This is a genomic window from Kitasatospora sp. NPDC057904 (assembly GCF_042887925.1).
Lineage (GTDB): Bacteria > Actinomycetota > Actinomycetes > Streptomycetales > Streptomycetaceae > Kitasatospora.
Window position 1 is genome coordinate 60,291 of sequence record NZ_JBHVOL010000002.1, and the last position, 108,044, is coordinate 168,334.

At 72.5% G+C, this 108,044-nt stretch carries 94 protein-coding genes and 1 pseudogene (1 of these 95 only partly in view); 43 read left to right on the plus strand and 52 right to left on the minus strand.

From position 1 onward, the window contains the following. A protein-coding gene (locus ACFVSN_RS05810; RefSeq protein WP_387599248.1) for a cytochrome P450 crosses the window boundary here: on the plus strand, positions 1–676 show its 3' portion. Its footprint begins 578 nt before the window's first position; only the last 676 of its 1,254 coding nucleotides appear in the window; the start codon falls outside the window, past its left edge; the stop codon is at positions 674–676. 53 nt (positions 677–729) lie between these two features. On the opposite strand, the gene ACFVSN_RS05815 is transcribed toward ACFVSN_RS05810, so the two are convergent. Continuing rightward, positions 730–1,113, minus strand: coding sequence for a hypothetical protein (locus ACFVSN_RS05815; protein ID WP_387599250.1), 384 nt, complete (start codon positions 1,111–1,113; stop codon positions 730–732). A gap of 108 nt (positions 1,114–1,221) precedes the next feature. On the opposite strand from ACFVSN_RS05815, the gene ACFVSN_RS05820 reads away from it, so the two are divergent. Further along, a complete protein-coding gene (locus ACFVSN_RS05820) occupies positions 1,222–4,122 on the plus strand; it encodes a DUF4157 domain-containing protein (RefSeq protein ID WP_387953770.1) in 2,901 nt (966 codons plus the stop codon). A 45-nt stretch (positions 4,123–4,167) separates the two neighbouring features. Here the strand turns inward: ACFVSN_RS05820 and ACFVSN_RS05825 are convergent, their stop codons facing one another. The 4 genes from ACFVSN_RS05825 to ACFVSN_RS05840 form a co-directional block, all read right to left on the minus strand. After that, positions 4,168–4,980 carry a hypothetical protein gene (locus ACFVSN_RS05825; RefSeq protein ID WP_380498704.1) on the minus strand — a complete coding sequence of 271 codons (813 nt, stop codon included), beginning with the start codon at positions 4,978–4,980 and terminating at the stop codon, positions 4,168–4,170. Positions 4,981–5,131: 151 nt separating this feature from the next. Further along, the gene (locus ACFVSN_RS05830; RefSeq protein ID WP_387953772.1) at positions 5,132–7,168 is read right to left on the minus strand and encodes a glycosyl hydrolase; all 2,037 of its coding nucleotides are present in this window, start codon (positions 7,166–7,168) and stop codon (positions 5,132–5,134) included. 172 nt (positions 7,169–7,340) lie between these two features. After that, a complete protein-coding gene (locus tag ACFVSN_RS05835; protein ID WP_387953774.1) occupies positions 7,341–8,978 on the minus strand; it encodes an alkaline phosphatase family protein in 1,638 nt (545 codons plus the stop codon). Positions 8,979–9,106: 128 nt separating this feature from the next. Then, positions 9,107–10,084 (minus strand): ArsR/SmtB family transcription factor, encoded by a 978-nt coding sequence (locus ACFVSN_RS05840; RefSeq protein WP_387953776.1) that lies wholly within the window; start codon positions 10,082–10,084, stop codon positions 9,107–9,109. Between the two features lie 215 nt (positions 10,085–10,299). Here ACFVSN_RS05840 and ACFVSN_RS05845 point away from each other — a divergent pair, with 215 nt between their 5' ends. Further along, positions 10,300–10,773 (plus strand): hypothetical protein, encoded by a 474-nt coding sequence (locus ACFVSN_RS05845; RefSeq protein WP_387599267.1) that lies wholly within the window; start codon positions 10,300–10,302, stop codon positions 10,771–10,773. Positions 10,774–10,843: 70 nt separating this feature from the next. Here ACFVSN_RS05845 and ACFVSN_RS05850 read toward each other — a convergent pair whose 3' ends face one another. Then, positions 10,844–11,203: a hypothetical protein gene (locus ACFVSN_RS05850; protein ID WP_380448071.1), complete on the minus strand. Its 360-nt coding sequence runs from the start codon at positions 11,201–11,203 to the stop codon at positions 10,844–10,846. 294 nt (positions 11,204–11,497) lie between these two features. On the opposite strand from ACFVSN_RS05850, the gene ACFVSN_RS05855 reads away from it, so the two are divergent. Together ACFVSN_RS05855 and ACFVSN_RS05860 are read left to right on the plus strand one after the other, a co-directional pair. After that, positions 11,498–12,490, plus strand: a complete 993-nt coding sequence (locus ACFVSN_RS05855) for an ArsR/SmtB family transcription factor (protein WP_387953777.1) — start codon at positions 11,498–11,500, stop codon at positions 12,488–12,490. Between the two features lie 58 nt (positions 12,491–12,548). Beyond that, positions 12,549–12,725, plus strand: a complete 177-nt coding sequence (locus tag ACFVSN_RS05860) for a hypothetical protein (protein WP_387953778.1) — start codon at positions 12,549–12,551, stop codon at positions 12,723–12,725. A gap of 22 nt (positions 12,726–12,747) precedes the next feature. On the opposite strand, the gene ACFVSN_RS05865 is transcribed toward ACFVSN_RS05860, so the two are convergent. Continuing rightward, complete coding sequence (locus ACFVSN_RS05865) at positions 12,748–13,506, minus strand: hypothetical protein (protein WP_380498711.1); 759 nt, start codon at positions 13,504–13,506, stop codon at positions 12,748–12,750. A gap of 123 nt (positions 13,507–13,629) precedes the next feature. Between ACFVSN_RS05865 and ACFVSN_RS05870 the strand changes: the two genes are divergently transcribed. Further along, on the plus strand, positions 13,630–14,001 hold the full coding sequence (locus tag ACFVSN_RS05870; RefSeq protein WP_380498712.1) for a hypothetical protein: 372 nt from the start codon (positions 13,630–13,632) through the stop codon (positions 13,999–14,001). A 21-nt stretch (positions 14,002–14,022) separates the two neighbouring features. On the opposite strand, the gene thpR is transcribed toward ACFVSN_RS05870, so the two are convergent. Together thpR and ACFVSN_RS05880 are read right to left on the minus strand one after the other, a co-directional pair. Next, positions 14,023–14,640, minus strand: a complete 618-nt coding sequence (thpR, locus tag ACFVSN_RS05875; protein ID WP_387599277.1) for an RNA 2',3'-cyclic phosphodiesterase — start codon at positions 14,638–14,640, stop codon at positions 14,023–14,025. A 78-nt stretch (positions 14,641–14,718) separates the two neighbouring features. Beyond that, positions 14,719–15,681, minus strand: coding sequence for a PIG-L family deacetylase (locus tag ACFVSN_RS05880; protein WP_387953780.1), 963 nt, complete (start codon positions 15,679–15,681; stop codon positions 14,719–14,721). Between the two features lie 232 nt (positions 15,682–15,913). On the opposite strand from ACFVSN_RS05880, the gene ACFVSN_RS05885 reads away from it, so the two are divergent. Continuing rightward, the gene (locus ACFVSN_RS05885) at positions 15,914–16,411 is read left to right on the plus strand and encodes a phosphoribosyltransferase (RefSeq protein WP_380448059.1); all 498 of its coding nucleotides are present in this window, start codon (positions 15,914–15,916) and stop codon (positions 16,409–16,411) included. Positions 16,412–16,446: 35 nt separating this feature from the next. Here the strand turns inward: ACFVSN_RS05885 and ACFVSN_RS05890 are convergent, their stop codons facing one another. Next, positions 16,447–17,343, minus strand: coding sequence for a hypothetical protein (locus tag ACFVSN_RS05890; RefSeq protein ID WP_387953782.1), 897 nt, complete (start codon positions 17,341–17,343; stop codon positions 16,447–16,449). A 259-nt stretch (positions 17,344–17,602) separates the two neighbouring features. Continuing rightward, on the minus strand, positions 17,603–18,682 hold the full coding sequence (locus ACFVSN_RS05895; protein ID WP_387953783.1) for a terpene synthase family protein: 1,080 nt from the start codon (positions 18,680–18,682) through the stop codon (positions 17,603–17,605). Between the two features lie 609 nt (positions 18,683–19,291). On the opposite strand from ACFVSN_RS05895, the gene ACFVSN_RS05900 reads away from it, so the two are divergent. After that, positions 19,292–20,413: an FAD-dependent oxidoreductase gene (locus tag ACFVSN_RS05900; RefSeq protein WP_387953785.1), complete on the plus strand. Its 1,122-nt coding sequence runs from the start codon at positions 19,292–19,294 to the stop codon at positions 20,411–20,413. Between the two features lie 85 nt (positions 20,414–20,498). Here the strand turns inward: ACFVSN_RS05900 and ACFVSN_RS05905 are convergent, their stop codons facing one another. Then, the gene (locus tag ACFVSN_RS05905) at positions 20,499–21,071 is read right to left on the minus strand and encodes a transglutaminase family protein (protein ID WP_387596153.1); all 573 of its coding nucleotides are present in this window, start codon (positions 21,069–21,071) and stop codon (positions 20,499–20,501) included. 156 nt (positions 21,072–21,227) lie between these two features. On the opposite strand from ACFVSN_RS05905, the gene ACFVSN_RS05910 reads away from it, so the two are divergent. After that, positions 21,228–21,650 carry a DUF3052 family protein gene (locus ACFVSN_RS05910; RefSeq protein WP_387596150.1) on the plus strand — a complete coding sequence of 141 codons (423 nt, stop codon included), beginning with the start codon at positions 21,228–21,230 and terminating at the stop codon, positions 21,648–21,650. A gap of 145 nt (positions 21,651–21,795) precedes the next feature. Here the strand turns inward: ACFVSN_RS05910 and ACFVSN_RS05915 are convergent, their stop codons facing one another. From ACFVSN_RS05915 to ACFVSN_RS05960, 10 genes are all read right to left on the minus strand, one after another. Next, the gene (locus ACFVSN_RS05915) at positions 21,796–22,494 is read right to left on the minus strand and encodes a DUF4232 domain-containing protein (protein ID WP_380442730.1); all 699 of its coding nucleotides are present in this window, start codon (positions 22,492–22,494) and stop codon (positions 21,796–21,798) included. Between the two features lie 354 nt (positions 22,495–22,848). Beyond that, positions 22,849–24,123 carry an MFS transporter gene (locus ACFVSN_RS05920; RefSeq protein ID WP_387953786.1) on the minus strand — a complete coding sequence of 425 codons (1,275 nt, stop codon included), beginning with the start codon at positions 24,121–24,123 and terminating at the stop codon, positions 22,849–22,851. 34 nt (positions 24,124–24,157) lie between these two features. After that, positions 24,158–25,207 carry a polysaccharide deacetylase family protein gene (locus tag ACFVSN_RS05925; RefSeq protein WP_387596144.1) on the minus strand — a complete coding sequence of 350 codons (1,050 nt, stop codon included), beginning with the start codon at positions 25,205–25,207 and terminating at the stop codon, positions 24,158–24,160. Continuing rightward, complete coding sequence (locus ACFVSN_RS05930; RefSeq protein WP_387953788.1) at positions 25,204–26,580, minus strand: condensation domain-containing protein; 1,377 nt, start codon at positions 26,578–26,580, stop codon at positions 25,204–25,206. Before ACFVSN_RS05930 ends, ACFVSN_RS05925 begins: the two co-directional genes overlap by 4 nt. 128 nt (positions 26,581–26,708) lie before the next feature. After that, a complete protein-coding gene (locus ACFVSN_RS05935; protein ID WP_380505857.1) occupies positions 26,709–27,848 on the minus strand; it encodes an acyl-CoA dehydrogenase family protein in 1,140 nt (379 codons plus the stop codon). 56 nt (positions 27,849–27,904) lie between these two features. After that, entirely contained in the window at positions 27,905–28,654 is a 750-nt protein-coding gene (locus ACFVSN_RS05940; protein WP_380446819.1) for a class II aldolase/adducin family protein, read from the minus strand. After that, positions 28,651–29,502: a dihydrodipicolinate reductase C-terminal domain-containing protein gene (locus tag ACFVSN_RS05945; protein ID WP_387596137.1), complete on the minus strand. Its 852-nt coding sequence runs from the start codon at positions 29,500–29,502 to the stop codon at positions 28,651–28,653. The genes ACFVSN_RS05940 and ACFVSN_RS05945 overlap by 4 nt, the downstream gene beginning before the upstream one ends. After that, on the minus strand, positions 29,495–29,758 hold the full coding sequence (locus ACFVSN_RS05950) for a phosphopantetheine-binding protein (protein WP_380446824.1): 264 nt from the start codon (positions 29,756–29,758) through the stop codon (positions 29,495–29,497). Before ACFVSN_RS05950 ends, ACFVSN_RS05945 begins: the two co-directional genes overlap by 8 nt. 62 nt (positions 29,759–29,820) lie before the next feature. Beyond that, on the minus strand, positions 29,821–31,263 hold the full coding sequence (locus ACFVSN_RS05955; RefSeq protein WP_387953790.1) for a class I adenylate-forming enzyme family protein: 1,443 nt from the start codon (positions 31,261–31,263) through the stop codon (positions 29,821–29,823). A gap of 5 nt (positions 31,264–31,268) precedes the next feature. Beyond that, the gene (locus ACFVSN_RS05960; RefSeq protein ID WP_387953792.1) at positions 31,269–32,747 is read right to left on the minus strand and encodes a nitroreductase family protein; all 1,479 of its coding nucleotides are present in this window, start codon (positions 32,745–32,747) and stop codon (positions 31,269–31,271) included. A gap of 643 nt (positions 32,748–33,390) precedes the next feature. On the opposite strand from ACFVSN_RS05960, the gene ACFVSN_RS05965 reads away from it, so the two are divergent. Further along, on the plus strand, positions 33,391–34,092 hold the full coding sequence (locus tag ACFVSN_RS05965) for an alpha/beta fold hydrolase (RefSeq protein WP_380495970.1): 702 nt from the start codon (positions 33,391–33,393) through the stop codon (positions 34,090–34,092). A gap of 285 nt (positions 34,093–34,377) precedes the next feature. After that, positions 34,378–35,247 carry a tetratricopeptide repeat protein gene (locus ACFVSN_RS05970; protein ID WP_387953794.1) on the plus strand — a complete coding sequence of 290 codons (870 nt, stop codon included), beginning with the start codon at positions 34,378–34,380 and terminating at the stop codon, positions 35,245–35,247. Between the two features lie 219 nt (positions 35,248–35,466). Here the strand turns inward: ACFVSN_RS05970 and lanKC are convergent, their stop codons facing one another. The 6 genes from lanKC to ACFVSN_RS06000 all read right to left on the minus strand — a co-directional run bounded on the left by lanKC (position 35,467) and on the right by ACFVSN_RS06000 (position 45,268). Then, entirely contained in the window at positions 35,467–38,034 is a 2,568-nt protein-coding gene (gene lanKC / locus ACFVSN_RS05975; protein WP_387596626.1) for a class III lanthionine synthetase LanKC, read from the minus strand. Further along, a complete protein-coding gene (locus tag ACFVSN_RS05980; protein WP_387596629.1) occupies positions 38,031–39,113 on the minus strand; it encodes a radical SAM protein in 1,083 nt (360 codons plus the stop codon). Before ACFVSN_RS05980 ends, lanKC begins: the two co-directional genes overlap by 4 nt. 287 nt (positions 39,114–39,400) lie before the next feature. Beyond that, a complete protein-coding gene (locus tag ACFVSN_RS05985) occupies positions 39,401–39,841 on the minus strand; it encodes a hypothetical protein (protein WP_387596632.1) in 441 nt (146 codons plus the stop codon). Beyond that, entirely contained in the window at positions 39,841–41,979 is a 2,139-nt protein-coding gene (locus ACFVSN_RS05990; RefSeq protein ID WP_387596635.1) for an integrase, read from the minus strand. The genes ACFVSN_RS05985 and ACFVSN_RS05990 overlap by 1 nt, the downstream gene beginning before the upstream one ends. Then, complete coding sequence (locus tag ACFVSN_RS05995) at positions 41,976–43,676, minus strand: hypothetical protein (RefSeq protein ID WP_387596638.1); 1,701 nt, start codon at positions 43,674–43,676, stop codon at positions 41,976–41,978. Before ACFVSN_RS05995 ends, ACFVSN_RS05990 begins: the two co-directional genes overlap by 4 nt. A 158-nt stretch (positions 43,677–43,834) precedes the next feature. Continuing rightward, entirely contained in the window at positions 43,835–45,268 is a 1,434-nt protein-coding gene (locus ACFVSN_RS06000; RefSeq protein WP_387596641.1) for a site-specific integrase, read from the minus strand. 237 nt (positions 45,269–45,505) lie between these two features. On the opposite strand from ACFVSN_RS06000, the gene ACFVSN_RS06005 reads away from it, so the two are divergent. From ACFVSN_RS06005 to ACFVSN_RS06050, 10 genes are all read left to right on the plus strand, one after another. Further along, positions 45,506–45,826, plus strand: coding sequence for an NUDIX domain-containing protein (locus ACFVSN_RS06005; protein ID WP_387596644.1), 321 nt, complete (start codon positions 45,506–45,508; stop codon positions 45,824–45,826). Beyond that, positions 45,823–46,779, plus strand: a complete 957-nt coding sequence (locus ACFVSN_RS06010) for a phosphotransferase family protein (protein WP_387596647.1) — start codon at positions 45,823–45,825, stop codon at positions 46,777–46,779. The genes ACFVSN_RS06005 and ACFVSN_RS06010 overlap by 4 nt, the downstream gene beginning before the upstream one ends. Beyond that, positions 46,749–47,234, plus strand: a complete 486-nt coding sequence (locus ACFVSN_RS06015) for an NUDIX domain-containing protein (protein ID WP_387596650.1) — start codon at positions 46,749–46,751, stop codon at positions 47,232–47,234. Before ACFVSN_RS06010 ends, ACFVSN_RS06015 begins: the two co-directional genes overlap by 31 nt. Beyond that, positions 47,231–47,458, plus strand: coding sequence for a hypothetical protein (locus ACFVSN_RS06020; protein ID WP_387596653.1), 228 nt, complete (start codon positions 47,231–47,233; stop codon positions 47,456–47,458). The genes ACFVSN_RS06015 and ACFVSN_RS06020 overlap by 4 nt, the downstream gene beginning before the upstream one ends. 21 nt (positions 47,459–47,479) lie before the next feature. After that, complete coding sequence (locus tag ACFVSN_RS06025) at positions 47,480–47,956, plus strand: GNAT family N-acetyltransferase (RefSeq protein ID WP_387953795.1); 477 nt, start codon at positions 47,480–47,482, stop codon at positions 47,954–47,956. Beyond that, complete coding sequence (locus tag ACFVSN_RS06030) at positions 47,953–48,498, plus strand: HIT family protein (protein ID WP_387596659.1); 546 nt, start codon at positions 47,953–47,955, stop codon at positions 48,496–48,498. The genes ACFVSN_RS06025 and ACFVSN_RS06030 overlap by 4 nt, the downstream gene beginning before the upstream one ends. Next, the gene (locus ACFVSN_RS06035) at positions 48,495–48,728 is read left to right on the plus strand and encodes a hypothetical protein (RefSeq protein ID WP_387596662.1); all 234 of its coding nucleotides are present in this window, start codon (positions 48,495–48,497) and stop codon (positions 48,726–48,728) included. Before ACFVSN_RS06030 ends, ACFVSN_RS06035 begins: the two co-directional genes overlap by 4 nt. Next, positions 48,718–49,347 carry a hypothetical protein gene (locus tag ACFVSN_RS06040; protein WP_387596664.1) on the plus strand — a complete coding sequence of 210 codons (630 nt, stop codon included), beginning with the start codon at positions 48,718–48,720 and terminating at the stop codon, positions 49,345–49,347. The genes ACFVSN_RS06035 and ACFVSN_RS06040 overlap by 11 nt, the downstream gene beginning before the upstream one ends. A 620-nt stretch (positions 49,348–49,967) precedes the next feature. Then, positions 49,968–51,323 (plus strand): hypothetical protein, encoded by a 1,356-nt coding sequence (locus ACFVSN_RS06045; RefSeq protein ID WP_387596667.1) that lies wholly within the window; start codon positions 49,968–49,970, stop codon positions 51,321–51,323. A 408-nt stretch (positions 51,324–51,731) separates the two neighbouring features. After that, positions 51,732–52,343: a hypothetical protein gene (locus tag ACFVSN_RS06050; RefSeq protein WP_387596670.1), complete on the plus strand. Its 612-nt coding sequence runs from the start codon at positions 51,732–51,734 to the stop codon at positions 52,341–52,343. A 160-nt stretch (positions 52,344–52,503) separates the two neighbouring features. On the opposite strand, the gene ACFVSN_RS06055 is transcribed toward ACFVSN_RS06050, so the two are convergent. From ACFVSN_RS06055 to ACFVSN_RS06065, 3 genes are all read right to left on the minus strand, one after another. Then, positions 52,504–53,157 (minus strand): septum formation family protein, encoded by a 654-nt coding sequence (locus tag ACFVSN_RS06055; RefSeq protein WP_387596672.1) that lies wholly within the window; start codon positions 53,155–53,157, stop codon positions 52,504–52,506. A 557-nt stretch (positions 53,158–53,714) separates the two neighbouring features. Then, positions 53,715–54,698 carry a hypothetical protein gene (locus ACFVSN_RS06060; RefSeq protein ID WP_387596675.1) on the minus strand — a complete coding sequence of 328 codons (984 nt, stop codon included), beginning with the start codon at positions 54,696–54,698 and terminating at the stop codon, positions 53,715–53,717. A 417-nt stretch (positions 54,699–55,115) separates the two neighbouring features. Then, positions 55,116–56,186: a bile acid:sodium symporter family protein gene (locus ACFVSN_RS06065; protein ID WP_387596678.1), complete on the minus strand. Its 1,071-nt coding sequence runs from the start codon at positions 56,184–56,186 to the stop codon at positions 55,116–55,118. Between the two features lie 125 nt (positions 56,187–56,311). Here ACFVSN_RS06065 and ACFVSN_RS06070 point away from each other — a divergent pair, with 125 nt between their 5' ends. Next, positions 56,312–57,202, plus strand: coding sequence for a LysR substrate-binding domain-containing protein (locus ACFVSN_RS06070; RefSeq protein ID WP_387596681.1), 891 nt, complete (start codon positions 56,312–56,314; stop codon positions 57,200–57,202). A gap of 40 nt (positions 57,203–57,242) precedes the next feature. On the opposite strand, the gene ACFVSN_RS06075 is transcribed toward ACFVSN_RS06070, so the two are convergent. The 3 genes from ACFVSN_RS06075 to ACFVSN_RS06085 all read right to left on the minus strand — a co-directional run bounded on the left by ACFVSN_RS06075 (position 57,243) and on the right by ACFVSN_RS06085 (position 63,255). Beyond that, positions 57,243–59,186 carry a LamG-like jellyroll fold domain-containing protein gene (locus ACFVSN_RS06075; protein ID WP_387596683.1) on the minus strand — a complete coding sequence of 648 codons (1,944 nt, stop codon included), beginning with the start codon at positions 59,184–59,186 and terminating at the stop codon, positions 57,243–57,245. A gap of 132 nt (positions 59,187–59,318) precedes the next feature. Beyond that, positions 59,319–61,664 carry an alpha-L-fucosidase gene (locus tag ACFVSN_RS06080; RefSeq protein WP_387596686.1) on the minus strand — a complete coding sequence of 782 codons (2,346 nt, stop codon included), beginning with the start codon at positions 61,662–61,664 and terminating at the stop codon, positions 59,319–59,321. A 103-nt stretch (positions 61,665–61,767) separates the two neighbouring features. Continuing rightward, entirely contained in the window at positions 61,768–63,255 is a 1,488-nt protein-coding gene (locus ACFVSN_RS06085; RefSeq protein WP_387596689.1) for an RICIN domain-containing protein, read from the minus strand. Positions 63,256–63,731: 476 nt separating this feature from the next. Between ACFVSN_RS06085 and ACFVSN_RS06090 the strand changes: the two genes are divergently transcribed. The 4 genes from ACFVSN_RS06090 (at position 63,732) to ACFVSN_RS06105 (ending at position 67,310) form a co-directional block, all read left to right on the plus strand. Then, positions 63,732–64,700 (plus strand): alpha/beta hydrolase family esterase, encoded by a 969-nt coding sequence (locus tag ACFVSN_RS06090; RefSeq protein WP_387596692.1) that lies wholly within the window; start codon positions 63,732–63,734, stop codon positions 64,698–64,700. Positions 64,701–64,780: 80 nt separating this feature from the next. Further along, positions 64,781–65,434, plus strand: coding sequence for a Gfo/Idh/MocA family protein (locus ACFVSN_RS06095; RefSeq protein WP_387596695.1), 654 nt, complete (start codon positions 64,781–64,783; stop codon positions 65,432–65,434). A 129-nt stretch (positions 65,435–65,563) separates the two neighbouring features. Continuing rightward, positions 65,564–66,820 (plus strand): SLC13 family permease, encoded by a 1,257-nt coding sequence (locus tag ACFVSN_RS06100; RefSeq protein WP_380445316.1) that lies wholly within the window; start codon positions 65,564–65,566, stop codon positions 66,818–66,820. A gap of 4 nt (positions 66,821–66,824) precedes the next feature. Next, positions 66,825–67,310 (plus strand): universal stress protein, encoded by a 486-nt coding sequence (locus ACFVSN_RS06105; RefSeq protein ID WP_387596698.1) that lies wholly within the window; start codon positions 66,825–66,827, stop codon positions 67,308–67,310. Here ACFVSN_RS06105 and ACFVSN_RS06110 read toward each other — a convergent pair. From ACFVSN_RS06110 to ACFVSN_RS06145, 8 genes are read right to left on the minus strand one after another with little or no spacing between them, the layout of a single operon-like run. Then, positions 67,307–69,922, minus strand: a complete 2,616-nt coding sequence (locus ACFVSN_RS06110) for a glycoside hydrolase N-terminal domain-containing protein (RefSeq protein WP_387596701.1) — start codon at positions 69,920–69,922, stop codon at positions 67,307–67,309. The genes ACFVSN_RS06105 and ACFVSN_RS06110 overlap by 4 nt on opposite strands. Before the next feature lies 1 nt (position 69,923). Beyond that, entirely contained in the window at positions 69,924–70,787 is an 864-nt protein-coding gene (larE, locus tag ACFVSN_RS06115; protein ID WP_387596704.1) for an ATP-dependent sacrificial sulfur transferase LarE, read from the minus strand. After that, a complete protein-coding gene (gene larC / locus ACFVSN_RS06120) occupies positions 70,784–72,010 on the minus strand; it encodes a nickel pincer cofactor biosynthesis protein LarC (RefSeq protein WP_387596707.1) in 1,227 nt (408 codons plus the stop codon). The genes larE and larC overlap by 4 nt, the downstream gene beginning before the upstream one ends. Next, positions 72,007–72,687, minus strand: coding sequence for a nickel pincer cofactor biosynthesis protein LarB (larB, locus tag ACFVSN_RS06125; protein ID WP_387596710.1), 681 nt, complete (start codon positions 72,685–72,687; stop codon positions 72,007–72,009). The genes larC and larB overlap by 4 nt, the downstream gene beginning before the upstream one ends. 29 nt (positions 72,688–72,716) lie before the next feature. Further along, positions 72,717–73,841 (minus strand): glycerate kinase, encoded by a 1,125-nt coding sequence (locus tag ACFVSN_RS06130; RefSeq protein WP_387596713.1) that lies wholly within the window; start codon positions 73,839–73,841, stop codon positions 72,717–72,719. Then, the gene (gene larA, locus ACFVSN_RS06135; protein ID WP_387596716.1) at positions 73,838–75,127 is read right to left on the minus strand and encodes a nickel-dependent lactate racemase; all 1,290 of its coding nucleotides are present in this window, start codon (positions 75,125–75,127) and stop codon (positions 73,838–73,840) included. The genes ACFVSN_RS06130 and larA overlap by 4 nt, the downstream gene beginning before the upstream one ends. After that, positions 75,124–76,002, minus strand: coding sequence for an amidohydrolase family protein (locus ACFVSN_RS06140; RefSeq protein ID WP_387596719.1), 879 nt, complete (start codon positions 76,000–76,002; stop codon positions 75,124–75,126). Before ACFVSN_RS06140 ends, larA begins: the two co-directional genes overlap by 4 nt. 34 nt (positions 76,003–76,036) lie before the next feature. Beyond that, positions 76,037–76,768, minus strand: coding sequence for a FadR/GntR family transcriptional regulator (locus ACFVSN_RS06145; protein ID WP_387596722.1), 732 nt, complete (start codon positions 76,766–76,768; stop codon positions 76,037–76,039). A 352-nt stretch (positions 76,769–77,120) separates the two neighbouring features. On the opposite strand from ACFVSN_RS06145, the gene ACFVSN_RS06150 reads away from it, so the two are divergent. Continuing rightward, positions 77,121–78,779: a purine-cytosine permease family protein gene (locus ACFVSN_RS06150; RefSeq protein WP_387596726.1), complete on the plus strand. Its 1,659-nt coding sequence runs from the start codon at positions 77,121–77,123 to the stop codon at positions 78,777–78,779. 101 nt (positions 78,780–78,880) lie between these two features. Here the strand turns inward: ACFVSN_RS06150 and ACFVSN_RS06155 are convergent, their stop codons facing one another. Genes ACFVSN_RS06155 through ACFVSN_RS06170 form a run of 4 tightly spaced genes read right to left on the minus strand, consistent with a single transcriptional unit; the run spans position 78,881 to position 84,262 of the window. Next, positions 78,881–81,262, minus strand: a complete 2,382-nt coding sequence (locus ACFVSN_RS06155) for a beta-glucosidase (protein ID WP_387596728.1) — start codon at positions 81,260–81,262, stop codon at positions 78,881–78,883. After that, a complete protein-coding gene (locus tag ACFVSN_RS06160; RefSeq protein WP_387596731.1) occupies positions 81,259–82,077 on the minus strand; it encodes a carbohydrate ABC transporter permease in 819 nt (272 codons plus the stop codon). The genes ACFVSN_RS06155 and ACFVSN_RS06160 overlap by 4 nt, the downstream gene beginning before the upstream one ends. Continuing rightward, positions 82,077–82,973: a carbohydrate ABC transporter permease gene (locus tag ACFVSN_RS06165; RefSeq protein ID WP_387596734.1), complete on the minus strand. Its 897-nt coding sequence runs from the start codon at positions 82,971–82,973 to the stop codon at positions 82,077–82,079. The genes ACFVSN_RS06160 and ACFVSN_RS06165 overlap by 1 nt, the downstream gene beginning before the upstream one ends. Then, on the minus strand, positions 82,970–84,262 hold the full coding sequence (locus ACFVSN_RS06170; protein WP_387596737.1) for an ABC transporter substrate-binding protein: 1,293 nt from the start codon (positions 84,260–84,262) through the stop codon (positions 82,970–82,972). The genes ACFVSN_RS06165 and ACFVSN_RS06170 overlap by 4 nt, the downstream gene beginning before the upstream one ends. A 193-nt stretch (positions 84,263–84,455) precedes the next feature. Here ACFVSN_RS06170 and ACFVSN_RS06175 point away from each other — a divergent pair, with 193 nt between their 5' ends. The 3 genes from ACFVSN_RS06175 (at position 84,456) to ACFVSN_RS06185 (ending at position 89,253) form a co-directional block, all read left to right on the plus strand. Then, positions 84,456–85,526, plus strand: a complete 1,071-nt coding sequence (locus ACFVSN_RS06175; RefSeq protein ID WP_387596740.1) for a LacI family DNA-binding transcriptional regulator — start codon at positions 84,456–84,458, stop codon at positions 85,524–85,526. Between the two features lie 246 nt (positions 85,527–85,772). Further along, positions 85,773–86,693, plus strand: coding sequence for an NADP-dependent oxidoreductase (locus ACFVSN_RS06180; protein WP_387596743.1), 921 nt, complete (start codon positions 85,773–85,775; stop codon positions 86,691–86,693). Between the two features lie 112 nt (positions 86,694–86,805). Continuing rightward, the gene (locus ACFVSN_RS06185) at positions 86,806–89,253 is read left to right on the plus strand and encodes a SpoIIE family protein phosphatase (protein WP_387596746.1); all 2,448 of its coding nucleotides are present in this window, start codon (positions 86,806–86,808) and stop codon (positions 89,251–89,253) included. 75 nt (positions 89,254–89,328) lie between these two features. On the opposite strand, the gene ACFVSN_RS06190 is transcribed toward ACFVSN_RS06185, so the two are convergent. From ACFVSN_RS06190 to ACFVSN_RS06200, 3 genes are all read right to left on the minus strand, one after another. Beyond that, entirely contained in the window at positions 89,329–90,360 is a 1,032-nt protein-coding gene (locus ACFVSN_RS06190) for an ABC transporter permease (protein WP_380446218.1), read from the minus strand. Then, a complete protein-coding gene (locus ACFVSN_RS06195) occupies positions 90,344–91,903 on the minus strand; it encodes a sugar ABC transporter ATP-binding protein (protein WP_387596750.1) in 1,560 nt (519 codons plus the stop codon). Before ACFVSN_RS06195 ends, ACFVSN_RS06190 begins: the two co-directional genes overlap by 17 nt. A gap of 83 nt (positions 91,904–91,986) precedes the next feature. Continuing rightward, the gene (locus ACFVSN_RS06200) at positions 91,987–93,039 is read right to left on the minus strand and encodes a sugar ABC transporter substrate-binding protein (RefSeq protein ID WP_387596753.1); all 1,053 of its coding nucleotides are present in this window, start codon (positions 93,037–93,039) and stop codon (positions 91,987–91,989) included. Positions 93,040–93,384: 345 nt separating this feature from the next. Here ACFVSN_RS06200 and ACFVSN_RS06205 point away from each other — a divergent pair, with 345 nt between their 5' ends. From ACFVSN_RS06205 to ACFVSN_RS06245, 9 genes are all read left to right on the plus strand, one after another. Beyond that, entirely contained in the window at positions 93,385–94,236 is an 852-nt protein-coding gene (locus tag ACFVSN_RS06205; RefSeq protein ID WP_387596756.1) for a fumarylacetoacetate hydrolase family protein, read from the plus strand. A gap of 11 nt (positions 94,237–94,247) precedes the next feature. After that, entirely contained in the window at positions 94,248–95,585 is a 1,338-nt protein-coding gene (locus ACFVSN_RS06210) for an L-fuconate dehydratase (RefSeq protein WP_387596759.1), read from the plus strand. Next, positions 95,582–96,346, plus strand: coding sequence for an SDR family NAD(P)-dependent oxidoreductase (locus ACFVSN_RS06215; protein WP_387596762.1), 765 nt, complete (start codon positions 95,582–95,584; stop codon positions 96,344–96,346). The genes ACFVSN_RS06210 and ACFVSN_RS06215 overlap by 4 nt, the downstream gene beginning before the upstream one ends. Further along, entirely contained in the window at positions 96,343–97,341 is a 999-nt protein-coding gene (locus ACFVSN_RS06220; protein WP_387596765.1) for an aldo/keto reductase, read from the plus strand. Before ACFVSN_RS06215 ends, ACFVSN_RS06220 begins: the two co-directional genes overlap by 4 nt. Beyond that, a complete protein-coding gene (locus ACFVSN_RS06225; protein ID WP_387596768.1) occupies positions 97,341–98,081 on the plus strand; it encodes a (Fe-S)-binding protein in 741 nt (246 codons plus the stop codon). Before ACFVSN_RS06220 ends, ACFVSN_RS06225 begins: the two co-directional genes overlap by 1 nt. Then, positions 98,078–99,562 (plus strand): LutB/LldF family L-lactate oxidation iron-sulfur protein, encoded by a 1,485-nt coding sequence (locus tag ACFVSN_RS06230; protein WP_387596771.1) that lies wholly within the window; start codon positions 98,078–98,080, stop codon positions 99,560–99,562. Before ACFVSN_RS06225 ends, ACFVSN_RS06230 begins: the two co-directional genes overlap by 4 nt. Continuing rightward, positions 99,559–100,239 carry a lactate utilization protein C gene (locus ACFVSN_RS06235; RefSeq protein ID WP_387596774.1) on the plus strand — a complete coding sequence of 227 codons (681 nt, stop codon included), beginning with the start codon at positions 99,559–99,561 and terminating at the stop codon, positions 100,237–100,239. Before ACFVSN_RS06230 ends, ACFVSN_RS06235 begins: the two co-directional genes overlap by 4 nt. Further along, complete coding sequence (locus tag ACFVSN_RS06240) at positions 100,236–100,547, plus strand: L-rhamnose mutarotase (protein WP_387596777.1); 312 nt, start codon at positions 100,236–100,238, stop codon at positions 100,545–100,547. Before ACFVSN_RS06235 ends, ACFVSN_RS06240 begins: the two co-directional genes overlap by 4 nt. A 96-nt stretch (positions 100,548–100,643) precedes the next feature. After that, positions 100,644–101,354: a FadR/GntR family transcriptional regulator gene (locus ACFVSN_RS06245; RefSeq protein ID WP_380449036.1), complete on the plus strand. Its 711-nt coding sequence runs from the start codon at positions 100,644–100,646 to the stop codon at positions 101,352–101,354. Positions 101,355–101,404: 50 nt separating this feature from the next. Here ACFVSN_RS06245 and ACFVSN_RS06250 read toward each other — a convergent pair whose 3' ends face one another. Further along, a complete protein-coding gene (locus ACFVSN_RS06250) occupies positions 101,405–101,941 on the minus strand; it encodes an NAD(P)H-dependent oxidoreductase (protein WP_387596780.1) in 537 nt (178 codons plus the stop codon). Between the two features lie 148 nt (positions 101,942–102,089). Here ACFVSN_RS06250 and ACFVSN_RS06255 point away from each other — a divergent pair, with 148 nt between their 5' ends. Together ACFVSN_RS06255 and ACFVSN_RS06260 are read left to right on the plus strand one after the other, a co-directional pair. Then, a complete protein-coding gene (locus ACFVSN_RS06255) occupies positions 102,090–102,680 on the plus strand; it encodes a TetR/AcrR family transcriptional regulator (RefSeq protein ID WP_387596783.1) in 591 nt (196 codons plus the stop codon). A gap of 399 nt (positions 102,681–103,079) precedes the next feature. Then, positions 103,080–105,092, plus strand: coding sequence for an alpha-L-fucosidase (locus ACFVSN_RS06260; RefSeq protein WP_387596786.1), 2,013 nt, complete (start codon positions 103,080–103,082; stop codon positions 105,090–105,092). 74 nt (positions 105,093–105,166) lie between these two features. On the opposite strand, the pseudogene ACFVSN_RS06265 reads toward ACFVSN_RS06260, so the two are convergent. Then, positions 105,167–105,394, minus strand: a pseudogene (locus tag ACFVSN_RS06265) (sugar ABC transporter substrate-binding protein); the annotation flags it as partial. Between the two features lie 207 nt (positions 105,395–105,601). Here ACFVSN_RS06265 and ACFVSN_RS06270 point away from each other — a divergent pair. Both ACFVSN_RS06270 and ACFVSN_RS06275 read left to right on the plus strand, forming a co-directional pair. Continuing rightward, on the plus strand, positions 105,602–107,005 hold the full coding sequence (locus tag ACFVSN_RS06270) for an alpha-L-fucosidase (RefSeq protein WP_387953798.1): 1,404 nt from the start codon (positions 105,602–105,604) through the stop codon (positions 107,003–107,005). Then, positions 106,933–107,550, plus strand: coding sequence for a hypothetical protein (locus ACFVSN_RS06275; protein ID WP_387953799.1), 618 nt, complete (start codon positions 106,933–106,935; stop codon positions 107,548–107,550). Before ACFVSN_RS06270 ends, ACFVSN_RS06275 begins: the two co-directional genes overlap by 73 nt. Before the next feature lie 21 nt (positions 107,551–107,571). Here ACFVSN_RS06275 and ACFVSN_RS06280 read toward each other — a convergent pair whose 3' ends face one another. Continuing rightward, entirely contained in the window at positions 107,572–107,985 is a 414-nt protein-coding gene (locus tag ACFVSN_RS06280) for an ROK family protein (RefSeq protein WP_387953800.1), read from the minus strand. Positions 107,986–108,044 lie beyond the last annotated feature (59 nt).

Consider the following 108,044-nt stretch of genomic DNA (forward strand, 5'->3'; position numbering starts at 1 on the left):
GCTGGCCGCCCTCGCACTCGACACGGCCGCCTCGACCGAACTGCCGCCCGAGCGGATCGAAGCGGCCAAGGAGATCGTCGCGTCACTGACCAGCGGCGTCCCGGCGGCCTACGCCGGCGCCGACCCCGACACCCTGCTCGGCCGCTGCCGCGAGGCCGGGATCACGCTGGAGGAGGCCAGCGGCCTCGCCTCGCTGCTGCTCGTCGCGGGCACCGAGACCGCCGCCAGCGCGATGGCCCGCACGATCGCGCTGATCCACGACACCGGACAGCAGGAACCGCTGCTCGCCGACCCCGGGCTGGTCGGCGACGCGGTGCGCGAGGGACTGCGCGTCACCACGCCCGCGCCGGTGATCGGACGGCACGTCAGCGCGGACGTCACCGTGGCCGGCCGCCGCCTGCGCAAGGACGAGCGGATCCTCCTCGTCACCTACGCCGCCGACAACCTGGCCGGCGGCTTCGACCTGGCACGCCCGTACGACCCGCGCTCGCGCCAGCTCTGGTTCGGCGCCGGCCGGCACCTGTGCCTCGGCGCGCCCGTCGCCCGCGCCGAGATCGCCCGGATGGTCACGGCGGTCCGCGCGCCGGGACGCCCCTACCGGATCGTCTCGCGCAGCTACGCCCGGAAGGTGATGATCCCCTCCTACGCCTCGCTCGTCATCGAACTCGACCGCTGACGAACGGCCGGGCAGGCCGGGCGACCGGCATCCGCCGGCCGGCTCGTCGCAGGTCAGCTGTAGTGAGCGAACACCCGGTCCCTCTCCGTCTCCCAGCTCCAGCCCGGCTCGTCCCCTCGCCGGAACGGCGCCGTCCTGGCGAGCACCTCGAACTGTCCGGACGGTCGCCGGTTCTGCTTGTTCACGACGATCGCGGTCAGCATGACCGGGACGCCCCTGTCGGCCTCGACCCGGCACGCGGCCTCCAGGAGGTTGCTCATCAGCGTGCCCCGGGGCGGGACCGAGAAGCCCGCGTCCCGCAGCGACTCGCTCAGCGCGCCGTAGCAGTCGGTGCGGCCTTCGACCGCCCAGCCCTTGACGATCTCGACCATGCTGTCCCGGGCCGCGCACCAGGCGTCGGATCCGTGCTTCAGCCGGGGGAATTGAGTGTTGGTCATCCCCGTATGGCAGCACAGGATCGGCACGCGGCGGAAGGGCTCCGGCCGAGAGCGGGCGCAAGGACAGGGGGCCTGGTCCTCCAGGGCGTGGTGACCGATGATCGGGGCATGCGTTCACGGGAGCAGCAGGATGCCGAGACCCGTCCCGACCGGACCGCGCCCGCCGCGGCGCGTCCGGCCGACGCCGCCGCCGCTGGTGCGGCCGTGCCCCGCAGAGCGCGCGTGTCCCCCGGAACCGCGGGGACGGTCGGGCCGGCCGGGTCCGGCGGCCGGGGGCCCGCGGGGCGGCTGCTCGCGATGCAGCGCGCGGTCGGCAACGCCGCCGTCGGCCGGGCGCTGGAGCGGCAGGCGGGACGCCACGCGCACGGCCCGTCCGGCGGTCACGACGAGTGCGCGCCGGTGCAGCGCTCGTCCGTGCCGGACGTGCTGCGCACCGCCGGGCGGCCGCTGGACGGGACGGTCCGCGCGGAGATGGAGGCGCGGCTGGACGCCGACTTCTCCGACGTGCGGCTGCACACCGGGCCGGCCGCCCAGCGTTCGGCGGCCGAGGTGGGGGCCCGCGCCTACACCTCCGGCAGCCACGTCGTCATCGGCGCCGGCGGTGCGGACCGGCACACCCTGGCCCACGAGTTGACGCACGTCATCCAGCAGCGCCAGGGGCCGGTGGCGGGTACCGACAACGGCTCGGGGCTCAGCGTCTCGGACCCCTCCGACCGCTTCGAACGCGCGGCGGAGGCCAACACCCGCCGCGCCCTGGCCACCCCCGTGCCCGCCGTGCCCGCGCCCGCGTCCGCTGGGACGGCACCCGTGCAGCGGGCGGCCCCCGCCCGTGCCCGTGCCCGCGCCGGCTCCGGCGGGAAGAGCGTCGTCCAGCGCCTCGGCGACGGTCAGGCGCCCTTCGACCACGCCCAGTACTACGCGAAGACGGGCTGGCAGGCGGCGGCCGAGAAGTTCGAGCAGCGGCTGGGCGCGTACGCCTTCGGGCATCCGAGGGCGCTCGCCGCCGCGCGCAAGACCGTGAACCGGCTGAAGCAACTGCTCATCGCCTACGCCGGCCAGGAGCACAAGGACCCGGCGCTCGCCAACAAGTCGTTCTTCAAGGACGACCGGACGAGCGCCGGGCAGGTGGGCGAGGGGATGACCACCGCCCAGATCAAGGACTTCTTCTCCCGGGACGGCAACGTCCGCGAACTGGTCACGGCCGTCTACAACGCCGCCTACTACAACAAGGGGGCGGAGCTCTCGCTCAAGGACGTCCTCAACGGCATCATCGGGCCCAGGCCGCAGCTCGCGGCGACCCTCGGCATGAACAAGGAGGACCTGAAGAAGCACTCCGCGTTCCTCAACGGCTGGTCCCGGCCGCCGCTGTGGGCCGCGGCGAGCCTCGCGGGCAAGGGCTACAACTACGAGAAGGACCCGTACGCGCTGGGCAACCTGCTGTGGCAGTCCGACCCCGAGACCTTCGCCGGCGACACCCTGGAGATGATCGACAGCCAGGGGCCGCGCAAGGAGCGCAGCGAGGCCGACAAGGAGGCCAACCGCAAGACCCCGCGCGACTACGCCGACCGCGGCGCCCCGCTCAGCGCGCGGGAACTGGCGTTCGCCGGCAAGCCCGGCCCGGACGACAAGCTGCCCTGGAACGAGGGCGCCGCCTACTGGGAGATCCAGCAGAACGAGTCCTGGCCGAAGGCGAACGCCGCGCGCGGCATCCCGGTCGTCGCCGGCATGTCCGGGACCACGACCCGGATGCTCAAGACCTTCCAGTGGATCAACGTGCCTGGGGTGGACGTCTTCGACTACCGGATGGCCCTGATGGGCTGGATGCTGCCGTCCTGGGACCACTCGCTCTACGAGATCCTCCGCGGCTCCTGGGCGGCCGGGGTCAAGGGGCCCGGCGAGTCCGCGCTCCGGGCGGGCAAGGGCGCGGCGCTGATGTACCAGCACATCGCGCCCTTCACGGAGGAGGAACTGCGGCAGAACGTCTGCGTCGACGGGCAGTTCCCGCACGAGCTGATGTACCTCGCCGAAGCCAACAAGCCCCGCACGACCGACCCGGCGGCGAGCGGCTTCATGGAGCCCGGCCAGCCCGCGGCCGCCCAAGTAGCGGGCCAGTACGGCGCCTTCGTGGCGGGCGACACCGCGCCCACCCCGCGCATCGCCCAGTGGAAGGCGGACAACGCCGGCGCCTCCACCGAGGCCGTCGCGAAGAGTTTCAAGGAGGCCCACGCGACCGCGCTGATGGCGTACACCGGCGGCGCGCACCAGATGATCAACTCGGTGGTGCGCAGCCGGCTGCTGCCCGAGGGGTACGCGCCGTACGGGACCGTCGGCGCGGCCACCGCGGGCGCCGAGGCCCTCTCCCTGCGGCAGATCAAGGGCCAGCTCAGGTGGGCGGCCCAGAACAGCCACAACCAGGAGGCGGTGCCCACCCTGGACGAGGACCCGGTGATCAGGCCGCAGCTCACGGCCGCGCGGGGCATGGACCCGGTCGCCAAGAAGGCGGCGATGGCCGTCATCGACGCGCGGATCGAGGTCCTCGCACCGGTGCTCTTCGAGGAGCTCAAGGCGCACGCCGACATGACGATGGAGGCGCTGAACCGGCTGCCGCCCGTCACCGGCACGGTCTTCCGCGGTGACTGGAACGTCGGCGGGGACGAGTCGCCCTACCGGCTCGGCAAGCAGGCCGCGCTGAACTACCGGCCGGGCTCCGTCTTCACGAGTTCCTTCGACAGCACCAGCAGGGAGGAGTCTGTGGGGCTGGACTTCATGCGCGGGCAGAAGGTCTCCGGCACGGCGACGCACCGGATCCTCCTGGAGCTGACGCTCACCGGGAAGTACGGCCGCGACATCGACCCGTTCCACCAGTACCAGGGCACCGAGGCGGAGGTCCTGCTCATGCCGGGGGCGACGTTCCGGGTGGACCGGAGCGAGTGGCGCCGGGACCCCGGCCACGACCCGGCGAACGGCGGCAGCGACTGGTACGAGCACGTCCGGGCGACGGAGGTGTGAGCGCGGGCGCGGGGTCCCTGTGCCGCCCTCCCCGAGCGGGGCGGGTCAGGCGGCCTTGGGAAAGTCCTTGCGCTTGATCTTGGCGCGGCGCCCGTCGGGGTGGTGGAAGACGATGCCTTCCGCGAGCGCGCCCGGGGTGTAGCGGCTCTCCATCTCGGCCAGGTAGTCGCGCAGGCCCGCGTAGGTCCGGGGCACGTCCTGGTAGACCGGCACCTGGAGGTTGAAGGGGACGCAGTGGTGCTCGGTCACACCGAGCGGGTTGCCCTGGATGCGGGGGCCGAGGGCCTCGCAGGAGTGCTCGCCGTCGGGCCAGGCGGTGGTGTCGGTGGCGTGGGCGGCGGCGAGGATCCACTTGTCCTCGGCGGCCTGCTCGTCGGTGTCGACGTACCAGCCGTCCCGGATGCCCTGCTGCTTCTGGGCCTTCGTCGGGTTGCGGCGCTTCTCCACCCGGACCAGCCGTCCGGCGCGGACGGTGAGGCGGACGTTGGTGCCGTCCAGCTTCTCGGTCGGCACCCCCTCGCCCTCGAAGACCCACGCGCATTCGGCGCGGGGCCGGTCGACGACGCGGAAGGCGTCGTCCCGGTCGAACAGCGTCGGGATCTTCTCCATGACCTGGATGCCCTTTCTGACGTGGCCCAGCAGTTCCTCGTGTGTGATCGCCCCGGCGGCCAGACCGCCCGCGAGCGCGCGGACGAGGTCGGCGACCGAGACCTCCGCCTCGACCGCCACGTGCTTGAGGGCCTTCTTCTCCTCGGGCGACACCCAGGCGACCAGCCGTGACCACCCCTCGGGGGGAGTCCACCGCGCCAGCTGCGCGGGGTCCTTCCGGGGGCGGCCGCGCTTCTTGACCTCGTCCATGCCAGGAGACCCTAGGGACGGCACTGAGGTTGTGTCAATTGGCATAACAGAAAATCGGCGGCACCGGGCGGGCGGGGCGGCCGGCGCGAAGGCGCGGGAGGCCGCCGTCCCGTCGTGGGGCGGCGGCCTCCCGGGTGGGGGCGCAGGGGGCTCAGCGCATGGACACCGCGTCCACGTAGACGGAGGACTGGCCGGTCGCCCCGTCGGCCGGGACGAAGTCGACGCCGATTTCGCAGACCCTGGTGAGGTCGGGGACGGCGGCCAGGTTGAAGGACAGCCGGGTGCCGTCGGCGTCGACCGGGTAGGTGCCGCTGTCGTACCAGTCGCAGCCGGCACCGGCCTTCACGTACAGCTTGGCCTTGGTGCCCGCGGCCTGGTTGCCCCAGGGGGCGGTGCGGGCGGTCGCGGTGAGGGTGAGGTTGCCGGTCAGGTCGGCCGGGGTGGCGTAGTGGCGCAGCAGGAAGGCCTCGCCGCTCTCCAGTTGGACGTCGGCCTTGAGGGAGTGGGTGCCCTGGGCGGCCCACTCGGTGACCGGCCAGGGGCCGTTCTTGATCCGCCAGGCGCCCCAGCCGTCGGGTCCGGTCTCGAAGTCGCCGAGGGTGCTCGCCGGGGTGGTGGCGGTCAGGTTGTCGATGTACACCGAGCTCTGGCCGGAGGCGCCCGGCGCGGGGGCGAAGCGGACCCCGATCTCCTCGACGTCGGCGAGGTCGGTCACGCCCGCGAGCGACATGGTCAGCACGGCGCCGTCCGGGCCGACCACGGTGGAACCGCTGTCGTACCAGGTCCTGTTGGCGCCGGTGCACAGGTAGAGCTTGGCGGTCGTGCCGGCGGCCTGGTTGCCCCAGGGGGCGGTGCGGGCGTCGACGGAGAGCGTGCTGTAGGCGCTGAGGTCCTGGCGGGCGACCTTGTTGAGGTAGGTCTCCGGGCGGGTCAGGTCGACGTCGGCCTTGAGGGAGTGACTCTGCTGGGAGGCCCACTCGTCCACCGTCCAGGGCCCGTTCAGGGTCTGCCAGCCGCCCCAGCCGTCCGGGCCGTTCTCGAAGCCCTCCAGCACGGCACCCGGTGCCGGCGGGCGCGGCGGCCCGGCCGGGTCGGTCGTGGCGGACGGGTCGATCCCGCCCAGGTTGAGCGTCCACCGGTCGTTCATCAGTGCCGGGGCGCCGAGTTGCACCGTGGGGCTCCACTTGTCGTTCCAGGCCAGGAAGTAGGTGGTGGCCGGGAACCGGGTGCGGATCGCGTCGGCCCAGCGGCCGTAGTCGTAAGCGGCGGGCGCGGGCACGTGGGTGGCGGGGTCGTTCGGCGGGCCGATCTCGGCGAAGGCGAACGGCTTGTGCAGCGCGGTCAGTTCGCCGTAGCCCTGGGCGGCGGCCGGGTCGGTCGGGTAGCAGTCGAGGCCGACCACGTCGGTGTAGGCGTCGCCGGGGTAGTACGCGGCGCGGTCGCCGGCGCCGCAGAGCGGGGAGTAGACCCAGAGCAGGTTGTGCAGGCCCTTGGCCTGGGTGAGGTAGCGGTAGGTGTACTGCCAGGCGGAAACGTAGGCGGCCCGGTCCTGGCCGCTCCACCAGAAGGCGCCCGCGCCGGAGGTGTTCATCTCGTGGAACGGGCGGAACAGGACGGGGACGCCGGCGCCGTTCAGGTCGGCGAGGCCGGTGGCGATCCTGTCGAGGGTCTGCTGCCAGGCGGCACCGACGGTGGTGGCGGGGTCGGTGAGCTGCTGGAAGCCGTCCAGGTGGGTGTAGAGGCCCTGGAGTCCCGGCTGGACCGGGTTCGGCGCGTGGACGCCGACGGAGACCAGGCCTCCCCTGGCCGACCAGTTCTTCAGGTCGGCGTTGCAGGAGGAGTCGATGGTCGAGCTGCCGTTCGAGCCGTAGTCGCAGGCGATCAGCCCGGGGTACTGGCCGGTCTGGGTCTTCAGGTCCTCGGTCTGGTTGAGCGAGAAGGCGGAGCCGCTGTAGCCGGCGAACAGGCCGGAGACCACCCGGTTGCCGGCCCGGCCCGGCAGGTGCGACAGCCAGTCGAGCACCCGGCCGGTGGCCGCGGTGGCCTGGGGATCGGATGGGGTGGCGGCTGCGGCCGTGGCGGCTGCGGCTGCGGTAGTGGCGGCGGCGGTCGGAGCGGCCGGGGCCGCTCCGACCAGGGGAGCCAGCAGGAGTGCCGATATCAGGGCGGCACGAGCTTTCTGAAGCATGATCAGACCGTAGCGTGATCCGCTTCCGCGGCCGCCCGGGCCCGGACGCGGGGTTCGGCTCCTACCGCGACTCCCCCGCCCCCGCCCCGCAGTCCTCCTCGACACCGCCATCACGTGACGGGGCCGCGCCCGGGTGCGGGCACGGCCCCGGTGTGCCGGTCGGGTGTGCCGGTCAGGAGGCGTTCAGCGTGGTGTCGTCGATGACGAAGCCGGTCTGGTCGGCGGAGGAGTTCTCCACGCCGGTGAACGTCAGCGTGACGGTCTTCCCGGCGTAGGCGGACAGGTCGAGGGTCCGCTGCGTGTAGCCGTTGGCGGCGTCGAGGTTCGAGTAGGTGGCCAGGGTGGTGCCGTTGGCGGTGACGGTGAGCGTGTCGTCGGCGGTGCCCGTGGTCTTGGCCGTGTCGATGTGGAGCCAGAAGCCGAGCGCGGCCTTGCAGCCGGCCGGGACGGTGACGCTCTGGCTGAGCGTGTCGGTGTGCGCGGAGCCGTAACCGTCCAGCCAGGCGTCCCAGTTGCCGCTGTGCGAGGGCTCGCTGGCCAGGTCGTTGTTGATCACGCCGGAGGTCGCCTTCCACGGCGCCGGGCTGTTCCCGTTCTCGAAGCCCGGGTTGCCGAGCAGCTGGCCGGGCGACGGGCAGCCGGTGCCGGCCGGGCTGACGGTCCAGGTGAACGAGGTGCTGCCGGACGGGCCGGTCGAGTCGGTGGCGGTGACGGTGACGGCGGAGGTGCCGGCGGTGGTCGGGGTGCCGCTGATCAGGCCGGTGGAGGCGTTGACCGACAGTCCGGCCGGCAGACCGGTGGCGGCGTAGCCCAGCGTGCCGCCGGCGGTGTCGGTGGCCCGGATCTGGAGGGAGGCGGGGGTGCCGACGGTGCCGGCCTGGTTGCCGGGCGCGGTGACGCTGACGCCGCCGGTGGTGCCGGTGTTCCAGGCGTCGGTGATCGGTGTGGCCTGGGCGGCGGCACCGGCGTACGGCAGGCCGTACATGTCCTCGATGGTGCGCAGCACGCTGAAGTGGTCGATCTGCTCGGTGTAGGTGCCCGGCTTGACCTGCTGCCCGTTGAAGAAGGTGGCGATCTGGTTGGGGCCGGCGCTGTCGTCCTCGTCGAAGGTGGTGATCAGCAGGCTGTTGTGGGTCTTGGCCCACTGGACGTAGGCGTCCAGGTTGTTCTTCAGCCAGGTGTCGCCGGTGGGGATCGAGCAGTCGTGGATGTCGTCGCAGAGGTTGGGGATCACCCAGGAGACGGTGGGCAGTTGGGTGAAGTCGGTCGGGAAGCTGGTGAACGGCAGGCTGGCGGAGGCCGGGACGTTGGTGAAGTTGGTCCACGGGACGTGCTTGCGCGCGTACTTGCCCGAGGTGCAGACCGTCGAGCCGGCCGAGGGCAGGCTTTCCGAGTAGCCCTTGAACGTCAGGCCCTTGGCGATGAGTTGGGCGCCCTCGTTGTCGGTGCTGAAGCTGTGCGGGCAGGAGTCGTCGGTGATTCCCTGGTTGGAGCCGGAGAACAGGTCCAGGTAGTTCGGCTGGCTGGGGTGTTCGATCGCGAAGGAGTTGGTGAAGTTCGCGCCGGTGCCGGCCAGTTGGTTGAAGTACGGGGCCTGTGGGTTGCCCACGATGGAGCTCTCCGAGGTGTTTTCGAAGAGCACCACCACGACGTGGTCGGGCCGCGGAACGGCGGCCGTGGCCGCGGCGGGCTGCACCGCGGCGGCGGTGCCGGCGGTGCCGGTGGCGCTTGCGGGAGCGACGGCGCCGGTGGGCCCGCAGAGCAGGGCGACGGCGGCGGCGAGGCCGGTGGCGAGGCGTGACAGACGCACGGATTCTCCTCGGAGGGGCGGGTGATTGGCCGTCACTGTCCCGCAGTTGACGATGCCCACACAAGAGCCGCGTCGGCGAAGGCCGGGTGAACGGCAGGCCGCCTCCGGCGCAAGCGACAGGGCGAGGGTCAGCCGCGGTTCCCGCCCGTGCCGGGGGGCTCGGGGTTGTTCAGCAGCAAGTCGTGTCCGAGCGGGGTGAGGTCGTGGCGGACCTGCCGCCCTTCGCGCTCCGTGGTGATCACGCCGGCCACGCGCAGGGCCGTGGCGTGGGCGGACGCGCTCGCCGGGCTGAGGCCAAGACGCCTGCTCAGCTCGGCCGTGGTGCACGGGCCCAGGCCGATCGCGCGCAGGGCGCGGGCGCGGGTCGCGCCCATGAGTCCGGCCAGGCCGTCCGTCCGCCGGGCAACGGTGCCTCCGGCCGGGCGGGCACGGCTCGGGTACAGGACCGTCGCCGCGGGGTGTTCCGTCGGGAGGGCCGTGATGGACGTCAGGAAGATGTTGGGACGCAGTTCCACGCCCCGCCCGTCCAGGTCCCACCCTTCGTTCAAGCCGTGGACGGCGAGTTGCAGGACTTCGCCGGTCCGCCAGCGCGTCTGCGGGTGCAGCCGCTCCAGCATGACGCCGGTGCCGGCCTCGGCGGCGGCGCGGGACCGGTGTGCGATGTCGGCTCCGAGCAGCCGCCGGATGTCCGGCCAGTCCGCGGCGAAGCAGGACCGGAAGAGGGCCCAGGCGCCGTCGGCGATCAGCCGCAGCCCTCGGGTGCCGCCGTCGCGCAGCTCCCGGACGATGGGCGGCAGGCCTGGGTCGTCGCCGTAGAAGTCGAGGTCCCGGCGGATCCGGCTCTCGGGCAGGGCCACGATGGCGTCGAGCTCGTCGGCGAGCCCCTGGCGGCCGGATTCGACGTTGGCGACGAGGAAATCCGGAACCCCCTCGAAGCTGGCGTTCACCAGCTCCAGCAGGCGATCGGCCTGGTGCGGCACGTGCTGGCGCATCCGGCGCCACCAGCGGGCGCGTCCGAGCGAGGCGCCGACGCAGTGGTGCTCCGCCCCGGCGATGCCGCCGATGATCTGGTCCATCGACGAGACGGCGAACGTGGTGCGCGCCATGTCCGCGGCACCGAAGCGCAAGTCCAGCACGGATCCCCCCGGTTCCCGCCCGTCCTCCCCATTGGACGACGATCATGCCGGGTGTCGTCCGCCGTGGGGTGGTTTCGCAACTATTCGGTCCTGGCTGAACAGCTCGCGGGGCGCCGATTCCTGCTGCCAGCATCGCGGTGCGCGCTTCCGTCGCGTCCCACCTCTTCCGAAGGAGCATCACCGCCATGCGCATCCGCCCCCGAACCCCGGCCGGCCGTCTTCTCGGACTCGGCACCGCCACCATGGCGCTGGCCGCCGGCACGATGATGACCACCGCCGGAACGGCCGGCGCGAGCCCCGGGGACAACGTCTGCCGGAGCACTCCGGTCTACGTCGGCGCCGGCTTCACCCTGTTGCCGTGCGTCTACCAGGACAGCAGCAGCTACATGCACGGAAAGGCCATCGCCACCGGTGGCCCGACCGACGTCTACCTGCACGTGCAGCTCGGCTACCGCTGCGACACCAGCGGGCCGGTCAACTGGGTTCCCGGGACGGACACGGCGACGTACATCCCGAAGGGCGGGGGCGGGGCCACCCTGTACACGGTCCCCTCGGACGGCATCGGCGCGTTCCCCGGCTGCCAGTACTTCTCGAAGACCTGGATCGTCGACAACGACCAGCAGATCGGAGACGTCGAGGCCGGCCCGGTCATCGGCTGAACCGTGCGGGCACCGGTCCCGTCATGGCCCCTTCCCCCGGGAGGGGCCAGGACGGGACCGGCGGCGTCCGTCAGTACGACTGGCTGGTGGCGCAGCGGCCGGTGGATCCGTTGCACACGACGACGTACGAGGTGATGCCGGCGTCCAGGAAGGGGTCGGTCCAGACCCTGGGACCGTAGGTCCCCTTGTCCTGACCGTTGCCGTTCGACTGCCTGAGGGCCACGGTGCAGTAGTCGCCCATGGTGGAGGCCACGTAGCCCCGCACCCAGTCGTGCCCGTTGGAGAACGTGTCGACCATGCCCCCGGCACAACCGGGGACGTTGGCCGAGAAGGTGGCGTCGGCCGACGCCATCCCGGTGCTGAGGCTCAGGCCGACGGTCGCGACGGCGGCGACGGCGGCGAGGCGGGTGGCGGTGCGCTTCCTGATCATCGGTTTCTCCTGGTGTCCGACGGCTGATTGCCTCGGCCCACGGTGCCCGGGCTCCACGCGGAGGCCGGTTGCCCGGACAAGTCCGTACGACTGCCTGCGAGTTCCGGAGGTCGGGGTCGTTCTTCGAGGGCCGTGTGTGTCGTGGGTGAACCTTTGGGGATGGTGCGGCCGGGCCGCCCGTCCCCGGCTCAAGGGAACCGGCTGACGGAGTTGCCCTGCGAGTGATTCGATGAGGTTCGAACACTCATGACGCCGGCCGTCCGGGCGGCCTGCGGCCGACCCCGGGGGGGTGTCGTGCTCCACCTCGACATGGACCGCGCCGTGCTCGCGAACACCCGGTTCGCGATCTCTCCGCTGGCCACCCTGGCCGGCGCGCTCAGGCTCTTACGTGACGACGCGCGGCCGGGCGGCGGTTGGCGGGGCAGGGTCCAGGAGGCCGTCCGCGAGCGCAGGCTCGTTCTGCTGAGCGCGCTGTTCGGCGGTTCGTGGGACTACGTGCCGGACTTCCTGACCCCGCAGCCGCAGACCCCGGAGGCTCCGGTGCAGGAGGAACTGCACGCGGTGGCCACCACGGCTTCCGCCCGTCTGCGCTGGGAGCTGCAGGTCATGGCCCAGGGGGTCGGTGAGGAACGCCTGGCGGGCCGGGTGCTCCCCGTGGTCCTGCGCGAGGCCCTGGAGCGCGGCGAACGGGACTTCGCCGCGCTGGTGGCAGCCGAGCTGGAACGGCTGTGGGACTCGGCCCTCGCCCCGCACTGGCCGGCCCTGCACCACCGCATGGAGGAGGACATCACCCACCGGGCGCGGACCACCGCCCGCCACGGCCTGGCCGGCATGCTGGCCACCCTGCATCCCCGGGTGCACTGGAACGACGACCGGCTGAACCTGGTCGGCCGCTTCCAGGCCCGGATCCCCGGCAGCACCGGCCTGGTCCTGACCCCCTCGGTGTTCCCCACCGGCCTGCGCGTGGTCATCGACTCGGTGCCCTCGCCCGCCGCACGCCAGCCCATGCTCGCCTACCCCGCCCGGCCCGGCCCGGGCGGCGGCCCCGGGCGCACGGTCCACGCCCTGCTCGGGGCGACCCGCGCCCGCCTGCTGTCCGACCTGCACGCCGCCCGCACCACCGCGGAACTGAGCGAGCGGCACTTCCTCGCCACCAGCACGGTCTCCTACCACCTCGGCATCCTGCACCGCACCGGACTGATCACCCGCACCCGCGCCGGAGCGCACGTCCTGTACCAGCGGACCCACCGGGCCACCGACCTGCTGGCCGATCCCCGGCCCCGCTGAGGCAAGCTGATCGGGCGCGGCTCACCGCCCTGCTCCCGCTCCGTCCGTTGGAGGCCCGATGCCCGAGCTCCCCCCGCCCCGCCGCGTCACCCTCCGGCTGCCCGCCGACCTCGCGGACTGGCTCCACGGTTTCGCCGAGATCTCCCACCGGTCCGTCGACGACGTGGTCCGGCCGCTCATCGAGGCGGAACGGGCCCGTGTCACCGCGAACTGGGACCGGCCGGAACCGGGGTAGAACCGGGAGTGGGGCCGGGCTGTTACTGCAGGATGCCGACCGCGCGGGCCACCACCAGGACCACCGTGATCAGGGAGACCGCCGACTGGGTCATCATCAGCAGTTTCGCCCAGACCGACAGCGGCATGGTGTCCGTCGGGCTGAAGGCGCAGGCGTTGGTGAACGCCACGTACAGGTAGTCCGGGTAGGAGGGCTCCCAGCCCGGCTCCGCGATGCCCTCCTGCTGCATCTGCGGGAAGAGGAAGTCCGGGTAGGCCTTCACCCCCTGGGCGCGGGCCGCCGGGCCGCCGCGGTCCCACTCCCAGTACCAGAGCGAGAAGGCGATGATGTTGGTCGCCCACACCGCGCCGCCGGTGCCGAGCAGCGCCAGCGCGCCCGGCGAGGCGGAGGTGTGGATCAGGTCGCGCACCAGCTTCACCGCCGACCAGCCGTTGGCCAGGCTGATCACCGCCACCATGGCCAGGCTCATCAGCCGCAGCAGCCGCGACGTCTGGTCGATGCGCTTGTGCGGGTTGAGGACCGCCAGGGCCACCAGCAGTGCCAGTTCCAGGGCGGGCAGCATCCAGTGCGGGTGGATGGTCAGGCGGGTCGGCAGGGCCAGCTGCAGGCCCACGGCGACCAGGATGGCCACCGAGACCGCCCACCGCTGCTCACCGAGAGTGACCGAGCGCCACGCCGGGCGCTCCGGCTTCTCGGGCTCCAGGAGCCGTTCGATCCGCTCCAGCCTGCGGTGCAGTGCCTCGGAAAGCTGCGCCGGGGCATGGGGTTCATGGTCACTCATGGCGCACAGTGTGGCAGGCGTCCACTCGCGCGATCGCGGGGGTACCGGGTGCGGGGACGATAATGACCGGGCTGCGGGCGGGCTGCGCCGGCGGCGGCGGTCGATGGAGAGGCAGAGAAGCGGATGACCCTGGTGGAAGGCCTGCGCGTCAGGTTGGCCGAGGACCTCGCCCTCGGTGAGGCGGTCGCCGGGGAGGCCGGGGCCGTCGTCGGGTTCCTCTCGCTGGGGGCCGGGGTCGAGGGCACCGTCGAGCGGGTGGACGAACTCCCCGAGAGCCACGAGGTCCGCGAGTACCTGCGTCTCAAGGCGCTGTTCGAGGACTACGGGCACACCATGCCGGCGGCCAGCCGCGAGCGGCTGGAGGCCGAGATCGCCGTGCTGGAGCCGCAGTGGGCCGCCCACCGGGAACGGGGGAAGCAGGTGACGGTCCGGGTCCGGCTGGACAACGGCCTCGTCCTCGACGGGGCGCACCAGGACGTCCTGACCCCGCTGTAAGAGGGGGCGTTCGCCGGTCGGCTACGGCCCGGCGGGGGCGCCGTCGCCGCCGGTGCGGGCCGCGGTGCCGAACGGCCAGGCCTCGATGTCGCGGTAGCGGATCGGGCCGGGGCCGCGGCCGGTGTTGCTGCCGACCAGGTGGAGGCGCTCGGCCTGCCAGGGACGGCCCGCGAATCCGTCGAGGCCGGCCGCGGCCCGGGGCACGCTGGTGGGATCGTCGCGGCGCGCGCGTGCCAGGGTCAGGTGGGGGCGCAGCGGGCGGCTGCGGAAGGCGATGCCGCAGGAGGCGACCAGGTCGCGGACGTCGGCGGCGAGCTGGTGCAGTCCTTCCAGGTCGCCGTCGATGCCGCTCCACAGCAGCCGCTCGTCGAAGTGGCCGCCGCCGTGCAGGGCCAGTTGCAGGGCGGGGTGGGTGGCGGCCCGGCCGGCGAGTACGGACTGCAGCAACGGTACTGTGGTGGAGGGGAGTTCACCGAGGAAGGCCAGGGTGATGTGCCAGTCCTCGATCCGGTTCCAGCGTAGCCGCGGGTACATGGCGTAGGCGGGCTGCAGGGCCCGGGCCAGTTCGTCCTTGGCGTCGTCGGGCGGGGCCAGCGCGATGAAGACGCGCAGGGTCGAGGGCTCGGGGGGAACGTCCACGAGGGATTTCTAGCACCTCTCCCCCGGCTGCTGGCCGCCGGGACCGGTGGCGGGACGGGGCCGTTCCCCCGGCGGCCGTCAGTGGTACGGCCCGTCGTTGCCGCACTGGTTGGTGAAGTCGCCCGGAGGTGCCCAGGTGCCGTTCGCGGTGAAGCGGCGGCCGGCGGCGGCCGGGTCGGTCTCCTTGCCGGCGAGTTCGTCCCAGGTGGTGGGGCCGACGGCCGGGTCGTGCGGTTTGTAGGCGTTCCAGACGGCGAGTTTCTCGTCCCGCCAGTAGCCGCCGAACCGGTCGGGCTGGTTCGCGAGGCTGTAGCCCTGGTACTCGTCGCGCTGGCGGACGGTCGTGCCGGTGGCGGTGAGCGGGTCGGCGCCGGGCGGGATCGTGGAGTCGGCGGCGGCGGCGAACAGGGCGGCGGACGTGTGGTCGATGTGGTCGCCGTCGCGGTGGCCGATGGTGCTCTGGGAGCGCAGGTAGTCGGGGTTCACGCCGTCCGTGACGGCCCGGAGTGTGGCGAGCAGGTCCTGGCGGGTGTACGCGGGCCGGCCGTCGATCGGGCGGCCGGCGAAGGCCGGGTCGTGGAGCATCCGGTAGAGGTCGCCGCAGTTGTCGCCGGAGGCCCCGTCCGCGGCGTGGATGTACAGGAAGAGCAGGTGGACCCTGGTCCCGGTGAGGGTGTCCGTGGCCACCGGGTGACCGTTGAAGACGGACTCGTTGAACGTCCAGTCGTTCGCGGTCTTCGCGGCGCGCGCGTAGGCGGCCTTGACGCCTTCGGTCCGCATGTTCGCGTAGTCGAGGCGCTCCTGGGGCGAGCCGCTGCCGTAGGCGATCTCACCGGCGGTGAGGTAGACGACCCAGGTGTCGTATCCGGCTTGGACGTCGGACAGGATGTCGGGGTTCATGAAGAGCAGGTCGTCGTCCTCGTGGGCGACGAAACTCAGCGTCGTGAGAGGGGTGTTCGCCGAGGCCGCCGGTGCCGGCCCGACCAGGCCGGCGACCGTGATGCCTGCCACGGCCAGCACGGTTCGCAAACGCTTTGCCATCGGTGCTCCTTGTCAGGGGGGGCCGCCTGCGCCGGTTGCCGGTTCTTCGGAGCGGGCCTGTTCCGAGGCTAGGACGGGGTCGCTTACCGCTTGCTTACCGACCGCTGATCGGTCGTCGGTGGACGGGACCTCCCGGGTCGCGGGGGACGTCGTGTCCCGTGGAACGTCCCGTCGGCACTGCCCGGCGTGCCGGTGCTCGCCAGCCGGGCGGCGGGCGGGGAGACTGGGCGCTGTGACCGACGTGCGCGAGACCTTGACTTACGAGATGTTCGGGCGGGCGGTGCGCGAGCTGGCGCACACGATCGCCGCCGACGGGTACGAGCCCGACCTCGTCCTGAGCATCGCCCGTGGCGGCGTGTTCGTGGCGGGCGGTCTGGCGTACGCGCTGGACTGCAAGAACATCCACCTGGTGAACGTCGAGTTCTACACGGGCGTGGGCACCACCCTGGAGATGCCCGTCATGCTGGCGCCGGTCCCCGCGGCGATCGACTTCACCGACAAGAAGGTGCTGATCGCCGACGACGTCGCCGACACGGGCAAGACGCTGAAGCTGGTACACGACTTCTGCCTCGGCCACGTCGCCGAGGTGCGGTCCGCCGTGATCTACGAGAAGTCGCACTCGCTCGTGAAGTGCGAGTACGTGTGGAAGAAGACCGACGACTGGATCGAGTTCCCCTGGTCGACGGAAGGGCCGGTCGTCAAGCGCGCCGGCCAGGTGCTCGACGCCTGACCTGGACGAGGGCTCGGTGGCGCCCCGGGGGGAGATCAGCGCAGTTCGACGGTGATGCCCACGCGTGCGAGCAGTCGGAGGACGTCGTCGACGTACGGCGTCTCGCCCTCCGTGTCCACGGTCACCTCGGCGAGCGCGCGCCGGGCGACCTCGGCGTCGTGCCAGACCAGGGTGAACGGCGCGGGCGGCAGGTCCCCGCCGCACGGGCAGCCGCGCAGCACGTGCCAGCACTGGGCGTAGTGGCCGCCGGGGCCGGCGACCGCCTCGCCGATCGCGCACACCAGTCCCGGCACGTCGGTCACGTGCCGCCCGTCGAGGTGCCGTACGGGGCCGTCGGGGGCCGGCCGGGGCAGCAGCCTCTCGCCGGGCTCGCAGCCGATGAGCCGCATCGGCGGGGACGCGGGCACGCCGCGGTAGAGGCCTTCGACGCGGTGGCACGCGCCGAGCCCGCCTCCGCCCGGTCCGTTGAACAGCCGCCATTCGGCGTCCGCGGGCTCGTCGCGCCATCCGGGGCCGTCGACCCCGGCCTCGACGACCAGGTCGAACAGGGACGCGCCGAGGCCGGAGGGCGAGCACCCGGTCAGGACGGGGGCGAGCAGTTCCCAGTGGTCGTCGCGGTAGCCGCCGTACGGGTCCTTCTCGGGGTCCGTCCCGGGCGTGGTGAAGTCCACGATGAGGCCGAGGGCCCCGAGGTCGACGGGTTCGCCGGGCCGGTGCCGGGCGTGCTCGGCCGCCTTGAGCAGGCGGCCGGTCGGGGCGCAGCCCACGAGCGTCAGCCGCTTGCGGTGCGGGGCCGGTTCGACGAAGAAGCCGTCGGCCTCGGCGCAGCGCGCCCACACGGTCGGCTCGCCGTCCCACTCCTCTTCGGCCAGGACGTACTTGAGCGGCTGGTCGCGTTCCCAGGTCCAGGTGCTCTCCAGGGCCTGCATCACGACCTCTGCCTCCCGTGTGTGTTGTGCCTGCTCACCGCCCCGTAGCCTGCCACTCCCCGGGCCGGGCGCGGAGGGCGGGGCTCCTGGTTGCCCTGCCTGTGACGGGCGGGTGCCGTCAACGGCGGTGGCACCGGCCCGGGGACGGGCGCGGTGCCACCGGCTGCGGGCGGCTCCTGGGGGGCGGGTTGCCGGGATCTGCCCGGGGGCCGGGTCGACTTGAGCCATCAGCCCTGCAGAACGCCGGTCGGCGCCCGGGGATTCAGCGGGCCGGGGCGGTGCTCGTCCGGGTCCGCCGGGAGCGCGGGCCCACGGCCTTCCACGTGCGGACGGCGGGGGTGATCAGGACGTCGCGCAGGGCGCGGCGCGTCGGTTGCGGGGTGCCGGGCAGCACCGGGTACCGGGCGCTGGTGCCGGTCCATGTGGTGAGGGCGGCGAGGAACTGGTCCAGGAGCAGGGCGAAGCGGTGGGTGTCCAGGACCTGGTCCACCGGGGGGCCGGCGGCGGCGTCGGCCGCGGGAGGCGGTCCGGCGTGGAAGCCGCGCCGCACCGCCGAGTGGAGCCAGCCGAAGCGCCGTTCCTCCGCGTCCAGCCGCTCGCTCACGTCCTGGCGGGCCTGCGCCGCGGACAGGCCGCCGTCGGCCATCCGGGCGGCGATGGCGTTGAAGGTCTCGTCCTTGCCGCCGTCGGCCGCGAGGTCGTTCGTGAGGATCCCGCAGGTCGAGAAGGCGTCCAGGAGGTCCTGCACCATGGGGTCGCCCCAGTGCGGCGTGATGCACTGGTCGGCGAGTTCGCACCACATCGCGGCCAGCAGCATGCCGCCGTCGGCCGGACGGAGCATCAGGTACTCGCGCAGCGTGGGCGTTCGTCCCGGCTGCACGTAGTGCACCAGTTTGTCGCGTGCGGCGACGATCCAGGCGGCCAGCTGCTCGCGGTAGCGCTGCCACCAGAAGTCGGGCATCATCGCGCGGCTCTGGCGGACCAGCTCCGCCAGCGCGTGGACCGCGGGATGGTCGTCGGGTGCGGGCCGGTCGCTCTCGGCGCAGACGCACAGCAGCGACCGGGTCAGCCTCCCGACCGCGTCCAGCGGGGCGCCGCGGAGGTCTCCGTCCAGCAGGTCGTCGGTCGTCCACGTCCACAGGGCCCAGCGGGCGGCCAGGCGCAGCGGGGCGCCCCCGGCGGTCGGCCACGCCTTGAGGCACAGGTCCACGTATCCGTGCGAGAGGTAGGCCTCCGGCGCCGGGTGCAGGCCGTACCGTTTCAGGAATTCGAGAGCGTCAACGCTCAGGTCGGCGCGTTCGGCTTCCCTGGGCTGCGGAATGAGGCGGACAAGGTCGCTCACCGGTCGGCTCCTCGTGCGAAGGACCCGAGCCGGCCGACGTCTTCGGCGGCCGGCTCGGCGGCGCGAGCTGTCTCACGCGCTGCACGACCAACGACCGTCCGGGCGAGCCGATGCGTTTCCGTGCCACACCCGCGAGCCGTGCGGCCGAGGTTTGAGGGTTGTGTGTGGCACATGTGTGGTCGGCGGGGTGGCCGGGGCCTCTCGTGCTGACGGACCGTCAAGAGGGCGCAGCAGTCGGGTACTGAGACAAGGTCGGGTACGGACGGCAGGTGGCCGGGCGCACGTGCCGGATGCGGGCGCGTACGGCGGGGTGGCCGGATCGGCGGGCGCCGGCGGTGGCACGGGCCGGCCCGGGGACGTGTTCGGGCGCACGGTTGGCGTAGTCGGCGGCCGGGTCGTCCTCCGGAGGAAGAGGGCGCGTACCGGCGGCCGTGCGCCCCGCTTTTCGGGGGTGGTCCGGGTGGCGTCGGGTGGTGTGCGGACAGTCGTATGCCGGTCGTCCGGCAGGGTCCGACGGCCGGATGACGGCGGTATGACGGCGGCGCCTGACAGCGTCTGGGGACGGCCGGCCGGAACCGATCGGGCGGCCCGATCCCGAAGGAGTCACCCATGCGCACACCCGTCACGATCGTCGGCGCCGGGCTCGGCGGCCTCACCCTGGCCCGGGTCCTGCACCTGCACGGCATCCCGGTCACGGTCCACGAGGCCGATCCCTCCCCGGCGGCGCGCACGCAGGGCGGGCTGCTCGACATCCACGACTACAACGGGCAACTCGCCGTGGCGGCGGCCGGGCTGACGGAGGAGTTCCGCGCCATCGTGCTGGAGGGGCGCCAGGCGATGCGGGTGCTGGACCGCGACGGGACCGTCCTGTTCGAGCAGGCCGACGACGGCACGGGCGGACGTCCCGAGGTGCAGCGCGGCGACCTGCGGCGGATCCTGCTCGACTCGCTGCCGGCCGGCACCGTGCGGTGGGGGCGCAAGGCGACCGCCGTCCGCCCCCTGGGCGGCGGACGGCACGAGGTGGCGTTCTCCGACGGCTCCGGAGTCGTCGCGGACCTGCTGGTCGGCGCCGACGGCGCGTGGTCGCGCGTGCGGCCGCTGCTCTCGGCCGCCCGGCCCGGGTACACCGGCAAGTCGGTCGTCGAGACGTACCTGGCCGACGCGCGCACCCGGTTCCCGGCCACCGCGCGGGCGGTCGGCGGCGGCTCGATGATCGCGGCGTCGTCGCCGGACCGGGAGATCTTCGCGCACCGGGAGAGCGGCGACACCCTGCACGCCTACATCGGGATCACCGAGCCGCTGGACTGGTTCGCCGGCCTCGACGTCACCGACGCGGCCGCGGTCACCGCGCGCATCGCGCGGGAGTTCGCCGACTGGGCGCCGGAGCTGCTCGCGCTGATCACCGAGGCGGACTCCGCACCGGTCCTGCGCCACCTCCACGCCCTCCCGGCCGAGCACCGGTGGGAGCGGGTGCCCGGGGTGACCCTGCTCGGCGACGCCGCCCACCTCCAGGCCCCGAACGGCGAGGGCGCCAACCTGGCCATGCTCGACGGCGCCGAGCTCGGCCTGGCCCTCGCCGCGCACCCCGGCGACGTGGAGGCGGCGCTCGCCGCCTACGAGCGGGACATGTTCCCCCGCAGTGCGGAGGCCGCCGGGTTGTTCCCGGAGGGCGGCTCCGGGGACGACGCGGTCCATCCCGTGATCGGGCTCCTCACCGGGCAGGGCCGGTGAGGAGCCGAACCCGGGGCCTGCCGTGCCCGGGGCCGGTCGGGCCCCTCACCGGGCACGGCAGGCCCCGGGCACGGCGGTCGTCCGCTCAGTCCGGGAGTTCGCCCGGGAGGTAGCCGTAGCCGGACTCGCCCGGCACCGCCCGGGCGAGCGCCCGGAGCAGCGGGGCGGGCGGGGCGGCGAAGACACCGGGGTAGTCGCGCTCGCCCAGCTCCGGGCGGACCGGCCAGGCCAGCCGTTCCGTCTCCAGGTCGTACCGGGCGTCCACGCCCTCGCGGTTGCCCCGGGCGTCCAGGCGCGACCAGCGGCCGTCCAGGTGCACGGCGTTGAGGCCGTGCAGCACGAAGCCGCCCTCGCCGTCCTCCAGGCGCTGGTAGCACAGGCCGGCCGGCACACCCTGGGCCCGCAGGAGTGCGGCCAGCAGGTGGGACTTGCCGTGGCAGATCGCGTTGCGCGCGGCCAGCACCTCGGAGGCGCGGAACGCCCCGCTGTACGCGCCCGCGTCGGCGGAGTGCCACACCCGGTCGCGCACGTGGTGGAAGGCCGCCTCGGGTGTGGCCAGCTCGGCGGCCAGGCGCCGCAGTTCGGGGTGCTCGTGGTCGATCACCTCGTCCGCCGCGAGGTAGGCGGCGAGGTCGTCGGTCTCCGGTTGAAGGATCATGGTGTCCACGGTGTCGCGCGCACCGCCGCCCGCGGGCGCAATTCCACTCCCTGGACAGTGGGCTTCCCGGGGCCCGCACACCCGGGGTGTCCTACGCGTCTGGTTGGCTGCTCGCCTGCGGGGCGGTCGGCGCCCCGGGGCGGGAAGGAACAGCGAATGGCGACGTCGGAGGAGGAGCGCGGCGACCGCGCCCTGCGGCTCGGGTTCGAGCACGGCATGGTCGTCCGGGAGGAAGGCTACGGCGACGACATCGACCAGGGCCTGCACGACAGCGTCGACTCGGTCGCCGGGCAGGGCCTCCTCGACCTGGACCTGGAGGGCGTGATGGACGCCGTGCTCCTGTGGTTCCGCGCCGAGGACGGCGAGCTCACCGACCTGCTCGCCTACGCGCTCGACGAAGTGGGAGGGGTCGAGGAGCGCGGCCTGATCTGGCTGCTGATCCCCGAGTCCGGCCGGGAGGGCCACGTCGGGCCGGACGTCGTCCGGGACGCCGCCCGGGCCGCGGGCCTTCCCGCCGCGAGGCCCGCCGACGTCGCCGAGGGCTGGGACGGCTTCTGCTTCACCCTCGGCGGGCGCTGACCGCGCCCGGCGCGGGCCGAGCGGCTCCACGACCTCGACGGGCGGGTGTTCACCCGGGGCTGACGGGGTGCGCCGCAGCGCCGACGGGGTGCGCGGGTGCGGGACCAGGCCGACGGGTCGCGGCCTGGCTCGCGCTCGGTGTGCGTCAGGAGGGGCTGGTGGCCAGCAGGGCGGTGGTGGTCACCTTGTTGTCGCACTCGGCGAACAGGCCGTCGTCCAGAGCCACTTGGTGTGCTCCCGCGCCGCCCGGCAGGCCCAGCACGAGGGTGGGGTAGGCGACCGGTGTGGCGCCCGAGACGCAGTAGCCGTCGGCCTCGCCCTGGACCTGGACGAAGGTGAGCTTCACCCAGGCCTTGCCGCCCGGGGCCAGCTTGACGGGCGCCGCGGAGCCGGTGTGGGTCACGGCGAGCGGGGCGTTGTGGTCCGGCGAGCCGTTGGCCGCGCCGGCCACCGTCGGGAAGCCCTCCAGCGTGCACGGGTGCGCGGAGCCGTTGGTGAAGGCGACGATCGCCGCTCCGATGCCCGTGCCGTTGGGACGCTGCTTCGCCTGGTGGGCGTCCACCTTCAGGTCGCCGGGCGTGCAGGTCGGCGCCGCCGCGCCGGACGGCGTGGACGACGCGGCGGCCGTGACGGGGGCGGCCGAGGGCGTGGCGCCCTTGACCGGGGCCGCGGGCGTGGTGCTCGGCGCGGTCGGGGCGGTCGCCGCCGACGACGGGGCCGCGGTGGTGGCGGGCTGGTCGTCCCCCGGTCCGCAGGCCGTGATCACCAGGGCTGCCGCGGCGGCCGAGACCACGGCAACCGCGGGTCTGAGGGCCTTCTTCGCGTACTGCGTGTTCTGCTGCATGTCTCCCCCGAAGGATCGAGTGGTACCGGTCCAGTACCGGCACCTGCCCCGTACACACCGCCGTTGCGCCGTCGGTTCCTCAGGCGGGCGGCTGTGACAGGACGGTGACGAGATCTTTTTCCGCCCTTGGCCGACCGGCCGCAACGGTACTCGGGGAGGGACGCGAAAGAGGCCCGGCACCCTGGTGGGTGCCGGACCTCGTCCGGTGATGGAGCGCCAGGCCCGGGTCGCACGGACTCTTCCTACTGAAAGTAGGACGTGCTCTGGTAGCACCGCTGACGCCTGTTCGGGAGATCGTTTCCTCCCGACGGGAAGAACAGTAGCAGGTCAGCGGCCGTGCGGGTGACGGGGTGGTCAGGCTTGGGTGGGGACTCGGCGCAGGTTGCGGATGGGGCGGGTGAGGAGGAGGGCGGCGGCGGTCAGCAGGGCCACGCCGGCGCCGACCTGGAGGACCCGGTCGGTGCCGAAGGCGCCGACGGCGGGGCCGGCGAGGGCGCTGCCGATGGGGTACATGCCGACGGAGCCGGCGACCTCGTAGGCGTGGACGCGGTTGAGGACCTCGCCGGGGACCTGGGTCTGGACGCTGGTGGCCCACATGACGCCCCAGATGCCGACGCCGACGCCGACGCCGAGCTGGGCGGCGGCGAGCAGCCAGACGGGCCAGTCCAGGACGATGCCGAGGGGGTAGAGGGGGTAGGCGAGCATGGCGGCGGCGCCGGCGGCCAGGGGGCGTTCGGGCTTGTAGCGGATGGCGATCAGGCCGCCCGCCACGGTGCCCGCGCCGAGGGCGCAGTTGAGGAGGCCGAAGGCGGTGGCGCCGTGCTCGGGGACGATGACGCCGGCGGCGACGGACAGCTGCGGGCCCCAGGACAGGACGGCGAAGACCATCCAGATGACGATGACGCCCCACAACCAGCTGCGGGAGCGGAATTCGTGCCAGCCGACGGCGAGGTTGTGCCACAGGCTCTCGCCGGCCGGCGGGGCGGGGACGGCGCCCAGGCGAAGGACGAACAGGCAGGTGGCGCTGGTGGCGTAGGCGAGGGCGGAGATGGCCATGACCCAGCCGGTGGCGCCGAGGCCGACGAGGGCGCCGGCCAGGGCCGGGCCGCCGAGGCCGGTGAGGGCCTCGGAGGTGCGCAGGACGCCGTTGGCGCCCTGGACGTCGCGGGAGACGAGGGGGACGGTCGAGGAGGCGCCGGGCTGGAACATGGCGTTGGCGGTGCCGGCCACCACGAGCAGGGTGTACAGCTGCCACAGGTGGTCGATGCCGTGGATGAACAGGAACGCGAGGAGGGTGTGGGCGACGAGGTTGGCGAGGTCGGCGGCGATCATCATGCGGCGGGCGGTGAAGCGGTCGGCGAGGACGCCGCCGAACAGCACCAGGCCGGCGAACGGGCCCACCAGGAAGGCCATCGAGTAGCCGGCGGTGTCCAGGCCGTAGCCGCCGCTGAGCAGGCCGGCCGAGACGGCGACCGGGAGCATCGCCCAGCTGAGCAGGCCCGCGCTGCGGGCGGTGAAGTAGTAGCGGAAGTTGCGGGACCAGATCGCCGGCTCCCCGGACACCTGCTCCCCTGCCGACGGGGCCTTCGAGGGCGCCGCCGTGGTGTGGTCTGCCAACTGATCTGTCATGGTGTGTCGTTGCTCCAGCTGTCGGTCGTGGTGTTCAGGGTCGGGTGACGGGCGGCGGGTCGAGCTCCCCGACGGTGACCGGTTCCAGGCCGCGGTCGAGCAGGCCCTCGATGATGGCCGGGAGGGCCTGGACGGTCTGGCCGCGGTCGCCGGCGCCCTCGTGCATCAGCACCACCGAGCCCGGTCCGGCGGACTCCAGGACGGTGGCGGCGATGCGCTCCGGCCCGGGTCTGGACCAGTCGCGGGAGTCGACGTCCCACAGCGTGAGGGCGGTCGGGTGCTCGTCGAGGGCGGCGAGGCCTTCGGGGCTCAGCGCGCCGTAGGGCGGGCGGAACCGGGTGGGGGCCGTGCCGGTGACCCGGGCCACCGCCTCCGTGGTGCGGTCGAGCTGCTCGCGCAGCTGGTCCGGTGTCAGGTCCGGCAGGTACGGGTGGGACCAGGAGTGGTTGCCCACCTCGTGGCCGGCCGCGGCGATCCGGCGCACCTCGTCGGGCAGGGCCGTGACGTGGTGGCCGACGCAGAAGAACGTCGCCCGGACGCGGTAGCGGTCCAGGATCTCCAGCACCCGGCGGGTGTGCACCGGGTCGGGGCCGTCGTCGAAGGTGAGCGCGACCCGGGCAACGTCCCGGCGGCCGTGCTCGAAGCAGCGTCCGGCGGCCGTCATCGCCGTCCGGATCGGCTCGGTGCGCAGCACGACCTCGTGGTACTCCTCGGCCCGGCCGGTCAGGCTGCCGCCCTCGGCGGTCACCCGCGCCAGCGTGCCGGGGGCGCTCCAGGCCTGCTCCGCCAGGCGTGCGGCCGGGACGGAGCCGAATCCCGGCCGGGGCGGCAGCACCCAGGGGTCCGCGCGGAACACCTCCAGGCCGGCCGCCGTCATCGGGCCGTCGAGCAGGCCGTTGGTGCTGTCGAGCACCACGGCCGGCACGCGGCCGTCGCCGCCCAACTCCCTGATCCAGGCCATGAGTTCGGCGACCTCGGCGGCGCCCCAGCGGCTCGGCTCGGCCGCCCTGCGGCCGGCGCCGTCGACGACCTCGACCTCGTAGCCCGCGCCCGTCCAGGCGATTCCCGCGTAGCGCGCGCTCACTCCTCCCCCAGGGCGAGCGCCGCGGTGACGATCAACTGCTCGACACCGCGCAGGAATTGCTCCATACCCGCGCGGGTGATGATCGCCGGGTCGGCGGTCATGGCGAGCTCCAGGACGCCGGGGGCGGTCAGCACGTCCACCGCGATCGAGACGTTCGTACGGGGCAGGAAGTCCGTCGGCCAGCTCAGTTCGGTATGCGCGGCCAGTTCGCCGAGCGGTGCCTTCGGGCGCTCGACGGTGTCGAACGGGCCGCTGCCCGGGTCCCGGGTGTCGTTCCACCAGTACGAGTGGTCACCCGCCTCGCCGCGCTCGACCAGCCGTGCCACCTCCCGCTCCAGCGCCCACTTGTCGTAGCCCGCGTGCCGGAACGCGCTGAAGGAGACGGACCGGGTGCGGCGCACCGCGTCCGCGAAGTCCTGGTCGGCGTCGGTGAGGAGGAACACCGCCTCCTGCGCCATCGTGCTGACCGACTCGGCGGCGGCCGGCTGGAAGCGGTTGCTCACGACCACCTGGAACAGGACGTCGCCGCTGCCGGACATCCGGGCCAGCTGGTGGGAGGCCGCGCCCAGCAGCACCGCGGCGTCGCTCACCCCGAGGTCCGCCGCCACCTGCTCGACGGCCACGGCCAGCGCGGGCGAGCGCAGCAGCGCGTTGGGGAACAGGCGGCCGGGGTCGGTGACCCTGAGTTCCGGCGCGGCGGGCTCCCGGAAGATCCGCCGGGGGCCGGCGGCCAGCCGTTCGCACCAGTAGCGGCGGGCGCCCTCGTCGCGGCGGCGCCCGAGCGGCGAGGCCTGGACGGCGGCGGCCTCCAGCGGCTGGAGGGCGGGGCGCGAGCGCAGCAGGTCCTCGGCGCGCTCCCCCGCCTCGATCAGGGCGAGGTCGCGCAGCATCCGTCCCTCGCCCCACAGGTCCATCGCGGTGTGCGAGGCCGCCAGTACCAGGCGGTGGACCAGGCCCTCGCACTCCACGAGGCCGACCCGGAAGGGCCACTCGCGTACGTGGTCGAAGGGGCGGCCCGCCAGTTCCTCCATCAGGGCCGCGCCGACGGCCGGGGCCTGCTGCGCGGAGCACGTCCGCACCGCCACCGCAAGCTCGCCGCTGCCGTCCACGACCTGCTCCAGCCCGTCCTCGCCGGCCGGCAGCAGCCTGGTGTGCAGGCTGTCGTGCATCCGCAGCAGCTCCGCCAGGTCCGCGAGGACGCGGGCGGCGGGGCGCGGCGGGGTCAGGGGCAGGTCGAGCCGCAGGTTGTACCGGGGGGCGTCGTCGCCCAGCCGGGTGACGACCCCCCAGATCGCCCGCTGCCCCCAGGTGGCCGGGCCGGTTCCGGACCTCGCGGAGTCCAGTGTGATGGTCCGTTCCTCGACCGTGGTCATCGTGTTCCGAACTTCCCTTCGGTTGCCTCGTGCGAGGCGGTGCGTGGTGGCGGGGGGTGTGGGGGCGGGGGGTGTGGGGGCGGGGGGGTGTGGGGGCGGGGGGTGTGGGGACGGCTTCAGGACAAGCCCTAGTCCAGGCCCTGGGCGATGACCATGCGCTGGATCTGGTTGGTGCCCTCGACGATCTGCAGCAGCTTGGCCTCGCGCATCCAGCGCTCCACCGGGTGGTCGGCGACGTAGCCGGCGCCGCCGAGCACCTGCACCGCGTCGGTGGTCACCTTCATCGCCACGTCGGTGGCGAACAGCTTCGCCTTCGCCGCCTCCAGCGAGTACGGCCGGCCGGCGTCCTTCAGCCGGGCGGCGGCCAGGGTGAGCGCCCGGGCCGCGGCGATCTGGGTGGCCATGTCGGCGAGCATGAAGCCGACGCCCTGGAAGGAGATGATCCGCTGCCCGAACTGGCGGCGCTCCTTGGCGTAGCGCACCGCGTAGTCGGCGGCGGCCTGGGCGATGCCGACCGCGCAGGCCGCGATGCCCAGCCGGCCGCAGTCCAGGGCGCCCATCGCGATCAGGAAGCCCTTGCCCTCCCGGCCGATCAGCCGCTCGGCCGGCACCCGGACGTCCTCGAAGCCGACCTGGGCGGTGGGGTTGGCCCACACGCCGAGCTTGCGCTCCGGCTCGTGCACCACCATGCCCGGCGTGCCGCCGGGGACCACCAGGCAGGACAGGCCCCGGGCCCCCGGGCCGCCGGTGCGGGCGAACACGTTGTAGAAGTCGGCGTGCCCGGCGTGGGTGACCCACGCCTTCGTCCCCGTGACGCGGTAGCCGTCGTCCTGGCGCACCGCGCGGGTGGTCAGCGAGGCCGCGTCCGAACCGGCCTCCGCCTCGGACAGGCAGTAGGCGCCCAGGAGTTCACCGCTGAGCATGCCGGGCAGCAGGTCCTCGCGCTGCGCCTGCGTGCCGTAGGCGGCGGTGCCGAAGCAGGCGAGGTTGTGCACGTTGACCGCCTCGGCCACCGCGAACCAGTGGTAGGCGATCTCCTCCAGCGCCTGGAGGTAGACCTCGTAGGGTTGGCCTGCGCCGCCGTACTCCTCGGGGTACGGCAGGCTCAGCAGCCCGGCCTTGCCCAGGGTGCGCACGATCTCCCGGGGGAACTCGTGGGCCGCTTCGAACTCGGCGATGCGGGGCGCGAGTTCACCGGCCGCGAGCTCCCGGACCAGGCCGAGCAGATCGGCCGCCTCCTCGGTGGGCAGGATGCGCTGGACCTTCAACGGACGACCTCCGTGGGTGTTCGGGTGGGGTGGGCGGGGTTGGGGCACGCCCTGGGTCAGGCCAGGCCCCAGGCGGCGGTCTCCGGCCAGTGCCGGGCGACCTTGCGGACGGCGTAGTCCCAGTAGGAGCGCACGGAGAGGTCGGCGTAGATGAAGTCCTGCTTGGCGGCCACGTCCCGCTCGGTGGACCAGGTGTACGGGACGCCGGTGCCCTCGGCCGTCAGCTGGAGCCGGCAGGCCCGCTCCAGCACCTGGGCGAAGACGGACGCGTGCCGCACGCTCTTGCCGACGATCACGCCGCCGTGGTTGCGCAGCAGGACGGCCGGGTGCTCGCCGAGGTCCCTGGCGATGTGGTCGCCGGTCTCGATGTCGAGGACGGTGTTGCTGGTCTCGGTGAACAGGCCGATGCGGTCGCGGAAGTAGGCGCCGTCGTGCGAGATCGGGCGCATCGGCAGGTCGGTGGCGCCGAACAGCAGGGTGTGGGGCGCGTGGCTGTGGACGATGCCGTTGACGTCCGGGCGGGCCCGGTAGATGGCCTGGTGCAGCGGCAGTTCCGGCGGGGCCAGGGGCGGCGCGGGCAGGGTGTGGTCCACCGGGCAGCGCACGACGTTCTCCGGGGTGGCCTCGTCGAAGCCCACCAGCGCGTTCTTGATGAAGAACTCGTCGCGGCCGGGGATCCGGGCGGAGATCTGGCCCTGGTTGAAGTCGTCGTGGCCGTCGAGGGAGAGCATCCGGGCGCCGGTCGCCACCTGGAGGACGAGCCGGCGTTCGGCCGGGGTCGGCGGCACCGGTTCGGCGGTGGTCATGTCGCGCTCCTCGCGGTCGGGGTCGTCGGGTGTGTGGGGGCCGTCGGGTTTGCGGGGCCCGTCGGGTGTGCCGGGGCGGTCGGGTGTGCCGGGGCGGTCGGGTGTGTGGGGGTGGTCAGTTCGTCGAAGACCGTGCGCATGGTGACCAGGCCGGGGGACGCGGTGCGGGCCCAGGCGGCGGCGGCCAGTGCGCCCCGGGCGGGCACCGTCCAGCTGCCGACGTGGTGGCGCACGTGCAGCGCCTCGCCGTCCCAGGTGTGGGTCAGCTCGTGCTCGCTGACGGGCAGTCCGGCCCGCTCGTCGGAGATGTCGGCCACCGCCGGGCCGCCGGCCCGCGCCCAGGTGTCCGCCAGTGCCAGCGCGGTGGCGCTCGGCCGGTGCGCCTTGCCGAGCGGGTGGCGCTCCCGGACGGTGGTGGTCGCCTCGAAGCGGCCCGTGGTGAGGGCGGCGGTGAGCTCGGCGATGCGCACCTGGAGGTAGTGGCCGAAGGCGAGGTTGGTGGCCCGGACCACCGGCACCTCCTCGGCCAGTTCCGCCAGCGCCTTCCACTGGGTGTCCGTCAGGTTGGACACGCAGGCGACGAGCGGGACCCGGCGGGTGGCGCAGTAGTCGAGGACCTCGGGGTGCGCGTCGGGCGCGCTGGCGTCGACGAGGACGTCCGGGACGGCCTCGGCGGCCCAGCCGCCGCGGCGGGTGGCGGTGAGGGTGACCCTCGTCCCGTCCGCCTCGCAGAGCGACCTCAGCGCCGAGCCGAGCCGGCCGAGGCCGACGATCCCGATGGTGGGGCGGGGCTGCCTGGCCGTCGGCGCCTCGGGCGTCGGGGTCCCGGGCGTCGGCGCCTCAGGCATCGGCGCCGATGCCGCTGGCGACGACGAGGGCCGTGACGGAGTCGATGGACTCGTAGTGCTCGATGGGCGCTTCCGGGTCCAGGTAGACGCCGACCTCGTTCTCGATGCTGTCGATCAGGCGCATGTAGGAGAGCGAGGAGTACCCGACGTCGCGGAGCGAGTAGTCGGCTCCGGCGAGTTCGTCGGCGGAGACGCTGCCGTCCCCGGCCGCGATGGCGAGTTCGAGGATCTTGGCGCGCAGGGCGGTGTTGTCCATGGGGAATTCCTGTGTCTCGTAAGGGGTCTTGGGGGTCGTGGGGTTCTTTGGGGTCTTGGAGGTCAGTTGCCGGGGGACGGCTCGGTGAGCAGCCGCCGCAGGCGCTCGATGGACGGCTTGCCGATCGAGTTCGCCGGGATGCTGTCCACCGGGCGGAGGATTCCGGGCACCTTGAACGCGGGGAGCGTGGCCGCGCAGTGGGCGCGCAGGGACTGTGCGGTGACGCCGGGTTCGACGGCGACGACGGCGGCCAGGGTCGGTTCGCCGTGCTGGTTCTCGGCCTCGAAGGCGACCGCGTCCAGCACTCCGGGGGCTCCGCGCAGCACCTCGGCGATCTCGATCGGGTCGATCTTGCGCCCGCCCACGTTGACCAGCCGGCTCGTGCGTCCGGTCAGGTGGAGCGCGCCGTCGACCAGGTGGCCCTGGTCGCCGGTGCGGTAGTAGCCCTCGGCGTCGACGCGCTCCTCGAAGACGCCGGGGGCGTTGAGGTAGCGCGAGCCCATCGACTCGCTCCGGACCCGGATGCCCTCCTCCGGGGCGAGCAGCCGCACACCGGGCAGGGGTGCCCCGAGCCCGCTGCCGGCGCCGTCGGCGGCGAACGTCAGCGGACCGGTCTCGGCGACGCCGTAGTAGTTGTGGACGGGCACGCCGGTGAGCCGGGTGAACTCCTCGCGGACGCTCTCGCGCAGCGGGGCGCCGGAGGAGATCGCGGTGCGCACGCCGGCGAAGCCCTCCTTCGGCGCGCGCCGCACGATCGACTCGTACAGCGCGGGGAAGGCCACCAGCCGGGTGGCGGCGGTGCTCTCCAGGAGCCGTACGACGCGGGTGGCGGTGGGCAGGCCGTGCGACAGGTGCAGCGAGGCGCCCGGCAGGAAGGCCGCCAGCAGCGAGGTGTTGAAGGCCAGGCCGTTGGAGAGCGCGGCGAAGCAGGCGATCCGGTCCTCGGCCGAGAGGCCGGTTCCCTTGACCCAGTTGGCGGCCGCCGCGGACACCGCCGCGCCGGAGAACTCGATGCAGTTGGGCCGTCCGGTGGAGCCGGAGGTGAAGCGGCAGACCTCGGTGTCGTCCAGCAGCTGCGGTCGGGGGGTCTCGGAGCGGCGCACCCGGCTGACCGTGAGGGCGCCGGACTCGCCGTCTCCCGGAGGGGTTTCGTCCACGATGGCGTCGACGTCCGCGCCCGGGGCGTGGATCAGCAGGTCCAGCCCGCAGTCCTCAGCGATCCGGGAGAGTTCGAACGGCCCGAAGGCCGAGTCGGCCAGGAACGGGACGCCGCCGGCGAACAGCACCGCGAGGTAACCGACCACGTAGTCCGCGGAGTTGGTGGCGTAGAGGCCGACCCTGGCGCGCTCGTCCGGTACGTCGAAGCGGGCGATGCGCTCCGCGGCGGCGCGGGCCCGGTCGGCGAGTTCGGCGTAGCGCAGCGATCCGCCCGCGTCGGTGACGGCGACGCGGTCGCCGTGGCGGGCGAGGACTTCGGTGAGGACACCGGGAAGGACGGGGTTCATCGGGTTCACCGCTCGTTCTGGGCGTGCGCGGTGGCAAGCCGGTCGAACTTGACGCCCGAGTCGTCCGGGCGGCCGAGCAGCAGGGCGTAGAGGATCTCGTCGTCCTCCGGCAGCCCCGCCAGCGTGCGCCACAGCGGCGAGTCGAAGCCGCCGATGGCGGTCACCCCGACCTCCGCGCGGTTCGCGCCGAGGTAGAGCAACTGGCCCAACGCGCCGCAGCGGAAGGCGAGTTCGCGCAGGCTCTCGGCGCCGGCGGCCGAGCCGGCGCCGGCGAGCGAGGTGCGCGGCACGTGCAGCAGCAGGACGGCGCCGGCCCCGGCGAGGGCGCGCTGCTGCATGCAGGCCCGGGCCACCTCGTCGGTGGACGGCAGCCGGCCCGGCTGCCGCTCACCGGTGTCCAGCCGGTACACCGCGTCCCGCCCGGGCTCGGTCGTCGAGCGCAGGACGAGGGTGGCGGACAGCGGGGAGATGCCGGGCAGGTCGGTCTCCAGCGGTGTCGACAGGGCCGAGACCGCCCGCCAGACGGCGTCGGCGGAGACGGGTTCGCCGGTGAACGCCTTGCTGGAGACGCGCGTCCCGATCAGCTCCGGCCATCCGCTCCGCTCCCCCAGGCCGCCTTCGCCGGGCGATGTCTGACGGTCGGTCCGGATGTGTGCCAGTGGAGCGGGCGCGGTGCGGGGTGCCGGAGAGCCGGGGTGCTCGGGCCACACGGCGAGGGAGTCCCAGCACGCGCTCTCCAGCCACGACCGCCAGGTGGGCCCGCGCAGGTCCCGGTCGGTGCTGTCGTGCACCGTCCAGCGGGTCCACGGCCCGTCGGCCGCGCCCGCCGTGTCCGCGGCGGCCGGCACCAGGACCGCGGAGTGGATCTCCCGGTGGTTCTCGCCCGCCTCCAGCAGCTCCGAGAGGGGTTCCCTCGGGAAGCGCAGCCGCAGCGTCCCCCGCGCCCCGCGGCCGGCCGCGGCCAGGACGAGGTTGGCGGCCGCGTGGCCCGCGTCGAGCTGGGTGTACAGGTATCCGCGGTCGCCGTACTTGCGCATCGACAGCCAGGGCCGGGTGAGGGTGACCACCAGGGCTCCGCCGTCGTCCGGGACGGCCAGCGCGGACGCCGCCAGCGCGGCGGCGACCCGCTCCCCCGCGGCCAGCCGGGCGCAGATGCGGCGGTCGGCGTCGAGCCGGTAGGCCGTCGGCACCCCGTCCTCCACGGCGAGGACGGCGAACTCGTACGGGTACACGGCCCCGGCCGACGGCACCGCCCGCGCCACGTACGAGCCGCAGGCCCGGTTGGCGCGGCTGGTGAACACGCCCTCGTCCACCATCGACAGGGCACGGCGCAGGCCCGGGGCGGCGACGGGCTCGGCGGGCGGCTCGGGCGACGCCGGCGGCAGGGCCACCCGGGCCCACAGCTCGTCGGCGCGGCCCGCGCACGCGCCCCGGGGCGCGTCGGCGACCGCCACGGACTCCTGGGTGATCAGATTTCCTTGCACGTCTGACGCAGACCTCCAATTCTCTGGCAATCCACCAAATACGCATGCGGGAGACGGCCGGAAAAGCAGGCAGGCGAAATCGGCCCACCGCACTTTTCGGCAGCCCGGTGCACCACGGAGGAAAATGTGGGGGGATACCGCAAAAGCTTGCAACGGTGCCCTCGGCGGGGCATTTCCACTGCCCTCGACCAGCACCGACGGGTTCTCGGATCGCGAGACGGACTATTCGACGGTCATTCGACCGCGCGGCACCGGCCGTGCCGCGCCGCCCCCGGCGACCACTCGCCCATTCGTCCCCCGTCTCACGATGTGACACGTACCCGATCCACGGCCCGAACCACGTGAACCACGTGAACCCATGATCGGTTACGGCCGTTGCCAGCATGCCAAGCACGCCGGGCAATGGTCAAGACCAATCCCGATAACGCCGCAGGATGAATCCAGCCAACCGGGTGAATGCTGTGAATCGGACATCAATGCGGATCACACATCAATGCGGATTGCCCGCCCCTCACCGACACCCCGGACAACCTCGGCAATTCGTCCCGGCCGGCGCCGACCGGGCCGGTGTCGGTGGCGCCCGATAGCGTCGAAGGGCACGCAGGAGGCGTGCGGGTGGCGACCCGCAAGGAGGAGGACCGCGATGGCGACCTTCACACTCGTTCCCGGGGCCGACGGCCGGGCCTGGTTCTGGCACCGGCTGGTGCCCGAGCTGCGGGACCGGGGGCACGACGTGGTCACGATGGACCTGCCGGGCGACGACTCGGCGGGCCTGGAGGAGTTCGCGCAGGCGATCGTCTCGGCGGTGGAACGGCACGCCGGCCTCGCCACTCCCCTGGTCCTGGTGGCGCAGTCCCTCGCGGGTTTCTCGGCTCCGCTGGTGTGCGGGCGGCTGCCGGTGCCCGTCGCCGAGCTGGTGCTGCTCAACGCCATGGTCCCGGCCCCCGGGGAAACGGCCGGGCAGTGGTGGGAGGACACCGGCCAGGCCGAGGCCCGCTCCGACTACGCGGCGGCCACCGGGCGCGGCCCCGATCCCGGGTTCGACCTGCGGACCGACTTCTTCCACGACGTCCCGGCCGAGGTGACCGAGGAGGCGCTGTCCGCCGGCGGCTCGCCGCCGCCCTCCGCGCTGTTCGCCCAGCCGTGGCCGCTGACGCGCTGGCCGCAGGTGCCGACCCGCTTCCTCCAGGGGCGGGAGGACCGCTTCTTCCCCCTGGAGTTCCAGCGCGGGATCGTCCGGGAGCGGCTGGGCCTGGAGATCGAGGAGATCCCCGGCGGCCACCTGGCCGCACTCAGCCGCCCCCGGGAACTGGCGGACGCGCTGCTGCGCACGGTGCCCGCGTAGTCGCGGGTGCTGTGCGGGCGGGGCGCGCTCAGGCGCCCCAGCCGGTGTCCGGGGTAACGGCGGGCGGGAGAGAGACAGGACGGAGGGCGGCGGGGGCGGTGTGCATGTGTGGTCTCCGGGAAGTCGCACGTCACCGGACGGACGAGGAGCGGGCCACCGTGGTCCGTTCGCGTCCGACCGGACGGATGCGCCGATCGTCACTCCGCCCCCTCACAGGCATCTAACATGTCGATAACAGCGACTCACGACCGATGTGACCGTTCGTCACACCCGGGGGGAGCCGGCATGGGAATCCGGTTCGGGCTGCTCGGACCGCTGCGGATGGAACGCGACGGGCAGGCGCTGCCGGTCGCCGGCCCGAAGGTGCGGACGCTGCCGGCCGTGCTCCTCACCGCGCCCGGTGAGGCCGTCCGGGTCGACGCTCTGGTGGACCTGCTGTGGGACGGGGCCCCGCCCCGTACGACGCTGGCGTCCCTGCACAATCACGTCAACCGGCTGCGCACGGCGCTCGGTCCGGACGGCGCCCGGCTGCGATCGGTGCCCAACGGCTACCTGCTGGCCGTGGAGCCGGACGAGCTGGACCTCCACCTGGACGCCGCGCAGGCGATCTACGCCGAGGAGGGCGTCGAGGAGGGCCTGGCCATGGTCCTGCTCGTCAGGGCGCTCTCCTTCCTCAAGGACGGCCGGCTCGGCGAGGGCCTCGCGGCCGCGCGCGGGTCCGTCGAGCTGTTCCGCCGCGCGGAGGGCCGGGACAATCCCGTGGCCCTGTGCACGCTGGCCCGGCTGCACCTGGCGACGGGGGACGCCGCGCTGGCCGAGCCGGTCTTCCGGCGGTACGCGGAGGTGTTCCGCCGCGAACTGCCCTCCGTGGTGCCCACGACGCTGACCGGCCTGGGCGCGTCCCTGGCCGCGCTCGGCCGGGAGCAGGAGGCCCTGGAGGCCCTGGCCGAGGCGCTGTCCACCGCCGAGGCGCTCGGGGACCGCAGCGCCGCCGCCGTGGCCCTGCACACGACCGCCACCGTGCACGCCTGCTCCGGACGGACCGACGCCGCCCGGGACTGCTGGACCCGGGCCCTGGCCCTCGCCCGTCGCGCGGGCCTCGCGAAGGTGACCGACGACAGCCTCGACGGGCTGGAGTCCCTGGCCGCGTCCTGAGCCGGCCCGTGCCCGGCCGGGCCCCTTCGGCTTCGACGGCGGCTTCCCGCGGACACGGTGGTGGGGGGGGGGGGCGCCGCCCCGGCCCCCCCCCACGACCCGATTCGGGGAACGGCTACTCGTCCACCCCGAGCGTGCTCATGTAGCTGTTGGCACAGGGCCACAACGCGGGCGCGTCCTCCTCCAGCTCCTGCAGTTCGAGAATCTCCTCCATGACGGTCACCTCCCTCCCAAGGTCGTCGGTGCCGGGGGCCGCGAGTCGAGGAGGGGCAGGGCTGGCCCGTCCTTCTCGAACGCGGAACTCAGGGCGAGCAGGACGCCCGCCGCTCCCGTGGCCAGGTCGGCGGAGAGCCGCAAGCCGTGGGTACCCGGGAAGGCGAGGTGGCCCCGATAGGACCGGGCGTGCCAGGCCAGACGGTGGATTTGAGTACGAATGGCCGGGGAGTCGCCGGTTTCGCCGAGGGCGGCGAGGACCGCGATGCCACCCGCACGGCCGCGGAACAGGCCGCTGTTGCGCACGAACAGCGCCTCACAGGTACGGCGGATCGCAAGGAGAGCGGCGGCCACGGCGGGGTCATGCCGGTGGCGGAGGAAGGCCCGCAGGCCGAAGGCGAGCCCGATGCTGCCACCATGCAGGTACGGGAGGTGGTGCTTCCCGCTGAAAAGGGCGAAGGCCCCGTCGGGGAGGACCTCACAGCGGGCCAGATCCTGTTTCAGTGCGGTGCCGGCGAGGTCCAGCCAGCGGCTGCCGTGGCCCTGCTCGTACAGTCGAAGGAACGGCAGGGCGAGACCGGCTCCGCCGTGCAGCAGCCCGAAGGGCGGATGCTGACCCGGTGTCACTGCTGGTTCACCACTCAGCAGTCTGGCGGCGGCCGCTTCGCCCAGACACAGGGCCTGCTCGCGGAAGGTGTCGTCCCCGGTGGTGCCAGCGAAATACAACAGGTTCAGCATGATGCCGGCCGCGCCGCCCGCCAGGGACGGGTCGAGGTCGCCGGTCCCGCGCGCACTCCATCGCTCCAGAGCTTCCAGGGCCTCATCCCGCCAGCCCAGCAGGTCGAGAGTGAGCGCGGCACCGTGCAGGCCATCGTAGAGCCCGGGCCGCGGTGTGCGGTCGCGCTCGACGGCGGCCACCAGCCACTGAATGTAGGCATCGGGGACCTCGGCGCCGGCATGGTGGAGCGCGTAGAGCACACCCGCCGCACCATGGCCCAGTGAATAACCCCCGCCGCTGGTAGGACTGGTCGGAGTGGCGGGGAAGAGCCGGTCCGGGCGCTCGGGTGAGGCCATGACGTGGATTCCGTCCACCAGTGAGTCCCGGATCGCCGGCCAATCGAGCGGGTCGGCCATAAGGAGCGTACCTGCGTCGTCGTCCTCCGGGGGCGCCCCCGGGAAGGTGAACAGTGCGGTGCGGTGGTCAGGCAGCAGAGGGTACAGCTCGTCGATCGTCTGCGCCGACCTGCGGAACTCCGCCGGCTGCAGTCCCGGTAGCGGCAAGAGGAGCCACAGCTGCAGTTGGTGGAGCAGGTAGGCGGTGGCCTCGGCTCCCCGCAGGCCAGCGGGGGCTGTGCAGCCGGCTTGGCCCACGGCTGGGGCGCGGTCGTCGTCGAGGTCGGTGGCGGTCTCGAAATCGGCCAGCACGATTCGGCCGTCCGGCCCGAGCAGGATCTTGTCCGGGTTCAGCTCACCCAGCCGCACTCCCCGGGCATGCAAGCGTCCGAGCACGTCTGCCAGGGAGTCGAGCACGCCCATAGCCCAACTGACGTACTGGGCCGCCTCGTTCGCAGCTCGCTCCTCGGTTGTCAGCGGAAGCGCGGCTGCCGCGGCTTCGGCGAGCGTCCTGCCCTCGATCCGTTCCACCGCGAGGAAGTGGTGCCCCCCATACACGTGGTGTCCGATCACCCGGGGCACGCACTCGAGCCCTGCGAGCCGTTCCAGAGTCGCGTGCTCCCGGGTCAGCCGGGCGACCGCGTCCTCGCTACGCCGATCGAGTCCGGCATGGGGCCGGGCTTCGCGCAGCTCCACCTCCCGGCCCGAGCGGGCCTCGGCCGCCAGGTAGGTTCCACCTGCATTGGTGAACTGCATCGCCCGTCGCACCTGGTAGGGGAACGGTTCGGCGGGCCCGGCGTGCAGGGCCTCCTGGTCCTGGCGCAGCGGCTCGGGCAGAGCAACCCAGTCGGGGCAGGTGAAGACTGGACGGCTCTCGTTGGGAACGAGAGTGCCGTCCGGCTTTCGCAACGTCTCTGCGGCGCCCAGGATTTCAAGACCGTTCGGGGTCTTGAAGGAGCCGTAGCGAGCGTAGAGCGGGCCGGAGCGGTGGCGCAGCGCCCCCAGGGCAGATGGGCCGGGCACCCCCTCCAGCCTGCCGCCGAGCTCCCCAAGCGCCCGCCTCAACTCGCCCTCGTCCGCGGGGTAGAGAGTGATCGGGCGGCCGCTGCTCAACCGATAGGCGTGCTTGTCGCCCAGGGCACGAGCACACGCAACGCTTCGAATGATGTCGTAGCCCACACGGTGGCGGACGGCCCAGTCGGCGACAGCCTGCGCCGTCCGGGCCAAGTGAGGCAGAGCCGGTGAGACGTGGATCAGCCAGCCCTGCTCGGGCAGCGCGAGACCACGCGGCCGCAGCCGCACGAACCAGCCGCTCTCGACCCTGTCCCAGCCCTCGGGCGGCTCGCCTGCTGCCGGGGCCAGTGCCGTTCCACCGTCCGGCAGTTGTTCCGGGAGTTCGAAGAAGTCCGGGTCGGCCAGACAGAAACGGTCGAAGTCCTTCAGCCGCATCAGGTCGCTCACCGAACAGGGCCGCTCGCTTCCTGGATGGGCACCACGAATTCCGGCGGTTCTTGCCGTACCGAACGCCGCTCGATCCTTGCCAGGTCCTCGGGGGACGCGAATCGCCGGTCCATCCGCCGTACAGCTTCCGCCCAGCCCTGCATCGAGCGGACGGAGGAGAGCGTCTGCACCACGAACGGATCCCTCAGACGCTCCCGCCCGCGCCGCCACAGCACATGCCCCGGCTCCTCCAGCAAGCTTCCGACCGTGCCCTCATACACGGCGCCGGCGCGGACCGCCCCGTCGGGTTCCACCTGCATCACCGGCGCGGACGCGCCCTGGGCAACGCGTTCCGGTTCCATGACGAGATCGAAGTTGTCAGTGGTGTGAACGGAGACCGAGGGCGGAGCGAGCTTCCGCAAGCGTGCGAGGAACTCCGAGCTGGTCAGTTGCCGGACCTGCTGGTCGTCGAGCAGTTCGCACCGGCCGAACTCCGGCCGGCTCGCGAGCCCCGCCGGCACCGCGGCGTTGAACACCAGCGTCCCCAACCCGGGGAACCGTGGCGCGATCTCCGAGGCGAGCAACTCCAGCTGGTCGAAGTTGCCGCGCACCACGACGCAGTCGATGCCGAACCGAAGTTTGCGGGCACCGCCCCGCCGCCGCTCGTGCGCCTCCTCGTCCAGCAGGCCGAGCGCAGCCATGACGCGTTCGAAGGAGCCGACCCGACCGCGGATCCGGTCGTGGACCTCTGCGGTGGCTCCGTCCACGCTGACCACCACCTCGTCGAAGCACTCCGCCAGGCGCAAAACCATCGCTCGGTCCATCACCCATCCGCTCGTGTTGACGGATGTCCGGACTCCCGCCTGCCGAAGCCTCACCGCCACGTCGAACAGCCCTGGCACAATGAGCGGTTCGCCCCCGGACAGTGCCACTACCCTCGGGCCGAGATCGATCAGCGCGTCGGCGACCCGCAGCATGTCGGCCCGGCCCAGCTGCCGCGCGGGACGCCGACCGGACTCGCTGTAACAATGCGAGCACCGCAGCGGGCACGCGTACGTCGTGTCCCACACGACTACCTCAGGCCCGTCAACGGCAGCCATCTCTCCCCCATCTCGTGGAGCCTTACTGAATCTCAGGAAAGCAGCCAGGACGAGCGGATAAGGCCATGACACGGCTGGCTTCACCTGATGCAGTGAAGCCCAGTCAGGATTCGGTCTTTGACTGCCGGCGGCGCTATGCGTCCGAATCTGCCGCGTCGAGCGGCGACGGCCAGGACGCGGCCGATGCGGCAGGTAGGCCACCATCCCGGTCCCCGTCTACGGCGCTCAGTCGGGTGAAGGCTGCGAAAGCGTACCGGCCGGCCCTGCTCTGCCTTGATCGCAGAGAGCTAATCACGCTTCGCCGTCCCCACAGAACGAGTCCGAACGGGCAGCTGGGTCACGCCGGCGGCGGCGCCGAGTTCCGCTTTGGCCTGCTCCAGTTCGAGCGACAGTTCGGCGATGATCCGGCGCATCACCTTGGTTCTCGACCGCTCCTCGGCCAGTTCGGTCCTCAGTTCGGCTGTCTCTGCCTTGAGGGTGCGGTTGGCGTCGGCGAGTTCCTGCATCGCGGTCGGGGTGGAGTCCTGGGCCTTGGCTCGGGCCTGGAAGTCCTGGACGAGGTCGGTGTGGCCATAGACGATGTCGCGCCGAAGATCGCTCTCGGTGATCAGCTCGGAAGCCGTGAGCTTTCCGGACGACGAGCGCAGGGGTGTGCCGGCCAGGAGACGGTCGGCCGCCGCGCGGATGGCGGCCCGATCGGCGTCCTGGTCGCGTGGTCGGCGTCCCATCAGTGCTCCCGCGTCTGGTTGTTGGAAACCGTCGTGTGTTCGTGCGCGTCGATGATGGCGCGGCTGCCGGCGGCCAGGGCTGCGGCACGGTCACGCAGAGGTCGCGGTGCCAGCCGGTCCGCTGCCGTGACCTCCCACTGCTTGAGTCGCAGTCGCTGCTCGACGATGCTCCGGTCGGTGTAGGCCAGGTTGGTGCACGCCAAGCGGCATTCCGACTCGTCGGGGCCGTCCTCTGCGGGCAGGCCGGCCTCGAGCCGGGCCTGGCGGCAGGCCGCGGTCTCGCGTCGCCACACGCAGGTCATGCCGTCGCCGTGGTGGATGTTCGGGTTCGCCTGGTCCAGGAGCCGCTCCACGCTCTTTTCGGCGGTGACCACGCGTCCGGAGAAGCGGGCACGAGCCCGCACCCGGTGCCGATACTCGTCGGCCGAGGGCCCGGACACGTGCTCGCCCTCATCGAGTAGGCGCGCGTCCTGCTCGTTCTGCTCCAGCACCATCTCCAGGGTCTCGATGTGGATATCGTCCATCCATGTCGTGTCGGAGCGCCCCGCGTAGCTCAAGGTCACTTTCGTGTGGACATGGGCGTACTGCAGGGCGGCTGCCACCAGTCCGCGTGGCCGGCGGACGATGAAGTACGCCAGCGTGCGCCGGAACCGGCTGGCATGGAGGTGCTTGGTCGGATCCGGTGGGATCGGCAGGGCTTCACCGGGGCAGTGGAAGGTCGCGTTCACCCAGGCCAGGAAGTCCTCCAGGTCGTTGTTGATCGACCAGCCCTGGCGGGCATTGAACTCGTTCGGGCGTGCGGCGTGCGCGTTCGTGAAGCTGGCGGGAAAGAGGAACGGGTATTCGCCGAGGCTCTCCAGCAGGGCGATTGCGGCGTGGACCGGGGCGACGACTACCCACGGGCGCTGGTCTTCCGTCGCCTCCTCGGGCAGCAGTGAGGCGCGGTCGAAGCCCTTGCCCCGACGGCCGACCATCAGCAGCTCTCCGGTCTCTTCATCGACTTCCCGGCAGCCGGGCCGCAGGTTGAGCACCTCGCCCGGGCGAGCGCCGCTGAGGTAACAGATAACCACGAAGCAGGCGGCGGCGACCATGCGGACCAGCGTCCGCAGCTCTGCGAGGGTGATTGGCGTCTCGCGCCAGGGCCGGCCGTCGATCAGTCCGGCGATCTGCCCGACATAGGTGTCCTGCGCGACCGGCAGCCCTGAGTCGCTCAGCATCCGCTTCTGGTTCGGGGTGATGCCCACGCGAACCTTGAGTTCGGGCGTGCGGATCATGCGCTTGATGGCGTGGCAGTTGACCGTCACCGTGCCGTCCTTGTGCCGGAGGCCCGGAAGCGACTCGCCGGTGCGGCGGCACCGCTCGATGTACTGCAGCAAGCGGTCGGCGGTCGGCCCGCGGAACTCGGCCTGGGAGGGGTGGACGCCCGCGTTGATCTGCTGGTGGGTCACCCAGGCGTCGCGGACGTCCGGGCCCACTGCCTCCACGACGTGCAAGGCCCAGGCCAGCAGGGCGGTCATGGTCTCCGGGGCAATCCGGGGCGTCTTGTTCTCGCGGCCTTCGGCCGGGCGCTTCGGATCGTCGTCGGAGGCTCCCGGCCACGGGTAGCCAGTGGACAGGCGTCCTTCCTCGGGCAGGTGGGGGCCGTAGAGCCACAACGTGCGGACTGCGGCAAGCATGTCGATCTTCCGGCCCTCTTTGCGTGAGAGACCGAGGACATGTGCACGATAGGCGTCCAGGGCCTGCGCAGTGACATCGCACAGGCGTGTGATCCCGTGGTCGTCGAGCCACTTCGCGAAGATCTCCAGGTCCATGAACCAGTAGCGGAAGGTGGCGACGCCGGCGCGCTCACCGCCGCGCTGCACGGTTGGGTCCCCGGGGTAGGGGTGGTCGAGTGCGGCCAGGAAGAAGGTCTTGAACGGGAGTTGGAGGGTATTCGGGTAGCGGGCCCAGATCAGAGCGGCGACGTTGACGTGCGCGTCGGGGTGCGCGGGTTTGATGTGCCAGAGCGGATCGCCGAAGCGGGAAAGCATGGCCGGATCGGTTCCCGCGCGAAGGGCTCGGTTGCGCAGGATGACCGTGTCCGCGGCTGGCCACGGATTCTCTTGCTGTTCGAGCGGCCGGAGCGCGGCTGTGGTCATCGCAGGTCCAATCGGCCGTCGAGGAGATCGTCGACGAGGTGCTGGTGGTCGTCCGTGAGGTCCGCGCGGGCTTTGCCGCGCTCGGCGTCGGTGTAGTGGTCGATGATGTCCTCCAGCTGCTGCAGGGGATTGCGGAAGCGGGCTCGCCACAGAGCCGGGTCGAGGTTGGGCCGGCGCTGGAGGATGCCGTCGCGCACGGCCAACTGGATCGGGAGCTGGTGCGGGAGGGCTCGGGCGTTCGCGCAGCTCAGGCAGTCCAGAAACGAGGCCGGGCAGGGCTGACCGGCCTCTGCGACGGGGCTGGAGAGATGGTCGACGCAGCCCACGGTGGCGGTGTCACGCTGGGCACCGAGGAGTTCCTTGAGCGACTGCGGTTCCAGCCCGACCTGCGCGGCGGCCCCGGCCAGGTCCTGGCGGGCCTGTTCGATGAAGTCCGCGGTGAAGACCAGGACGGCCTGCACTGCGCGGGCCTTGGCGACCTCCTGGCGTAACGCGGCTGCGACGACCCGTCGGCTGTCGGCCTGCACGGTGCGGCTGCCTTTGAGGTAGAGGTCATTGAGGGTGCGCCGCGAGTGCGCGACCGGGTGGCGACGGCGTTCCAGTGCCGTCTGCCGGATCCTCTTCACGTCCACCGCCGGCGGTCCGCCGGGCACGGCATTCCTGGCAGCGGGAAACCCGTGCGACCGTGCCCACGCCAGGACGTCACTGGCGTCCGCACCCACGCCCCAGGACGATCCGGTCTTGCCGCTGCCGAGGTACAGCGAGGCGAACGCCGCCGATGCCCCGCCGTGTCGGCGTGCCAACTCGCTCAGCGACAAGAGAAGTTGGTACACCCGCAACGGGGAGCGCATCAGCCGGCGCTCCTCGGCGCTCGCGCCGAGCAAGTCGGCGAGATCGGCGGGCAGGTCCTCGAGGGCAGCGATCATGTGTTCCCGCTCGGGACCGCGGCGCGGTTTGGCCTCCTCGATCAGCACGAGTCCCTCGTTCTCCCGCGCTCCGCCGGGGTGGAAGTGAGCGGCGGGCCAGGTGGCCACCGTGCCGAAGTTCTCCTGCGTCAACCCGGTCAGCAGCAGGCAGAACGCGGTCGCTTCCGACCGCGTCAGGCAAAGACGCGGGGCCAGGACCCGAAAGCCGCCAGCCCGCACGACCGCCCTGTTGTGGTTCCCCGAGGGCAGTCGCGGCAGCTCCCCGGTGCGGTCGAAGATGTCCAGGAGCGAGCCCACCTCCGACTGATGCAGGCTCAGGCTCGAGTCGTTGGCGCGCCAACGGGCCAGCAAGCGGCGCCCCACCTCGATCCTCTCCCGGGCGAGCCGGACATCGCGGCGTGCCGCCGTCATGATCGCCTGCCAGTCCGCATCCGGGTACGATCCGGGCCGCTCGATCTCGGCCCCCTTGACACGCACGTCCAGCAGCGTCTGCCAGGCGTCCTCGGGCAGTTCGGGGTCTCCCCGCAGCAGCGTACGTAGGCGCTTGACGTAGTCGTGCTGCACAGGTCGGCCGTCGTAGAAGTCGACGTACGCCTGGATGTGATTGCCCGTCAGGTCATCGGGTGAAGCCGGCTTCGGATCGCAGCCAGCCAGGACGTCGGCGAAGCTGCTGGCGGTGTAGAAGTGCCCCTCGGCGGTCCCGAAGCGTTTGCTCGACGTCCGGGCTGTACCGACTCTCCGACTGAAGGATCGGGCCAGCCACTGCTGCATGGCGGGCGCGACCTTGAACTTCGAGAAGTCATAGGTTCTGGCCCGGCGGCCGGACTCCTCCAGGAAGCGGACCAGTGTCCCGCCGCCTTCGGGCAGGATTCCACGCTGCGGCGGCTGCCAAGACGGCTCCGGGAGGGACGCCCGGCGCCCTCCCCGGCTCACCGCGCCCCCTTCACACCGCGCATCACCAGGCCGCTGTCCGCGGCAGCCGCGCGGACCAGGGCGTCCACGCCCGTCTGCTCGTCCTCATCCAGCAACGCCATCAGGTAGTCGACCTGGAGTCCGGTGAACGGCTCCAGGTAGTAGTCGCGAGTGGTATCCGGATGCGCATGTCCCATCAAAATGGACAATGCATACCAAACATCGCCGAACTGGTCGCGCAGGTCCGTGAGTTGCTCATCGCTGAAGCCTTGGACCTGCGGTTGCCAGACCATCGACAGGACCAGGAACCAGCGGAGGGCGAAGGAGTGACGGAGCATATGGGCTCGTGCCCACAGCGGGCATTCCGCCCGGCGCCGCTCGCGCTGCTCGGGTGTCAGCGTCTCGGCGGCCAAGTCCACCCACAGGTCGGCGATCCGCTCGTTGGCATCGCGGAAGGTATCTTCCCACCCGCCGACCTTCTTCGGCAGCCCGTCGTGAGACAGCCAGACCGCAAGCGGTTCAAGGCCGTTGGGCGTTCGGCGGAACAGCAGTCTGCGTTGGTCCGGGCCTATGACGTCGAGCGCCGTTGGCACGGACGATTCGGACCGTCCCTCCAGGTGGAGCTCCCGTGTTCGCGGGCTGTAGCCCGTCACGATCCACACCCCGGTGAGGCGGTCGTACCGCCCAGCGCGCTGGGCACGGCGGATCACCTCTGCCCGGGAACCCTCCCACTCGTCCATGTAGGAGGCCACCGAAGCCATCACCCGGCGCGGAATCCGGTAGTACCGCCCCTCCTTCGCCCCCTTGATGCACGCCTCCGCCAGCCAGGCCCGCGGGAAGCGCCCCTCCTCGGACAGCGGCAGCTCGACATCCAAGATGCTCGCCCACTCCTGGACCCGCAGGCCGGTCCCGTAGAGCCCGTCGACGAAGGCTGTGTCCCGGTCCTCGTTGTACCCGCGCCAGCCGCTTCGCCGCAGGCCGTCGAAGCCGTAGCCGCGCAGACCGATGTTCCGCCACTGCTCGAACCCGATTCGTAGCAGCCATTTCACCTGGCGCCGCCGAGTCGCGGTCGGCCGGATCGGATCCCGCCCGTTCCCGGCCAGCGGAACTCCGTCCTCATTCAGCACACCGGACGGCCGCCTCGATCGCTCGGACTGGCTCGGCAGCGACAGCACGGGATTGTCGACGCCGTAGCGCGGCTTGGCCCACACGTAGAAGCAGCTCAGCGCCGCCCGGTCGGTGTCGAAGCTCGTCCCCCTCACCCGCTCCTCGTTTCGGACGTCGGTGATGCGCCAGTCCTTGAACGCCTCGATGTCGCCCGCCGTGGCCTCGTCCCAGGTGCGGCCGAAGACATGAAGGAAGGTCAGCCAGACCGCGAGCGAGTACGCGTACCGGCGCATGGTCCCAACCGGCGCGCCGGCCATCGAGCCGGTGCGGAAGAAGAGGTTCACTCGCGGGTCCGCATAGCCCGTCGGAGCGATCAAGATCGGAGTGCCGTGCCGAGCCCCGTTCCGAGCAGCTCGCTCGTGGACGCCGCCGAACCACGCGAACTCTTCCTCAGCGGCAAACGGAACTGCCCCCACCATGTCGTAGAAGTCAACGGACCATCGCCCCAGACCATCCATAATTCCCCCATGCTCAGAGAGTTATTTCTACAACATGCGGATGCCCGGAGAACGGCCGGGCACATGGAGCGGGGCGAGTCGATCACCCGCGCGATGGCGCGCGAGGCCGAGGAGGAACTCGGCGTCACCATCGCCGAGGCCGACCTCGCGCTCGCCCACACGTTGCACCACCTCGACGCCGACGACGGCCGCAGCCGACTCCAGCTCTTCTTCCGCACCGGCCGCTACGAAGGCACAGTGCGCAACGCCGAGCCACACAAGTGCAACGAGTTGCGCTGGTGGCCGATCGGTCGGCTACCGGTCGACATCGTGCCCTACACCGCGCACGCCCTCGGCGAGATCACACGTGGCAACGCGCTGTCCACCGTCGGCTGGCCGGCATGACCGTGCCCGCCCTCCCCGACGACGCCGACCGGCTGCTGCGCAGCACGGCCGGTCCGTACGAGCCGCTGGGCGTGCACTCGCGGAACCGTGCGGGTCAGCCGGCGGTGTGGGAGGTCCGCACCGGCGACGGGCGCCGGATGTTCGCCAAGCGGCCCAAGAACGAGCTCATGCACCGGCGCGAAACCGCCGCGTACCGAGGCCTGGTACCTGCCCTTGGCCCCGGCCGGGCCCCGACCCTGCTCGCCGAAGACGTCCGCTCGTTGCTCCTCGTCACCGCCACGCTACCCGGCACGCCCGTGATCTCGGCCGCTCTCAGCGCAGCCGAGGAATGCGAGGTGTACCGGCAGGCCGGCCTGCTCGCGGCCCGCATCCACGCCCACCCGATCGCCGACGGCGTGTTCGGCAAGCGACTGCCCTGGAGCCAGGAGCGCGAACGGGCGCTCGCCCGCGCCCGGGACGCCCAGCTCTCGAAGGGGGACGTCAAGGTCCTGGCCGAGGCCACTCGCGCCGAACTCCCGAAGACCGCCATCGCTACCTGCCACGGCGACTGCGGCCCGCGGAACTGGCTGGTCTGCCGTTCCGGCGACGGCCGGCTCTTCGTCGGCGTGATCGACTTCGAGCGCAGCCAGGTCAAGGAGCCGGTGCGGCGCGACCTGATGCGGGTCATGCTCCAACTCACGCCACACCGGCCCGACCTCCGCACGGCGTTCCTCACCGGCTACGGGAGAGACCTCACCACCGCCGAGCAGGCGGCGTGCCGGGCCTGGGCAGCGATCGACTGCCCCGCCGCCCTGCGCTGGCCCTCGACCACCACAACGACGAAGAGATTGTCGGATACACCCGCTTCGTCCTGGAACAGCTACGCCGCCCCGCAGCGACCGTCTGAAACCTCGCTCCGTTCAACCATCTTGGAGGTAGCACCGTGGAAAGCCTTCGCCAGGCAGTGGCCGTGATCGTCCACGACCAGGTCCAGGGCCTGGTCGCGACGATCCACTACGCCACGAACAGCTGGAGCGCGACGCCGGCGTGGACGATCCCCGGCGGCAAGGTCGAGGTAGGAGAGCGCCTCGACGAGGCCGCCGCCCGCGAACTGCGCGAGGAGACCGGGCTGCTCGTCGAGCCCGAGGATCTGCGGCTCGTCCACACGATCCAGGTCCGTCAGGGCTGGGACGGCAAGGGGGCCTTCCTGCTCAGCGCGTTCCTCGCCACCGCCTGGCGCGGCGAACTGGCCAACACCGAACCGACCAAGCACCTCTCCGTCGCCTGGTCCCCGGTCGACGCGCTGCCGCTGCCGATGTTCCCGACCTCCCACGCCGCCCTCACCCTCCACCTGTCCGGTGGACGTGGCTTCTCCACCCACGGCTATGACGGTAAGCCCTTCGACCTGCACACTCTGGTCGGCGCGTGACAGCAACAGGCCGACACCGGCGACCACCCGACCCGCAGCTGCCGGCCGACACCGACGCCCGGCTGCGAGCCATCGCCAACGGACAGCCCGTCGTCGAGGGAGGCGTCGTCGTCTTCTCCGGCAGCACGGTCCCGTACGTCTACCGAACCGTGCACCGGTCGGACGGCGTAACCGACCATCACCTCGTCCGCCTCGATCCCCCGCCACCGCTTCTGTCCCCCTGACCGTCTTCTGGAGGAGTCGTCGTGTCCGGTCTCTCCGTTCGCCTCGCCGGCCCACAGGACGCCGACGAGTTGTTGCGCCTGCGCGTCGCGGTCCTCGACAGCGCCCAGCTCACCGACGAGTGGCGCTCCACCTTTCGCGACGACATGCGCGCCCGCCTCGGCACCGACCCGAACCTGCTCGCCTACGTCGTCCCCATCGACGCGCACACGCTCGCCTCGTGCGCCATCGGCATCGTCTACCGCGGCTACCGCGGCCCCACCCACCCCGGCGGGCTGTGGGGCCGCATCCACACCGTGGCCACCGACCCCGCCCACCGCCGCCGCGGCCACGCCCGGGCCACCACCGCCGCACTCATCGAAGCCCTCAAGGAAGCCGGCTGCGGCTCGATCGAACTGCGCGCCACCGAGGCCGGTGCCCCGCTCTACCAGTCCCTCGGCTTCGGGCCGCTGGACGGCTACATGGCGCTGCGCCCCGGCCCGGAGGGCTGCACGCGGTGAGCGCCTTCGACCTCGACGCCTACAACGAGCGGGCCCGCAACGGGCCGTGCTTCATCTGCTCGATGCTCGCCGGCACCCCCGGCTACGAGCACCGGATCGTCCTGGACGACGGCGTCCACGTCGCGTTCCTCGACCGCTACCCCACCCTGCCCGGCAAGGTGCTGGTCGCCCCGCACGCCCACGTCGAGGACACCATCGGCGGCTTCACCGAGGACCGGTACCTGGCCCTTCAGCGCGTGGTCCACCGGGTCGCCGCCGCGCTCGCAGCGACCGTCCCGACCGAGCGCGTGTACGTGCTGAGCCTGGGAAGCCGGCACGGCAACGCCCACGTCCACTGGCACATCGCCGCCCTGCCACCCGGCATCCCCTACGAGCAGCAGCAGTTCCACGCGCTGATGACCGAGCGAGCCGGCGTCCTGCCGGACGACCCCGAGCAGTCCGAGCACCTCGCCGCCCGGCTCCGTGCCCGGCTGCACCGCAACGCCCAGGAAGACGCGGTGGCGCCGGCGACCCGTCCAAATCACGTGGAGGAGACCGCTTGAAGGCCCGCACACCCAACCCCGAACAGGAGGGCGAGGTCTCCGACAGCAAGCGGTTCCTGTTCGGCGGCCGACTGCGCTACGACTACAGCTTCGACGACCACGAGCAGACCATGCTGACGGTCGGATTCCTCACCGTCACCACCCGCAGTGCGCGGTCGCGCTGCCCAATGTCGGCGGGGCCCGGTACCGTGCGGTCACGATCAAGGCCCAGGAGGGAACATGACGACTGAGGAAGCACCCATCACAGCCCTGACAGCCGTCATGTCACCGCGCGACGGCGCCGATGAGCAGGTGGACTGGACCGCGGTCGGGCAGGCCTGGGGTGTCGGGTTCCCGTCCGACTACATGGCCTTCATGGCCGTCTACGGAGCCGGCGGCATCGACGAGTCGGTGGGCATCCACGTCCCCGAGGAGACCACGCAGCCACCCGAGGGGCCGGGCTTCGGCAGCATGGCCAGCGAGACCGCCATCATGCGACGCCTTTGGTCGGACGACGGCGGACCGGCCGGCGTCGACGCCACCCCGGCCTCGGTGATCGCATGGGGCACCAGCAGCGGAGCCGACATGCTCGGCTGGCTCACCACCGGCTCCGACCCCGACACGTGGTCGGTCCTCGTGTGGAAGCGGCACGGATCGCCGCACTGGCAGATCCACGACTGCGGCATGACCGAGTTCCTGCGGCGCCTGTTCACCCGGGACTTCGCCGATTGTCCGCTCAGCGACGCCTCCCTGTGGGGCGACCCGTCGCCCCACTTCGTTCACTGGCGCGAGGAACGCCGCCGCTACGAAGCAGGCATCGACCCCTACACCGGACAGCTGCTGCCGTGGCACGGTGCAGACTTCACCTGACCCCGGTCCTCCACACCGCTCCGGCCAGCGCCACCGGGGTGGCCCGCGGCTCCCGATCCGGCTGCCGGGCCGCAGCCCGTGCGGCGGGGCCAGGGAGTCCTCGGGACCGCGGCCAGGCAGGCATGAAATTCACGAAAGCAGCGTGCCTGACTCGCCTCAAACCGCAATCTCGGCCCGTTGCCGGCCCCGGCGCCAGCATGTGGCCGGCAGGTCACGCGTCGAGGACGTCCCCCACCTCCACGATGGGCTACACGAACGCACGTCCGCCGCCTGACTCGCTCACCGCCAGCGCCCACGTCACCGGCCCTCGCCCAATTCCCGACCCCTCGCGTCTGCCATACCGGGCCCAACGAGCCGCGGATGCCTGAGGGGACCAAGCCTCACACGACCTGCGGTCCTGGGACAGCGGGACTACCTCCAGCCCGCACGCGTGCAGGCTCGGACGCCCACGGGAAGCCGCCCGCTCGCGGGCTTGGCGCACCAACCACCGGACGCGGCCCGCGAGACCGCAGATCCGAGTGGCGGGCTTCCGGCCGTGCTGTTCGATGCGGGGCCTTGAACGTCAAGACCAGAGGAGGCCGCTGAGGGCGGTGTCGGTGGCGGCTGCGATGATCCACTTCATGAGTGAGACGACCCCCGCCGTGACGTGGACGCATGACCTGGCCACCACCGTCGAGCTGGTACGCACCCTGCACGACCTGCCGTGGGCCGCGGACCGGTCTGCGGTCGAACGGTTGGTGGCCGAGCGCCCCGGCTGGAGGATCCGCCGGGAGATGAACGACCTGCTCGCCGTCGGAATGTTCCCGACCGGCGGGACGGAACTGTACTTCGACGCCACCGCCCCCAAGCAGGCGCACTACCGGCGGGTCCGGTTGATGCGGCTGCTGGACTTCGCCCCGACGGCAACGCCGCACCAGCGGCAGGCCGCCCTGCGGCAGCTCGCCGAAGCGCTGGGCGCCGTCGGCACGCCGACGCCGGCACCGACGGGAGCCGAGGGCTTCGGGCTGCGCTGGCGCTCGGGAGAACGGGTCATGCTGCTGCAGAGCAACGACCGGTGGGCATGGGTCTCGCTGCACCAGGCAGTCGCCGGCGCGCAGCACGTCGACGAGGACGTCCTCGGACGGATCAGCGAGGACCTCCCGCCGCTGTGGGATAGCGGAGAGCGGGACCAGCGACTGACGCTGCACCGGTTCGCCGAGTCTCCCGCGCTCGAACACCGACGGGACGTCTTCGCCGACGTCTACCGGGCGGTGTGCGGCGTGCTCGGCGACCCGACGCTGTACGGGGGCGGCCCTGACGGGCCTGACGTCCGGTGGCGTGGCAGCGGCGAGGACACCACGCTGCTGCGGCTGCGGGCCGACCGGCAGGAGGTGTGGGTCGAGACCGCTTCGGCCGAAGCGGTCGAGGCGGAGGAACTCGGCATCTTCCGGTGGGGCGGCCCGGGCAGTGACGGGAGCAGCGACTTCTCGCGGCTGCCGTACAGCTGGCAGCTGCACCTGTACGGGCCCGGCGAGACCGCCGTCTACCTGCCCGGCGGCCGACTGGCCGGCAATCTGCCGCACCTGAGGGAGGCGCTGGAGCTGCAGTTCGCCGCCTGGATCGAGCAGCTGCCCGTCCAGCGGCCCGGGGAAAAGGTCACGTTCACCATCGCCTCGCGCCGGATCATCGGCGGAATCTCCTTCACGTACTACACCGATAAGGGGTTCCTGCTCCGCGTCGGTCCCCGGCCCGGGGACCCGCAGGTGGTGGCGGCGGCCATGACCGCCGACGGGTGGCATCCGTCCGGCAAGCGCTGGAAAGCCGAGTTCCCCGCCCCGACCGCGCGGACCGCCACCGACGTCGCCGCGCTCATCATCGCCGAACTGGCCGCCCGCGGCCTCACCGGCGACCACGGCGAGGTGACCGCCCGCCGGGTATGCCTCGGACCCGCGTGGGGCTTCTTCCTCGCCACGGGGCTGGGGCTGGAGACGAGCTGACGCACCGCCGTCTGGGGCCCGCCCCCGGTCAGCTGGAGCACGGCGGGTAGCGGCAGCGGACCGAACCGGGCCAGGGCCTGATCAACGGCGGTACCCGTACTGTCCTGGCCCGTCGCCACTCCGGTGCCCCCGCTGCCTCGAAGATCGCGGACGATGGTGCCGGGCGGGCGGGCCTGGGCCCCGGGCGCTCGTCCGAGGCGCCTGCCGGAGCAGCGGGGTTCGAAATGCCACGCCGCCCGCCGAGTTGGTAGGTCGGCGGCCGGCGCGCGGTGAGTCGCCGGCGGCGGCGAGTGCCTGAGGTTGTCGGAGATCTCGCGCCCCTCGAACCGTCCAGGGAGGTCCACCGGCTCCCGACTCCCGAGATGGTCCCGCCGGAACCGTGTCGGACCCTGTTGTTAGCCTGCGCGGATGGGACTGGACATCACCGTGGTCATGGCCGACTGGAACCGGCTGGCCCGGATACCGGCGGACGAGCGCCTGGACGTACTGGACGACACCGTGTTCCCCGTCCCCTGGAGCGATCCGGTCCCGGCCGCCCTCGCCGTCGCCCAGCCCGACGGCTGGGTCTGGCCGCCCGAGCCGACCTGGTGCGCCCGGTACAGCTTCTACGGGACCACCGGCTCCTACAGCTTTCACTGGCACCTGGCCGCCGCCTGGGCGGACATCAGAGGATCGGCGGCCCCCGACCTACGGGCGGCCCTCGACCGCTTCCTCGGCGCCCTGATCCCCGAGCCACCGGACGACGGCCCCGCACCGGCCGCCGGCTTCCCCGACGACCCCTCACCCTGGCACCCGCACGTACTCCTGCTCTGCACCCCTGACGAAATCCCCGTCCTCGCCCGCTCCTGGGAGACAGCCGCACCACGGCTGGAGGAACTCCGCGCCCCGTTCGACGCCGAGTGCGCCGGCTATTCCTGCCGGCCCGCCACCTTCGACGCCGCCGCCGCACTCCTGCACGAGTGGGGCGAGGTGGTCGCCGGAGCCGAGTCCCGCGGCTGGGGCCTCATCGGCCTCCGGTGAGCTCGCCGTTCAACTGCCCTGGCAGCACCGCGTGGTCGCCTACGGCTTCGGCGGGCTGCGCCTTGCCTCCGGCGCCGACCCGGACCTCACCCTCCACCGCACGCCGTGAGACCGGAATCCCGCATCGGCCCACTGACAGTGCGGAATTCGGCCGGGCCGGCTACTCGCTGGTGAGGCCGAGCGCGGTCCGGACGGCGGCGGCCTGCGTGTGGCCGCCGTGGCTGCGAACGGCTGCGACGTCCTCTTGTGCGCTCGTGCCGTCGGAGGCGGTCCGCAGTGCCGCCAGCGCCGGCAGCATCTGGAGCAGTTCGGCCTTCAGATCGGCTGCGGGCTGCCGGACCCGGTCGCTCCAGGTGGTTGAATCCAGCGTCGCCACCTCCGCGTTGACGGCGGCCGACAGGCGGTCCGCCCAGGGCCGTGCGCTCGTCGGGTCGGCGTCCAGGTCCATACTGCGGGGCGCGCCGGCGAGCTCGCCCTCCATGCGGTCGGCGACCTGGAGGTAGCCGATCTGTTCCGTGGTCAGGGTCGTCTCGTCGCGCCGCAGCGAACCCGTCCGGTCACCCTCGTCGTCGGCGAACCAGCAGACGATCCTGTGCCCCGAGCTCTCCCAGGACTGCTCGTCGGGCAGGTAGTCGTGGACGCGCACGGAACGCGGCAGGGCCCAGGTGTCCATCGCGTAGGCGTTCCGCTGCGCCTCGCAGGCCTTGGTCGTCTCGCGCTGGAGCGGGTACGGGCCCGGGTAGAACGGGTCGTCCGCGGTCGCCACGGCGAATACCTCGCCGGAGTGGCGCTCCGCGCAGGACACCGGTCGCACGCGGGTACGGTCCTACCGCAGGTGACCGCTCCGACGCTCTCGACCTCCTCGAAGCCACCCCGCTCGGCGCCCCGTGGGAGATCACCGTCACCGCTGTCCACACCGCCCTGTGCCACCCCGGCGACCAACGTGCAGCCGACTCCGCCGCCGATCACTGCCTGGCGCTGGAACTCTGCGACGGCCTGGCCGCATTCACCACGCGGCTCGCCCCCACCGCCATCCACGCCGCAGGCCCAACAACCGCCACCGCCCGACCCCTCATCGACCACCTGGCCCACCGGACGAGCGAGGTCCGCGACGGCTACGCACTGCGCGACTTCCTCGCCCATCCAGCTGTCCGCCATCACCCCGACCCCGTAAAGGCAACCGAATTCGAACACACTCTCGCCAGCTGCGCACTAGCCTCAGGCGACCTCCCGGAACCCCTCACCGTCAAGCTGAACAACGCGCTCGCGGTCGCCACCGCAGTGATCGACGACTCCTTTCACTGACGATCCCCGGCGCTGCATGACTGGGCGGCAGCAGCCGGTTCCCCCAGCGAGCAGAACCTGCTCGTCTCACCGCGACTGCCGACTTCGGCCTGACGCCGGTGCCGGCCCCGAGCGGCGCAGATGCTCGGGCTGTTCACCGGACGTGGCGGTCGGCTGCTTCGACGGCCTCCACGAGGATCGGGCCTTGGCCGCGCTCGCCGAAACCTTCCGGGCGCGCACCGAACCAGGCCCGGGCCGATCCAAGGCCTGTCCCATCTTCCGAAGCATCGGAACCTCCACGACAGCAGGCGGGGCGATCGCGCCGGCAAGCAGGGCCCCAGCGCCGGGAAGCGCTTGCCTCCGAAGCGAGGCACTGTAGGCGCCGGCCGCCCCACCGACAGCGAGCAAGGCCTCCGCGCTCGGCAACGGCCCCTGATGACGCCGAAGCCAATCCGCTCCCTGATGAGCGAGCCGCGCGATCCGCTCGCAGGCCACGATCGAGACATCGCGTAGGAACTCCAGCACCCGACGATCACCGACCAACCGGTCGAAGCACTCGCCGGACCGCTCCGCCAGCGTCGTCCACAGGTGCCGCGCAGCGCCACGGACGGTCTGGATCTCCAGCCACTGCGGGACGTCCCGCACGATCGCAGCATCCTTACCGGCTTCCCTCAGCGCCGCGCTGACTCCGTCCACAACGGGGGCCGACTCACGGGCCGTGACTCCCTGAGCAGTTGGTGGTCCCTGCTGCGGCTGCTCCTGCAGCACCGCAATACCTGCGCTCAGCACGGCGCGTAGATCGTCCACGACCTCCGGTCCACTCGGCACCACCTCGACCCAGGCCGCGAGTACCGCCTCCAGAGATGCCCGAAGATCGATGCGAGCGAGCTGTCCACAACTGAGGTAGACGGAGTCGTCGAGTTCGGCTCCGAATTCAAGCTGCTCCCCCGACAACACTCCGTCCTCGTACACCCCGGATGCAGGACCGTCGGACAACGGCGCGTCCTTCGCCTGGGCCTGGGCCGCATCCTGCTCGGCGAGGAAGTCCCAGATGTCCCTCGCGTCGTCCATTGTTGCGTCCTCACGCGTGGCTGTCCGCTCGGTATGAGAATCACGATCGGCCAAGTCCTGGCACCTCAAGTCTGGTCGAAGGCCATACGCTGTCCTGGCGGATCAGCCGGTTCAGCATGACGTCGGGCGCACCTCCCCGACCAGCGACACGCCCGCTACGCGACAAGGCAGTTGACACATCAGAGGCACATTGCCACTGCCGCTTGCCGGGCCATTCGCACTGCCGAACGACATCCGACAGGAGACGGCCGCCAGAGCGAGTTAGTTGTCATTGTGGCGTTCTATGGGACTCTCCGACGCCAAGGGTGAACCCATCGCAGCACCTACCGGACCCGCGCCAACACTTCTGCCTGTAAAGCAAATGCGTTGATACTCAGATGCCAATCACCCCACCCAGCACGGATACGAGCAGCAAGGTCACACCGAGTGGTCAAGCACTCGTACGGGCTTCGCCCGTGCCGCAGCCTCGGCGGCCTGGGCCTCCGCGCCCCAGCGGCGGGCGAGGACGGCGCAGACCATCAGCTGCAGCTGGTGGAAGAGCATCAGTGGCAGCACCATCAGGCCGGCGGCCGGGCCGGGGAAGAGGACGGCGGCCATGGGGACGCCGCTGGCCAGGCTCTTCTTCGAGCCGCAGAAGACGATGGCGATCAGATCGCCCCGGTCGAATCCGAGCCGGCGGCCGGCCAGCAGGGTGATGGTCAGGACCAGCGCCAGCAACACCGACTCGGCCACCAGTAGGGCGGCCAGCCGGGGCAGCGAGAGCGTGTCCCACATCCCGCCGACGACGGGGGCGCCGAAGGCGCTGTAGACGACCAGCAGAATCGAGCCGCGGTCGACCAGGGCGAGGACGGCGCGGTGGCGGGCCGTCCAGGCGGCGATCCAGCGGCGCAGCAACTGGCCGGCGGCGAAGGGCAGGAGGAGTTGTTCGGCGATCTCCAGCACGGTGCCCGGCGAGATGCCGCCCTTGGTGTGCAGTAGCACGGCGGCGAGCAGTGGGGTCAGGAGGATGCCGAAGAGGCTGGAGAAGGTCGCGCTGCAGACCGCGGCGGCGGTGTTGCCGCGGCCGATGGAGGTGAAGGCGATCGAGGACTGCACGGTGGAGGGCAGCAGGGTCAGGAAGAGCAGGCCCTGGTAGAGCTGCGGTGACAGGACGGTCGGCACCAGCAGATGGGCGGCCGTCCCGAGCAGGGGGAAGAGGAGGAAGGTCACCGCGAGCACGGTGCCGTGCAGTCGCCACTGCTTGAGTCCGTTCCAGGCCTCACGGGCGGAGAGCCGGGCACCGTAGAGGAAGAACAGCACGGCGACCCCGCCGGTGGCGGCGTCCGAGACGACCGGTGCGGCGCCGCCACGGGCCGGCAGTACGGTGGCGAGCAGCACGGTGCCGAGTAGGGAGGCGATGAACGGGTCGACGCGGAGGCGGGCGCAGCGGTGTAGCACTGGCCGGGTGGGAAAGCGGCGGGAGCGGGTTGGGGTGTTCGGGCGGGGCATGGTTCTCCGCGCGGGTGGTTTCGGGTGGGACGGTCTCAGCCTTTCGCCCGTTCGGGTGATTGTGAATCCCGCTGGCTGCACTCACTGTCATCATGATTCGTGATATCAGCCGATAGAGTGGCTGGATGTTCGATCCGGTGCAGTTGAGGTCCTTCCTCGCGGTGGCCCAGACCGGCGGTTTCACCCGGGCCGCCCAACGGCTGGGGCTGCGGCAGTCGACGGTCAGCCAGCACGTGCGGAGGCTGGAGGAGACCGCCGGCCGGCGCCTCTTCGTGCGCGACACCCATTCCGTACAGCTCACCGGCGAAGGTGAGACGATGCTCGGCTTCGCCCGGACGATCCTGGAGGCGCACGAGCAGGCGCTCGGCTACTTCGCGCGGACGCAGGTGCGCGGGCGGGTGCGGTTCGGTGCGTCGGAGGACTTCGTCGACACCGAACTGCCGCAGATCCTGCGCGGCTTCCGGCGGCGCAACCCCCAGGTCGACCTCGAACTCACCGTCGGGCTCAGCGCCGTGCTCTACGAGCAGCTGGCCGACGGCCGGCTCGACCTGGTGCTCGGCAAGCGCCCGCCGGGCGGCGACGCCCAGGGCCAACTGGTCTGGCAGGACCGGCTGGTGTGGGTCGCGGCGGAGGACTTCCGGCTGGAGCACCCGGCGGAGCCGCTGCCGCTCATCGTCTACCCGCCGCCGAGCTTCACCCGGGCGCGCGCCCTGGAGGCCTGCGAACGCGACGGCCGGCCCTGGCGGATCGCCTGCACGAGCACCAGCCTGTCCGGGGTCCGGGCCGCCGCGCTGGCCGGTCTCGGGGTGGTGCCGCACGCCCGGAGCCTGATCCCGTCGGGCCTGCGGCCGCTGCCCGACCAGCCGGGCCGGCCGGGCCTGCCGGACCTGGGCACGACGGACTTCGCCCTCACCACGGGACGCACCACGGCCCGCGGCCCGGCCCGGGTCCTGGCCCAGGCCGTACTCGCGGACGCGTTCCGGCTGCAACGCGCCCCGGAGCGGGCGCAACCCTGAGCGGACGGAGTCGCCCCAGTCGGCCGGCACGGCCTCGGCGTCACGAGATCATGAACTCCCCCGTCGACAGCGCACGCTTCACGATCCGCACGTCGCCGATCCAGCCGTGGAAGATCTTGTCGAGTACGCCCGCGTACTCGTACCCGCCGAACATCCACGGTCGCCCGAGGGTGGTCAGGCCGACGGCCGGGGTCGACGGGTTGCGGGCCACCTCGCAGCCGTCCACGTACATCCGGTTGAGCCGGCCGTCGTTGACGACCGCGACGTGCCACCAGTGGTCCAGCGGCAGCTGGTGGCCCCAACAGGTCGACGCGCCGGTCTGGTTGAGCGGGTAGACGCACCACTGCAGCGCGGGCGCCTCGGACAGGCTGAGCGTGACGACCGGCTCCTGCGGGTCGGTCGCGTCCCCGCTCTTGCCGGCCTCGCCGCTCATGCCCCAGCGGCTCAGGATCCCCGACCACGCGTTCTCCCCCGGGTCCCAGTCCGCGGGCAGCTTGAAGAAGGCCTCGATCGTGTAACCGTGCTCGAACGTCTCGCGGTTGACCGGCGCGGTGGGCACGGTCTGGAGGTACGCGCCGACCGGCGGCTTGTTGCGGCTGTCGAAGAGCAGGCTGCCGTGCCCGGGCTGGTCCGGGTGGTGGTCGGACGAGCACGCGAGTGCGGTGTCGGGCGCGCCCGGGGTGGCCTGGCGGACCAGGTCGTTGCCCTGGCCGGTCAGGTCCCGGACGGTCTGCAGGACGCCGGTGCCGGCCTTGCCCCCGCCGTCGAAGCGCCAGTAGGCGAGGGTGTCGCGGACGAGCAGCTCGCTCGCGGGGCGAGCCGGACGCGGCGGGACGGGGGCGAAGCCGGCGAAGCGGCGTTCGAAGGCGATCGGGATCGAGAACCGGTCGACATCGGAGGTCAGTTCGGCCTCCCGGGCGGCCAGGGCGTTGCGCTCCTCCGCTGCCGTCTCCAGGATCCAGGGCGAGAACGTCGACACGTCGATCGTGTTCCGGTCGAGGTCGAAGCGGTAGGTGCGGATCATCGCGGCGCCGCCGTAGTAGCGGTCCTGGTAGTTGGTGATGTGAACGTGCACATCGTTCCCGGCCTTGTTCCGCAGGACGGTGCGGCCGGGCGGCCAGTAGTGCCCGTTCACGGTGAGGAACACCTGGTCGTTGCCGCTGACGAGCTTCTCCCACAGGCGCTTCCCGTAGTCGGACAGGTTCGCCTTGCCGCTGTCGTCCGCGTAGGCCATCTCGTGGGTGGTGAGGATGACCGGCAGCTTCGGGTTCTCGGCGATCATCCTGTTCGCCCAGGCGAACCCCGCGTCCGACAGGCGCCAGTCCAGGGAGAGGACCATCCACTCGCGGCCGGCCGCCGTGAAGACGTGGCAGGTGTTGTACCCGTCGGGGCTGGATGCCCGGTAACCGGGCGTGCGGGCGGCCCTCGCCGCGGTGAACGTGTCCAGGTACGGGGTCCTGCCGCGCTGGTCGTCGGTCGAGGAGCGGACGTCGTGGTTGCCCGCGAGCACGCCGTAGGCGACGCCGGCGTCGTCGAGCAGCGCGAAGGACTTCGTCGCGGCGGCGTACTCGGCCGGCAGCCCGTGCTCGGTCACATCGCCGAGGTGGGCGAGGAAGACGATGTTGTCGTCCCCGCCACCCTCGCGGTTCGTCCCGCCGTCGAGGACGTAGCGGAACGACGCCTCCAGCGGGGCGGGGTGGATCCGGTCCTCGTCGAACAGGTACTGCGTGTCCGGCATGACGACGAAGGTGAACTGCCGGCTGTCCGGGTCGGGCTCCCAACCCTCGGGGCGGGTACGGGGCTTGACGTCGGCCTCGGCGGGGGCGGCGACGCCGAACAGCCCGAGCCCCGCCGAGCCGACCCCGGCCCCCAGCAGCCCGGCCCCGCGCAGGAACCGCCGCCGGCTCGCCGCCGCTGCCCCGCCCCCGTCGAGTTCCGCGGTCCGGGGGCAGGCGCACGCGTCGGACGGATGGGAATCGTGCATGATCGCTCCAAGGAGTGGTGTGGCCCCGGACGGTTCACCGGACGTTAGGGACCGAACCTTGTCGCAGGTCATCCACGTGGCCACGCCGCGCTGAACAGCGGCCGAATGCCGCGATCACGACAGCGGCCCCCGTCACAGGGCGACGATCTGCCAGTCCTGGTTGTCACCTCCGGTGATGGTCCACTGGATGACCTGGGCGCCGTCGGCGGTGGAGGCGTCCTTGACGTCGGCGCACCACCCGTTGCGGACGTTGACGAGCCGGTAGTAGCCGCCGGTCGCGGAGGGGACGAGCTGCCACGACTGGTTGTCGCCACCGTCGCCGGTCCACTGGTCGAGGCTCGCGCCCTGGACGGAGTTGCCGGGGCTGTCGAGCACCTTGCCGCTCTTGGCGTTGGCCAGCCGGTAGGACCCGTCCGCGTTGGGCAGGAGCTTCCACTGCTGGTCGGCGCCGCCGGTCCAGGGCCGTTGGACGAGGCCGGCGCCGTCGGCGGTGGAGGCGTCGCCGACGTCCAGCACCTTGCCGCTGCGGCGGTTGACCAGTGTGAACGTGCCCAGGTCCGCGCCGAAGGGCCGGTCGTAGAGCTCCAGGGTGCTGATGGACGCCCAGACGCCGTCCGGCAGCCCGGTGACGGTGACGCGCACGTACCGTGCCCGGGTGCGGAACTGGGCGACCTGGACCTGGCTGGTGCCGGTCGTCGCGGTGAGGTCGGCCAGCGTGGTCCATCCTGCGTCGTCGGTGGAGCCCTCGATCTTGTACCGGTAGTTGGTCCGGTCCAGCTCCCAGGCGATCCGGGTGCCGGTCAGGGAACGGGTCGAGCCCAGGTCGACCTTCAGCCAGTGGCCGGTGCCGCCGTCGTTCGCGCACCAGCGGGTGGAGGTGGCGCCGTCGACGGCCTTGGCCGCGGTGTTGCCCTTGGAGCTCTCCTCGCTGTCGGCGGTCGCCGTCGCGCCGACGGCGACCGCGACGTCGGCGGGCTGCACGCTGCGGTCGAGGACAACGCCGACGACGCTGTCCTGAGGGTGGGTGGTGCGGTCGATGCCGGCGACGGCGACCCGGCCGTCGGCGCTGACGGTGTAGCCGAGGTTTCCGCCGGAACGCACGTCGAACACGCGGGTGACCTGCGCGTCGCCGATCGGCGGGGTGGTGAAGGTGGTTCCGCTGTAGCCGGGCAGCAGGTGGACGTAGAAGGTGTCGTCCTTGTACGTGTAGCCGTACTGGCCGTCGAGCGGGTTCCACGGCCCGCCGCGGGTGCCGTAGACGGACCGGCCGCAGGCGCTCATGAAGGAGCCGATCTGCCGCAGCAGGGCGGCCTGGGCGTCGGAGACGGTGCCGTGCCGGTCCGGGCCGACGTTGACCATCACGGTCATGTTCCGCACCCAGCAGTTGACCAGGATGTCCATCGCGGTGCCGTAGCCCATGACGGAGGAGTTGGAGTAGCCCCACGTGCCGATGATGCTGAAGACCTTCTCGACGAGCCTGCCCGTGCGGACCGCCCCGGTCGGGACCCCCGGGCCCTCGTCGCTGTCGTAGTCGCCCTTCCAGCCGGAGCGCGAGGTCGCGACGATGTCGGGCTGGTGCTTGCGGACCATGCCCATCAGGCCCAGCGGCCTGCCGTCGGCGTCCGTCTCGCCGTAGGCGGCGTCCACCGGCCACTGGTTGGCGGTGTCGCGGAACCGGCCGGGTTCCCAGAAGAAGGCGCCGGCCGCGTCGGTGCCCTGCTCGGCGATCCAGCCGCCGTCCCACCACAGGTCGTCGATCACGCCGTACCGGGTGACGAGTTCCTTGACCGACTCGTACACCTCGGTCTTCATGATCCGCGCGTTCTCCTTGTGCGCGGGATCGGTGGTGTAACCCCAAGGGTTCGCTGCGCAGTTGGTACCGCTCACATCGTAGTAACCGGGGTAGCGCCAGTCGATCGGCGAGTAGTAGAGGCCCACCCTCAGGCCGGCCGCCCGCACCGCCGCCACATAGTCCTTCACGAAGTCATGGCTGAGGGGCGCCTGCCCGGAGTTCCAGCTGTCGGGGTGGTTCAGCGGCCACAGCGCGAAGCCGTCGTGGTGGCGGGTCGTGAGCGTCGTGTACCTCGCCCCGAAGTCCTTGGCCAGTCGGGCCCACGCCGCCGGGTCGTAGGCATCGGCGGTGAACTGCTCGCTCGTCGCGTCGGTGACGTACTTGCGGTAGTCCGCCGGGGTGACCGCGGCGCTGTGCATGTACCACTCGCCCTTGGCCGGGCCCGCGTACACGCCCCAGTGGATGAACATCCCCAGCTTGGCGTCCATCAGCCACTGGATCTTGGCGTCCGGCTGCTGTTCGAGGCCCAGGTCGGTCTGCGGGATCCGCAGGGGAGGCAGCGGCAGCGGGTCCGCCGCCGTCGCGGCGTACGCGGGCGCCGTCACGGCGACCGGGACCACCGTCGCGGCAACCGTCATGGCCGCCATGCCGACGAGAAGCGACCTGCGCGAGATGGGGTCCGGCACTGTTGTTCCTCCGGTTCGAGTCTGAACGGTGGTGTTGGAGTCCCCGGACGGGCCCGTTGCCGGCCGGGCCCGGCTGCCGACCGGGCCCGCTGCCGTCAGCCGGTCAGGAAAGGGTCCAGCTCTCACTGGCGGCGCTCGAACTGCCGCCCGGCTCCTGGTCCACGGCCCCGCCCTGCGTGGTCGAGCCGCCGGTGCCGATGGTCAAGCCGCTGGCGATGCCGACCAGCACGTACTTGCCGCCGACGAGGTCCAGCGCCCACTGCTGGTTGGTGCCGCCGTTGCAGGTCCACTGCTGCAACTGCACGCCGGTGGCGGTCGAGTAGCCGGGGACGTCCAGGCACAGTCCGCTGTTGGCGCTCGTCAGGGTGTAGACGTTGTCCGCGACCCTGGTGAGCGTCCACTTCTGGTTGGCACCGCCGGTCGACGGCCATTGGATGACCCCGCCTCCGGCGGAGGTGGAGGCACCGGACACGTCCAGCGGCATCGAACTGGCCGCGTTGGTCAGGGTGTAGGTGCCGGCGGAGGGGAGGCCGCTGCCGGCCGACCAGGTGCCCGCGGACGTGTCGAGGGACCAGGTGGGGTACTGGCCGAGGTTCAGCGTCGTCCCCCTGATGGTCAGCGGGAGCCAGATCAGCCTGGATCCGCCCAGGTCGCCGGTGTCCCAGCGGTCCCCCGCGTAGATGTACGTGGTGCCCGAAGTGCCCTGGACGGTGATGATGTTGGCCGTCTGGCTCCCGTAGGTATTGGTGCCGGGGGCGGCCAGGTCCCGCCAGGCCGACCACGGTCCGCTCGGGGACGTCGCGGTGGCGTAGACGTTGTCGTTGAGGTACCAGCCCGACAGGTGCGACCCCAGCAGGTAGTAGATGCCGCCCACCTTCACCATGGCCGGGGACTCGATGCTGCCGCCGCCCAGGAGCGCGACCGGGCTGTCGACCGAGAGGTAGTCGGCGGAGAGCTTGTCGATCCGCAGGCCGCCGTTGTTGCGGTCCTCGGTCAGCAGGTAGCCCGTGCCGTCGGACTCCTGGAACAGGCCCAGGTCACGGCTGACGTTGCCCAGCGGCCGGAAGCTGCCCCGGTAGACGTACGGGCCGCACGGGGTGCTGCTGGTGGCAACACCGGCCTTGGCCTCGGAGTAGTCGCCGCTGTCGATGTGAACGTACATCACGTACGTGCTGGTCGACGCGTTGTAGATGACCTTCGGCCGCTCGACGACCCGGTTCGGCCCCAGATCTCCACTGCTCTGCTTGGCCAGTGCCACGCCCTGGTAGGTCCAGGCGCCGAGGTCGCCGGAGGTGTAGCAGGGGATGTCCTGGAACGAGGTGTTCGCCGACGTCTCACCGGTCTTGTCCTCGCCGAAGCCGTACCAGGTGCTCCCCACCTTGAGGATGCCCAGTCCGTGCAGCTGCAGCGCGTTGCCGTTCTGGTCGGTGCGGGCGCCGCCCAGGGTGAACTGCACCGGGGCCGAGGCCGCCTGGGCCTGTGCGGCGGGCAGCAGCACCGCCGCGAAGGCGCCGAGCAGGGCGAGAAGTCCGGCGAGTGCGGTCCGCCACCGGCCGACCGGCCGGGTGTCGCCTGAAGGACTGCGGGACAAGGGGTCACCTCTCCAAAAGGACATGCGTCGGAAACGTCCATGACATGGGATGGATTAAGGCCCAAACATCGGGTGCTTGTCCAGAGTTTCGACAGCTTCTGCCGAGCAGCCGCCCAACAGTGGCGTGATTCATCTGACCTAACGGCAACAGACATGGGATGTCAGGCGATCCCTGACTCGATCCGGGCCGCTCCACCCGCGCCGGGCCCCGAAGACCGTCCGCACCGGCGTCACCGTGAAACTTTCACCAGTGGGATCGCGCCGATCGGCCTGTATCGCCTGGAAGCCTGGAAGCCGGGAAGAAGCCCAGCCACTCCTTGACGAGGTCGCAGTCGCTGATGCAGCGTCAACAGTCCGAAACACTCCGGAAACAAGAGCAAGGGCGACGCCGTGAGCGCGAGCACCGATGTGAGCGCTCACATGCGTGACCTGCTCACCGCCCGCCGCTGTCAACAGCCCGCGGAGAAAGAGGTTCCATGCTGCGTTCCCGGTACCTGACGACCCGCCTGCTCGCCATACTCCTGGCGGTCGGCGCCGCACTCGGTGTGAACGTGTCCAACGCGCCCCGGGCCGGCGCCGCCTCGTTGACCCGGATCACGGGCTTCGGCACCAACCCGACCGGCCTGCAGATGTACCTGTACGTCCCGAACAGCGCCAAGGCCAACCCGCCGATCCTGCTGGCACTGCACGGCTGCCAGGGCTCGGGCCCCTACCTGTACTCCAGCACCGACTTCGCCGCGCTGGCCGACCGGTACGGGTTCATCGTCATCTACCCCTCGACCAGCCCCGGCGGCAGTTGCTGGGACGTCTCGTCCGACCAGGCGCTGACGCGCAACGGCGGCAGTGACCCGGTCGGGCTGATGTCGATGATCACGTACGCCGAGCAGCGCTACGGCGGGAACCGCAACGCCGTGTACGTCACCGGCGAGTCGTCGGGAGGGATGATGACCAACGTCATGCTCGCGGACTACCCGGACGTGTTCAAGGCCGGCTCGGCGTTCATGGGCGTGCCCTACCACTGCTTCTACACGGGCACCGTGCGCGGCTGGAACGGCCCTTGCGCCGGGGGCCGGGTCTCCATGACCGCGCAGCGGTGGGGCGACCTGGTGCGCGGTGCCGATCCCGGCTACACCGGGCCGCGCCCCCGCGTGCAGCTGTGGCACGGCACCGCCGACCCCATCCTGAGCCACAACGATCTCGGTGAAGAGACCAAGCAGTGGACGAACGTCCTCGGGGTGAGGCAGAGCCCGTCGTCGACCGACACCCCGGCCGCCGACTGGAACCGGGCCCGGTACGCCAACGGCTCCGGCATCACCCAGGTCGAGACGTACAGCATCGCCGGCGCCGGGCACCAACTTCCCATCCAGGGCACGCAGATGGCCGCCTACGCCATCCACTTCATGGGGCTGGACGGCGGCGGCAAGCACCAGCGGGCCCTCGGGTAGTCGCTCTCCGGTTCCCCTCCAGATCAAGGAGATCCCGCCCGGTCGCCGATCGGGCGGGATGCGTCGCCGACGTCTCCGCCATGACCGCGACGGCCCGCGCCGCCGGACGGCTGCTCGTCGAGGCCGCCTGGAACCGCTGGCACCCGCGCACCCGGGACCTCGAAGACCTGGTCGCCCGCGGCGCGATCGGCACCGTCCACACCGTCACCGCCCGGTTCGACGGTCTCGCCCCCGCCCCCGGCAACTACCGCCTCGACGCCGCCCTCGGCGGAGGGGCCCTCTACGACGTCGGCTACTACGCCGTCTCCGCCGCACTCGCCGCGTTCGGCTGGCGCGCGCCGACGGTCCTGCGGGCCGAACAGGAGCGCTGGGGCCCCGGCTCCACCGACTCCGTCACCCGGTTCCTGCTGGAGTTCCCCGGCCGGGGAATGGCCGAGGTCGACTGCTCACTCGTCGGCCGCACGGCCGAGACGTTCACCACCACCGGCACGGGCGGCTCGATCACCCTCACCCCACCGGCGTTCTGCGCCGGCTCCGCCCCCAGCACGCTCACCACCACCGGCGGAGACCGCCGCGACTACCCGGCCCAGGATCCCTACCGCCTCATGGTCGAGTCCGTCGACTCCGCCGTGCAGGGCGACACCACGGCCCGCCTCGTCCCGGTCGCGCAGTCGCTCCTCGTCGCGACCACCCTGGACGCCGTCCGCGGTCACCTGGCGCGAGTCGACAGTTGACGGTCGACTCGACGACTCTGCCGGTGCGGTCCCGGTCGACACGGGGTCCGAGCTGGTGCGCAGCGGTCCCGAGGTGTCTGATTCGATGGGGCCGTCGATCGTCACCACCGCCCGAATGGGAGCAAGACCCTGAGTACGTCGTTCGCCGAGGCGTTGTCCGTCGGCCTGCTGATCCTGGTCCTGGTCTGCGCGGTGGTGCGGCCCTGGGGGTGGCCGGAGGCGGTGGTCGCCGTGCCGGCGGCGGGGCTGGTGGTCGCCGTCGGCGCGATCTCGCCGTCGGACGCCCTGGCCGAGGTGCAGCGGCTCGGGCCGGTGGTCGGCTTCCTGGCAGCCGTGCTCGTGCTGGCCCAGCTCTGCGACGACGAGGGCCTGTTCCACGCCTGCGGGGCCTGGATGGCCCGCACCGCCGCCGGGCGGCCGCGCCGGCTGCTGGCGCAGGTGTTCGTGGTCGCCTCGGTGATCACGGCCGTGCTCAGCCTGGATGCCACCGTGGTGCTGCTCACCCCGGTGGTGTTCGCCACTGCGGCGCGGCTCGGCGCCCGGCCCAAGCCGCACGTCTACGCCTGCACGCACCTGTCGAACACCGCCTCGCTCCTGCTGCCGGTCTCCAACCTGACCAACCTGCTGGCCTTCGCGGCCAGCGGGCTGAGCTTCACCCGCTTCGCCGCCCTGATGACGCTGCCGTGGCTGGCGGCCATCGCCGTCGAGTACGCGGTGCTGCGCCGGTTCTTCGCCGCCGACCTGGACGCGGGCGCCCCGGCCCCGGCCGACCTCGCGCCGCCGGAGATGCCGCTGTTCGCCCTCGCCACCGTCATCGGCACGCTGGGCGGGTTCATCCTCACCTCCGTGCTCGGGCTCGACCCGGCGTGGGCGGCCCTGGCCGGTGCCCTCGTGCTCGCCGTCCGCGCGCTGGTCCGGCGGCGCACCACCCCGGTCGCGGTCGTGCGCTCGGCCGCCGTGCCGTTCCTGGCCTTCGTGCTGGCGCTCGGCGTCGTGGTGCGGGCCGTGGTCGACAACGGGCTCGCCTCCGCGCTCGGGCACCTCGTCCCGCAGGGCACCGCGCTGCCCGCGCTGCTCGGCACGGCGGCGCTGGCGGCGGTCCTGGCGAACGTCATCAACAATCTGCCCGCCACCCTCGTCCTGTTGCCACTGGCCGCCCCGGCAGGGCCCGGCGCGGTGCTGGCCGTGCTGCTCGGGGTGAACATCGGACCCAACCTCACCTACGCCGGGTCCCTGGCCACGCTGCTGTGGCGGCGCATCGTCCGCGAGCACGACACCGACATCGGCCTGGGCGAGTTCACCCGGCTCGGGCTGCTCGTCGTGCCCGCTGCGCTGCTGCTGGCCGTGGTGGCACTGTGGGGGTCGTTGCAGACCATCGGAGGTTGACACCGTGACCGTCGTCGTCTGGATCACCGAGGGCACCTGGCCCGCCTGCGTCGACGCCGCCCGGACGCACGCGCCGCGGGACGCCGGGATCGTCCTGCTCCATGTCAGCGGCCGGGAGGTGCCCGGCGCCGCGCACGGCGCCTTCGCCGGGCTGCTCGGGCGCGGGCACCCCGAGCGTGATCCCGGCACCCGGATGGAGGGTCTGGCAGCCGCCTCGGGCCGGCACCTCCTCGATGCGGCGGCCGAGCGGCTGGGACGGCCCTGCACCCCGGTGGAGCGCAGCGGCCGCACCGAGCGCGAGGTCGTCGCCGCGGCGGAGGGGGCCGAGCTGCTCGTCCTCGCCCGGGACGGCGACCGCACGCGCCTCGGGCCTCACAGCCTCGGGCCGGCCACCCGCTTCGTCGTCGACCACGCCCCCTGTCCCGTCCTGCTGGTCTGGCCGGAGACGGCCCCGAGCGCCGACACCCTCCCTCCCCCGCCCCACCACTAAACCTGGCTGCCCGCCGGGCCGGAGAAGGCGAGCCGGCAGCGGCTGCCGGCCGGGAGGTGGAGCCGGAAGCGCCGGGGGTCACCGGGAACCGGGACGAGTGCGGCGTCGCGGCCCTCCCGATCGGCCGCCACCGGACGGCCCGTCCGCTCGGGCAGGTACAGGTCGACCGTCGTGTCCCGGACGGCGTGCAGCTCGGCGCCGGTCAGCGCGCCCCGGCGCCAGCTCAGGCCGGCCGTGATGCCGCCCCGCGCGCGCAGGCCGTGGACGTCGCCGTCCGGCCAGGACGGCGGCAGGGCGGGCAGCAGCCGCACGATGCCGTTGTGGCTCTGCAGGAGCGTCTCGGCGATGGCGGCGGTGATGCCGAAGTTGCCGTCGATCTGGAACAGCTGCGGCGGGTGCAGGTCGAAGAGGTTGGCCGCGACGGAGGTCGCGAGCAGGCGGTCGACGGCGTGGCCGGCCAGGGGGCCGTCGCCGAGGCGGGCGGCCAGCGCGGCCACCCAGGCGAGGCTCCAGCCGGTGCCGCCTCCGCCGTGTTCCAGCCGGCGGTCCAGGGCGCGGCGCGTCGCGTCCACCAGGGAGGCGTCGGCGAGCGGGTCGACGGCGCTGCCCGGGTAGAGGCCGTACAGGTGGGAGAGGTGCCGGTGCCCCGGGTCCTCGTCGGGGAGGTCGTCCCGCCATTCCAGGAGGCGGCCGTCGGCGGCGATGGACGGGGGCCGCAGGCGGGCGCGGGTCCGGGCCAGGTCCTCCGCCAGGTCGTGGTCGACGCCGAGTTCGCGGGCGGCGGCGACGGTGTTGTCGAGCAGTTCGGCGGCGAGCCAGTGGTCCATCGTGGAGCCGGCGGAGACGGCGGCCAGGGTGCCGTCACCGAGCCGGAAGCTGTGCTCGGGCGACGTGGACGGGCTGGTCACCAGCGTGCCGTCCGCGTCCTCGACGAGGAGGTGGGTGAGGAAGCGCGCGGCCTCCCGCATGACGGGGTAGGCGCGGTCGGCGAGGAAGGCGCGGTCCCCGTGGAAGAGGTGGTGGTCCCACAGGTGGGCGGCCAGCCACGGCCCGGCCATGGGCCAGTGGAACCACATCGGCTCCCCCAGCACCGGGTTGGTGGCGCGCCAGATGTCGACGTTGTGGTGGCAGCACCAGCCCGGCGCGTCGTAGTACGCCCGCGCGGTGGAACGCCCGGACTCGGCGAGGTCCGCGACGAGGTCGAACAGCGGCTCGTGGCACTCGGACAGACCCGTCGTCTCGGCGGGCCAGTAGTTCATCTGGAGGTTGATGTTCGACGTCCAGTCGCAGTTCCACGGCGGCGTGACGAAGGTGTTCCAGATGCCCTGGAGGTTGGCGGGCTGGGTCCCGGGCCGGGAGGAGGCGATGAGCAGGTAGCGGCCGTAGGCGAACAACTGGGCGGCGAGGCCCGGGTCGGCGGTGCCCGCGTTGGCGGCGGCGAGGCGCTCGTCGGTCGGCAGCTCCGCCGCCGGCCCCGCGCCGGGGAGCCGGAGGGAGGCCGCGCCGAAGAGCCGCCGGTGGTCGGCCACGTGGGCGGCGCGCAGCGTGTGGAAGTCCTGTCCCCCGGCGTCGTCGAGCCACTTGCGGGCCTCGGCGAGCGCCGCCTCGGGCCCGTCGGGCCGCTGCCGCCAGTCCTGGTACCCGGTGCCGACGGAGACCAGGAGCACGGCCTCGTCGGCACCGGTGACCTCGATCCCGCCGTCCACGGCGCGGGCGGTTCCGTTGACCGTCCGCACGCGTATCTCGGCGGCGAAGCCCGTGCCCTCGTCGTCCCGGTAGACGGTGTCCGTGCCGCCGAGCCAGCTCGCGACGCTCGCCGGGGCGCGCCCGTGGACCGACAGGGCCGCCGCATCGGCGGAGGTGGCCGTGGCCGGGTGGGGCGTCGTCAGGCTCGTACGGAAGGTCAGGGCGCCGGGGGCGTCCGCGCTGAGGCGGACGGCCAGGACGCCCGCCGGGGCGGAGACGAAGCTCTCCCGCCGGTAGCGGACTCCTCCTGCCGTGAACGACACGGTGTGCACGGCCTCGTCGAGGTCCAGGGCACGCCGGTAGTCGGCCGCGCCGTCCTCGCCGTCCTCGCCGTCCTCGCCGAGCGACGGGAAGGTCAGCAGGAGGGTGCCCAGCGGCTGGTAGGCCTCGGTGTCGGGGCCCTGGAAGTGGGCGGTGGCGATCGCGTGGGCGCCGGCGTGGTCGCGGTCGCGCACCGCCTCCCGCAGGGCGGGCAGGTGGTCGGCGGCGCCGGCCCGGTCGCGGGGGCCGGGGCCGCCGGACCACAGGGTGTCCGCGTTGAGCTCGATCCGCTCGGTGCGCACGCCTCCGTAGGTCATGGCGCCGAGACGGCCGTTGCCGAGCGGCAGTGCCTCCAGGAGGCCGTCGGCGGGGCGCCGGTACCAGAGCGGATCCGTGGCGGGGTGCTGCGTGTCCGTGGGCGCGGTGTTCATCGGCGCGGTGTCCATCGGCGCGGTGTTCATCGGCGCGGTGTCCATCGGCGCGGCGTCCTTCCGGTCGTGGGCGGGGCGGGGGCCGTCGTCCGGGTGGACGGGCCGGAAGAAGGTGTTCAGGGGACGGTAGCGACGACTCTGCGGCGGCCGGTGTCCGGACGGGCCGGTGGGCATCTCAGGACTCCTCGGTGACGGGCGGCCGCTCGTGGTTGAGCCGGCCGGAGGCGAAGCCGTCGATCACGACCGGCGCCGCACCGAAGCCGGCGGCGGCCAGCACGTCGGCCAGGGAGGTCAACTCCGCTGCGGCGGGGACCACTTCGGCGTCGAGTTCAACCCGGACGGTGTCGCCGAGGTCGCGCACGCGCAGTTGCCCGGAGCGCAGTCCGGCGCCGGCGAGCGCCTCGCGCACCGCCCGTTCGGCGCGGTCGACGCGCGCCAGGCGGTGGCCGGTGACGGGGATGCCGTAGCGGATGCGGCTGGCCAGGCAGGGGGTGGCCGGCTTGTCCCAGGTCGGGAGGGACCACAGGCGGCTGACGGCGCGTACGTCCGCCTTGCCGAGGCCCGCGTCCAGCAAGGGCGTGCGGATCCCGCGCTCCCGCCCGGCTCGGATGCCGGGCCGGAAGGGATCGGCCGCGTCGTCGGTGTTGGTGCCGGTGGCGACCTGGTCGAAGCCGTGTTCGCGGGCGACGGCGGCGATGACGTCGAGCACCTCGGACTTGCAGAAGTAGCAGCGGTCCTGCCCGTTGGCGCGGTAGCCGGGGCGGTTCAGCTCCTCGGTGCGGGGAGACAGGTGTGTCACGCCGAGGGTGTCGGCCAGCGCTCGGGCCGCGGCGAGCTCGCCGGAGGCGAGGCTCTCCGAGACGGCCGTCACGGCGAGCACGCCGCCCCGCCCCAGCGCGCGGGCGGCGGCCGCGAGGACGAGGGCGGAGTCGACGCCGCCGGAGTACGCGACGGCGACGGGCCCCGCTTCGCGCACCGCCGACAGCAGCGCGGCGGCCTTCTCCTCGACGGCGTCACCGCCCCCGGGTTCACTGGTCACGGCGTTCCGTCCTCCTGCGTCCATCGATCCGGGTGGTCCTGCTCGGCCAGCCGCCGCGCCCGGTCGGCGACGGTGCGCAGCGGGAGGCCGGTTCGCCGCGCGGCGGCCGCGGCGTCGTCGTACTCCGCTTTGGCCCCGTACGGGCCCTGTTTGACCCGGACGGGCATGCCGTCGACCTCGACGGTGCCGGTCCGCCGAGGGGCCGCGACGCGGGTCTGGACGGTCTGGCGGACGCCGAGCGTTCCCGTCTCGGCGAGCACCAGCTCCCGGAGGTGCGCGGCGGTCTCGGGCCGGGCGAGGACGTGGAGCACGTGCGCCGGGCGGCCCTTCTTCATCACGGCCGTCGTCGTCCAGGCATCGAGCGCGCCCTCGGCCAGGGCCCGCGCGATGGTGTGGGCGAGGGTCTCGCCCGTGACGTCGTCGAGGTTGGTCTCCAGGGTCACCACGGTCTCGACCGCCTCGGCGGCGCCGCCCGCCCCGACCGCGCCCGCCGGTTCCGCGCCGGACGGGGGCAGCGGGCGGCCCAGCGTGACGGCGACGACGTTCGGCCGGTCGGCGAGGACGCGGGTGCCGGCGCCGTAGCCCGTCGCCACCGGCGTCATCGTGGGCGGCGGGCCGTAGCGGGCGCCGGCGGCGCGGAGCAGGGCGGCCCCGGTCGGTGTGACGGTCTCCCCGCGCAGGTCGGTGCCGGTCACCACCGCGCCGGACAGCAGCTCCAGCGTGGCGGGGGCGGGGCAGGGCAGCAGTCCGTGCGCCGCGTGGACGCTGCCGACGCCGAGCGGGAGCGGCGCGCAGACCACCTCCGTGACGCCCAGGGCGTGGAGGGCGGCGGCGACGCCGACGATGTCCACGAGGGCGTCGTGGCCGCCGAGTTCGTGCAGGTGGACCTCGCCGGGATCGGTGCCGTGCAGGCGGCCCTCGGCGCGGGCGATCGCGGTGAGCGCCGCGGTGGCGAGCGCGGCCACCGGCTCGGGCCGCGCGGCGGCGGCCAGCTCCAGCAGTTCGGCGGCGCGCCGCTCGGTGGCGGTGTCCGTCACCCGCACCCGGGCGCTGGTGGCGGTGAGCCCGTGCACGGTGACCCGTTCGGCGTGGAGCTCCCAGCCCGGGAGGCCGGTGGCGGCGATCGAGGCCCGCACCTGCTCCAGCGGGGCCCCGGCGTCGAGCAGGGCGCCGAGGAGCATGTCGCCGGCGAGGCCGGTGAACGGGTTGATCCAGCAGATCACGCGCGCCTGCTCCCCGCCCAGGCGAGCCGGTGCGCGGCCATCGCCGCGCCGAAGCCCGAGTCGATGTTGACCACGGTGATGCCGGCGGCGCAGGAGGCGTGCATGGCCAGCAGGGCCGTGACACCGGCGAGGGACGCGCCGTAGCCCGTGGAGACGGGCACGGCGATCACCGGGCAGCCGACGAGGCCGCCCACGACGCTGGCGAGGGCGCCCTCCATGCCGGCCACCACGACGACCGCGTCGCTGGCCCGCAGCTGTTCCTGGACGCGGAGCACGCGCTGGAGGCCCGCGACGCCCACGTCCTGCACGGTGGTGACGGCCAGTCCGACGGCTTCGGCCACGGCGGCGGCCTCCGCGGCCACCGGCCAGTCGGAGGTCCCGGCGGAGACGACGGTCAGCGCGAAGCCGTTCGTCTCGGCCGGGCGCCAGACCAGCAGGCCGGCCGTGGCGTCGTACGAACCCACGGGCAGGTGGTCGAGGACCTCCCCGGCGGTCCCGGGGTCCACCCGGGTGACGAGGACCGGGCCGGAGTTGTCGCGCAGCAGTTCGGCGACGATCGCGCGGATCTGGCCGGGCGTCTTGCCGGGCCCGTAGACGACCTCGGGAAGTCCCTGGCGCTGTTCGCGGCCGATGTCCACCTGGGCGAAGCCGAGGTCGTGGACGCGGGTGGGGTGCATGCGGCTCTGCTCCTCGGGGGGTGCTGTGGTCAGGAAGAGTGCCGGCGGGCGAGCTCGGCGCCGGTCTCCCGGAGCAGGCGTCGCGTCTCGGCCATCGCGGTCGCGGGGCTGCCGGCCCGGTCGGTGAGGGAGTGGGCCGATGTGATGCCGTGGGCGGCGAGCTCGGCGGGCGACACCTCCACGCGTCCGGCGACGGCGGTGACCGGGACGCCGGCGCGGCGGGCCCGGTCGGCCACGCCGATCGGCGCCTTGCCGCGCAGGCTCTGCGCGTCGAGGCAGCCCTCGCCCACCACGACGAGGCTCGCCGAGGCCAGCGCGGCGTCCAGGCCGAGCTCGGACAGCAGCACGTCGACGCCCGGGCGCCGGCTCGCGCCGAGGACCAGCGCCGCGAACCCGGCGCCGCCGGCCGCCCCGGCTCCCGGCCGGTCGGACGGGTCCGTTCCCAGCCGCGCCGCGACGAGTCGTGCGAAGCGGGCGAGCCCGGCTTCGAGTACCGCGACCTGGCCCGGGTCGGCCCCCTTCTGCGGGGCGAAGACGGCGGCCGCGCCGTCGTCGCCGAGCAGCGGGTTGTCGACGTCGGAGGCCAGGACGAGCCGGACGCCGCGGAGGCGGGGGTCCAGGCCGGAGAGGTCGACCCGGTCCGCGTGGGCCAGGGCCGCGCCGCCGGGCGGGAGTTCGGCGCCGCGGGCGTCGACGACGCGCGCGCCGAGGGCCCGGAGCAGACCTGCGCCGCCGTCGGTGGTGGCGCTGCCGCCCACGGCGAGGACGATCTCCCGGCAGCCCAGGTCCAGTGCGGCGCGCAGCAGTTCGCCCGTGCCGTAGGTGGACGCGGTCAGCGGCGCGTGCCCGTCCTCGGGCAGCAGGTGCAGTCCGGAGGCCTGGGCCAGTTCGACGACCGCCCGGTCGCCGCGGACGGCCAGGTGGGCGTCGACCGGCTCGCCCGTCGGGCCGCTCACCCGGACCGGCACCGCGTCGAAGCCTGCCGCGAGGAACGCCTCCGCCGTCCCCTCGCCCCCGTCGGCGACCGGTGCCTCGCGGACGCTCAGCTCCGGTGCCGCCTGCCGGATCCCCTCGGCGAGCCAGCGGCACGCCTGCACGGCGGTGGCCGAGCCGCGGAACTTGTCCAGGCACAGCAGGACCTGTCCTCGCGTCATGGCGCCGACGCTCCGCCGCTGCGCAGGTACGGGATCGTCATGGGCCCTTCCGGCAGGACGCACGCGCGGGCGCCCGGGCCGGCGGCGGCGAGTGCCTCGGCGACCGTCGCGGAGATGTCGGCGGTCTGTTCCAGGTGGGCGGTCGCGAGGTCGGCGTCGCTGAGGTGGGAGGTGTGCATCACCACCCGGCAGGAGGACTGGATCCGGGCCTGGACCTGCACCTGCCACTGGTCGGGCACGGTCCGCGGCCTGGCCCCGATGTCCGCGAGCAGGGCCTGCGGGGAGGGGGCCGAGGCGAGCACCTCCCGGTAGGAGCCGTGGTCGGGGAAGCCGTCGCGGCACTCGGCCGCGCAGACGATGAGGCCGCCGGGCCTGACCACCGTGTGGGCGGCCGACATGCCCTTGACGGACTGGTAGAGGTTCTGGTCGAGCGGGTGTCCCGCGTTGGTGGTGACCACGACGTCGAAGCGGTGGTCGACCGGGCGCATCGCGATGCGGCGGGCGGCGGCGGTGGCCGCGGCATGCATGGGCAGCAGGTCGCCGCCGAAGGCCTCGACGATGCGGTGGTCGCGGTTGAGGACGACGTCGAGCGCGAAGTCGACGCCGGTGCCCGCCGCGATGGCGCGGACGTCGTCGTGGACGGGGTTGCCGTGGGTGACGCCCCAGGTCGCGCGGGGGTCGCCGATGCGCTTGGCGTCGTGCAGGACCAGCACGGTCTCCAGGCCCGCGAGGCCCGGGGCGACCAGTTTGGGGCCGCCGGAGAAACCGGCGAAGAAGTGCGGCTCGACGAAACCGGTGGTGATCCGGACGTCGGCCTCCACCCACTCGCGGTTGAGCCGGACCGGGACGTCGTCGCCCCAGCGGCCCACCCACGCGAGCGCCGCGTCGTCGCGGGCGTCGTGGTTGACGATCCGGATCCGGTCGACCACCTCGTCGCCGAACATCCGCCGCAGCTCGTCCGGGTCGTTGCCGCGGTGGGTGCCGGTGGCCACCAGGATCACCACGTCCTCGGGCCGGACGATCCCGTCGAGTTCGGCCAGGACGGCCGGGATCATCAGGTGGCGCGGCTGGGGCCTGGTGCCGTCGCAGGCGGAGATGGCGACCGTCTGGCCGGGCCTGACCCGCTCGCGCAGCGGCCGGCCTGTGACCGGTCGGCGCAGCGCGGCGCGGAGCGCGGCCGTCTCGTCGGCGGCGCCGGAGTGGTGCAGCGGCTCCACGACGGTGGTGACGGCCGGGTCGACGTCGATGTCGAGCCCGGTCTCACCGTAGGCGAGTCGGACCTTCATGCCGGCGGCTCCCCGTCGCCGGGCCGCGCCGGTCCGTCCAGCCCGTAGATCCGGGCCGCGGTGCCGCCGAAGACCTGCGCACGCTCGTGCGCTTCCAGGCCTTCCGTCAACTCGTCTGCGGTGTGGACGACTTGTTCGTAGGAGGCGGCCACCAGGCAGACCGGCCAGTCCGAGCCGAACATGACCCGCTCGGGTCCGAAGGCGTCGAGGGCGGTCTCCGCGTAGGGACGCAGGTCGGCGACGGTCCAGCCGGCCGGGTCGGCCTCCGTCACCAGGCCGGAGAGCTTGCAGGAGACGTTGGGTTCACGCGCCAGTTCGCGCAGGCGGCCGGCCCAGGGTTCCAGCTCTCCGCGCGCGATCGGCGGTTTGGCGAGGTGGTCGAGGACGAACGGCTGCTCCGGCAGGGCGCGCACCGCGTCGATGGCGGCGGGCAGTTGGTGGGCCCGGACGAGCAGGTCGTAGCAGAGCCCGGCGTCGCCGACCGCGCGCAGTCCGCGCCGGACGTCGGGGCGGGCGAGCCAGGCCGGGTCGGGTTCGCCCTGGACCAGGTGCCGGATGCCGACGAGCCGGTCGCCGCCCGGCCCTCGCCGCAGTGCGGCGAGGGTGTCGGCGATCCCGGGCGCGGTGAGGTCGGCCCAGCCGACGACGCCCGCGATCAGCGGTTCGGCGGCGGCCAGGGCGAGGAACTCCCGGGTCTCCGCGGCGTCCGGCAGCACCTGCACCAGCACGGTGCGGTCGATGCCGGTCGCCCGGGCCCGGGGGGCCAGGTCGGCCGGCCCGAAGTCGCGCCGGATGGAGGCCAGCTCCGGCGCGTCGAGCCAGGAGTGCGGGCGCCGGCCCGACTCCCATATGTGGTGGTGCGCGTCGACTCTCACGCGCATCGCTCCTCGGTCGGTGGTTGACGGTCGGTCAGGTGCGGAGGGGGTCCGGCTGCGGTCTCGTCGCCGCCGGGATCTCCTCCCCCTCGGCCAGGTGCTCGCGCAGCCAGCGTTCGGTGGTGTTGACGTGCATCAGGGCGGCGGCCTGGGCGAGGTTCGGGTCGCGGGCGACGAGGGCGTCGAGGATCGCCTCGTGCTCGGCGATGGTCCGCCCGGCCGCGTCGGCGTCGGCCAGCCCGCGCCAGACCCGGGCCCGCAGCGTGCGCCCGGAGATGTGCTCCAGCAGGGTGGCCAGGGTCTCGTTCCCGGTGGCCCGGATCACCGCCCGGTGGAAGGCGGCGTCGTGCCGGGTCAGCAGCTCGACGTCGTCCCGTGCGTCCCGCATGGCCGCCAGGTGACGCTCCACCTCGGCGAGGTCCTCGTCGGTGATGCGGGTGGCGGCCAGCGCGGTGGCGACCGGCTCGAAGAGCCTGCGCACCTCGGTGAGTTCGAGGACGGTGTCCCCCTGGAGCAGCTCCACCGCGCCGCCGAGCCCTTCCAGCAGCAGACCGGGCGCCAGGCTGGTCACGTAGGTGCCGTCGCCGCGCCTGATCTCCAGGACCCGGGCGACGACGAGCGACTTGACCGCCTCGCGCATCAGGTTCCGGGACAGGCCGAGCTCGGCCGCGAGCTGCTGCTCGGGGGGCAGCTTCGAACCCGGGGCCAGCTCGCCCTCCTGGATCATCCGGCGGATGCGGGCGATGGCTCTGTCAGTCAGGGACACGGCGCCAACGTATCAGGTGATCCCATGTCTCGGAAGAGATCCAATGCCTTCCCTTCGTTGAACTCGGCACACTGCCTGGAACTATGCCGCGCGTCGGCCCTTCCTCTGGCCACCTCGGGTGGCCTTTCACCCGGGATTCATCCCATGTATCGACTCGAAGGAGGAGCCGCTCGTGGCAGCTCACGATGCGGCGTGGATCGGGTGGCCTGGAGGGAGTTCGAAGCGGTCGGCGGGCCGCGGCGCGGCGTCGCGGGTGAGCATCCGGTTACGCGCCGTTCACACCGCGCGGGCTCGTGGGGAAACAAGCGGTTCCTAGCGTGTCCGCTCACACCGCACCCCGGAAAGGCGGACCATGACCACCACCGAGTCGCGTCCGACGACGACCACACCACCCGACGCCGAGAAGAGCCAGGCGACGAAGGAGACCCTGGAGGACTACACCCTCCGCTTCGCGCCCCGCAGCTACCGCCGCTGGACCCCAATTGTCGTGGCGACCACCGCGCTCGGCGGCATCGCGTACATGGCCGACTTCTCCATCGGCGCCGGCATCGGCCTGGCCCACGGCACCGGCAACGCGCTTGTCGCGATCGCGGTGGCCGCAGTGGTCATCTTCGTCACCGGCTTCCCGCTCGCCTACTACGGAGCCCGCTACAACATCGACCTCGACCTGATCACCCGTGGCTCCGGCTTCGGCTATTACGGCTCGGTGCTGACCAGCGTCATCTTCGCGAGCTTCACCTTCATCTTCTTCGCCCTCGAAGGCTCGATCATGGCCCAGGGCCTCGAGCTCGGCCTCGGGCTGCCGCTGTGGCTGGGCTACGCGGTCTCCACGCTGATGGTGATCCCCCTGGTGATCTTCGGCATGAAGGCGCTCAGCAAGCTCCAGGTGTGGACGACGCCGGTCTGGCTGGTGCTGATGGTCGCCCCGCTGGTCTACCTGATCGCCGACGACCCCGGCACCGTCGACCGCTTCCTCTCCTACGCCGGCACCGACGGCGAGGGGGGCGTCAACCCCGCCTCCGTCCTGCTCGGCGCCGGTGTCTGCCTGTCCCTGATCGCGCAGATCGGCGAGCAGATCGACTACCTGCGCTTCATGCCGCCCAAGACCGAGGCCAACAAGCGCGGTTGGTGGACCGCCGTGATCATGGCCGGTCCCGGCTGGGTGGTCCTCGGCGCCCTGAAGCAGGCCATCGGCGTCTTCCTCGCCGTCTACATCATCGCCGGGGTCGGTGCCACCGCCGCCCCGGAGCCGATCCGGCAGTTCAAGGGCGCCTTCGACGCGATGATGCCGTCCTGGCTGGTCATCCCGCTCGCGGTGGCCCTCGTCGTGATCAGCCAGATCAAGATCAACGTCACCAACGCCTACTCCGGCTCGCTGGCCTGGACGAACTCCTTCACCCGGGTCACCAGGCACTACCCCGGCCGGATGGTCTTCGTCCTGGTCAACCTCGGCTTCGCGCTCGCCCTGATGGAAGCCGACATGTTCAGCTTCCTCAACAGCATCCTGGGCTTCTACTCGAACTGCGCGATCGCCTGGGTCGTCACCGTCGCCACCGACATCGGCGTCAACAAGTACCTGCTGAAGCTCTCCCCGCTCCAGCCCGAGTTCCGGCGCGGGATGCTGTACGCCGTCAACCCGGTCGGCGTGGTGGCCTTCGTCGCCGCCTCGGGCCTGTCGATCGCCATGTACTTCCACGCCCTCGGCGACACCCTCCAGCCGTACTCGCCCGTGGCCGCCGCCGTCATCGCCTTCGTCCTCACCCCGCTGATGGCGACCGTCACCAAGGGCCGGTACTACCTGCGCCGCACCGGCGACGGAATCGACGAGCCCCTGCTCGACGCCGCGGGCAATCCCAGCGCCGTCACTCTCGACTGCCACGTCTGCCACCAGCCCTACGAGCGCCCCGACCTGGCCGCCTGTGCCACCCATGAGGCGGCCGTCTGCTCGCTGTGCCTGAGCACCGACAAGGGCGGTGACCACGTGCTGCCCGCACAGCCGATCACCGGCTGACCCCGGGACACCGGCGGCCGCCCACCCTGAGCGGAGAGCGCCCGCGCCCGTGGCCGCGGGCGAATGAGCCACGGCCCGTCGGGTTCGAGGGGCCTCCTCCGTTACGGGGTGGCGGCTTGTGGGAGGTCGTGGACGGCGACGGTCGGGTGCAGTCGGCGGGTGTGGTCGAGCGGGCGCGGCGGGCCGGTGAGGCGCAGCGGGACGGTCAGGCGGTGGTCGGTGCTGGAGGCGGAGATCCTCAGTTCCAGCGCGCCGGGTTCGACGATCCGCCTGCCGTCGCGGCCGGTGAAGGACGCCAGGTCGGCGGGAAGAGTCAGCTCCACCCGGCAGCCGGCTCCGGCTTCGAGCCGGATCCTCCGGTAGCCGACCAGCCGCTGCACCGGCTGCACGACGCTTGCCACCGGATCGTGCAGATACAGCTGCACCACCTCCGCCCCCGCCCGCGCGCCGGTGTTGTGGAGCTCGAAGCCGAGCCGGAACGCGCCGTCGGTCCCGGTCTCCGCCACCTGCACGTCCAGGCCGGACCACGCGAACTCGCTGTAGCCGAGCCCGTGTCCGAAGCCGTAGGCGGGGGTCGGATCGATGCTGGAGACGTCGTCGGCCTGGGCCAGCCGGGCGGCCAGGTAGGTGGCGGGCTGGACGGCGGGGTGAGCGGGGACGGAGACGGGCAGGCGCCCGGACGGGTTGACCCGCCCGCTGAGCACGCCGGCGAGCGCCCGGGTCCCGGCCTCGCCGGGGAAGAAGCACTGGACGATCCCTGCCGCTCCGGTGACCGCGCGGCCCAGCGCGTACGGCCGACCGGCCAGCAGGGTGACCACCACGGACGTCCCGGAGTCCAGCACCGCCTCCAGCAGGTCCCGTTGTCTGCCGGGCAGTTCGAGCGAGGCGGCGTCGCATCCCTCGCCGCTGGTGCCGCGCCCGAACAGCCCGGCCCGGTCGCCGAGGGCGAGCACCACCACGTCGGCCCACCGGGCGGCCCGTACGGCCTCGGCGATGCCGGCGGTGTCCTCGCCGTCGACCGTCACGCCGCGCACCGTCCGCACCTCGCTGTCAGCGAACTCCTCCGTCAACGACGCTCGCAAGGTGGGGAGTTCGATGCCGAGCGGGGTCTTCGGGTGCTGTCCGCCGACGTGCACGGGGAAGGAGTAGCAGCCGAGCACCGCGGTGGGTTCGTCGGCGTTGGGGCCGATCAGCGCGATCCGGGCGGGGCCGCGCAGCGGCAGCAGGCCGTCGTTGCGCAGCAGCACCACGGCCTGCTCGGCGACTTCGGCGGCGAGCGCGCGGTTGGCGGGCGGGTCCAGGTCCACCGTGCCGCGCAGCGCCTCCGGCTCGCTCGGGTCCGCGTCGGCGAGGGCGGCGGGTACGGGGCTCCAGTCCGCGTCCAGCAGGCCCAGTTCGGCCTTCTGGGCGAGGACGCGGCGCAGTGCCCGGTCGATCACGTCCTCCGGGACGCTGCCCGCCGCGACCGCGTCGAGCAGCGGCTGCCCGAAGGTCTTCACGGTCGGCAGCTCGACGTCGACCCCGCCGGCCAGGGCCAGGGCGGCGGCGTCGGACCAGTCCTCGGCGACGCCGTGCAGCGTTTTGAGGAAGGCGATGCCGAAGTAGTCGGCGACGACCGTGCCGGTGAATCCCCAGGTGTGCCGGAGCAGTCCGGTGAGCAGGGCTTCGTCGGCGGCGGAGGGGACGCCGTCGGTGTCGGTGTAGGCGTGCATGACCGAGCGCGGACGGCCTTCCCGGACGGCCATCTCGAAGGGCGGCAGGATGACGTCGGCGCGCTCGCGCGGGCCCATCGAGACGGGGGCGAGGTTGCGTCCGGCGCGGGAGGCCGAGTACCCGGCGAAGTGCTTGAGGGTGGCGACGACCCCGGCCGACTCCAGGCCCTGGACGTAGGCGGTGGCGACGGTGGCGACCAGGTACGGGTCCTCGCCGATCGTCTCCTCGACCCGCCCCCACCGGGCGTCGCGGACGACGTCGAGCACCGGGGCGAGGCCCTGGTGCACGCCGACGGCCCGCAGGTCGCGCCCGATGGCCGCAGCCATCGCCTTGACGAGCTCCGGGTTGAAGGTGGCGCCCCAGGACAGGGGGACGGGGTAGGCGGTCGCGCCCCAGGCGGCGAAGCCGGCCAGACACTCCTCGTGGGCCAACGCCGGGATGCCGAAGCGGTTGGCGGCGGCGATCCGCTGCTGGGTGCGCAGCAGCGAGAGCGCGCCGAGCGCCGGGTCGACCGGGGCGGTGCCGAACGGGCGGGTCAACTGGCCGAGCCCGTGCGGCAGGAGGGCGTCGAGGTCGGGCGGCTGCTCCATCTCGTGCTGGTGCGGGGCGACTTCTCCGCCCTCGCTGTCGGCGCCCACCCAGACGCCGACCAGTTGGGCGGTCTTCTCCCGCAGGGTCATCACCGCGATCAGGGCGTCCGCCCTGGCCTCCGGCGTCAGTGCGGGGTCCTGCCAGGGAGCCGTGCTCGGGGAGTTGCCGAGGCCGTTCATTTCCCTCCCAAGCCCGTGAGGCCCTGGACCAGGGCGCGCCGGGCGAACAGGTAGACGATGAAGACGGGGAGCATGGACAGCACCACGGCGCTCAGCAGTCCGGGCACGTCCACGCCGTGTTCGGTCTGGAACTCGTACAGGCCGAGGGTGATGACCTTCGTGGAGTCGGACTGGGTGAGGATCAGCGGGAAGAGGAAGCCGTTCCAGGCCTGGAGGGCGGCGAAGACCACGATCGAGGCCAGCCCGCCCTTGGACAGCGGGAGCACCAGCTGCCGGAACACCCGCGCCGGGGACGCGCCGTCCATCGCCATCGCCTCGTACAGCTCGGGGCCGATGTCGCGCATGGCGCCGGTCAGCACCAGGGTGCAGACGGGCAGGCAGAAGGCGGCCGTCGGGAGGATGACTCCGATCAGGTGGTCGTACAGGCCGGTCCTGCCGATCACGTAGAACATCGGCACGATCACCGCCTGGGCGGGGATCGCCAGGCCCAGCAGGAACATCCGGAACACCCAGCCGGTGGCCCGGCCGCGGGCGCGCACGATGGCGTAGGCGAGGGGCGGGACGACCAGCAGCACGATGGCGACCACACCCGCGGTGACGGTCAGGGTGTTGAGGAGGTCCTTGCCGAAGCCGCCCGAGAGGTCGGCCAGGTAGTTCCGCAGCGTCCACTGCGCGGGCGGGCTCAGCGGGCCCTCGGTGGAGTAGTCGGAGCGGGTGCGGAAGGTGGCGATCAGCAGCACGTACAGCGGCAGGCCGACCAGCACCAGCCACACCAGGGAGCCGAACCCGGCCAGGAGGTTGGGGCGTCGGCGCATCACAGGCCCTCCGTCGTGCCGCGCATCCGGTCGTAGCCGGAGAGCCTGACCACCGCGAGCGAGATCAGGGTGGCGACCACCACGAGGACCAGCGCGATGGCCGACCCCGTGCCGAAGTCGAAGCCCTTGAACGCCTTCTGGTACATGTAGTAGGCAGTGACGGTGGTGTCCGTGCCCGGACCGCCCTGGGTGAGGATCAGCACCGTGTCGAAGGTGGTCAGGCCGCCGACCACCATCAGGATCACCGAGGTGACGACGGTGTTGCGCAGCTGCGGCAGGGTGATGTGGAAGAACTGCCGTACGGTGCCCGCCCCGTCGACGGCCGCGGCCTGGTAGAGCACCTGCGGGACGGCCCGGGCGCCGCCCTGGTAGATCAGCGCGTGCAGCGGGGTGAACTGCCACACGCCGACGAAGGTCAGCACCCCGATCGCGCCGCTCCTGCTGCCGAGCAGGTTGCCGTCGCCGAACAGCCACGTGAGCTGGGCGGGCACGCCGAAGTTGGGGTCGAGGACGGCCCGCCACACCACCGAGACGGCGGTCGCCGAGAGCAGCAGCGGCACGAAGTAGACCGCGGAGAGCACGGCCCGGTTGCGCTGGTGCCCGGCGGCCCAGACGCCGAGCAGGAGGCTGACCGGTGTCTGGGTGACCACGCCGAGGGCGGTGAGCAGCAGGGTGGTCCAGACGGACTGGAGCATCACGGGGTCGTGGAGCAGGGTGCGCCAGTTGTCCAGGCCGTTGAAGTGCGGCTCGCCGATGCCGTCCCAGCTGGTGAAGGAGAGCACGGCGACGAGCGCCATCGGTGTGAGCGCGAACAACAGGAAGAACACCGCCGCGGGCACCGCCCAGACGACACCCGGGCGGGTCGTCCCCGGGCCGGCGCCGGCACCGCGCGTCATGAGGCCGGCAAGGCCTGCATGGCCTTGATGAAGCCGTCGGCGTCGGTCCTGCCGTCGAAGAACTGCTGCACGGCGGTGTGCATCGGGGTCATGGCGCTCGGCGGGTAGGCCTGGTCCCAGGAGAGCTGGAACGAGGGGGCGGCCTTGACCAGCTCGTACTGGTCCTTGGAGTAGGCGGGGCTGGCCGAGAGGTCGAGGAAGCCGGCGGTGCCGGTGGTGGTCGGCAGGTTGCCGATGGCCAGTTGCGCCTTCACGAACTCGTCGGAGTACATGAGCTTGAGGAAGGCTGCGGCGGCCTCCGGGTGCTTGGTCTTCTTCAGCACGGAGTAGAAGTTGTTGGTGTTGCCGACGACGTCGGCCGGGTCGCCCTTGCCGCCGCTCACGGCCGGGAAGCCGGTGTAGCCGAGGCCGGACTTCGCGAAGTCCGGGTTGGCGTCCTGCTGCGTGGAGTAGTACCAGGAGCCCATCAGCTCGAAGGCGGCCTTGCCCTTGGCGACCAGGGCCGGGGAGCCGCCGTCGGTGAACTTCACGGAGTCGGAGTTGCTCCCGAAGGCTCCCGCGTCGACCAACTGCTTGAGGGTGGCCAGCGCCTTGCGGCTGTCCTCGCTCGCCCAGGCCTCCCGGTCGCCGCCCAGCGCCCGCTGGAACAGGCCGGGGCCGGCGATCCGGTCGTAGAGGTACTCGAACCACATCAGGGTGGGCCACTGGTCGCCGCCGCCGAGCGCGATCGGGGTGATGCCCTTGGCCTTCAGGGTCCTGGCGGCGGCGACGAGGTCGTCCCACGTCTTCGGCGGCGTGAGCCCGGCGTCCGCGAGCACCTTCTTGTTGTGGAACAGCAGCACCGGCTGGGTGCCGCGCATCGGCACGCCGTACGGTTTGCCGTCCACCACCGCCGAGTTGAACACCGAGGACAGGAAGTTGTCCTTCAGGCCCGGGTCCTTGGCGATGAAGTCGTCCAGCGGGAGCAGCAGACCGGCCTTGACGAACGGCTGGATGGAGCCGCCACCCCAGTTGAAGAAGACGTCGGGGGCCCGCGGCGTGGTGATGACGGTCTGGAGCTTCTGCTGGTAGTCCGCGCCGGGGACGGTGTCGAGCACCGCCTTGACCCCGGAGGTCTTGTTGAACGTGTCGACGATCTGCTTCTCGACCTTGTTGGCGGCGTCGCCGTAGACCAGCACGTGGATCGTCCCGGCGCCGGCGTCCGAGGAGGTGCCGCCCGAACCGCAGGCGGCGGACGTGCCCAGCACGAGTGCGGTGGCCGCGGTGATCGCGGCGATTCTCGATCGCATATCCTGCCCTCTGGTTCGAATGTTTCGAGTGAGTTGCCGAAATGCTGTGGGAAACCTAGGACCGACCTGACCAACAGTCAAGAGCGCCGACGGGATCGGCATCGGCCGGTCGGCGGGCTAGCATCCGTGCGGTACGACACGGCCACGGCCGGGCCGTACCGCCACCGACAACGGAGTTCGCCCGGCAGGGGCAGTGCAGGAGGAACTCGTGACCAGAGCGGCCACGCTCGCCGAGATCGCGCAGGAGGCCGGGGTCTCCGCGCCGACAGTTTCGAAAGTCCTGAACGGGCGCGCCGATGTCGCCCCGGCCACCCGGGAGCGGGTGGAGGAGCTGCTGCAGCGGCACGGCTACCGGCGGCGACGCGGCAACCGCCAGGCGGCCCCGCTGCTGGAGCTGGTCTTCCACGAGCTGGAGAGCGCCTGGGCGGTGGAGGTGATCCGCGGCGTCGAGAACGCGGTGCGCGAGGAGGGCCTGAGCATCGTGCTCTCCGAGGCCGCCGAGCGGCACGGCCCCGGCCAGTCGTGGGTGGACGCGGTGCTCGCCCGCCGCCCGACCGGCGTGGTGCTGGTGCTGTCCGACCTGGACCGCTCCCTGCGGGAGCAACTGGCCCGCCGGGACATCCCGTTCGTGGTCATGGACCCGGCCGGCGACCCGGGCCAGCAGGTGCCCGCCGTCGGCACCACCAACTGGGACGGCGGCCTGGCCGCCACCCGCCACCTGGTCGACCTCGGCCACCGCCGGATCGGGCTGATCGGCGGCCCCGCCCGGATGATGTGCAGCCGGGCCCGGGCCGACGGCTACCGGGCGGCGCTCGACATGGCGGGCATCCCGTACGACGCGCAGCTCGTCCGCGAGGGCGACTTCCACCACGAGTCCGGCCGCCGGCTCGGCCTGGAGCTGCTCGGCCTGCCGGACCGGCCGACCGCCGTGTTCGCCGGCAACGACCTGCAGGCGCTCGGCCTGTACGAGGCCGCCCGCGAGCTGGGACTGCGCATCCCGGAGGACCTCAGCGTGGTCGGCTTCGACGACCTGCCGCTGGCCCGCTGGGTCGGCCCGCCGCTGACCACCGTGCGCCAGCCGCTGACCGAGATGGCCGAGGTGGCGACGCGCCTGGTCATCGACCTGGCCCGCGGGGTCCGGCCCGGCACGCTGCGGGTGGACCTCGCCACCAGCCTGGTCGAGCGCAGCAGCACCGCCCCGCCGCGAACGGTCGACGGTCCGTCGGACGGATCCGACGGACCACGCCGGGGATCGGAGGGCTGACGGAAAGTTTCGACGACGACCTCCTCCGGAAGGATATCGACCACGACGGCAACCTTTCCGGTCCGGGCGACCACACCCAGGGGTGCGACAACCACGGCAAGCCGCAGTCGGCAGCGGCACGCCATCCGTGTCGGCCTCGGCGGCGGTCGGCACCCGCCCCGGATGCCGACCGCCCGCCCCCGGCATAGCGTGGCCCACAGCGCCCTGCCCGCCCGGCTGCAACACCGGTTCCCTGGAGGTCCGTTCATGCGCGCGGTGACCTACGACTCGTACGCCCCGGACAACTCGCGGCTGCGGTACGGCGAGGTGCCCGACCCCAAGGTCGGTCCCGGCCAGGTCCTGATCGAGGTCCGGGCGGCCTCCGTCAACCCGGTCGACTGGAAGGTCATGGCGGGCGGCCTGGACGGCATGATGGACACCGTCTTCCCCGTCGTCCCCGGCTGGGACGTGGCCGGCGTGGTCACCCGGACCGGCCCCGACACACCCGAGTTCGCGCCCGGGGACGAGGTGATGGCCTACGCCCGCAAGGACGTGGTCCAGGCCGGCACCTTCGCGGAGTACGTCGCGGTCGCCGCGCCCGCGGTGGCGCGCAAGCCGGCCGGACTCGACTGGGCGCAGGCGGCCGGGCTCCCGTTGGCCGGCCTCACCGCGCTGCGCTGCCTGGAAGGGCTCGCGGTCGGGCCCGGAGACGTGCTCCTGGTGCACGGCGCGGCCGGCGGCGTGGGCAGCCTCGCGGTGCAGCTCGGCCGCGACCGCGGTGCCCGGGTGATCGGCACCGCCTCGGAGCGCAACCACGCGTATCTCCGCGGGCTCGGCGCCGAACCGGTGACGTACGGGGACGGCCTGACCGACCGGGTGCGCGCGCTGGCGCCCGGCGGTGTCTCGGCCGTCGCGGACTTCGTCGGCGGCCAGCTGGAGACGACCCTGGCCGTGCTCGCAGATGGCGGGCGGCACGTCTCCATCGCCGACCCGGGGGTGTCGCAGCACGGCGGCCACTGGATCTGGGTCCGCCCGGACGGCGCGAAGCTCGCCGAACTGGCCGCGGCCGTCGACCGCGGCGCCCTGACGGTGGAGGTCGCCCGGACCTTCCGGTTGGACCGGACGGGTGAGGCCTTCGACGCCAGCCGCACCGGCCGCACCCGCGGGAAGCTGGTCGTCGTGCCATGACCGCTCCCCGTCCTCGTCGGTGGGAGCGCGCGTGGCGGGGGCCGGACCTAGGCTGGAGCGTGGCGCCGGAATTCCCCCTCCGGCGTGCACGGCTGCCCGGACGGAGGCGCGCGTGGAGACGACTGGCGAGAAGGACGCACCCACCGCCGTTGTCGTGGTCGACCCGGACGGCGTGGTGAGCGGCTGGAGCGAGGGCGCACTCCTGCTACTCGGCTGGACGGCCGAGGAGACCGTCGGCCGCCCGGTGGCGGACTTCCTGGTCGATCCCCCGCCGGGCTTCCCTGGGAATGGCAGCCCCCGGAATGACAGAGCCGGGAATGACGGCCCGGACCCGACGGGATTGATCGCCGTGCGCCACCGGGACGGCTCCACGGTGGACGCCGTGGTGACGGCCCACCCCCTGCGCGGCGCCGACGGCCTGGCGGTGGGCCGCGTGGTGACCGTGCAACGCTGGGCGCGCCGCCCCGTGATCGCCGACCGGGCCTTCGAGCAGTGCCCCTTCGCCCTCGGCGTCTACGACCCCGACCTGCGGTTCCTGTGGGTGAACGCCGCCGCGTGCCGGGTGATCGCGCACACGGAGGAGCAGATCCGCGGTGAGAAGTACCGCGAGCTGTTCCCCGAGCTGCAGGGCGTCCCGTACACCGACAAGCTCTCCGAGGTGGCCAGGACGGGCGTGCCCGCGCGGCTCATCACGATCTTCAAGCCGCTGGGCAGCGCCTACGCGAACGCCTGGGCCACCAGCATCTGGCCCGTCCGGGACGCCGGGGGCACGGTGCGCGCGGTCGCCAACTGGGGCTTCGACATGAGCGCCGAGTACTGGGCCCGCCAGCGCCTGCTCATCCTCAACGAGGCCACCCGGGGCATCGGCCGGACCCTGGACGTGACCAGCACCGCCCGGGAACTGGCCGAGACCCCGGTGCCCGGCTTCGCCGACCTCGTCACCGTCGACCTCTTCGACGAGGTGCTGCGCGGGGAGGAACCGCCCGCCTCCGCCGCGGTCGCCGCGGGCGGCACCATCACGCTCGGCCGCGCCGCCCGGCACAGCGCGAAGGAGGACCCCGACCTGCCGCCCGGACCGTCCGCGCGGGTCAGCTACGCCCCCGGTTCCGTCGCCGCCCGCTGCATGTCCGCCGGCAGGTCCGTGGTGCAGCTCGCCGCCGAACCCAACCAGGGCGGCGAATGGGCCTTCGGCCCCGGTCTCGCCGCCGATCCCGCCCACTGGCCGCCGGGCACCCCGCTGATCGACCGGTCCATCGCCGCGAAGGGGCTGACAGGAAAGATCACCGTGCCGCTGCTGGCACGCGGCGCCGTGCTCGGCGTCGTCGCCTTCGCCCGCCGCGACCGGCCCGAGGCCTTCACCGCCGACGATCTGATCCTCGCCGAGGAACTGGCCGCCAAGGCCGCCGTCGCCATCGACAACGCCCGCCGCTACACGCGCGAGCACGCCCTCGCGCTGACCCTGCAACGCAGCCTGCTGCCCCAGCGGCTGCCGTATCACGGCGCGATCGACGTGGCCTCCGGCTACCTGCCCGCGGGAGCCGGCGCCGGCGTGGGCGGTGACTGGTTCGACGTCATCGCGCTGTCCGGCGCCCGGGTCGCCCTGGTCGTCGGCGACGTCGTCGGCCACGGCGTGCACGCCTCGGCCAGCATGGGAAGGCTGCGCACGGCGGTCCGCACCCTGGCCGACGTGGACCTGCCGCCCGACGAGCTGCTCACCCACCTGGACGACCTGGTCCTCCACCTCCCCGACGACCCCCGGCCCGACGGCGGCTACGAGCCGACCGGCGAGACCGGCGCCACCTGCCTGTACGCCGTGTACGACCCGGTCTCCCGCCGCTGCGCCATGGCGAGCGCGGGCCATCCGCTGCCCCTGGTCGTCTCGCCGGACGGCACCGGCACCGCCGTCGAAGCCCAGCCGGGGCCCCCGCTCGGCGTCGGCGGGCTGCCGTTCGAGGCGACCGAGATCGAGCTGCCCGAAGGCAGTCTGCTCGCCCTCTACACCGACGGCCTGGTGGAGAGCCGCGAGCGCGGCGCCGAGCAGGGGACCGCCGATCTGCTCCGGGTCCTCAGCGAGCCGGCCGCGTCGCTGGAGGCGCTCTGCGACACGGCGATGAAGGCCATGCTGGCGGAGCACCGCACCGACGACGCGGCCCTGCTGCTCGCCCGCACCCGCGCGCTGGACCCCGACCACGTCGCCGACTGGGACATCGAGTCCGACTTCGCGCAGGTGGCGCACGCCAGGCGGCTGGCCGCCGACCAACTGGCCGTCTGGGGCCTGGAGGAGACGGCGTTCGTCACCGAACTGGTCGTCAGCGAGCTCGTCACCAACGCGATCAAGTACGGCCAACCGCCCATCAGGCTGCGGCTGATCCGGAACACCTCGCTGATCTGCGAGGTCTCCGACGGCAGTGACACCTCCCCGCACCTGCGCCGGGCGCGCACCTTCGACGAGGGCGGCCGGGGCCTGATGCTCGTCGCCCAGCTCACCCAGGGCTGGGGCACCCGACACAGCACCAGCGGCAAGACCATCTGGTGCGCCCAGAGCCTCGGCCCGACGTGATCCCGGACGCCGCCGGCCCACGACGCGGCCGTGCCGGACGGGACGGTCCGGCACGGTCGGGTGACGGCCCTCGGACTACTCCTGCTTCTCGCCGGAGGCGTAGCGGGAGATGATCAGCGCGATGATGATGATCGCGCCGTTGAGGAACTGGTTCCACAGGGGCGGGACACCGGCCAGGGTCATGACGTTCACCACGAGCTGGAGCGTCAGGACACCGGTGAGGGCGCCGAAGAGCGTGCCGCGGCCGCCGTTGAGGCTGACGCCCCCGATGACGGTGGCGGCGAAGACCTGGAAGATCCAGCCGTTGCCCTGATCGGCGGAGATCGAGCCGTAGTGGCCGGTGTAGAGGACGCCGGCGAAGGCGGCGAGCAGGCCGCCGAGGATCAGCACGGCCCAGGTGATCCGGTCGACGCGGATGCCCGCGGCCCGGGCGGCCTCGGCGTTTCCGCCGATCGCGTACAGCGCACGGCCGTGCCGCAGCCAGGCGAGGGCGCTGCCGCCGATCAGGAAGAGCAGGGCACAGATCCAGATCGCGGCCGGGACGCCGAGCCAGCTCGCGCTGCCGAGGTAGCGGAAGGAGTCCGGCACGTTGACGATGGACTGGCCCTGGGAGATGGCGACTTGGAGGCCACGGAGCAGCGTGAGCGCGCCGAGGGTGACGATGAAGCCGTTGAGGCGCAGCTTGAGGATGAGGAAGCCGTTGATCGCGCCGATGAGGGCGCCGACCAGCAGGCACAGGGGGATGGCCGTCCAGGTGGGGAAGAGCCCGAGGCCGTTGAAGCGGGCGCCGTGGTCGGGCAGGACGAGCCAGACGGCGATCACCGGGGCGACGCCGATGGTGGATTCCAGGGAGAGGTCCATCCGCCCGGCGATCAGGATGAGCGCCTCGGCGAGGACCAGCAGGCTCAGTTCGGTGGCTTGCTGGCCGACGCCGAGGAGGTTGTCGGAGGTGAGGAAGGCCGGCGACACGATGAAGCCGATGACGCCCAGCACGAACAGGACCGGGACGAGCGACAGGTCGCGGTAGCGGGCGAGGTCGAGGCGGCGGCCCGCGGGGGCGTCGGCCGCCGCGCCGGGGAGCTCGGGAAGCTCAGTGGTGGGAGACATTGCTTTCCTTCGTGTCGGTCGGGCCGGACATGCCCTCCATGGCCGCGACCAGTTCGTCGTCGCTCCAGCCGGATTCGAACTCGGCGACCACGCGCCCCTGGAACATGGTCAGGACGCGGTCGCAGACGCGCAGGTCGTCGAGTTCGTCGGAGACGATCAGGGCGGTCCTCCCGTCGTCGGCGACCTGGCGGATGGTGCCGAGCAGGGATTCCTTGGACTTGATGTCGACGCCGTTGGTCGGGCGGATGGCGACCAGGACGTGCGGCTCGGTGGCCAGCGCGCGGGCGATGACGACCTTCTGCTGGTTGCCTCCGGACAGCGCGGACACCGGGGTGCCGGGGCCGGGGGTCTTGATGTCGAGGTCGCCGATCATGCGCTGGGCGAAGCCGCGCGTGCGCGAGGGCAGGACGGTGCCGTACGGGCCGAGCCGGCCGGTGACGGTGAGGGTCGCGTTCTCGGCGACGCTGCGCTGCGGGATCAGTCCCTGGATGTGCCGGTCCTCGGGGACGAACCCGATGCCGGCGGCGAGCGCGGCGGGGACCTTTCCGGTGCGCACCGGTCGTCCGGCGACGGTGACGGTCCCGGCGACGGGCCGGTGCAGTCCCGCGAGGGTCTCGCCGAGCTGGACGTTGCCGCTGGCGGCGGCGCCGGCCAGGCCGACCACCTCGCCGGGCCGGGCGGTCAGGTCGACGTCCCCGTAGTGGCCGGCCAGGCTCAGGCCCGTGACGTCGAGCAGCGGCGGCGCGTCGTCCGGGAGCGCTCGGCCGGTCGCCGACCAGCTGGGCTCCATGCCGCGGGAGGACTCGCCGGTCATCGCCTCCACCAGGGCGTGCTGGTCGAGGCCGGCGACCGGGGCGGTGACGATGTGCCGGGCGTCGCGGTAGACCGTGACGGTGCTGCAGAGCTCGTAGACCTCTTGCAGGTGGTGCGAGATGAACAGGAACGCGACGCCCTGTTCCTGGAGTCCGCGCAGTTTGGCGAAGAGCTTCTCGATGCCGCGGGCGTCGAGCTTGGCGGTGGGCTCGTCCAGGATGATGAACCGGGCGCCGAAGGACAGCGCGCGGGCGATCTCGACGAACTGGCGCTGCTCGACGGTGAGGTCCTCGGCGCGGGCCGTCGGGTCGACGTCCACACCGTACTCGGCGAGCAACTCGCTCGCCCGGTGCCGCAGTCGCTTCCAGCTGATCGGGCGCAGCGCGCCGGTGCTCTGCCGGTCCAAGAAGAGGTTCTCCGCGACGGTCAGCGCGGGGATGATCGTGGAGCGCTGGTAGACGCAGGCGACGCGCGAGCGCCAGGCGTCGGTGTCGCCCGGGGCGGGGGCGGGTTCGCCGTTGTACCGCAGGGTGCCGGTGTCGGGGTTCTGCAGCCCGGTGAGGATCGAGACGAGGGTGGATTTGCCCGCGCCGTTGCGCCCGACCAGGGCGTGCGATTCACCGGGGGCGACCGAGATGCGGGCGTCGCTGAGGGCGACGGTGGCGCCGAAGCGCCTGCTGATCCCGTCGGCCTCGACGACGGGGCCCCGGACGGGGCTGGGATCCGCCATGGCGGGGTGTCCTCTCCGTGGGTTCCGCGGACGGGCGGGCCATCGGCCTGGGTGCCGTGCTCCGCCCGCCCGCGGGGGCCTGGTCACTTGCTGACGTTGTTGCCCCACAGGGCCTTGTCGTCGACGTTGTCCTTGGTGACCAGGGGCGCGGGAAGCTGGTCCTCCAGGCCGTTGGGCAGCTGGATGATGGTGGAGTCGTGGTCGGTCGGGCCGGCCTGGAAGGTCTTGCCCTCGGCAGCCGCCTGCGCGTAGGACAGCGCGTACTTGGCGTACAGGTCGGCGGGCTGGGAGACGGTGGCGTCGATGTCGCCCTTGCGGATGGCGTCGAACTCCTGCGGGATGCCGTCGTTGGAGACGATCGCGATGTGCCCCGGCTGGCCGGCGGGCTTGAGCAGGTCCTTCTGCTGGAGCAGGGCGAGGGTCGGCTGCAGGAAGGCGCCGCCGGCCTGCATGTAGATCCCGCCGAGGTCGGCGTTGGCGGCCAGCGTCGACTGGAGCTTCGCGGAGGCGACGTCCCCCTTCCAGTCGGTGGCCAGCTCGATCACCTGGATGTCGGGGAACTTCTCCTTCATGCAGGCCGCGAAGGCCTCCGAGCGGTCGCGGCCGTTGATGGAGCTGAGCGAGCCCTGGAGTTCGGCGACCTTGCCCTTGCCGCCGAGCTGCTTGCCGAGGAATTCGCAGGCCTTGGTGCCGTAGGCCTTGTTGTCGGCCCGGACCACCATGTAGACGTTGCCCCTGTCGGGACGCGTGTCGACGCTGACGACCGGGATCTTCTTGGCGGAGAGCTGGTCCAGGGTGGAGGCGATCGCCCCGGTGTCCTGCGGGGCCATGACGACGGCCTTGGCGCCGGTGTTCTGGAAGACCTGGACGTTGGCGACCAGCTTGGTCACGTCGTTCTGCGAGTTGCTCACCGGCAGGGTGTTCAGGCCCTGGGAGGAGGCGCCCTGCTTGATGTACTGCGCGTAGGAGTTCCAGAAGTCGGAGTCTGCGCGGGGCAGGTCGATGCCGATCGCCGGCTTGCCGCCGCCGGAGGCGGAGGAGGTCGAGTCACTGCCGCGGTTGCAGGCCGTGGCGAAGCCCGCCAGGAGGGCCACGGCGGCGGCCGTAGCCGCGATTCTGGAGGAGCGAGGCTTCATGGTGCTGGGTCTCCTTGGCTGGGAAGGCCGGCGCCGCCGCGGCGCGGGTGGGGGCGGATCGCGAGGCGTCCGGGCATCCGGCGGCAGTCATCGGATGGCTGCTGGTGACGAGGACTTTACGAGCCGGAAATCCGACTGACAAGAGGAAACCTCGGATGCTTCCCAACCGTGATCCCCACCCCTTCCCCATCCCGGCCGGGGCCCCAATGCGCGGTTTCACCTGCGTAGTTGAGGGCGAGTCCGGGCAGCCCGCGAGCAAACATCGGAGGAATCCTTGCGATGCCCGAGGCAGCCTCGTATGGTCGTGGCACCACGGATACATCCGATGTGTTGATGGGAGCCACCATGAAGCTGCTGCGAGTCGGCGAGCCGGGAGCGGAGACGCCGGCCGTCCGCGACGAGGACGGAACGGTCTACGCCCTCGCGGGCCTGACCGAGGACATCGACGGGGCCTTCCTCGCCTCGGGCGGGATCGGCCGGGTCCGCGCCGCACTGGCCGAGGGTTCGCTGCCCGTCGTGGACGCGTCCGACCTGCGGATCGCGGCCCCCGTCGCCCGCCCCGGCAAGGTGGTCTGCATCGGCCTCAACTACCGCGACCACGCCGCGGAAACCGGCGCCGCCGTCCCCGAGCGGCCCGTGGTCTTCATGAAGGACCCGTCCACGGTCGTCGGCCCCTTCGACGAGGTCCTGATCCCGCGCGGCTCGGTGAAGACCGACTGGGAGGTCGAGCTCGCCGTCGTCATCGGCCGCCGGGCCCGCTACCTCGCCGACCCGAGCGAGGCGGCGCAGTGCATCGCGGGCTACGCGATCAGCAACGACGTCTCCGAGCGGGAGTTCCAGCTTGAGTTCTCCGCCCAGTGGGACATCGGCAAGTCCTGCGAGACCTTCAACCCGCTCGGCCCCTGGCTGGTCACCCCGGACGAGGCCGGCGACCCGCAGGACCTCGCGCTGCGGCTGAGCGTCAACGGCGAGCAGCGCCAGGACGGCAGCACCAAGAACATGATCTTCGACGTCGCCTACCTGGTCTGGTACCTCAGCCAGTACATGGTGCTCAACCCCGGCGACGTCATCAACACCGGCACCCCCGCCGGCGTGGCCCTCGGCCTGCCCGGCACCCCCTACCTGCGCGCGGGCGACACCGTCGAGCTGTCCATCGACGGCCTCGGCACCCAGCGCCAGACGTTCACCAACGCGTGAAAGGCAACCCCTTGTCCGCAACCACTGCGCGGATCACCGCCGTCGACACCTACGACATCCGCTTCCCCACCTCGCGGGAGCTGGACGGGTCCGACGCGATGAACCCCGACCCCGACTACTCCGCCGCCTACGTCGTCCTGCGGACCTCCGACGGCGGCCCCGAGGGCCACGGCTTCACCTTCACCATCGGACGCGGCAACGACGTCCAGGTGGCCGCCATCGACGCGCTCCGCCCGCACGTCCTCGGGCGCCCGGTCGCCGAGCTCTGCGCCGACCCCGGATCGCTCTACCACGACCTGATCGGCGACAGCCAGCTGCGCTGGCTCGGCCCCGAGAAGGGCGTGATGCACATGGCCATCGGCGCCGTCGTCAACGCCGTCTGGGACCTCGCCGCCAAGGCGGAGGGCAAGCCGCTGTGGCAGCTGCTCGCCGACGCCGACCCCGCCTGGCTCGTCTCCCAGGTCGACTTCCGCTACATCGCCGACGCCATCACCCCCGACGAGGCCCTGGAGCTGCTGACCAAGGGCAAGGAGGGCGCCGCCGAACGCGCCGCCCGGCTCCTCGAGCGCGGCTACCCCGCCTACACCACCTCCCCCGGCTGGCTCGGCTACTCCGACGAGAAGCTCACCCGCCTCGCCAAGGCGGCCATCGCCGACGGCTTCACCCAGATCAAGCTCAAGGTCGGCGCCGACCTCGCCGACGACATCCGCCGCTGCCGCGCCGCCCGCGCCGCCGTCGGACCCGACATCCGGATGGCCATCGACGCCAACCAGCGCTGGAACGTCGGCGAGGCCATCGAGTGGACCAACGCCCTCGCCGAGTTCGACCCGTACTGGATCGAGGAGCCCACCAGCCCCGACGACGTCCTCGGCCACGCCAGCGTCCGCCGCGGCGTCCACCCGGTCAAGGTCGCCACCGGCGAGCACGTGCAGAACCGCATCGTGTTCAAGCAGCTGCTCCAAGCCGACGCGATCGACGTCCTCCAGCTGGACTCCGCGCGGGTCGGCGGCGTCAACGAGAACCTCGCCATCCTCCTGCTCGCCGCGAAGTTCGGCGTCCCGGTGTGCCCGCACGCCGGCGGCGTGGGCCTGTGCGAGCTCGTCCAGCACCTGTCCATGTTCGACTACGTGGCGCTCACCGGCACCACCGAGGACCGCGTCATCGAGTTCGTCGACCACCTCCACGAGCACTTCCTCGACCCCGTGGTGATCACCGACGGCCACTACCGCGCGCCCACCGCGCCCGGGTTCTCCGCCGCCATGCACCAGTCCGCACTGGACACCTACCACTACCCGCGCGGTACGTTCTGGGCCGCCGAACTGACGCAGACGGAGGAGGCGAGCGCATGACGACCGCAGAACTCGGCGGACTGACGGCGCTCGTCACCGGCGGCGCCTCCGGGATCGGCCTCGCCACCGCGTCCCTGCTCGCGGAGCGCGGCGCCCGCGTGGCCGTCCTCGACCTCGACCCGTCGGGGGTGAAGGAGCCGCTGCTGGGCTTCACCGCCGACGTCAGCGACGACGCCTCCGTGCGCGACGGCGTCCGGGCGGCGGCCGAGGCCCTCGGCGGGATCGACATCCTGGTCAACAACGCGGGCATCGGCGCGATCGGAACCGTGGAGGACAACCTCGACGAGCAGTGGCACCGCGTCCTCGACGTCAACCTGCTCGGCGTCGTGCGCACCACCCGGGCCGCCCTTCCGCACCTGCGCCGCTCGACCCGGGCCGCGGTGGTGAACACCTGCTCCATCGCCGCCACCGCCGGCCTGCCCCAGCGCGCGCTCTACTCGGCCAGCAAGGGCGCCGTGCTCTCGCTCACCCTGGCCATGGCCGCCGACCACGTCCGCGAGGGCATCCGGGTCAACTGCGTCAACCCCGGCACCGTGGACACCCCGTGGGTCGGACGGCTGCTGGACTCCGCGGACGACCCGGCCGCCGAGCGCGCGGCACTCGACAGCCGCCAGCCGCACGGCCGCCTGGTCACCGCCGAGGAGGTCGCCGCCGCCGTCGCCTACCTGGCCTCCCCGGCCGCCGGCAGCGTCACCGGCACGGCCCTGCAGGTCGACGGCGGCATGGCGGGCCTGCGCCTGCGGCCGGAGCCGCGGCCGTGACCCCGCGCACCCGGCCGCTGGGCCGCAGCGCCGTGGAGGTGGGCGAACTCGCCTTCGGCGCCGCGGGTATCGGCAACCTGTTCACACCGGTGTCCGACGCCGACGCCGAAGCGGCCGTCGCCGCCGCCTGGGAGTCCGGTGTCCGCTACTTCGACACCGCCCCGCACTACGGCCTGGGCCTGTCCGAGCGTCGGCTCGGTCGGGCCCTGGCCGGGTTCCCCCGGCACGAGTACACGCTGTCCACCAAGGTCGGCCGCCTGCTGCGGCCGGCCCCGGAGCCGGCCGGCGACGACCTCGCCAACGGCTTCGCCGTCCCCGCCACCCACCGCCGGATCTGGGACTTCAGCGCCGTGGGCGTCCGCCGGTCGATCGAGGACAGCCTGGAGCGGCTCGGCCTGGACCGGATCGACGTCGTCTACCTCCACGACCCCGACGACCACGCGGAGCAGGCGCTCGGCGAGGCCTACCCCGAACTGGCCCGGCTGCGCGACGAGGGCATGGTCGGCGCCATCGGCGTCGGGATGAACCAGGCCGAGCTCCTCGCCCGCTTCATCCGCGAAACCGACCTCGACGCCGTCCTCCTGGCCGGCCGCTACAGCCTGCTCGACCAGCGCGGGCTCACCGAGCTGCTGCCGCTCGCCGCCGAACGCGGCGTCGGCGTCGTGATCGGCGGCGTCTTCAACTCCGGCCTGCTCGCCGACCCGCGCCCCGGTGCCACCTTCGACTACGCCGCCGCGCCCGAGGAACTCCTCACGCGGGCGCTCGACCTCAAGGCCGTCTGCGAGCAGCACGGCGTGCCGCTGCGCGCAGCGGCACTGCGCTTCCCGTTCGGACACCCCGCCGTGGCGAGCGTCCTGGTCGGCACCCGCAGCGCTGCCGAAGTCCGGGACTCCGCCGCGATGCTGCGCCACCCGGTGCCCGCCGCGCTCTGGACCGAACTCAAGGACCGCGGGCTGCTTCCCGCGGACGTACCGACCCCGGAGGGCACCGGCTGATGCGCGTCGCGCTCTTCATCACGTGTTTCAACGACACGATGTTCCCCGGCACCGGCCGGGCCGTCGTGAGCGTCCTCGAACGGCTGGGCCACACCGTCGAGTTCCCCATGGAACAGACCTGCTGCGGGCAGATGCACGTCAACACCGGCTATCCGGCGGAGGCCGCGCCGCTGGTGACCCGCTTCGCGCGCGCCTTCGGCGAGTACGACGCCGTCGTCACCCCGTCCGCCTCCTGCGCCGGCCTCGTCCGGGACCACCACCCCGTCCTCGCCGAGGAGTACGGCTCCCCGGAGCTGCGCCGACAGGTCGCCGAACTGGCGCCCCGGGTACACGAGTTCACCGAGTTCCTGACCGACGTCCTCGGCGTCACCGACGTCGGCGCCCGCTTCCCGCACCGCGTCACCTACCACCCCACCTGCCACTCGCTGCGCGCACTGCGCCTCGGCGACCGCCCGCAACGGCTGCTCCGGGCGGTCGAGGACCTCGACCTGGTCGAGCTCCCGGCCGCCGAGTCGTGCTGCGGCTTCGGCGGCACCTTCGCCGTCAAGAACTCCGCCACCTCCGGCGCGATGCTCGCCGACAAGGTGAAGGCCGTCCTCGGGACGGGCGCCGAATTCCTGTGTACGGCCGACAACTCCTGTCTGATGCACATCGGCGGCGGCCTGTCCCGGCAGGGCGCGGCGGTGCGGACCATGCACCTGGCCGAGATCCTCGCCGGCACCGAAGGAGTGAGAACGTGACCGCCCCCGGCGACCGCGGAGTGGTCTGGCTGGGCTCACCGTCCTTCCCCGACGCCGCCCGCGAGGCCCTCGGCGACACCCGGCTGCGGGCCAACCTGAAGCGGGCGACGACCGTCATCCGCGACAAGCGGCTCGCCGTCGCCTCGGAGCTGGACGACTGGGAGGCGCTGCGCGACGCCGCCGACGCCGTCAAGACGCGGACCCTGCGCCACCTCGACCACCACCTCCTCCGGCTGGAGGAGTCGGTCACCGCGGCGGGCGGGACGGTGCACTGGGCCGCCGACGCCGCCGAGGCCAACCGCATCGTCACCGAGCTGGTGCGCGCCACCGGCGAGCGCGAGGTCGTGAAGGTCAAGTCGATGGCCACCCAGGAGATCGGGCTCAACGAGGCGCTCGCCGAGGCCGGCATCACCGCCTACGAGACGGACCTCGCCGAACTGATCGTCCAGCTCGGCGACGACCGCCCCTCCCACATCCTGGTCCCGGCGATCCACCGCAACCGCACCGAGGTCCGCGACCTGTTCACCGAGCGGATGGGCGAGTGGGGGCAGCCGGCCCCCGAGGGGCTCACCGACGAGCCCGCCGAGCTCGCCGAGGCCGCCCGCCGGCACCTGCGGGAGAAGTTCCTCCGCGCGAAGGTCGCCGTCTCCGGCGCCAACTTCGCCGTCGCCGACACCGGCACCGTCGTCGTGGTCGAGTCCGAGGGCAACGGCCGGATGTGCCTGACCCTGCCCGAGACCCTGATCACCGTCATGGGCATCGAGAAGGTCGTGCCCACCTGGACCGACCTGGAGGTGTTCCTCCAGCTGCTGCCCCGCTCCTCCACCGGCGAGCGGATGAACCCGTACACCTCCACCTGGACCGGCATCACGGAGTCCGACGGCCCGTCGGCGTTCCACCTCGTGCTGCTCGACAACGGCCGCACCGACACCCTCGCCGACACCGTCGGCCGCCAGGCCCTTGCCTGCATCCGCTGCTCCGCCTGCCTCAACGTCTGCCCGGTCTTCGAGCGCACCGGCGGACACGCCTACGGCTCGGTCTACCCGGGGCCGATCGGCGCCGTGCTGACCCCGCAGCTGGTCGGCGTCGGCAGTGACACTCAAAGCAGCGCTGCCAGCCTGCCGTTCGCCTCCACCCTGTGCGGGGCGTGCTACGACGCCTGCCCGGTGAAGATCGACATTCCGAAGCTGCTGGTCCACCTGCGGGCCTCGGCGGTCCGGGCCAAGCGGAGCACCGGGCGCCTAGCCGGCGCGGAGGCACTCGCGATGAAGGCGGCCGCCACCGTCCTCGACTCCCCCGCGCTGCTGACCGCCGCCCAGAAGGCGGCCTCGCTAGGCGGCCGGGCCCTCGCCCGGAACGGACGGATCGGCCGGCTGCCCGGCCCCGGCCCCCTGGGTGCCTGGTCCGCCGAACGGGACACCCCCGCGCCGCCCGCCGAGTCGTTCCGCGCCTGGTGGCGCAAGAACCGGGAGGGAAAGTGACGAGCACCCGCGAGGCCGTCCTCGCCCGGATCCGCGCCGCCCTCGCGGACGTCCCCGCCGACGAGGGCCCGGACGACGTCCCCGTCCCCCGTGACTACCGGCGCGGCCACACCGCCCCCGGCGAGGACCTCACGGCGCTGTTCGCCGAGCGGGTCGCCGACTACCGGGCCACCGTCACCCGGACCGACCCGGCCGGCCTGCCGGGGGCCATCGCCGCCGCCCTCACCGCGCGCGGAGCCACGCGCCTGGCGGTGCCCGACGGCTTCCCCCACGAGCTCCTGCCACCCGGGAACCGGGAATGGCACCGGGAGCCCCTCGACGTCCCCGCCCTGGACGCCCTGGACGGCGCCGTCACCCTCGCCGCCGTCGGCATCGCCGTCACCGGCACGATCGTCCTGGACACCGGGCCGGGCCAGGGCAGGCGCGCGCTCACCCTCGTCCCCGACTACCACCTGTGCGTCGTCCGCGCCGAGCAGATCGTCGACGACGTCCCCGCGGCGCTGGCGCGCCTGGACCCGCGCCTGCCGTTGACCTTCGTCTCCGGCCCCTCCGCGACCAGCGACATCGAACTCACCCGGGTCGAGGGCGTGCACGGGCCCCGGACCCTGGACGTGATCATCGTCGAGCCCGTCGGCACCACCGGCCCGCCCCACCCCGAACACCCGGAGCAGTCATGAGGATCGCCCTGCACACCCGCGTCCGCGAGGACCGGATCGAGGAGTACGAGGCCGCGCACCGCGAGGTACCGGCCGAACTCACCGACGCCATCAGGGCCGCCGGCGTGACCTCCTGGACCATCTGGCGCAGCGGGTCCGAGCTGTTCCACCTGCTGGAGTGCGCGGACTACGCCCGGCTGCTCGCCGAGCTGGAGTACCTCCCGGTCAACATCGCCTGGCAGGCGCGGATGGCCGAGCTCCTCGACGTCGTCCACGACTACTCCGAGGCGGGCGGCGCGGCCGGGCTCCCCGTCGTGTGGGAGCTGTGACGACCGTCCGGGGCGGCCGCGGTGCTTCCGGGCACCGCGGCCGCCCCGGGCGGAACCCGTATGCTGCGAAGATCAGATGACCAGGAGGGCGTAGTCGTGCCAGTCACCGACGAGGCGATCGAGAAGATCAAGGCCATGATCGTGAGCGGTGAGCTCCGCCCCGGTGAGCGCCTGCCGAAGGAGGCCGACCTCGCGGACCGGCTCGGCCTCTCCCGCAACTCCCTGCGGGAGGCGGTCAAGGCCCTCTCGCTCATCCGGGTGCTCGACGTGCGTCAGGGCGACGGGACGTACGTCACCAGCCTGGAGCCCGAAGTCCTGCTGGACGCGCTGGGATTCGTCGTCGACTTCCACCAGGACAACACGGTCCTGGAGTTCCTGGAGGTCCGCCGCATCCTGGAGCCGGCCGCCACCGCGATGGCCGCCCGGGTCATGTCCGACGAGGACATCGCCGCCCTGCGCGACATGCTGGAGGGCCTGCCCGAGGACGCGTCGCTCGACGAACTCATCGCCAACGACCTGGAGTTCCACCACCTGATCGCGGCCGGGTCGGGCAACACCGTGCTCTGCTCGCTGATCGACGGCCTGTCCGGCCCCACCACGCGCGCACGGATCTGGCGCGGGCTGACGGAGGAGGACGCGGTGGCCCGCACCCGCCAGCAGCACCGCGCCATCCTCGACGCCATCGCCCGCCGCATGCCCGAGGTCGCCCACGCCTGGGCGACCGCACACGTCGCCGGGGTCGAACAGTGGCTGCGCGACACCCTCGGCAAGGCGGAGTCGCACCTCTGGGCCGACCAGGAGGTGTGACCGGCCCGGCGGCGTCGGAAGGAACGAGCGGTCGCCCGCCCGGCACGTTCTCAGGCGGCGAGCAAGGTGCGGTACTGCTCGGCGTGGGCCTTGAGTTCCACGTCGGAGACCAGGCGGGCGCCGAACAGCACGAGGGGCTCGGCGAGCCGCATGCCCGTCAGGTGGGCCGTGGCGTCCAGCGGGGCCATCAGCTGCGCCATGGTGAAGCGGTTTCGGCCCTCGGGCGCGTAGGCCTCCTCGGGTGCGCCGGTGGAGGTGACCAGCTGGAGGGTCTTGCCGTGCAACGCGGTGCCGCCGGTGCCGTAGGCGAACCCGTACGCCAGCACCTCGTCGATCCAGGTCTTGAGCACGGCCGGCACCGAGTACCAGTGCCAGGGGAACTGCCAGACGATCCGGTCGTGCGCGCGCAGCAGCGCCTGCTCGCGCTCGACGTCGATCCGCCCGTCGGGGTAGGCGGCGGACAGGTCGTGCACGGTGACGTGGTCCAGGTCCCGGACCGCGTCGGCCAGGCCGACCGTGATCCGGGAGGAGCCCGGGTCGGGGTGCGCGACGACGACCAGGGTGCGCGGCGTGGCGGGGCGGTTCATGTCCTGGTGCTCCCTCGGTGGGTGCGGCGGTCAATGTGACGGATCGTTCCGTCACCCATGTTGTGACGGAACGATCCGTCTGTCAAAGTTGCGGCTGAGGACGGCCGGATCGGATCGCAGCACCAGCACCAGCCCCCAGGAGGAAGCCATGGCCCGCAGGACGGCACAGGAGAACCGGCGGCACGTCCTGGACGTGGCGGGCGACCTCTACTACCAGCGCGGCATCCGCGCGGTCGGCATGGACCTGGTGGTCAAGGAGAGCGGCGTCGGCAACGCGACCGTCTACCGCCAGTTCCCCACCAAGGACGCCCTCGCCACCGCCTACGTGGAGGACCGGGCGGAGCGCTGGCTGGCCGGCCTGCGCGAGGCCGCCGACCAGGTGGCCGAGCCGCGCGAGAAGCTGGTCGCGGTCTTCGCGGCGGTCACCGGCCACACCGGGCGGGACGGCTTCCGGGGCTGCCCGATGCTCAACACCAACACCGAGTTCCCCGATCCCGAGCACCCTGCCAACCAGGTCGCCAAGGCCCACAAGCTGCAGCTCCGCGACTGGCTGCGCGACCTGGCCGCCGACGCCCGCGCCGCCGACCCCGAGCAGCTCGCCGACGAGCTCCTGCTGGTCCTCAACGGCGCCTACGCCACCGCCACCGTCCTCGGCCCCGACGGTCCCGCCCGCCGCACCACCGACCTGGCCCGGCGCCTGGTGCACAGTGCCTGCCCCACCCCGGACGGCGCCGCCTGAGATCGTGTCGGGCCGGCGGGTGACCTCTCGCCCTTGAGGCCGCCGGCGGGGAGGGTGGGCCCTTACGACCCGCCCGCACCGGATTGATCCGATGACTAAGCATCCTCCGGGCCACCCCATCTGCAAGGCCGAGCCGACGGAGAAGCGGAACAGTGCCGCAAGCCCAGTCGGCCAGGGGCACATATCATCACGTTGACCTGCTGATTCTCCCCAATTCAGAGCAGACTGCCCGCCTTCTTGAGAACGTTCACCCGCTCCCGGCATGAACGCGGAGCGGCCTTGATTCATCCGACATATCGCCGTCAGATGTCTTGACACGCCACTCCGTGCGCCGCCATACATGTACCTGACTCGCCAGGCCACTCCCTTTGCGAGCATTCCAGGACATATGGAGCATCCATGCCACGATCCATCAGCCGGAGAAGCATGCTCACCGGCCTGGCAGTTGCCACCGCCGCCACGGTCATCGGACCCGTCGGCAGCCGGGCCGAGGCCGCCGCGACCGGGGACGCCGTGACCGCTGACGCCGCGACCGGAGGCGCCGCGCTGCCCCTCGTCCCGCTGCGCGTCCCGAAGCTCGACCAGGGGGCCTGGCAGCAGCCGGACAGCAAGATCCAGTGGATGCGCGACAACAAGGTGTCCATGTTCATCCACTGGGGTGTCTACTCGGCAGCGGCCCAGGGTGAGTGGAACATGTTCTACTCGAAGACCGCGCCGACCTCCTACCGGGCGCAGTGGGCCGGCTCGTTCGCGAGCCAGTCCCAGTCCTACGACCCCGCCGCCTGGGCGCAGCTGGCCAAGGACCTCGGCGCCGCCGAAGTCGTCCTGACCACCCGTCACCACGAGGGGTTCGCCCTGTGGCCCAGCGGCCACCCCAATGCCTGGACCACCGGCTCCGCCCCCTTCCCGGCCGGCACGGACTTCGTCAAGGGCTACGTGAACGCCGTGCGCGCGGCGGGCCTGCGGGTCGGGCTCTACTACTCGCCGATCGACTGGCGCTACCCCGGCTACTACGACGTGAGCGGCTCGAAGCCGCCGAGCCCCGCGCTCACCTCCGACTGCGTGCTGCCGAACAGCGTGTACCCGTGGAACTACGAGGGCTCGGATCCGGCCGGCTTCGACTACCACGAGAACGCCCGGATCATGAAGAACGAGGTGTACCAGTCCGTGAAGGAGCTGGTCACCGACTACGGCGCGATCGACGACATCTGGTGGGACGGCGGCTGGCTGGCGCAGCAGGGCACCGACGCGTCGGGGTCGTTCTTCTGGGAGCCCGGTCAGTACCGGGACGGCGGCAACGGCTGGCAGGTGGACGCCGCGTACGGCGACACCGAGACGGGCACCGGCAGGCCGCTGGGCCTCACCGGCGTGCTGCGCCGGCACCAGCCGAACGCCGTGTCCAACTCCCGCTCGGGATGGGTGGGCGACTACGACCTCGACGAGGGCTCCGGCGTGCCGAGCGGTCCGATCCGGTACGGCCGCCTGGTCCAGAAGACGTTCAGCGTCGGCGGGAGCTGGGGGTACAGCGGCAACTCCGCCATGCCCTTCTCCCAAGCGCTGGGCCTGTTCGTCAACTCCTTCGTCCGCGACATGTCCGTGCTCGTCAACGTCGGCCCGGACGCGACCGGTACGGTCCCGAGCACGCAGGCCGCGGTGATCCGTCAGCTCGGCGGGTTCATGAACGCCAACCGGGAGGCCGTGTACAACACCCGCGGCGGCCCGTGGAACCCGGTGGACGGCCAGTACGGCTTCACCTTCGCCGACCGGACCGTCTACGCACACCTGCTGGCCGGGTACAACGGCGGCAGCAGCTTCACGACGCCGTCCCTGGGCGACGCGAACGTCACCTCGGTCTACGACGTGGTCTCCAAGAGCGCGCTGTCCTTCGGCTCGGCGAGCGGGAACGCCGTCACCATCACGGGCATCGACCGCACCCGCTACCCCGACGACACGGTCGTGGCGATCGTGCTCGACCGCCCGGTGGTGCCGACGGACATCGCCCGCGGCTGCCCGGCCACGGCCGACGGTTCGGAGACCTCGCACGGGAACGTTCCGGCCAACGCGTTCGACGGGGACACCTCCAGCCGCTGGTGCGCGGCCGACGGGAACACCGGCCACTGGCTGCAGGCCGACCTCGGCTCGGTGCGGCCGGTCACGGGCGCGCGGATCGCCTGGGAACTGCCGGGGCACGCCTACCAGTTCCGGATCGACGGTTCCGCCGACGGGTCCACCTGGTCGACGCTCGCCGACCTGACCGGGAACTCCTCCGCCGTCCAGGTGCAGACCGCGACGTTCACGGCCCGGACCCGCTACGTCCGGGTGACCGTCACCGGTGGTGTGAACGCTAACACGTGGGCGTCGATCCGCTCGCTGGAAGTCTACGACCGCGCCTTCCTGGACCCGTCCCTCTAGGATCCTTCCCCGCCGCTTGACCAACGCGTGTGGCGCCCGCCCGAGGACGGGCGCCACACACTTCGATCGGCGTGTCACGTGCCCAGGTTGTTACCCCAGAGGGTCTTGTCGTCGACGTTGTCCTTCGTCACCAAGGACACGGGCAGCTGGTCCTCCAGCCCGTTGGGCAGGGCGACGATGGTCGACTGGTGGTCGGTCGGACCCGGCTTGAACGTCTTGCCGTCGACAGCGGCCTGCGCGTAGAACAGCGCGTACTTCGCGTACCGGTCGGCGGGTCGGGAGACGGTGGCGTCGATGTCGCCGACGACAAGTAGAGGCATCCGATGACTCACAAACGTGACATCGGGATTTCGGCCATATCTTCGCGGTATGGCCGGTGAAATACGGCCATTCATCGGATGTATCATGCCCGAATCCCTGGACTCCTCGGCGCCCACGGCCTATAAATCCATCCCATGACCCCACGCGATGTGAACGCTCACACCCTCCGCCGTTTCCCTCGCCGGACCGTGCACCTGGACTTTCACACCGGCCCCGACATCCCCGACGTGGGACGCGACTTCGACCCGGTGACCTTCGCCCGGGCCTTCCGCGACGCCCACGTCGACAGCGTGACCGTCTTCGCCAAGTGCCACCACGGCCACCTCTACTACGGGACCGACCGGCCGGAACGCCACCCCGGGCTCGCCCCCGGCCTCGACCTGCTCGCCGAGCAGGTCGAGGCCCTGCACGCCGTGGGCATCCGCGCACCGATCTACCTGTCCCTCCAGGTCGACGAGTTCGCCGCCCGGGAGCACCCGGAGTGGATCGCGCACGGCGAGGACCTGAAGCTCGCCCGCTGGAGCACCTCGGCCTTCGAGGCGGCCTGGAACATCCTCGACATGTCCAGCCCCTACGCCGACTACTTCGCCGATCAACTGGACGAGGTGCTCCGGCGCTTCGCCCCGGTCGACGGCATCTTCATCGACATGTGCTGGAACCAGCCCAGCGCGAGCCGCTGGGCAGTGGACGGGATGCGCCGCGAGGGGCTGGACCCGGCCGACGCGGACCACCGGAACCGCTACGCGAACCTCGTGGCCCGGCGCTACATGGCACGCTACTCCGCGATGGTGGAGAAGGCCCTTCCCGCGGACGCCGCCCAGAGCGTCTGGTTCAACAGCCGGCCCAAGACCGGACTGCCCGAGGAGCGCCAGTTCATCCGGCACGTCGAGATCGAGGGCCTGCCCACCGGCGGCTGGGGCTACGCGTTCCTCCCGTACGTGGCGCGCTTCGTCCGCCCCATGGGACTGCCCGTCCTCAGCCACACCGGGCGGTTCCACGAGAGCTGGGGGGACAACGCCGCCCTCAAGCCCCGGGCGGCGCTGCTGTACGAGACCAGCCAGATGCTGAGCCACGGTCTGACCAGCGGCGTGGGCGACGTGCTGCACCCGCGGGGCGTCGCCGCTCCGGCGGTGTACGAGCTCATCGGCTCGGTCTACGGGCACATCGAGGAGTGCGAGCCCTTCCTCGACGGCGGCCGGGTCGTCAGCGAGGTCGCCGTGGTCACCGACCCCGGCCTCGGCGACAACCCGGGCGCGAGCAACATCGGCGCCGTCCGGGCGCTGCAACAGCTCCGGGCGCAGTTCGACGTGGTCCCGCCGACGGCCGACCTGAGCGGTACCGGGCGGTCGTCGTGCCCGAGACCACGACGGTCGACGACGCCCTGGCGGAGCGCCTGCACACGTACCGGCGGGCCGGCGGCGCCGTGCTGCTGGTCGGGCCGGCGCTGCTCAGGAACGGCACCGAGCCCGCCCTCCCCGACCTCCCGGTCGAGGGGCTCGCACCCGCGCCGGCCGGTGAGGTGTTCCTCGCCTGCCAGGGCGTTCCCGGGGTCCCGGAGGACTTCCCGGTCATCAGCCACGGCTCCCGGCTGACCGCCCGGGCACTGCCCGGCGCCGAGGTCCTGGCCCGGGTGGTGGCGCCCTACTTCCCGCGGTCCTGGGACCGGTTCTGCGGTCACTCCTACACTCCCCCGGCCGACCCGACCGACGAGGCGGCCGTCGTCGTCGGCGACGGGGTGGCCGCGGTGACCGTGTCGCTGCTGGAGGCCTTCCACGAGCACGGCCTGGAGACGTACCGTCGGCTGCTCGGCGCCGCCCTGGACCGGCTCCTGCCGGACCCGCTCGTCCGTGCCGGCGGGCCGGTCCACCTGGAGACCACCGTGAAGCGCACCGCCGCAGGCACCGTGGTGCACCTGATCAGCTTCGTCCCGTCCCGGGAGACCCCGGAGCTCGACCTGGTGCACGACCCGTTCCCGCTGGTCGACGTGCCGGTCGCCGTCCGGCTCGCCGCCGCCCCGCGCTCGGTGCGGCTCCAGCCGGCCGGGCTGGAGCTGCCCTGGGAGTACGACGGCGAGTACGTCCACGTGCGGGTCACCACCGGGGACGGCCACGCGATGATCGTGGCCGAGCACGACTGACCGCGGGGTACGGGCCCCGGATCACCCGGCGGGCAGCAGCAACGGGTCCGCCATGATCCGGCGCACCGTCGTCAGCGCCGCGCCAAGCAGCGGGCCGCGCCGACCGAGCGCGGACGGGCGCAGCGCCTCCGGGGCCCAGGGCCGCACCGTGACCCGGGCGGCCAACTCGGCGCGCACGGACGGCAGCAGCCAGTCGGCGAGTTCGGCGTAGGCACCGCCGAGGACCAGGCCGTCCGGGTCGATGAGCTCCACGGCGGACGCGAGGGCGAGCCCCAGGGCCTGCCCCGCCCGGTCCAGCGCCCGCAGGGTGGGCTCGTGCCCGGCGGCCGCCCGCTCGGCGAGCAGCGCGACCGGGTCGGCCGGGCGGTGGGGGGGGGGGGCGGGCGCCCGCCCCCCCCCCCCCCCCCCCCCCCCCCGGGCCCCCCCCCCCCCCACGCCCCCCCCCCCCCCCCCCGCCCCCCGCCCCGCCCGCGAGAAAAAAAAAAAAAACCCCA

Excerpts from the sequence above, each read along its gene's own strand:
- ACFVSN_RS05815 (WP_387599250.1), bottom strand. The coding sequence starts at position 1,113 with ATGACCAACACTCAATTCCCCCGGCTGAAGCACGGATCCGACGCCTGG.
- ACFVSN_RS05820 (WP_387953770.1), top strand. The coding sequence starts at position 1,222 with ATGCGTTCACGGGAGCAGCAGGATGCCGAGACCCGTCCCGACCGGACC.
- ACFVSN_RS05825 (WP_380498704.1), bottom strand. The coding sequence starts at position 4,980 with ATGGACGAGGTCAAGAAGCGCGGCCGCCCCCGGAAGGACCCCGCGCAG.
- ACFVSN_RS05830 (WP_387953772.1), bottom strand. The coding sequence starts at position 7,168 with ATGCTTCAGAAAGCTCGTGCCGCCCTGATATCGGCACTCCTGCTGGCT.
- ACFVSN_RS05840 (WP_387953776.1), bottom strand. The coding sequence starts at position 10,084 with ATGGCGCGCACCACGTTCGCCGTCTCGTCGATGGACCAGATCATCGGC.
- ACFVSN_RS05845 (WP_387599267.1), top strand. The coding sequence starts at position 10,300 with ATGCGCATCCGCCCCCGAACCCCGGCCGGCCGTCTTCTCGGACTCGGC.
- ACFVSN_RS05850 (WP_380448071.1), bottom strand. The coding sequence starts at position 11,203 with ATGATCAGGAAGCGCACCGCCACCCGCCTCGCCGCCGTCGCCGCCGTC.
- ACFVSN_RS05860 (WP_387953778.1), top strand. The coding sequence starts at position 12,549 with ATGCCCGAGCTCCCCCCGCCCCGCCGCGTCACCCTCCGGCTGCCCGCC.
- ACFVSN_RS05865 (WP_380498711.1), bottom strand. The coding sequence starts at position 13,506 with ATGAGTGACCATGAACCCCATGCCCCGGCGCAGCTTTCCGAGGCACTG.
- ACFVSN_RS05870 (WP_380498712.1), top strand. The coding sequence starts at position 13,630 with ATGACCCTGGTGGAAGGCCTGCGCGTCAGGTTGGCCGAGGACCTCGCC.
- ACFVSN_RS05880 (WP_387953780.1), bottom strand. The coding sequence starts at position 15,681 with ATGGCAAAGCGTTTGCGAACCGTGCTGGCCGTGGCAGGCATCACGGTC.
- ACFVSN_RS05900 (WP_387953785.1), top strand. The coding sequence starts at position 19,292 with ATGCGCACACCCGTCACGATCGTCGGCGCCGGGCTCGGCGGCCTCACC.
- ACFVSN_RS05905 (WP_387596153.1), bottom strand. The coding sequence starts at position 21,071 with ATGATCCTTCAACCGGAGACCGACGACCTCGCCGCCTACCTCGCGGCG.
- ACFVSN_RS05910 (WP_387596150.1), top strand. The coding sequence starts at position 21,228 with ATGGCGACGTCGGAGGAGGAGCGCGGCGACCGCGCCCTGCGGCTCGGG.
- ACFVSN_RS05915 (WP_380442730.1), bottom strand. The coding sequence starts at position 22,494 with ATGCAGCAGAACACGCAGTACGCGAAGAAGGCCCTCAGACCCGCGGTT.
- ACFVSN_RS05920 (WP_387953786.1), bottom strand. The coding sequence starts at position 24,123 with ATGACAGATCAGTTGGCAGACCACACCACGGCGGCGCCCTCGAAGGCC.
- ACFVSN_RS05930 (WP_387953788.1), bottom strand. The coding sequence starts at position 26,580 with ATGACCACGGTCGAGGAACGGACCATCACACTGGACTCCGCGAGGTCC.
- ACFVSN_RS05940 (WP_380446819.1), bottom strand. The coding sequence starts at position 28,654 with ATGACCACCGCCGAACCGGTGCCGCCGACCCCGGCCGAACGCCGGCTC.
- ACFVSN_RS05945 (WP_387596137.1), bottom strand. The coding sequence starts at position 29,502 with ATGCCTGAGGCGCCGACGCCCGGGACCCCGACGCCCGAGGCGCCGACG.
- ACFVSN_RS05950 (WP_380446824.1), bottom strand. The coding sequence starts at position 29,758 with ATGGACAACACCGCCCTGCGCGCCAAGATCCTCGAACTCGCCATCGCG.
- ACFVSN_RS05955 (WP_387953790.1), bottom strand. The coding sequence starts at position 31,263 with ATGAACCCCGTCCTTCCCGGTGTCCTCACCGAAGTCCTCGCCCGCCAC.
- ACFVSN_RS05965 (WP_380495970.1), top strand. The coding sequence starts at position 33,391 with ATGGCGACCTTCACACTCGTTCCCGGGGCCGACGGCCGGGCCTGGTTC.
- ACFVSN_RS05970 (WP_387953794.1), top strand. The coding sequence starts at position 34,378 with ATGGGAATCCGGTTCGGGCTGCTCGGACCGCTGCGGATGGAACGCGAC.
- ACFVSN_RS05980 (WP_387596629.1), bottom strand. The coding sequence starts at position 39,113 with ATGGCTGCCGTTGACGGGCCTGAGGTAGTCGTGTGGGACACGACGTAC.
- ACFVSN_RS05985 (WP_387596632.1), bottom strand. The coding sequence starts at position 39,841 with ATGGGACGCCGACCACGCGACCAGGACGCCGATCGGGCCGCCATCCGC.
- ACFVSN_RS05990 (WP_387596635.1), bottom strand. The coding sequence starts at position 41,979 with ATGACCACAGCCGCGCTCCGGCCGCTCGAACAGCAAGAGAATCCGTGG.
- ACFVSN_RS05995 (WP_387596638.1), bottom strand. The coding sequence starts at position 43,676 with ATGCAGCAGTGGCTGGCCCGATCCTTCAGTCGGAGAGTCGGTACAGCC.
- ACFVSN_RS06005 (WP_387596644.1), top strand. The coding sequence starts at position 45,506 with ATGGAGCGGGGCGAGTCGATCACCCGCGCGATGGCGCGCGAGGCCGAG.
- ACFVSN_RS06010 (WP_387596647.1), top strand. The coding sequence starts at position 45,823 with ATGACCGTGCCCGCCCTCCCCGACGACGCCGACCGGCTGCTGCGCAGC.
- ACFVSN_RS06040 (WP_387596664.1), top strand. The coding sequence starts at position 48,718 with ATGACGACTGAGGAAGCACCCATCACAGCCCTGACAGCCGTCATGTCA.
- ACFVSN_RS06045 (WP_387596667.1), top strand. The coding sequence starts at position 49,968 with ATGAGTGAGACGACCCCCGCCGTGACGTGGACGCATGACCTGGCCACC.
- ACFVSN_RS06050 (WP_387596670.1), top strand. The coding sequence starts at position 51,732 with ATGGGACTGGACATCACCGTGGTCATGGCCGACTGGAACCGGCTGGCC.
- ACFVSN_RS06060 (WP_387596675.1), bottom strand. The coding sequence starts at position 54,698 with ATGGACGACGCGAGGGACATCTGGGACTTCCTCGCCGAGCAGGATGCG.
- ACFVSN_RS06065 (WP_387596678.1), bottom strand. The coding sequence starts at position 56,186 with ATGCCCCGCCCGAACACCCCAACCCGCTCCCGCCGCTTTCCCACCCGG.
- ACFVSN_RS06070 (WP_387596681.1), top strand. The coding sequence starts at position 56,312 with ATGTTCGATCCGGTGCAGTTGAGGTCCTTCCTCGCGGTGGCCCAGACC.
- ACFVSN_RS06075 (WP_387596683.1), bottom strand. The coding sequence starts at position 59,186 with ATGCACGATTCCCATCCGTCCGACGCGTGCGCCTGCCCCCGGACCGCG.
- ACFVSN_RS06090 (WP_387596692.1), top strand. The coding sequence starts at position 63,732 with ATGCTGCGTTCCCGGTACCTGACGACCCGCCTGCTCGCCATACTCCTG.
- ACFVSN_RS06095 (WP_387596695.1), top strand. The coding sequence starts at position 64,781 with ATGACCGCGACGGCCCGCGCCGCCGGACGGCTGCTCGTCGAGGCCGCC.
- ACFVSN_RS06110 (WP_387596701.1), bottom strand. The coding sequence starts at position 69,922 with ATGCCCACCGGCCCGTCCGGACACCGGCCGCCGCAGAGTCGTCGCTAC.
- larB (WP_387596710.1), bottom strand. The coding sequence starts at position 72,687 with ATGCACCCCACCCGCGTCCACGACCTCGGCTTCGCCCAGGTGGACATC.
- ACFVSN_RS06130 (WP_387596713.1), bottom strand. The coding sequence starts at position 73,841 with ATGACGCGAGGACAGGTCCTGCTGTGCCTGGACAAGTTCCGCGGCTCG.
- larA (WP_387596716.1), bottom strand. The coding sequence starts at position 75,127 with ATGAAGGTCCGACTCGCCTACGGTGAGACCGGGCTCGACATCGACGTC.
- ACFVSN_RS06150 (WP_387596726.1), top strand. The coding sequence starts at position 77,121 with ATGACCACCACCGAGTCGCGTCCGACGACGACCACACCACCCGACGCC.
- ACFVSN_RS06155 (WP_387596728.1), bottom strand. The coding sequence starts at position 81,262 with ATGAACGGCCTCGGCAACTCCCCGAGCACGGCTCCCTGGCAGGACCCC.
- ACFVSN_RS06160 (WP_387596731.1), bottom strand. The coding sequence starts at position 82,077 with ATGCGCCGACGCCCCAACCTCCTGGCCGGGTTCGGCTCCCTGGTGTGG.
- ACFVSN_RS06165 (WP_387596734.1), bottom strand. The coding sequence starts at position 82,973 with ATGACGCGCGGTGCCGGCGCCGGCCCGGGGACGACCCGCCCGGGTGTC.
- ACFVSN_RS06170 (WP_387596737.1), bottom strand. The coding sequence starts at position 84,262 with ATGCGATCGAGAATCGCCGCGATCACCGCGGCCACCGCACTCGTGCTG.
- ACFVSN_RS06180 (WP_387596743.1), top strand. The coding sequence starts at position 85,773 with ATGCGCGCGGTGACCTACGACTCGTACGCCCCGGACAACTCGCGGCTG.
- ACFVSN_RS06190 (WP_380446218.1), bottom strand. The coding sequence starts at position 90,360 with ATGTCTCCCACCACTGAGCTTCCCGAGCTCCCCGGCGCGGCGGCCGAC.
- ACFVSN_RS06195 (WP_387596750.1), bottom strand. The coding sequence starts at position 91,903 with ATGGCGGATCCCAGCCCCGTCCGGGGCCCCGTCGTCGAGGCCGACGGG.
- ACFVSN_RS06200 (WP_387596753.1), bottom strand. The coding sequence starts at position 93,039 with ATGAAGCCTCGCTCCTCCAGAATCGCGGCTACGGCCGCCGCCGTGGCC.
- ACFVSN_RS06205 (WP_387596756.1), top strand. The coding sequence starts at position 93,385 with ATGAAGCTGCTGCGAGTCGGCGAGCCGGGAGCGGAGACGCCGGCCGTC.
- ACFVSN_RS06215 (WP_387596762.1), top strand. The coding sequence starts at position 95,582 with ATGACGACCGCAGAACTCGGCGGACTGACGGCGCTCGTCACCGGCGGC.
- ACFVSN_RS06225 (WP_387596768.1), top strand. The coding sequence starts at position 97,341 with ATGCGCGTCGCGCTCTTCATCACGTGTTTCAACGACACGATGTTCCCC.
- ACFVSN_RS06240 (WP_387596777.1), top strand. The coding sequence starts at position 100,236 with ATGAGGATCGCCCTGCACACCCGCGTCCGCGAGGACCGGATCGAGGAG.
- ACFVSN_RS06250 (WP_387596780.1), bottom strand. The coding sequence starts at position 101,941 with ATGAACCGCCCCGCCACGCCGCGCACCCTGGTCGTCGTCGCGCACCCC.
- ACFVSN_RS06255 (WP_387596783.1), top strand. The coding sequence starts at position 102,090 with ATGGCCCGCAGGACGGCACAGGAGAACCGGCGGCACGTCCTGGACGTG.
- ACFVSN_RS06260 (WP_387596786.1), top strand. The coding sequence starts at position 103,080 with ATGCCACGATCCATCAGCCGGAGAAGCATGCTCACCGGCCTGGCAGTT.